The 84,322-nt window shown below is 61.5% G+C and carries 81 protein-coding genes, 1 tRNA gene, 1 rRNA gene and 1 pseudogene (1 of these 84 running past the window's edge); 47 read left to right on the top strand and 37 right to left on the bottom strand.

What is annotated here, in order from left to right; translation table 11 throughout:
- Window position 1 precedes the first annotated feature (1 nt).
- A 5S ribosomal RNA gene (gene rrf / locus EPN80_RS03730) occupies window positions 2-115 on the top strand.
- Between the two features lie 238 nt (window positions 116-353).
- Here the strand turns inward: rrf and EPN80_RS03725 are convergent.
- On the bottom strand, window positions 354-1,547 hold the full coding sequence (locus EPN80_RS03725) for a M20 aminoacylase family protein (RefSeq protein WP_293023823.1): 1,194 nt from the start codon (window positions 1,545-1,547) through the stop codon (window positions 354-356).
- Between the two features lie 177 nt (window positions 1,548-1,724).
- Between EPN80_RS03725 and EPN80_RS03720 the strand changes: the two genes are divergently transcribed.
- Both EPN80_RS03720 and EPN80_RS03715 read left to right on the top strand, forming a co-directional pair.
- Window positions 1,725-3,815, top strand: a complete 2,091-nt coding sequence (locus tag EPN80_RS03720) for a molybdopterin oxidoreductase family protein (protein ID WP_293023820.1) — start codon at window positions 1,725-1,727, stop codon at window positions 3,813-3,815.
- A 7-nt stretch (window positions 3,816-3,822) separates the two neighbouring features.
- On the top strand, window positions 3,823-4,920 hold the full coding sequence (locus EPN80_RS03715) for an aminopeptidase (protein ID WP_293023817.1): 1,098 nt from the start codon (window positions 3,823-3,825) through the stop codon (window positions 4,918-4,920).
- Here the strand turns inward: EPN80_RS03715 and EPN80_RS03710 are convergent.
- Window positions 4,911-5,399: a MarR family transcriptional regulator gene (locus tag EPN80_RS03710; protein WP_293023814.1), complete on the bottom strand. Its 489-nt coding sequence runs from the start codon at window positions 5,397-5,399 to the stop codon at window positions 4,911-4,913. The two genes, EPN80_RS03715 and EPN80_RS03710, sit on opposite strands and share 10 nt — an antisense overlap.
- A 147-nt stretch (window positions 5,400-5,546) precedes the next feature.
- Entirely contained in the window at window positions 5,547-6,656 is a 1,110-nt protein-coding gene (locus EPN80_RS03705) for a porin (RefSeq protein WP_293023811.1), read from the bottom strand.
- 339 nt (window positions 6,657-6,995) lie between these two features.
- Here EPN80_RS03705 and coq7 point away from each other — a divergent pair, with 339 nt between their 5' ends.
- From coq7 to lpxC, 17 genes are all read left to right on the top strand, one after another.
- Window positions 6,996-7,631 (top strand): 2-polyprenyl-3-methyl-6-methoxy-1,4-benzoquinone monooxygenase, encoded by a 636-nt coding sequence (gene coq7, locus EPN80_RS03700; protein WP_293023809.1) that lies wholly within the window; start codon window positions 6,996-6,998, stop codon window positions 7,629-7,631.
- A gap of 450 nt (window positions 7,632-8,081) precedes the next feature.
- Window positions 8,082-8,510: a division/cell wall cluster transcriptional repressor MraZ gene (gene mraZ / locus EPN80_RS03695; RefSeq protein ID WP_293023806.1), complete on the top strand. Its 429-nt coding sequence runs from the start codon at window positions 8,082-8,084 to the stop codon at window positions 8,508-8,510.
- Between the two features lie 33 nt (window positions 8,511-8,543).
- A complete protein-coding gene (gene rsmH, locus EPN80_RS03690) occupies window positions 8,544-9,485 on the top strand; it encodes a 16S rRNA (cytosine(1402)-N(4))-methyltransferase RsmH (RefSeq protein ID WP_293023861.1) in 942 nt (313 codons plus the stop codon).
- Complete coding sequence (gene ftsL / locus EPN80_RS03685) at window positions 9,482-9,784, top strand: cell division protein FtsL (protein ID WP_293023803.1); 303 nt, start codon at window positions 9,482-9,484, stop codon at window positions 9,782-9,784. Before rsmH ends, ftsL begins: the two co-directional genes overlap by 4 nt.
- Window positions 9,781-11,550, top strand: coding sequence for a penicillin-binding protein 2 (locus tag EPN80_RS03680; RefSeq protein WP_293023799.1), 1,770 nt, complete (start codon window positions 9,781-9,783; stop codon window positions 11,548-11,550). Before ftsL ends, EPN80_RS03680 begins: the two co-directional genes overlap by 4 nt.
- 14 nt (window positions 11,551-11,564) lie before the next feature.
- Window positions 11,565-13,073, top strand: a complete 1,509-nt coding sequence (locus EPN80_RS03675; protein ID WP_293023859.1) for a UDP-N-acetylmuramoyl-L-alanyl-D-glutamate--2,6-diaminopimelate ligase — start codon at window positions 11,565-11,567, stop codon at window positions 13,071-13,073.
- Window positions 13,074-13,102: 29 nt separating this feature from the next.
- Window positions 13,103-14,458 carry a UDP-N-acetylmuramoyl-tripeptide--D-alanyl-D-alanine ligase gene (gene murF / locus EPN80_RS03670; RefSeq protein ID WP_293023857.1) on the top strand — a complete coding sequence of 452 codons (1,356 nt, stop codon included), beginning with the start codon at window positions 13,103-13,105 and terminating at the stop codon, window positions 14,456-14,458.
- Between the two features lie 4 nt (window positions 14,459-14,462).
- Window positions 14,463-15,632 (top strand): phospho-N-acetylmuramoyl-pentapeptide-transferase, encoded by a 1,170-nt coding sequence (mraY, locus tag EPN80_RS03665; protein ID WP_293023797.1) that lies wholly within the window; start codon window positions 14,463-14,465, stop codon window positions 15,630-15,632.
- A gap of 39 nt (window positions 15,633-15,671) precedes the next feature.
- A complete protein-coding gene (murD, locus tag EPN80_RS03660) occupies window positions 15,672-17,165 on the top strand; it encodes a UDP-N-acetylmuramoyl-L-alanine--D-glutamate ligase (protein WP_293023855.1) in 1,494 nt (497 codons plus the stop codon).
- Window positions 17,162-18,418, top strand: coding sequence for a putative lipid II flippase FtsW (gene ftsW, locus EPN80_RS03655; RefSeq protein ID WP_293023795.1), 1,257 nt, complete (start codon window positions 17,162-17,164; stop codon window positions 18,416-18,418). The genes murD and ftsW overlap by 4 nt, the downstream gene beginning before the upstream one ends.
- A 154-nt stretch (window positions 18,419-18,572) precedes the next feature.
- A complete protein-coding gene (gene murG / locus EPN80_RS03650) occupies window positions 18,573-19,682 on the top strand; it encodes an undecaprenyldiphospho-muramoylpentapeptide beta-N-acetylglucosaminyltransferase (RefSeq protein WP_293023793.1) in 1,110 nt (369 codons plus the stop codon).
- Between the two features lies 1 nt (window position 19,683).
- Entirely contained in the window at window positions 19,684-21,105 is a 1,422-nt protein-coding gene (gene murC / locus EPN80_RS03645) for a UDP-N-acetylmuramate--L-alanine ligase (protein ID WP_293023791.1), read from the top strand.
- 1 nt (window position 21,106) lies between these two features.
- Window positions 21,107-22,090: a D-alanine--D-alanine ligase gene (locus EPN80_RS03640; protein WP_293023788.1), complete on the top strand. Its 984-nt coding sequence runs from the start codon at window positions 21,107-21,109 to the stop codon at window positions 22,088-22,090.
- A gap of 21 nt (window positions 22,091-22,111) precedes the next feature.
- Window positions 22,112-22,873: a cell division protein FtsQ/DivIB gene (locus EPN80_RS03635; RefSeq protein WP_293023785.1), complete on the top strand. Its 762-nt coding sequence runs from the start codon at window positions 22,112-22,114 to the stop codon at window positions 22,871-22,873.
- 22 nt (window positions 22,874-22,895) lie between these two features.
- Window positions 22,896-24,128, top strand: a complete 1,233-nt coding sequence (gene ftsA / locus EPN80_RS03630) for a cell division protein FtsA (RefSeq protein WP_293023782.1) — start codon at window positions 22,896-22,898, stop codon at window positions 24,126-24,128.
- Between the two features lie 102 nt (window positions 24,129-24,230).
- Window positions 24,231-25,418: a cell division protein FtsZ gene (ftsZ, locus tag EPN80_RS03625; RefSeq protein ID WP_293023779.1), complete on the top strand. Its 1,188-nt coding sequence runs from the start codon at window positions 24,231-24,233 to the stop codon at window positions 25,416-25,418.
- Between the two features lie 520 nt (window positions 25,419-25,938).
- Window positions 25,939-26,850, top strand: a complete 912-nt coding sequence (gene lpxC / locus EPN80_RS03620) for a UDP-3-O-acyl-N-acetylglucosamine deacetylase (RefSeq protein ID WP_293023777.1) — start codon at window positions 25,939-25,941, stop codon at window positions 26,848-26,850.
- A 22-nt stretch (window positions 26,851-26,872) separates the two neighbouring features.
- Here the strand turns inward: lpxC and EPN80_RS03615 are convergent, their stop codons facing one another.
- Complete coding sequence (locus EPN80_RS03615) at window positions 26,873-27,334, bottom strand: DUF721 domain-containing protein (protein ID WP_293023775.1); 462 nt, start codon at window positions 27,332-27,334, stop codon at window positions 26,873-26,875.
- Window positions 27,335-27,573: 239 nt separating this feature from the next.
- On the opposite strand from EPN80_RS03615, the gene secA reads away from it, so the two are divergent.
- The 4 genes from secA (at window position 27,574) to mutT (ending at window position 33,013) form a co-directional block, all read left to right on the top strand.
- Entirely contained in the window at window positions 27,574-30,348 is a 2,775-nt protein-coding gene (secA, locus tag EPN80_RS03610) for a preprotein translocase subunit SecA (protein WP_293023773.1), read from the top strand.
- A 71-nt stretch (window positions 30,349-30,419) separates the two neighbouring features.
- Window positions 30,420-31,658, top strand: a complete 1,239-nt coding sequence (argJ, locus tag EPN80_RS03605) for a bifunctional glutamate N-acetyltransferase/amino-acid acetyltransferase ArgJ (RefSeq protein ID WP_293023770.1) — start codon at window positions 30,420-30,422, stop codon at window positions 31,656-31,658.
- Window positions 31,659-31,697: 39 nt separating this feature from the next.
- Window positions 31,698-32,585, top strand: coding sequence for an ATP-binding protein (locus EPN80_RS03600; RefSeq protein WP_293023767.1), 888 nt, complete (start codon window positions 31,698-31,700; stop codon window positions 32,583-32,585).
- Window positions 32,582-33,013, top strand: a complete 432-nt coding sequence (gene mutT / locus EPN80_RS03595; protein WP_293023764.1) for an 8-oxo-dGTP diphosphatase MutT — start codon at window positions 32,582-32,584, stop codon at window positions 33,011-33,013. The genes EPN80_RS03600 and mutT overlap by 4 nt, the downstream gene beginning before the upstream one ends.
- A gap of 27 nt (window positions 33,014-33,040) precedes the next feature.
- On the opposite strand, the gene yacG is transcribed toward mutT, so the two are convergent.
- From yacG to ispB, 9 genes and pseudogenes are all read right to left on the bottom strand, one after another.
- Complete coding sequence (gene yacG / locus EPN80_RS03590) at window positions 33,041-33,232, bottom strand: DNA gyrase inhibitor YacG (protein ID WP_062551246.1); 192 nt, start codon at window positions 33,230-33,232, stop codon at window positions 33,041-33,043.
- A 22-nt stretch (window positions 33,233-33,254) separates the two neighbouring features.
- Window positions 33,255-34,010: a cell division protein ZapD gene (gene zapD / locus EPN80_RS03585; RefSeq protein WP_293023760.1), complete on the bottom strand. Its 756-nt coding sequence runs from the start codon at window positions 34,008-34,010 to the stop codon at window positions 33,255-33,257.
- 81 nt (window positions 34,011-34,091) lie between these two features.
- Window positions 34,092-34,739, bottom strand: coding sequence for a dephospho-CoA kinase (gene coaE / locus EPN80_RS03580; protein WP_293023757.1), 648 nt, complete (start codon window positions 34,737-34,739; stop codon window positions 34,092-34,094).
- Window positions 34,740-34,752: 13 nt separating this feature from the next.
- The gene (locus tag EPN80_RS03575) at window positions 34,753-35,646 is read right to left on the bottom strand and encodes an A24 family peptidase (protein ID WP_293023754.1); all 894 of its coding nucleotides are present in this window, start codon (window positions 35,644-35,646) and stop codon (window positions 34,753-34,755) included.
- Window positions 35,646-36,860 carry a type II secretion system F family protein gene (locus EPN80_RS03570; protein ID WP_293023751.1) on the bottom strand — a complete coding sequence of 405 codons (1,215 nt, stop codon included), beginning with the start codon at window positions 36,858-36,860 and terminating at the stop codon, window positions 35,646-35,648. Before EPN80_RS03570 ends, EPN80_RS03575 begins: the two co-directional genes overlap by 1 nt.
- Window positions 36,853-37,989: pseudogene (locus EPN80_RS03565) on the bottom strand (ATPase, T2SS/T4P/T4SS family); the annotation flags it as partial. The gene EPN80_RS03570 and the pseudogene EPN80_RS03565, both read right to left, overlap by 8 nt.
- Before the next feature lie 246 nt (window positions 37,990-38,235).
- Window positions 38,236-39,540: an HlyC/CorC family transporter gene (locus EPN80_RS03560; protein ID WP_293023748.1), complete on the bottom strand. Its 1,305-nt coding sequence runs from the start codon at window positions 39,538-39,540 to the stop codon at window positions 38,236-38,238.
- A 153-nt stretch (window positions 39,541-39,693) separates the two neighbouring features.
- A tRNA-Pro gene (locus EPN80_RS03555) sits at window positions 39,694-39,770 on the bottom strand.
- A gap of 15 nt (window positions 39,771-39,785) precedes the next feature.
- Entirely contained in the window at window positions 39,786-40,766 is a 981-nt protein-coding gene (gene ispB, locus EPN80_RS03550; protein WP_293023744.1) for an octaprenyl diphosphate synthase, read from the bottom strand.
- A 183-nt stretch (window positions 40,767-40,949) separates the two neighbouring features.
- Between ispB and rplU the strand changes: the two genes are divergently transcribed.
- From rplU to proB, 4 genes are all read left to right on the top strand, one after another.
- Window positions 40,950-41,261 (top strand): 50S ribosomal protein L21, encoded by a 312-nt coding sequence (rplU, locus tag EPN80_RS03545; RefSeq protein WP_047215885.1) that lies wholly within the window; start codon window positions 40,950-40,952, stop codon window positions 41,259-41,261.
- 31 nt (window positions 41,262-41,292) lie between these two features.
- The gene (gene rpmA, locus EPN80_RS03540; protein WP_293023740.1) at window positions 41,293-41,553 is read left to right on the top strand and encodes a 50S ribosomal protein L27; all 261 of its coding nucleotides are present in this window, start codon (window positions 41,293-41,295) and stop codon (window positions 41,551-41,553) included.
- Window positions 41,554-41,694: 141 nt separating this feature from the next.
- Window positions 41,695-42,792 (top strand): Obg family GTPase CgtA, encoded by a 1,098-nt coding sequence (cgtA, locus tag EPN80_RS03535; protein WP_293023737.1) that lies wholly within the window; start codon window positions 41,695-41,697, stop codon window positions 42,790-42,792.
- Between the two features lie 23 nt (window positions 42,793-42,815).
- Window positions 42,816-43,949, top strand: a complete 1,134-nt coding sequence (proB, locus tag EPN80_RS03530; protein WP_293023734.1) for a glutamate 5-kinase — start codon at window positions 42,816-42,818, stop codon at window positions 43,947-43,949.
- A gap of 46 nt (window positions 43,950-43,995) precedes the next feature.
- Here proB and EPN80_RS03525 read toward each other — a convergent pair whose 3' ends face one another.
- Together EPN80_RS03525 and EPN80_RS03520 are read right to left on the bottom strand one after the other, a co-directional pair.
- Entirely contained in the window at window positions 43,996-44,583 is a 588-nt protein-coding gene (locus EPN80_RS03525) for a CNP1-like family protein (protein WP_293023731.1), read from the bottom strand.
- 45 nt (window positions 44,584-44,628) lie between these two features.
- On the bottom strand, window positions 44,629-45,171 hold the full coding sequence (locus tag EPN80_RS03520) for an RNA pyrophosphohydrolase (protein WP_366469430.1): 543 nt from the start codon (window positions 45,169-45,171) through the stop codon (window positions 44,629-44,631).
- 106 nt (window positions 45,172-45,277) lie between these two features.
- Here EPN80_RS03520 and EPN80_RS03515 point away from each other — a divergent pair, with 106 nt between their 5' ends.
- Window positions 45,278-47,011, top strand: coding sequence for a proline--tRNA ligase (locus tag EPN80_RS03515; RefSeq protein ID WP_293023729.1), 1,734 nt, complete (start codon window positions 45,278-45,280; stop codon window positions 47,009-47,011).
- A gap of 59 nt (window positions 47,012-47,070) precedes the next feature.
- Here the strand turns inward: EPN80_RS03515 and EPN80_RS03510 are convergent, their stop codons facing one another.
- Window positions 47,071-47,610: a hypoxanthine-guanine phosphoribosyltransferase gene (locus tag EPN80_RS03510; protein WP_293023728.1), complete on the bottom strand. Its 540-nt coding sequence runs from the start codon at window positions 47,608-47,610 to the stop codon at window positions 47,071-47,073.
- A gap of 31 nt (window positions 47,611-47,641) precedes the next feature.
- Entirely contained in the window at window positions 47,642-49,006 is a 1,365-nt protein-coding gene (gene ffh / locus EPN80_RS03505) for a signal recognition particle protein (RefSeq protein WP_293023725.1), read from the bottom strand.
- A gap of 54 nt (window positions 49,007-49,060) precedes the next feature.
- Here ffh and ccsA point away from each other — a divergent pair, with 54 nt between their 5' ends.
- The 7 genes from ccsA (at window position 49,061) to EPN80_RS03475 (ending at window position 57,484) form a co-directional block, all read left to right on the top strand.
- Window positions 49,061-49,939 (top strand): cytochrome c biogenesis protein CcsA, encoded by an 879-nt coding sequence (ccsA, locus tag EPN80_RS03500; protein WP_293023723.1) that lies wholly within the window; start codon window positions 49,061-49,063, stop codon window positions 49,937-49,939.
- A gap of 5 nt (window positions 49,940-49,944) precedes the next feature.
- Window positions 49,945-50,205 (top strand): PP0621 family protein, encoded by a 261-nt coding sequence (locus EPN80_RS21080; protein WP_366469414.1) that lies wholly within the window; start codon window positions 49,945-49,947, stop codon window positions 50,203-50,205.
- A 142-nt stretch (window positions 50,206-50,347) separates the two neighbouring features.
- Entirely contained in the window at window positions 50,348-50,860 is a 513-nt protein-coding gene (locus EPN80_RS03495) for a DUF1269 domain-containing protein (protein ID WP_293023720.1), read from the top strand.
- 256 nt (window positions 50,861-51,116) lie between these two features.
- Window positions 51,117-51,749 (top strand): 1,6-anhydro-N-acetylmuramyl-L-alanine amidase AmpD, encoded by a 633-nt coding sequence (gene ampD, locus EPN80_RS03490; RefSeq protein ID WP_293023717.1) that lies wholly within the window; start codon window positions 51,117-51,119, stop codon window positions 51,747-51,749.
- A gap of 434 nt (window positions 51,750-52,183) precedes the next feature.
- Window positions 52,184-55,057 carry a ribonucleoside-diphosphate reductase subunit alpha gene (locus EPN80_RS03485; RefSeq protein ID WP_293023853.1) on the top strand — a complete coding sequence of 958 codons (2,874 nt, stop codon included), beginning with the start codon at window positions 52,184-52,186 and terminating at the stop codon, window positions 55,055-55,057.
- A gap of 153 nt (window positions 55,058-55,210) precedes the next feature.
- Window positions 55,211-56,422, top strand: a complete 1,212-nt coding sequence (locus EPN80_RS03480) for a ribonucleotide-diphosphate reductase subunit beta (protein WP_293023715.1) — start codon at window positions 55,211-55,213, stop codon at window positions 56,420-56,422.
- A 522-nt stretch (window positions 56,423-56,944) separates the two neighbouring features.
- Window positions 56,945-57,484 (top strand): histone H1-like DNA-binding protein, encoded by a 540-nt coding sequence (locus tag EPN80_RS03475; protein ID WP_293023851.1) that lies wholly within the window; start codon window positions 56,945-56,947, stop codon window positions 57,482-57,484.
- A gap of 244 nt (window positions 57,485-57,728) precedes the next feature.
- On the opposite strand, the gene EPN80_RS03470 is transcribed toward EPN80_RS03475, so the two are convergent.
- The 10 genes from EPN80_RS03470 to EPN80_RS03425 all read right to left on the bottom strand — a co-directional run bounded on the left by EPN80_RS03470 (window position 57,729) and on the right by EPN80_RS03425 (window position 65,363).
- The gene (locus tag EPN80_RS03470) at window positions 57,729-58,208 is read right to left on the bottom strand and encodes a glycine zipper 2TM domain-containing protein (RefSeq protein WP_293023713.1); all 480 of its coding nucleotides are present in this window, start codon (window positions 58,206-58,208) and stop codon (window positions 57,729-57,731) included.
- 17 nt (window positions 58,209-58,225) lie between these two features.
- The gene (locus EPN80_RS03465; protein WP_293023711.1) at window positions 58,226-59,161 is read right to left on the bottom strand and encodes a carbohydrate kinase family protein; all 936 of its coding nucleotides are present in this window, start codon (window positions 59,159-59,161) and stop codon (window positions 58,226-58,228) included.
- Between the two features lie 18 nt (window positions 59,162-59,179).
- Complete coding sequence (gene tpx, locus EPN80_RS03460) at window positions 59,180-59,680, bottom strand: thiol peroxidase (RefSeq protein WP_293023709.1); 501 nt, start codon at window positions 59,678-59,680, stop codon at window positions 59,180-59,182.
- 44 nt (window positions 59,681-59,724) lie between these two features.
- Window positions 59,725-60,624 (bottom strand): DUF3426 domain-containing protein, encoded by a 900-nt coding sequence (locus EPN80_RS03455; protein ID WP_293023707.1) that lies wholly within the window; start codon window positions 60,622-60,624, stop codon window positions 59,725-59,727.
- Window positions 60,625-60,659: 35 nt separating this feature from the next.
- Window positions 60,660-61,559, bottom strand: coding sequence for a 50S ribosomal protein L11 methyltransferase (prmA, locus tag EPN80_RS03450; RefSeq protein WP_293023705.1), 900 nt, complete (start codon window positions 61,557-61,559; stop codon window positions 60,660-60,662).
- A gap of 8 nt (window positions 61,560-61,567) precedes the next feature.
- On the bottom strand, window positions 61,568-62,929 hold the full coding sequence (gene accC, locus EPN80_RS03445) for an acetyl-CoA carboxylase biotin carboxylase subunit (RefSeq protein WP_293023703.1): 1,362 nt from the start codon (window positions 62,927-62,929) through the stop codon (window positions 61,568-61,570).
- Between the two features lie 84 nt (window positions 62,930-63,013).
- On the bottom strand, window positions 63,014-63,472 hold the full coding sequence (gene accB / locus EPN80_RS03440) for an acetyl-CoA carboxylase biotin carboxyl carrier protein (protein WP_293023700.1): 459 nt from the start codon (window positions 63,470-63,472) through the stop codon (window positions 63,014-63,016).
- 58 nt (window positions 63,473-63,530) lie between these two features.
- Entirely contained in the window at window positions 63,531-63,977 is a 447-nt protein-coding gene (gene aroQ, locus EPN80_RS03435; RefSeq protein WP_293023697.1) for a type II 3-dehydroquinate dehydratase, read from the bottom strand.
- A 210-nt stretch (window positions 63,978-64,187) separates the two neighbouring features.
- Window positions 64,188-64,712: a TlpA disulfide reductase family protein gene (locus EPN80_RS03430; RefSeq protein ID WP_293023694.1), complete on the bottom strand. Its 525-nt coding sequence runs from the start codon at window positions 64,710-64,712 to the stop codon at window positions 64,188-64,190.
- Between the two features lie 15 nt (window positions 64,713-64,727).
- Window positions 64,728-65,363 carry a UDP-N-acetylmuramate--alanine ligase gene (locus EPN80_RS03425; RefSeq protein ID WP_293023692.1) on the bottom strand — a complete coding sequence of 212 codons (636 nt, stop codon included), beginning with the start codon at window positions 65,361-65,363 and terminating at the stop codon, window positions 64,728-64,730.
- Between the two features lie 115 nt (window positions 65,364-65,478).
- On the opposite strand from EPN80_RS03425, the gene mpl reads away from it, so the two are divergent.
- A complete protein-coding gene (gene mpl, locus EPN80_RS03420; protein ID WP_293023689.1) occupies window positions 65,479-66,843 on the top strand; it encodes a UDP-N-acetylmuramate:L-alanyl-gamma-D-glutamyl-meso-diaminopimelate ligase in 1,365 nt (454 codons plus the stop codon).
- 42 nt (window positions 66,844-66,885) lie between these two features.
- A complete protein-coding gene (locus EPN80_RS03415) occupies window positions 66,886-67,467 on the top strand; it encodes a YqiA/YcfP family alpha/beta fold hydrolase (RefSeq protein WP_293023686.1) in 582 nt (193 codons plus the stop codon).
- Window positions 67,468-67,474: 7 nt separating this feature from the next.
- Here EPN80_RS03415 and EPN80_RS03410 read toward each other — a convergent pair whose 3' ends face one another.
- The 4 genes from EPN80_RS03410 to ruvC form a co-directional block, all read right to left on the bottom strand.
- Window positions 67,475-68,416 carry an oxygenase MpaB family protein gene (locus EPN80_RS03410; RefSeq protein WP_293023683.1) on the bottom strand — a complete coding sequence of 314 codons (942 nt, stop codon included), beginning with the start codon at window positions 68,414-68,416 and terminating at the stop codon, window positions 67,475-67,477.
- A gap of 23 nt (window positions 68,417-68,439) precedes the next feature.
- Window positions 68,440-69,498: a Holliday junction branch migration DNA helicase RuvB gene (gene ruvB / locus EPN80_RS03405; protein ID WP_293023680.1), complete on the bottom strand. Its 1,059-nt coding sequence runs from the start codon at window positions 69,496-69,498 to the stop codon at window positions 68,440-68,442.
- 48 nt (window positions 69,499-69,546) lie between these two features.
- Window positions 69,547-70,128 (bottom strand): Holliday junction branch migration protein RuvA, encoded by a 582-nt coding sequence (gene ruvA / locus EPN80_RS03400; RefSeq protein WP_293023677.1) that lies wholly within the window; start codon window positions 70,126-70,128, stop codon window positions 69,547-69,549.
- A 62-nt stretch (window positions 70,129-70,190) separates the two neighbouring features.
- Entirely contained in the window at window positions 70,191-70,736 is a 546-nt protein-coding gene (ruvC, locus tag EPN80_RS03395; RefSeq protein WP_293023675.1) for a crossover junction endodeoxyribonuclease RuvC, read from the bottom strand.
- Window positions 70,737-70,871: 135 nt separating this feature from the next.
- Here ruvC and EPN80_RS03390 point away from each other — a divergent pair, with 135 nt between their 5' ends.
- From EPN80_RS03390 to EPN80_RS03375, 4 genes are all read left to right on the top strand, one after another.
- Window positions 70,872-71,288, top strand: coding sequence for a CopD family protein (locus EPN80_RS03390; RefSeq protein WP_293023672.1), 417 nt, complete (start codon window positions 70,872-70,874; stop codon window positions 71,286-71,288).
- Window positions 71,289-71,345: 57 nt separating this feature from the next.
- A complete protein-coding gene (locus EPN80_RS03385; RefSeq protein ID WP_293023669.1) occupies window positions 71,346-71,954 on the top strand; it encodes a 2-hydroxychromene-2-carboxylate isomerase in 609 nt (202 codons plus the stop codon).
- A gap of 72 nt (window positions 71,955-72,026) precedes the next feature.
- Window positions 72,027-72,653 (top strand): bifunctional 4-hydroxy-2-oxoglutarate aldolase/2-dehydro-3-deoxy-phosphogluconate aldolase, encoded by a 627-nt coding sequence (gene eda / locus EPN80_RS03380; RefSeq protein WP_293023666.1) that lies wholly within the window; start codon window positions 72,027-72,029, stop codon window positions 72,651-72,653.
- Between the two features lie 86 nt (window positions 72,654-72,739).
- A complete protein-coding gene (locus EPN80_RS03375; protein ID WP_293023663.1) occupies window positions 72,740-74,053 on the top strand; it encodes a class I SAM-dependent RNA methyltransferase in 1,314 nt (437 codons plus the stop codon).
- Here the strand turns inward: EPN80_RS03375 and EPN80_RS03370 are convergent.
- Genes EPN80_RS03370 through EPN80_RS03355 form a run of 4 tightly spaced genes read right to left on the bottom strand, consistent with a single transcriptional unit; the run spans window position 74,025 to window position 77,713 of the window.
- Window positions 74,025-74,783, bottom strand: a complete 759-nt coding sequence (locus EPN80_RS03370) for a 5'-methylthioadenosine/adenosylhomocysteine nucleosidase (protein ID WP_293023660.1) — start codon at window positions 74,781-74,783, stop codon at window positions 74,025-74,027. The two genes, EPN80_RS03375 and EPN80_RS03370, sit on opposite strands and share 29 nt — an antisense overlap.
- Before the next feature lie 18 nt (window positions 74,784-74,801).
- The gene (locus EPN80_RS03365; protein ID WP_293023658.1) at window positions 74,802-76,241 is read right to left on the bottom strand and encodes an NAD(P)(+) transhydrogenase (Re/Si-specific) subunit beta; all 1,440 of its coding nucleotides are present in this window, start codon (window positions 76,239-76,241) and stop codon (window positions 74,802-74,804) included.
- Window positions 76,238-76,561 carry an NAD(P) transhydrogenase subunit alpha gene (locus tag EPN80_RS03360; RefSeq protein ID WP_293023655.1) on the bottom strand — a complete coding sequence of 108 codons (324 nt, stop codon included), beginning with the start codon at window positions 76,559-76,561 and terminating at the stop codon, window positions 76,238-76,240. The genes EPN80_RS03365 and EPN80_RS03360 overlap by 4 nt, the downstream gene beginning before the upstream one ends.
- 18 nt (window positions 76,562-76,579) lie before the next feature.
- On the bottom strand, window positions 76,580-77,713 hold the full coding sequence (locus EPN80_RS03355) for a Re/Si-specific NAD(P)(+) transhydrogenase subunit alpha (RefSeq protein WP_293023652.1): 1,134 nt from the start codon (window positions 77,711-77,713) through the stop codon (window positions 76,580-76,582).
- Between the two features lie 257 nt (window positions 77,714-77,970).
- Between EPN80_RS03355 and EPN80_RS03350 the strand changes: the two genes are divergently transcribed.
- Genes EPN80_RS03350 through EPN80_RS03340 form a run of 3 tightly spaced genes read left to right on the top strand, consistent with a single transcriptional unit; the run spans window position 77,971 to window position 81,182 of the window.
- Window positions 77,971-78,459, top strand: a complete 489-nt coding sequence (locus EPN80_RS03350) for an NUDIX hydrolase (RefSeq protein WP_293023651.1) — start codon at window positions 77,971-77,973, stop codon at window positions 78,457-78,459.
- Window positions 78,456-79,544 (top strand): tRNA 2-thiouridine(34) synthase MnmA, encoded by a 1,089-nt coding sequence (gene mnmA / locus EPN80_RS03345; RefSeq protein WP_293023649.1) that lies wholly within the window; start codon window positions 78,456-78,458, stop codon window positions 79,542-79,544. Before EPN80_RS03350 ends, mnmA begins: the two co-directional genes overlap by 4 nt.
- A gap of 36 nt (window positions 79,545-79,580) precedes the next feature.
- Window positions 79,581-81,182: an FMN-binding glutamate synthase family protein gene (locus EPN80_RS03340; protein WP_293023647.1), complete on the top strand. Its 1,602-nt coding sequence runs from the start codon at window positions 79,581-79,583 to the stop codon at window positions 81,180-81,182.
- A gap of 60 nt (window positions 81,183-81,242) precedes the next feature.
- On the opposite strand, the gene EPN80_RS03335 is transcribed toward EPN80_RS03340, so the two are convergent.
- A complete protein-coding gene (locus EPN80_RS03335; protein ID WP_293023645.1) occupies window positions 81,243-81,857 on the bottom strand; it encodes a glutathione S-transferase in 615 nt (204 codons plus the stop codon).
- 223 nt (window positions 81,858-82,080) lie between these two features.
- Here EPN80_RS03335 and purB point away from each other — a divergent pair, with 223 nt between their 5' ends.
- Window positions 82,081-83,460, top strand: coding sequence for an adenylosuccinate lyase (gene purB, locus EPN80_RS03330; RefSeq protein WP_293023643.1), 1,380 nt, complete (start codon window positions 82,081-82,083; stop codon window positions 83,458-83,460).
- Window positions 83,461-83,745: 285 nt separating this feature from the next.
- Window positions 83,746-84,168 (top strand): diacylglycerol kinase, encoded by a 423-nt coding sequence (locus EPN80_RS03325; RefSeq protein ID WP_293023640.1) that lies wholly within the window; start codon window positions 83,746-83,748, stop codon window positions 84,166-84,168.
- A gap of 133 nt (window positions 84,169-84,301) precedes the next feature.
- On the opposite strand, the gene secF is transcribed toward EPN80_RS03325, so the two are convergent.
- Window positions 84,302-84,322: the 3' portion of a protein translocase subunit SecF gene (gene secF / locus EPN80_RS03320; protein WP_293023637.1), read on the bottom strand. 957 nt of this gene lie beyond the right edge of the window; 21 of the gene's 978 nt are visible here — the last part of the coding sequence; its start codon lies beyond the right edge, outside the window; it ends in the stop codon at window positions 84,302-84,304.

The raw sequence follows: 84,322 nt of genomic DNA, 5'->3' as shown, positions 1-84,322 counted from the left end.
GCCTGATGACCATAGCGAGTTGGAACCACCCCTTCCCATCCCGAACAGGACCGTGAAACGACTCCACGCCGATGATAGTGCGGATTGCCCGTGTGAAAGTAGGTAATCGTCAGGCTTCCCCTCTAAAACCCCCAGACTCAGCGCTGGGGGTTTTGCTTTTTTAAATAAAAATTATCGATGTAAACTGACCTGCCCCTCACCTGCTCCCCAAGATTAGTACGGCGTGACCTGCTCCCACCAAACCATGCCTTAGCGGTTCTAGTAAAGTTCGTTTTTGAGGCTGGCCCCAAAAGACACAAGCGCACTGAATCGCTGGCAACAACCTGCGAATGGGGCAGGTCAACTCAGCTCGGTCAGTTTTTAGAGAGATATTTTTCGACCAACCGAACCCAATAAGTGCCACCGAGTGGGAGCAAGTCGTCATTGAAGTCGTAGCTGGCATTGTGAAGATTGCAGGGACCGAGACCATGCCCGCTATCCCGGTGAGCACCGTCACCGTTACCGATAAAAACGTAGCATCCCGGCTTCTCCAGCAGCATAAAGGAGAAATCTTCGGCCCCCATCGTCGGTTCGACCTTCGCGTCGACATTTTCCGCTCCGACGATTTCACGCATCACTTCTGCGCAAAACGCGGCTTGCTTGTCGTCGTTGATTGTCGGGGGGTAGTTCCGGTTGAACAGGACTTCGGCTTCGCAACCCAAGCCGCGCGCAACGTGCGTGGCGATGTCTCGCAAACGTTGCTCGATCAGGTCAAGCACTTCCAAGGAAAAAGTTCTTACGGTGCCACCGAGCCAGGCAACGTCCGGGACGACATTGGTCGCATCGCCGGCATGTATTTGCGTAATCGAAAGCACCGCGGCATCGATGGGCCGCTTGTTGCGCGTGATAATGGTCTGCAGGGCCTGTGCCACCTGGACGGCAGCGATAACCGGATCAATGCCGTTGTTCGGAATCCCTGCGTGCGTGCCCTTGCCAGTCAGGGTGATTTTAAATTCGTTGCTCGACGCCATCATCGGGCCCGGCGTCAAACCAAATGTCCCGACCTTCGACCCTGGCCAATTGTGCATGCCAAAAACGGCTTCCATGGGAAACTTTTCGAATAGCCCGTCTTTGATCATTTCCCGAGCGCCACCGCCACCTTCTTCGGCGGGCTGGAAAATCAGGTAAACGGTGCCGTCGAAATTGCGATGATTCTGCAAATACCGCGCTGCGGCCAAAAGCATCGCCGTATGGCCGTCGTGGCCGCATGCGTGCATTTTCCCGGGATGTTGCGACGCGTGATCAAACGTATTGACTTCCTGAATTGGCAACGCGTCCATGTCGGCCCGCAACCCGATCGCCCGCTTGCTGTCGCCGTTTTTTATAATGCCTACCACGCCTGTCTTACCCAGCCCCCGGTGGATCGGGATACCCCAGGATGCCAATTTACCGGCAACCACGTCGGCAGTGCGTTGCTCTTCAAAGCACAGTTCTGGATGAGCGTGAATATCGCGACGTATCGTTTGTATTTCGGCCCGAGCGGCATCAATTTCCGGAATTAGTTTCATAAGATCCTAAGCGACGCATTCATCAATCGAGCAATTATGTTACTCCCAATGCCCGCTACCCGCCTATTTCGAATCATGTCGCAACGCAGCAATGACTGATTTCCGCGGATGACCACTACAATTGGAATATTTGCCCGGCAGACCGCATGCGGCAGCGATTAACCAAGGAGTCATGTTATGACGTCGTCTACGCAGACCATCGTTCGGGCGGCATGTCCCCACGATTGCCCCGACACCTGCGCGTTACACGTCACTGTAGAAAATGGCGTCGTCACACGAGTTCAAGGGGACCCGGAGCATCCGGCCACGCACGGGGTATTGTGCACAAAGGTCTCCCGCTACGCGCAGCGGACTTATCACCCGGATCGCGTCCTGCGCCCGCTCAAGCGGATTGGCAAAAAGGGCGAGGGCCGGTTCCAGGAAATCAGCTGGGATGCAGCGCTCGACGAAATCACCGGACGATTGCGCGAAATCGCCGCTCGCAATCCACAGGCCATCGTGCCATATAGTTACGCCGGCACGATGGGCCTGGTCCAGGGCGAAGGCATGGCGGCTCGATTCTTTCATAAATTGGGAGCTTCGTTCCTCGACCGGACGATCTGCGCCAGCGCCGGCAGTGCCGCGCTACGCTATACCTACGGCGGTGGTTTCGGGATGCACGTCGAGCATTTCGTCGATAGCAAACTGATCCTGATTTGGGGCAGCAACCCGATCACCTCGAGCCTTCACTTCTGGGTGCAGGCACAGGAAGCGAAGCGGCGCGGCGCGAAACTCATAGCGATTGATCCCTACCGCTCATTGACCGCGGAGAAGTGCCACCAGCATATCGCTCTCCTGCCGGGCACAGATGCCGCACTCGCACTGGGGATGATGCACGTTCTGCTCCAGGAAAACCTGATCGATCACGAATATATCGCGCGTTACACGCTTGGCTTTGCCCAACTCAAGGAGCGTATTCAAGCCTACCCTCCGGAGCGGGTCGCTACGATCTGCGGCATTACGGCGCAAGAGGTCACGCAACTCGCGCGGGATTATGGCACGCTACGGCCGGCGGCTATCCGTCTGAACTACGGCATGCAGCGAACTCACGGGGGTGGGCAGGCGGTGCGTGCCATCGCGTGCCTGCCGGCCTTGATAGGCGCCTGGCGGGATGCCGCAGGCGGATTACTGCTCTCCTCGTCGGGGTTTGCGCCTACCGATGTCGCTGCACTGTCGCGTCCCGATCTGTTACCCGGATGGCCGCGAACGCTACCGCGCACCATCAATATGTCCACCATCGGCGACGCGCTGGCGCATCCGGGTGACGACGCTTTCGGCCCACGCATCGAGGCAGTAATCGTCTACAACAGTAACCCTGTTGCTGTGGCGCCCGAGTCCGCCAAGGTCGCCGCCGGTTTTGCCCGGGAGGACCTTTATACGGTCGTGCTGGAGCACTTTCTAACCGATACCGCCGACTATGCTGACATCGTGCTGCCTGCGACCACGCAACTCGAACACCTCGATATCCACAAAGCCTACGGCCACACCTACGTGATGGCCAATAACCCGGCGATCGCGCCGCTTGGCGAAGCGAAACCGAACGCTGAGATTTTCCGGCTGTTGGCTAGTCGCATGGGATGGACGGATCCGTGCTTTCGCGACACAGACGACCAACTGGCCGCTCAGGCGATGCGCTGGACAGATCCGAAATTTGGCGGCAGCGATTGGCAAAGTGTGAAGGACGCCGGCTGGATCAAGCTCGCTTTGCCTGGGGCCCCCTTTGCTCAAGGCGGGTTTGCTACGCCGTCAGGCAAGTGCGAGTTTTGGTCGGCGGCCATGGAAAAGGACGGGCTTGACCCGCTGCCCGACTGGGTGCCGCCGTATGAATCCGTCGCCAGTGCCCCCGCTCTTGCCGAGCGCTTCCCGCTCGCAATGATCTCGCCGCCAGCGAGGCATTTCCTCAACTCGAGTTTCGTCAACGTCGCGAGCCTGCGATCGGTCGAGGGCGAACCGTATCTGGACATTCACCCGACCGACGCCGCGGCCCGGGGCATCGCGCAGCACCAGGGGGTACGCATCTTCAACGACCGAGGCAGTTTCATCGCCAAGGCCCGCGTCACGGAGAAGGCGCGACCTGGCGTGGTTGTCGGACTGTCGGTCTGGTGGAAGAAATTTACCTCCGACGGTAAAAACGCAAACGAAGTCACCGGTCAGCGGTTGACCGACCTCGGGCGCGCGCCAACCTTCTACGATTGTCTGGTCGAGGTCGAAGCGCTGGACGCCGCATGAGGCTGCGATGATGTCGGCGCGGGCCGGTCGGGGATGGCGACAGCCCCTTATCTGGCTAAGCGCCGCGTGGGCCATCGTGGGCTTGAGCGGTTGCGCAGAAGTCGATTATTACGCGCAGGCTATTCACGGACAATTTGCATTGCTCGAAGCAGCGCGGCCGGTCGATGCGTTGTCGAAGAGCGACCGCGTTGATGAACGCTTGCTTCGGCGCTTACGCTTGGCTGAGGAAATTCGCATCTACGCTGTCGAAAAGCTCGGCCTACCCGACAATGGCAGTTACAGGAAGTATGCCGATCTGAAACGCGCCTACGTTGTTTGGGATGTGTTTGCCGCGCGGCCCCTCTCATTGAGGCTCAAGCAATCCTGCTTCCCCATTGCCGGCTGCGTTGATTATCGTGGTTACTATTCGCACGCCGATGCCGAGCAATATGCGCGCGACTTGCGACGCCATGGCTGGGAAACCTGCACGGTCGGCGTGCCCGCGTACTCAACGCTCGGCTATTTTGACGACCCTCTGTTGAATACCTTCTTGTTCAATCCCGAGGCAGAGCTGGCGCGAATCATATTCCATGAACTCGCCCACCAGGTCGTTTACGTGCGTGGCGATACCATGTTCAACGAATCCTTTGCCGTCACTGTGGCCGCCGTGGGTGTGGCCCGTTGGCTTCGCTCTCGTCCTCGTGCGGCCAAAGCCCCTGATGTCGCTGACCTGCATCGGCGCGCATTCCGAGCGCTCATCAAACGCTATCGGGATCGCCTGGCCGAGCTCTATGCCAGCTCATTGCCCCGCGAGCAGAAGGAAATCGAAAAGCGCCGAATCTTCCGAGAAGTACGGGTGAGTTATGCGCACCTGCGCGCCTCCTGGGGTGGCTACGCCGGCTTTGACCGATGGATCGATAATGGCTTGAACAACGCCAAGTTTGGTGCTTACGCTGACTATTCCCGATGGGTGCCGGCGTTCAGGGCATTGCTCGCGCAGCAGCATGGAAACTTGCCTGCTTTTTACAAGGCGGTTAAGGAATTGGCGGCTGAGCCCGCCGACAAGCGCCAGGCCGAACTGGACGTTCTGTCGCAGGGCAACGCTGAAAAGCCTGCTCAACCCTGAGACGGGATGGCAGCCTTCAGGCGGCCAAGTAAATTAAAGAGCTGTTCCCGCTCCGTCGCCGAGAGTTGCCCGATAGTGCGCTCAATCCAGGTTTCGTGGGCCTGGGCCATTTTCGCGAACGCTTTCTTTCCGCGGGGCGTCAGCTTGATGAGAAAAGCGCGACGGTCGTGTTCCATCTTCTCGCGGATGACCCAACCTTCCTTCTCAAGTTGGTCCGTGATGCCGGTCACGTTGCCGCCGGTTACCATCATGCGTTTCGAAAGCTCACCCATTTTCAGTCCCTCCGGATGCCGGTCCAGCTGAGCCAGCAAGTCGAAGCGCGGCAGCGTGCAATCAAAGTCCTGCCTCAAGCGAGACCGGATTTCCGTCTCGACCAGATTGGTGCACGTCAGCAACCTGAGCCACAAGCGCAATGCTTCGTGGTCGTGCACGTTGGCCCGCGTTTCCAGATCCAGGGATGTCGCCTCGACTATTTGCATGAGGAAATGAGAGTGAGAAAGATGGATGCTGAAAAGTTCAGGTTTAAATTAAATTGACTCCCAAGTCAATCTACAAAAGAGATTGCGCGAACATAAAAAAAGGCACCCGAAGGTGCCTTTTGATTCAAACCTGACGGTTAAGTCAGATTAGAACTTGTGACGCAGGCCGACGCGAACAGCGACTTGATGCTTCGTGTCCGATGCGCCCAGCGCATTGATGTCTGCAACTTGTGCGTCGCCAGCGGCTTTTTGGTAGATACCGATCACGTACGCATCGGTCCGCTTGGACAGCCAGTAATCGGCGCCCAGGTTGACTTGATGGTACTTCGGCTTCAGACCAGCAGCGTCCTTCGCCCAGGTGTACGTGTAAGCGGCACCCAGTTGCAGGGCCGGGGTCAGCATGTACTTGCCGTTCAGTTCGACGTTCTGCACGCGCACGTCGGTATCGGTTGCGCCGTTGCCATTGTCGTTGATCAGGCCGGTGCCGTTGACTTTGACGTTGGTGTAGACCAAGCCAACCGTTGCCGGACCAAACGCGTAGGCGCCGCCCAAGCCCCAGATTTGCTTGTTGCGAGCACCGTCGCCGAACGTACCGTCGGTGTTAGCACCGTTGCCGTTCGTTGCGGAGCCCGGGTTTTGACCGTACAAGTAAGCTGCGCCCACAGTCAGAGGACCGTTGGCGTAACCGGCACCGATACTCCACAGGCGGTTGTTCGCGAACTGGGTGGAGTTGCTGAAGCCATACAACGTGTCGAAGCTGAAGCCGTTGTAGTTGACGCTGCTGTACTTGACCGAGTTGTTGGTTCTGAAGAAGTTGTTCAGGTTGTCGTTATCGGCCGGGTGAGCGCCGATGTAGCCGGCCCACTGAGCGCCAGAAGCCAACGGACCCAGGTAGTCAACCACGGAGTCGTATTGACGACCGATCGTGAACGTACCAGCCGTCGCGCTGCTCAGGCCAACCCAAGCTTGGCGACCGAACTCGCGGCCACCTTGGTTCAGCTTACCGTTCATCAGGTTGAAACCGTTTTCCAACTGGAACACGGCCTTCAAGCCACCGCCCAGATCTTCAGCGCCTTTCAAACCCCAACGGCTGCTTTGCATCACGCCGTCAGTCGCGGTCCAAGCCGAATGGCCACCAACATTGCTGGTGTAGTTGATACCCGCATCAATAATACCGTACAGGGTCACGCTGCTTTGTGCTTGAGCAGCGCCGGCGAAGGCGCCGAGCACAGCAAGAGCGAGAAGCGACTTTTTCATTGAGTGATCTCCAAGAAGATTGTGAGATTTGTTTAACAAGGTCACTAGTGATAACGTCCTTGCTAATCAACTTCGCGAGAAGTTGGACGTAATGTAACAAATTCACTGGTGCTGGCAAAGGAAAAGGCGCGTTTGCCGCCTGAATCGAGCGATTCATGTTTCTTTTTTGCAACAGCCCCATGGCGTGGGCTTTGCGCCCGAATCGGAGCGCTCCATGGGGCGCTGCGCCGCGTTCAATTTGCGTCGGGCAAGGCCGGCAAATTGAGCGATTGGAGCCTTCCACCCTGCCGTCATCTCATATCGTAAAATACGTAAAAACGGTTGTTCGAGAAAGCGATCATGTCATTGGATGCCTGGATTAACGAATTCGACCGCGGCCTGCGCGCCGTCACTGGCGTGACCCGCGCGGGCCGCGCTCTGCCTCTACCGGCCGCTCCGGCACAAGCGGCGCAGCCGCAACTGAGCGAGCGCGAGCGGCGGCACGTGGCCGGCCTGATGCGCGTCAACCATGTCGGCGAGGTTTGCGCCCAGGCGCTGTATCAGGCCCAAAAGCTGGCGACGCCGTCCGAGCGGCTGCGTGTGGCGTTCGAGCGCGCGGCGCGCGAGGAGGAAGATCATCTGGCGTGGACCGCTACGCGACTCAGCGAGTTGGACGCGCGCCCCAGTCTGCTTAATCCGCTTTGGTATGCGGGGGCCTTGGCGATCGGATTCCTGGCCGGCAAGGCTGGCGATCGCATCAGTCTCGGATTCATGGCTGAAACGGAGCGGCAGGTCGAGCATCACCTGGACGGTCATCTCGAGCGCCTGCCGGCGCAAGATGCACGCTCCAGGGCGATTCTCGAGCAAATGCGCGCGGATGAGATCGTGCATGGGCAAACTGCGCGAGACGCGGGAGGCGTCGAGTTGCCCGCGCCGGTGCGACGGGCGATGAAGCTCACCTCCAAAGTCATGACCACGATTGCTTACGCGATATAAATACGGCTGGGGCTCCCATTGCTTTTCTGGCGCGGCGGTTTTGGGGGCTTGGCTAAAGTCTCCCTATTTCCCTGAATGTGCCAAACCGCGTGTCGGCCGGCAGAGCCCTGCCGATGACTTGGTGGCGTGAGTACCTACTTTTGTTGAACTCTCCATATGCTTGGACGTTGGCCGTTTCGAGCGTCCGGTTTCTGATGTAGCACTTTCACAATCTTTCTTATCCCATTAATTTTTATCGAAATTTAGCTGGCGGCGACATGAGGAATGTGCGCTAAGTCATTGTTCTGGCAAGAAATTTTCATTCAAAAAACCGCCAAAACGCTTGACCGCCATAAATGCTTACTCTAAAGTGGGAAATAGTGTGAGAAAGTGCAATTTCGTGTGAAATTTTCTCGTTTTGTCGAGTGTTGAATGGGCTCAGGTGGCCGCTGATTTTTCGAGGAACTCGCCGTGTTTCAAGGGGCTTCGGCACTATCACTGGATGCAAAGGGGCGGATGTCAGTGCCGGCCCGGCATCGTGACGTGCTGAAGGAACAGGCTGAGGGCCGGGTCACGATTACCAAGCACCCGGATGGGTGCTTGTTGCTTTTCCCGCGCCCGGAGTGGGAGGTTTTTCGCGGCAGGGTCGCCGCGCTGCCGATGGACGCCACCTGGTGGCGTCGTATTTTTTTGGGCAGCGCAGCGGATGTCGAGATGGATGGTACCGGCCGGGTCCTGATTGCCTCCGAGCTCAGGTTGGCGGCTGGTCTGGACAAAGACGTCATGCTGCTTGGCATGGGCAGTCACTTCGAAATCTGGGATGCCACGACGTATATCGCAAAAGAGCAGGCGGCGATGGCCCAGGGTATGCCGGATGCGCTGAAGAATTTCACTTTTTGATAGTCAGGTGGCCTGTCGAGCATGACGCACGCGGTGGAAACGGAAATGCAGCACCGCACGGTTCTGCTGGATGAGGCCGTGGATGCACTGCTATGGCGGCTCGATGGCGTGTATGTCGACGGCACTTTCGGGCGCGGCGGTCATAGCCGCAAGATTTTGAACCGCCTCGGGCCGCAGGGGCGCCTGATCGCTTTCGACAAGGACCCGCAGGCCATTGCCGAGGCGAGCAAGATCGACGACCCGCGATTCGCGATCGTGCACGAGAGCTTCGCGGCAATGCGAGAGGTGCTTGCGCGGCTTGGTGTGAATGCGGTGGCGGGTGTGTTGCTGGATTTGGGCGTGTCGTCCCCGCAGGTGGACGATCCGGCGCGAGGCTTCAGTTTTCGTTTCGACGGGCCGCTCGATATGCGCATGGATCCCAGTCGTGGAGAGTCGGCCGCCGACTGGCTCGCCAGGGTGTCGCAGGACGAATTGACGGAGGTCATCAGAAATTATGGGGAAGAACGGTTTGCTGTTCAGATTGCAAAGGCGCTTATTGCTCGCCGGGCAGACGCCGACCGTCTTGGCCCACTCGTCAGCACGCGCGAGCTTGCCGAGATCGTGGCTGGTGCAGTCAAGACCCGCGAGAAGGGCCAGAATCCGGCCACACGCACCTTTCAGGCTATACGGATTCACGTCAATCAAGAGCTTGCGGAGTTGCCGATAGCACTTGGGGCCGCATTGGATGTGCTGGAGTATGGAGGCAAGCTGGTGGTAATCAGCTTTCATTCGCTGGAGGATCGCATCGTCAAGCGCTTCATGCAGGCGCATGCGAAGCCGCCCGTGATCGATCGGCGCGTGCCGTTGCGAGCCAGTGACATCCCTCGCCCCAAGATGATCCTGCGCGGGCGCGTCAAGCCCGGCGATGCCGAGACGACGGCCAACCCGCGTGCGAGGTCAGCCATCATGCGCGTGGCGGAAAGGGCTGCGCCATGAGCCGCCTCAACATTCTGCTGCTTGCTGTCCTGCTGCTGTGCGCTCTTTCACTGGTCAATGCCCAGTATCGTGCCCGTACGCTCTTTATCGAGCTTGGGCGTGAGCAGGCGCTCGAATACCAGCTGGCGCAGGACTGGGATCGCCTCCAATATGAGCAAAGCGCTCAAAGCAAGAGCGCGCGCATTGAGTCCGTGGCCCGCAATCAGTTGCACATGATGCCGGCCAATCCTGGCCGAACCCAATATCTGACCGGCTTGCCTGCTGTTATGCCGCCAGGCGGGAAGAGGGGCGGCCGATGAAGCGCAACGAATCGCAAAACGTCCAGTTCGCGACCAGCCCGGTGCTTGCCGTGGCTGTGCCTGCCTGGCGTTCGCGATTGGCGATGTTTCTGGTCTTCGCGGTTTTTACCGCGCTGCTCGTGCGCGCGTTCTGGATTCAAGGCCCGGGCAACGATTTTTATCAAAGGCAGGGTGAAAGCCGCTACAAACGCACGCTCGAGTTGCCGGCGACACGCGGCAAGATTTTTGACCGCAATGGACAGGTGCTTGCGACGAGCCTGCCGGTGCGCGCCATTTGGGCGCTGCCGGAGGATGTGCCACAAGATGTGTCGGCAAGTAAGCTCAATGAGTTGGCCAGACTGCTCGACATGAAGGGCGACATTCTGCGCCGCAAGCTAAGTGCCGACAGGAGTTTTGTCTATCTCAAACGCCAAGTCCTGCTGGATAAGGCCGAGCAAGTCGCGGCACTTGGAATCCCGGGAATATATCAACGCAAGGAATACCGGCGTTTTTATCCGGAAGGCGAAACCGCGGCGCACATCATCGGTTTCACCAATGTCGAGGATGCCGGACAGGAAGGTGTCGAGCTATCGCGTCAGGCCGACTTGGCGGGTGTTCCGGGTAGTCGCCAGGTCATCAAGGATCGTCTGGGGCGAATTGTCGAAGACGTCGGCGTACTGGCCTCGCCCAGGGACGGAAGAGATATCGCGCTGTCGATCGACAGCAAAATTCAATTCCTGACCTATCGGGAACTCAAGGATGCCATCGAGCGTACGGGCGCCCGGGCGGGCAGTGCCATCGTCCTGGACACGCGCACCGGGGAAGTGCTGGCGCTGGTCAATTTGCCGACCTACAACCCCAATGATCGGCTCAGGCTCACAGGCGCTCAACTGCGCAACCGTGCGTTGACCGACACCTTCGAGCCTGGCTCGATCATGAAGCCGTTCACCATCGGCCTGGCGCTCGAACATCGGCGCGTCACGCCGGACACCATGATCGCAACCTCGCCGGGGCGCATCCGGCTCGACGGCGCGACCATCACAGACACGCGCAATCACGGCGCTCTGACTGTCGCCGGCGTGATTCAGAAGTCGAGCAACATCGGCACGCTGAAGATCGCATTGATGATGACGCCGCAGGAAATGTGGGAGATGTATACCCTCGCCGGCTTTGGGCGTGCACCGAACGTGGGCTTCCCGGGGGCAGTCGCCGGCCGTCTGCGCCCCCACCGCAGTTGGCGGCGCATCGAACAGGCCACCATGAGCTATGGCTACGGGATGTCGGCGTCCTTGCTCCAATTGGCGCGCGCATACACCGTCTTTGCCCACGACGGCGAACTGATCCCCGTTTCCATCTATAAAACGGATGGCGCGCCAGCTCGCGGCGAGCGCGTGTTCTCCGCACAGACGGCTCGGCAAGTGCGGCAGATGCTGGAGATCGCAACTTTGCCGGGTGGCACCGCGACGCGGGCCCAGGTGGTGGGCTATCGCGTCGGCGGCAAGACCGGCACGGCTTACAAGCAGTCGGGTAATGGTTACGACCGAACCAAATATCGCGCATCGTTCGTCGGCCTGGCGCCGATGTCCGCGCCGCGCATCGTCGTGGCGGTCATGCTGGACGAGCCGTCGCGCGGCTCGCATTACGGCGGCACGGCCGCAGCGCCGGTTTTCTCGAGCATCGCCGGCGGGGCGTTGCAGGCTTTGAATGTCGCGCCGGATGCGCCAATCCGTCAATTGGTGCTGAGCGACCCGACCACGGAGAGTGAGCCATGGCCGTCGACCCTGTAACGTTGAGCGCGCCGATGCGCGCGACGCTGACAAACGCGCATGGCTGGCTCGCCGAGCATTGCAGCGCCGAAGCGTTATTGCAGGCAGACAGTCGTCGCATCCAGCCCGGTGATGTGTTTGTCGCCTACGCCGTCGAGGGTGCCGACAATCGGCCGTTCATCGCCGACGCGGTGGCGCGCGGTGCCGCTGCGGTACTGTGGCAAAGCGACGCCTGGCGCTGGCCCGCCGACGTGACGAGTGTGGCGCATCTGGGCGTGGCGCGACTCGACGCGCTGGCCGGCGAATTGGCTTCGCTCTGGTATGGCGAGCCAAGCCGCCATATGCGGACGATCGGCATTACCGGAACCAACGGCAAGACGTCGGTCAGCCAGTGGCTGGCAAGGGTGCTGTGCGACGCCGGACAAACCTGCGCGATCATTGGTACGCTCGGCACCGGCATGCCGGGGCAATTGCGGAGCACGGGATTCACCACGCCCGACGCCGTACAGCTTCAGCAAAATCTGCGTGATTTGCAGGCGCTTGGCGCGCGTGCGGTCTCCATGGAAGTGTCATCGCACGGGTTGGCTCAGGGGCGGGTCAACGGTGTGGCGTTCGACATCGCCGTATTCACCAATCTCACTCAGGATCATCTCGATTATCACGGCACCATGGCGGCCTACGAGGCTGCCAAGGCGCGGCTGTTCACCTGGCCGGGTTTGCAATGCGCGGTGATCAACCGCGACGACGCTATGGGGCAGCGGCTGTTGGCCAAACTCGCCGGCAGGTTGCCGGTCATCGAATACGGGTTGGGTGTGCCGACCCCGTCGGCCCACGGCAACCGCGTGTTGACTGCCGCCGACGTGCAGGCGACTGCCTCCGGCACGACGTTTCGGTTACATGCCGAATCCACATCGACAATCATGCACACGCCGCTGCTGGGCACCTTCAACATCAGCAATCTGCTGGCCGTGCTCGGTGCGGCGCTCGCTGCGGGCGTGCCGGCTGATCAGGCCATGTCGGCGCTGGCGAAGCTGGAGCCGGTCGACGGTCGCATGCAGCAATTGGGCGGCACCGGCGCGCCGCTGGTCGTCGTGGATTACGCTCACACGCCGGATGCGCTCGAAAAGACGCTCGGCGCGCTGCGGCCGGTCGCACGCGCGCGCGACGGCCAGTTGATTTGCGTATTCGGCTGCGGCGGCGACCGCGACGCGGCCAAGCGTCCGCTCATGGGCGCCGCGGCGGAACGGTTGGCCGACGCCGTGGTGCTCACCAGCGACAATCCGCGCAGCGAGTCGCCGGCCGGCATCATCGCTCAAATTGCGGCAGGTTTGAGTGCCCCGGAGAAAGTCCGGCAAATCGAGGATCGCGCCAGTGCGATCTTGCAGGCGATCCGGCAGGCTGCACCGGCCGATGTCGTGCTGATAGCCGGCAAAGGGCATGAAAACACGCAGGAAATCATGGGTAAGAAGCGGCCGTTCTCCGATCAGGAGCATGCCCGCCTGGCGCTGGCAGCTCGCGCGACTTCGCGTGGAGGTGGCGAATGATGATGCGCCTGAACGAGGCTGTCCAGTACATGCATGACAGTCAATGCGTCGGCGATGATCAGGTCGCCTGCGAGCGGATTGTCACCGACAGCCGCGCCGTGCACGCCGGCGATCTGTTCGTGGCGCTCAAGGGCGAGCGCTTCGACGCGCACGATTTCCTGCCCGACGTGGCGCGCCAGGGTGCGGCCGCGGTCGTGGTGGAGCGTCTGCCGCAAGACCTTGCAGTGCCTGCCGCGCTGGTGCCCGATACGCGCATCGCGCTGGGCGAGTTGGCCGCCGGATGGCGTCGTCGTTTCGTCCTGCCGGTCGTTGCCGTGACAGGTTCGAACGGCAAGACCACCGTCAAGGAAATGATCGCCGCGATTTTCGCGCGGGCAGTGGGCGAATCTCACCGGCTTGCCACGGCCGGCAACTTCAACAACGACATCGGCGTGCCGCTGACGCTATTTCGCCTGAGTGCCGAGCATCGGCTGGCGGTGCTTGAGCTCGGCATGAATCATCCCGGCGAAACTGCATATCTGGCGACCATTGCTCAGCCGACCATCGCGCTGATCAACAACGCGCAGCGCGAGCATCAGGAGTTCATGGTCGACGTCGCAGCCGTCGCGCAAGAGCACCTGTCTGTCATCCTCGCACTGCCTGCCGACGGCACGGCGGTGTTTCCGGCCGACAGCGAGTTTGCCCCGCTGTGGCGAGCTGCTGCTGGGCAACGCCGGATTTTCGACTTTGCGCTGGATGCGCCGGCTGTCGTCAGCGGGCACTATGACGCGGCCACGCGCGCCTTGCGGGCGACAACTCCCGCTGGCGACATTGCTCTGAACCTACCGGTGCTCGGCGAGCACAACGCCCGCAACGCGCTTGCCGCGATCGCCTGCGCGCTGGCTGCTGGCGTGACGCCGGATGCCATCGCGTACGCCCTGTCCCGGTTTGGTGCCGTCAAGGGCCGGCTGCAGGTCACCACGCTCACGCGTGGCGCGATGGCGGGCACGACGCTCGTTGACGACACCTACAACGCCAATCCGGACTCCGTGCGTGCCGCGATCGACGTACTCGCCGTCATGCCGGGGCCGCGCGCGCTGATCCTTGGCGACATGGGGGAAGTCGGCGACCAGGGGCCTGCGTTTCATCGCGAGGCCGGTGCCTATGCCCGCGCGCACGGCATCGAGGTGCTGTTGGCCACCGGCGAGCTGGCGCGCCATGCATGTGAAGCGTTCGGTGCGGGCGGCAAGCATTTCGCCGACGTCGGCGCGCTCAACACCTACATGCAAAGTGCGGCGCAGCCGATCGCATCGGTATTGGTTAAGGGGTCACGTTTCATGCGGATGGAGCGCGTTGTCGGCGCGCTCGAAAATTCTTATGGCGCAATTGAACAACAAAAGGAATAGCTGAATGCTCTTGACCCTGGCGCAGTGGCTGCACAGCGATGCAAGCTTCTTGCGCGTCTTCAATTATTTGACCTTTCGCGCGTTGATGGCCAACCTGACCGCGCTGGTGATCGGTCTGTCCTGCGGTCCGTGGGTCATCCGCAAATTGACGGCGATGAAGGTCGGCCAGGCCGTGCGCACCGATGGGCCGCAGACTCACCTGGTCAAATCCGGCACCCCGACCATGGGGGGCGTGCTCATTCTGATCGCGATCACTGTTTCGACGCTGCTGTGGGCCAACCTCAGCAATCGGTTCATCTGGATCGTGCTGCTGGTCACCATTGGGTTCGGCATCATTGGCTGGGTCGACGATTACCGCAAGGTCGTCTACAAGGATCCGCGCGGCATGTCGTCCCGCGAGAAATATTTCTGGCAGTCTGTCATCGGCTTGTTTGCCGCGTTGTACCTCGCCTTTAGCGTGTCCGAAGCCAGCAACCTCAAGGTGCTTGAGCTGTTCGTCAGTTGGGTGCGCAATGGCTTCCCGATGAGCCTGCCTTCCAAGGCCGATCTGTTGCTGCCTTTCCTGAAGTCGGTTCGCTATCCGTTGGGTGTATTTGGTTTCATCGCCCTGACTTATTTCGTGATCGTCGGCTCCAGCAACGCCGTCAACCTCACCGACGGGTTGGACGGACTGGTCATCATGCCGGTCGTGCTGGTGGGCGGCGCGCTGGGCATATTCGCCTACGTCATGGGTAACGCGGTGTACTCCAAATACCTGTTGTTTCCGCATATCCCGGGGGCGGGCGAGCTGCTGGTGTTTTGTTCGGCCATGGGTGGCGCTGGCCTGGCCTTCCTTTGGTACAACACGCACCCGGCGCAGGTCTTTATGGGTGATGTCGGTGCGCTGGCCCTGGGCGGCGCGTTGGGCACCGTGGCAGTCATTGTCCGGCAGGAAGTGGTGTTGTTCGTCATGGGCGGCGTGTTCGTGGTCGAAACCATGTCGGTCATGCTTCAGGTGGCCTGGTTCAAGTTCACCAAGCGACGCTATGGGGAAGGGCGCCGTATCTTCAAGATGGCGCCGCTGCATCACCACTTCGAATTGTCCGGCTGGAAAGAAACCCAGGTCGTGGTGCGTTTTTGGATCATCACCCTGATGTTGGTGCTGGTGGGGCTGTCCACCCTGAAGTTGCGGTAAATCAGAGTTAACCAAGGAAGCAGCGACGTGTTCAACGAGATGTTCGGCAATCAACCACAACCGCGTGTCCTGGTGCTGGGCTTGGGTGAGTCCGGCTTGGCCATGGCTCGCTGGTGCGCGCGCTATGGTTGTCGCGTCCGGGTTGCCGACACGCGCGACGCGGGCGCGCTCGGCAATTTGCCTATTCTCGAGGCGGAAGTGACGCAAGCCGAGTTCGTCGGTGGCGCATTCACCCCCGCACTGCTCGACGATGTCCAGCTGGTCGGAATCAGCCCAGGGTTGTCGCCCCGCGATTCGGCTGTCGAGGCATTGTTGGCTGCCGCCAAAGAGCGCCAAATTCCCGTTTGGGGGGAAATCGAATTCTTTGCCCAGGCGCTGCGCCATCTTGGCGCTGCCAGCGGCTACGCGCCAAAGTTGCTTGCCGTGACAGGCACCAACGGCAAAACGACCACGACAAGCCTGACCGGCAAGCTCTGCGCACGGGCCGGCAAGCGGGTTGCCGTGGCGGGCAACATCAGCCCGTCGGTGCTCGACAAGCTCAGCCAGTGTATTGCCGAGGCGACGCTGCCGGAGATCTGGGTCATCGAGTTGTCGAGTTTCCAACTCGAGACCGTGCATACACTCGCGCCGGACGCCGCGACAGTGCTCAACATCACGCAGGACCATCTCGACTGGCATGGCGACATGGCGTCCTATGCCGCAGCCAAGGCGCGAATTTTTGGTGCGCGGACAGTGCGCGTGCTCAATCGCGACGACGCGCTGGTGGCCGCCATGACCGTGCCCGATGCGGCCGTCGTGACGTTCGGCGCCGGGTTGCCAGCGGCCGACGGCGACTTCGGGCTGCAGATCGTCAACGGTATTTGCTGGCTGGTGCAGGCGGAGAGCGCCGATGACGCGCCCCCAGCGCGACGCCGCAAGACCGAGCCCGCGCCGCCGGCCGAGCTGTCGATGAAGCGGCTGATGCCGGCCGATGCGCTTCACATCCGGGGCACTCATAACGCCACCAATGCGTTGGCGGCGCTTGCCTTGGCACGCGCCATCGGTTTGCCAATGGCGCAGTTGCTGCATGGGTTGCGCGAGTACCAAGGCGAGCCTCATCGGGTCGAATTGATTGCCACGCTCAACGACGTCGCCTATTTCGACGATAGCAAGGGCACCAACGTTGGCGCCACGGTTGCGGCCATCCGCGGTCTGGATCAGCGAGTGATTTTGATCGCCGGCGGCGACGGCAAGGGCCAGGACTTCTCTGCGTTGGCCGAGCCGGTGGCACAAAGCGTGCGAGCCGTATTCCTCATCGGGCGTGACGCACCGGCGATCCGGGCGGCGCTGGCCGACACCGGCGTGCCGCTGCACGACTGCGTCACGCTCGAGGACGCCGTGCAGGCCGCGGCCAAGGTGGCGCAACCGGGCGACGCGGTGTTGTTGTCGCCCGCCTGCGCCAGTTTCGATATGTTCCGTAATTACGCGCATCGGGCCGAGGTCTTTCACGACGCCGTGAGCGCACTCGCAGCACAGGCGGGGGTGATGCTATGAGCTGGTTCAAGGCGTTCTCGAGCAAGAAACGGCAGGCCGGGTATGCCAGCGCCACGATCGGCAAAGCCCGCACCGGCACGGCCAGCGCGCTGGGCGGCATCAAGCTGACCCGCTCCAAAATGATGGAGTACGATCAGCCGCTGTTGTGCGTTGTGATCGCGCTGTTGTCGCTTGGGCTCGTGATGGTCTATTCGGCCTCGATCGGTCTGTCCGATTCGCCGCAAGTCAGCTATTACAACACCTCGCATTTCCTGGTGCGCCACATCATTGCGCTGGTGGTGGCTTCGATCGCCTCGATCATCACGTTCAAGATACCCATCAAGGTACTGGACAAGCTGGCGCCAAAAATCCTGTTGCTCGCGCTGTTCATGCTGGTGATCGTGCTGATCCCGCATATCGGCAAAGGAGTGAACGGCTCCCGGCGCTGGATTCCGATCGGTGTGCTCAATCTGCAGCCATCCGAATTCATGAAGCTGGCGGTAACGCTTTATGCGGCCAATTACACGGTGCGCAAGCAGGACTTCATGCAAAGCTTTCGCAAGGGCTTTTTGCCAATGGGCGTTGCCGTGGCATTCGTCGGCATGCTGCTGTTGCTCGAGCCCGACATGGGTGCGTTCATGGTGATTGCGGCGATTGCGATGGGCGTGTTGTTCCTCGGCGGCGTCAATGGAAAGTTGTTCGCCGGCCTGACCCTAACGGCCGTTGCCACCTTCACGGTACTCGTTTGGGCCTCACCCTGGCGGCGGGCGCGAATTTTTGCGTATCTCGATCCCTGGAGTGCGGATCATGCGCTGGGCAAGGCCTATCAACTGACTCATTCGCTGATTGCCTTCGGTCGCGGCGAATGGTTCGGTGTCGGACTCGGCGCCAGCGTCGAGAAATTGCATTATCTGCCGGAAGCCCATACCGACTTCATTCTCGCGGTGATCGGGGAGGAGCTCGGCTTCGTCGGCGTATTCACCGTGATCCTGCTGTTCTATTGGCTCGTGCGCCGCACTTTCGACATCGGCCGCCAGGCGCTCGCACTGGAGCGGACCTTCGCCGGCCTGCTGGCCAAAGGCATCGGCGTATGGTTTGCCGCGCAAACGTTCATCAATATGGGAGTGAATCTGGGGCTGTTGCCGACCAAGGGCCTGACGTTACCGTTCGTCAGCTATGGCGGCTCTGGAATTCTGCTCAACTGCATCGCCTTTGCCATGTTGATGCGAGTCGACTACGAAAATCGAGTGCTGATGCGCGGAGGGAAGGTATGACCGTAGCGCATCAGCACTCGATTTCGGCGCAGGCTAACCTGGCGCGCGCAGCGTGCCAGGTTAAGCGCAGCGGCCGTAGCCAAAATCCGCGGTTATCGCGGAGGGAAGGTATGACCGTAGCGCATCAGCACACGGTGTGGTTGGGAGGGCGGCCATGAGCGTTCGTCGCCCCGCTGACGCGTCGAGCATGCCCGTCGGACCCGAGCGCACGCTGCTGATACTGGCCGGCGGTACGGGCGGGCACGTCTTCCCGGGCCTGGCGGTCGCTAATTTCCTGCGTGTGCAAGGCTGGAGGATCGTATGGCTGGGCAATCCGACCGGCATGGAAGCCAGTCTGGTGCCGAAATACGACATCCCGATGGAATTCGTGCGGTTCGGTGGCGTGCGCGGCAAAGGCCTGCTGACGAAACTCTGGTTGCCGTTCAATTTGTTGCGCGCGTTCTGGCAAAGCCTTCGCGCGATCCGTCGGGTGCGGCCGAGCGTGGTACTCGGCATGGGCGGGTATATCGCTTTTCCGGCAGGAATGATGGCGTCGCTGCTTGGCTATCCGCTGGTGCTGCACGAACAGAACTCGGTGGCTGGCATGGTCAATCGGATCCTGGCGAAGATCGCCGACCAGGTACTGGTCGCATTTCCGGATGCGTTGCCCCGTGCCGAATGGGTCGGCAACCCGATTCGTGCCGATTTCGCCCTTCTTCCGCCCCCGGAAGAGCGCTATGGCGCACGTAGCGGACCGCTGCGCTTGCTGGTGGTGGGCGGCAGTCTCGGCGCTGCGGCTCTCAACGAGATTGTTCCCAAGGCGCTGGCAGCGCTGCCGCGCGACGCGCGTCCGCATGTGACGCATCAGGCGGGCGTCAAACATATCGCCACGTTGCAGGCGAACTACGCAGCCGCAGCGGTCGCGGCCGACGCAGTACCGTTTATCGACGACATGGTGCGGGCCTATGCGGATGCGGATCTGGTGATCTGCCGGGCCGGCGCGATGACGGTGGCCGAAGTCGCCGCGGCTGGCGTCGCGGCGCTGTTCGTGCCATTTCCGCAAGCCGTCGACGATCACCAAACGACCAACGGGGAATTTCTGGCCGGCCAAGGCGCTGCGGTGCTGATACAGCAGCGAGACCTGACGGCCCGGAAGTTGGCGGACTGGCTGGCACAGCAAACGCGCGAAGGGTTGATGGCGATGGCGCAAAAGGCCCGCTCGCTGGCCAAGCCGGACGCGGCCGAACAGGTTGCGCGCGTCTGCGTTGCGGTGGCGAGGGACTGACATGAAACATATCGTCAAAAATATCCACTTCGTCGGCATCGGTGGCGCCGGTATGAGCGGCATCGCCGAGGTGCTGCTCAACCTCGGGTATCGCGTGAGCGGCTCCGATCTCGGCAACAACGCGACGACGCAGCGGTTGATAGCGCTGGGCGCGCGCGTCGTGCAAGGGCACGCGGCTGAAAACATCCAGGGCGCGGACGCGATCGTCGTGTCTACCGCGATTACCGCCGACAATCCCGAAGTTCTGGCCGGTCGCGCCAAGCGAATCCCGATCGTGCCGCGTGCGGTCATGCTCGCGGAATTGATGCGCCTGAAACAAGGTGTCGCCATCGCGGGCACGCATGGCAAGACGACCACCACCAGCCTGGTGGCCAGTGTGCTGGCGCAGGGCGGTCTGGATCCCACTTTCGTCATAGGCGGGCGCCTGAACAGCGCCGGGGCAAATGCCAAGCTCGGGACCGGCGACTTTATCGTGGTCGAGGCGGACGAGTCCGATGCCTCGTTCCTCAATCTGTTTCCCGTGATCGAAGTCATCACCAACATCGATGCCGATCACATGGATACCTATGGCCACGACTTTGCCCGGCTCAAACAGTCATTCATTGCCTTCACGCAGCGTCTGCCGTTCTATGGCATCGCGGTGTTGTGTGTCGATGACGCCAATGTGCGTGAGATTTTGCCTTTCGTCTCCAAGCCGATCATCCGCTACGGTTTGGCCGAGGACGCTCAAGTGCGAGCCGTCGACGTGCGGGCGGTGGGTGGCCGCATGGAATTCACTGTTCTGCGCCACTTCAATTTGAATGGCAACGGACAGTACCCGCCGCTCGACATCGTGTTGAATTTGCCAGGCCGCCATAACGTGCAGAACGCGCTGGCCGCGATTGCCATTGCGACGGAACTGGAGGTGCCGGACGAAGCGATTCGCACGGCGTTGGCCGAGTTCAACGGCGTCGGCCGGCGCTTCCAGCGTTATGGCGAACTGGAATTGCCCAAGAGCAGCGGCGGCGGGTACGCGACGCTGGTCGATGATTACGGACATCACCCGGTCGAAATGGAGGCCACCCTGGCGGCCGCGCGTGGCGCATTTCCGGATCGGCGTCTGTTGCTCGTATTTCAACCACATCGCTACACGCGCACGCGTGATTGCTTCGAGGACTTCGTGCGCGTGCTGTCGAGCGTCGACGCCCTGATTCTGGCCGAGGTGTATGCCGCAGGCGAGATGCCGATCGTGGCCGCCGACGGTCGAGCGCTGGCCCGCGCGATACGGGTCGCCGGCAAGGTCGAACCGGTCTTTGTCGAGGATGTGGCGGCATTGCCCGAGACCATACTTTCCACCGCGCGCAATGGCGACGTGGTGATTACGATGGGTGCCGGCTCGATTGGTCTGGTACCCGCCAAATTGATTGAGCAGCAGGGAGTTTGAAGTGAGCGTATTCGATCCAAAGCGATTCGGCAAAGTGGGCGTCCTGATGGGCGGGCGCTCGGCCGAGCGCGAGATCTCGTTGATATCCGGCAAAGGCGTGTTGGACGCGTTGCGCTCGCGCGGCGTGGACGCCCACGAATTCGATACCGGCACGCGCAGTCTGGCCGAATTGGCGGCACAGAAATTCGATCGGGTGTTCATCGCCCTGCATGGCCGCTTTGGCGAGGATGGCACCCTGCAAGGCGCGCTGGAGCACCTGGGGGTGCCCTACACGGGCAGCGGCGTGCTGGCGTCGGCGCTGGCAATGGACAAGGAAATGACCAAGCGCATCTGGCTGCACGAAGGTCTGTCGACGCCTCGTTTCGTCATGCTCAAGGCCGATAGCGACTGGCAGGCGGTCGGACGCGATCTGGGCTTTCCGCTGATCGTCAAACCCTCGCGCGAAGGCTCCACCATCGGCCTGACCAAGGTCATGGACGTTTCGCAATTGCCGGCGGCATACGAGAAGGCGGCGCGCCTGGATGGCGACGTACTGGCCGAGGAGTTCATCGATGGCGACGAGTTGACCGTGCCGGTGCTGGGCGTCGGTACGCAGGGCGCGGGCGCGGCGCGCGCCCTGCCGGTGATTCGCATCGTCGCGCCCGACGCCAATTACGACTATCGAAACAAGTACTTTACCGACGACACGCGCTACGAGTGCCCGCCCGCGCTGCCGGTCTCACTCCAGGAGGAAGTGCAGCGACTGGTGCTGCGTGCCTACCTTGTACTGGGGTGCCGGGGATGGGGACGTGCCGACGTGATGCTGCGCAAGCGCGACAACAAACCCTATTTGCTGGAGATCAACACGTCACCCGGCATGACCGGGCATTCGCTCGTGCCGATGTCGGCGCGAGCAACCGGCCTGAGCTATGAGGATCTCGTGCTGGAAATATTGAGTACCGCAACCCTGGACCTGCATCCGACCGACCAGTGGAAACCGGAATAAGCAAAGGAAACCGAAGTCGCTATGTGGCAAAACGTCCGCTTGCTCAACATGCTCGCCAATACGCTGATTGCGTTGAGCATGCTGGCCGCCCTTGCGGTGGGCGCGCGCTGGCTGATGCAAAGGCCGATGTTTGCGCTGCGCGCGGTCGTGATCGACGGCGATACCGATCACATCAACGCGGCAACTGTTCGGGCCGACGCGGTGTCGCGCCTGCATGGCAATTTTTTTACGATCGATCTGGATGCCGCGCAGCGGGCGTTCGAAACGGTGCCCTGGGTGCGTCACGCCAGCGTGCGGCGCGTCTGGCCCAACCGGCTCGCGGTCAGTTTCCAGGAATACCAGCCGCTGGCGACCTGGGGCGATGGACAACTGGTGAGCGTGGATGGCGAATTGTTTGCAGCCAATCTGGCCGAAGCGGAGGAGCACGGCAAGCTGCCCGAGTTCTCCGGGCCGCCAGGCAGCGAAAAGGAAGTGACGTCGCGTTATTACGATTTCGTCAAATGGTTTGCGCCCCTTCACATGAAGCCCGAAGCGGTGACTTTGTCGGCGCGATACGCATGGTCGCTGCGGCTGTCGGGCGGGATGCTGGTGCGGTTAGGGCGGGAGCGTGGCGACAATACGCTGGCGTTGCGTTGCCAGCGGCTGGTCGAAGCGTATCCGCAGGTGGCGGCACGCTGGGGAAATCAGATCGAGTACGTCGATCTGCGGTACCCCAACGGGTTCGCCATCCGCGCCGCCGGGATGCAGTTTTTGAATGACAAATCAGCGCAGCAGAGCAATTGAGACTTCGGGACGTACACACGCTATGAGCAAAGATTACAAGGATTTGTTGGTGGCCCTGGACATTGGCACGACGAAGATCGTGGCGGTGGTCGCCGAACTTCAGGCTGAAGGGCACTACGAAGTCATCGGTCTTGGACAGAGCGAATCCAAGGGACTGAAAAAAGGCGTGGTCGTCAACATCGAGGCGACCGTGCAGTCGATTCAGCGGGCGCTCGAGGAAGCCGAGTTGATGGCTGACTGCAAGATCACCAATGTGTTTACCGGAATCGCCGGCAGCCACATTCGGAGCTTCAATTCGAGCGGCATGGTCGCGATCAAGGACAAGGAGGTCACGCAGCCCGACGTGGCTCGCGTCATCGAGACCGCCAAGGCCATCAATATCCCAACCGATCAGCAGGTGCTGCACATCCTGACCCAGGAATTCATCATCGATGGCCAGGAGGACGTGCGCGAGCCGATCGGCATGAGCGGTATCCGCCTCGAAGTCAAAGTGCACATCGTGACCGGCGCAGTGTCGGCAGCGCAGAACATTGTCAAGTGCGTGCGCCGTTGCGGCCTGGAAGTCAACGATCTGGTGCTGCAGCCGCTGGCATCGAGCATGGCGGTGCTGACCGAGGACGAAAAGGAACTCGGCGTCGTGCTGATCGATATCGGCGGCGGCACTACGGATATCGCCATTTTCGGCGAAGGCGCGATTCGGCATACCGCGGTGATACCGATCGCCGGCGACCAGATCACTAGCGATATCGCGATGGCCGTGCGCACGCCGACACCCGACGCCGAGGACATCAAGATTCAGCACGGCATCGCCAAGCAGGCGCTGGCTGATCCGGACGAAATGATCGAGGTGCCCGGGCTGGGCGAGCGGGGGCCGCGCACGCTGTCGCGGCAAGCCTTGGCGGCGGTGATCGAGCCACGCGTCGAGGAGCTGTTCTCGCTCGTTCAACAGGTCGTGCGCGAATCCGGCTATGAAGAGCTGCTGTCCTCCGGCGTGGTGCTCACCGGCGGCGCGGCGATGATGCCCGGCATGGTCGAGCTGGGTGAAGACATCTTCCTGAAACCGGTGCGCATCGGTGTGCCGGAATACTCCGGCGGCCTGGCCGACGTCGTGCGCAGCCCGCGCTACGCGACTGCCATGGGACTGCTGCTCGAGGCTCGCTCGCAGCGCATGCGCGGACGCAAGGTGTCTGTGCAGTCCGGCAATGCGAAGCAGGTCTGGCAGCGGATGCGGGACTGGTTTTTCAGCAATTTTTGAGTGTTTTTTTGAGGAGCGTAGAGAGAGCAACGAGGTTTGCGGCGTAATGCCCGACGCCACTGAACTTCGATGAGGTATCTACATTTTTTTACTGGAGGCAGTATGGACTTCGAGATGTTGGAAACTGAAACCAACGGCACCGTTATCAAGGTGGTGGGTGTTGGTGGCGCTGGCGGCAATGCCGTGCAGCATATGATTAACCGCGGCGTGCAAGGCGTCGAGTTCATCGCAATGAACACCGACGCGCAGGCGCTGGGCCGCTCCAAGGCGGAGATCTGCATTCAGCTGGGTAAGACCGGCCTGGGTGCCGGCGCCAAGCCCGAAATGGGCCGCGCCGCTGCCGAAGAGGCCCGCGAGCGCGTGGCAGACGCGCTGCGCGGCGCGCACATGGTGTTCATCACCGCAGGCATGGGTGGCGGCACCGGCACCGGCGCGGCGCCGGTGGTGGCCCAGGTCGCCAAGGAGATGGGTATCCTGACCGTCGGCGTGGTGTCCAAGCCGTTCGAATTCGAGGGCGGCAAGCGGATGCGCGTGGCGGAGACGGGCGCCCAGGACCTGGAAAACAGTGTCGATTCTCTAATCGTGGTCCTGAACGACCGCCTGTTCGACGTGATGGGCGACGACGCGGAAATGGACAAATGCTTCCAGTGCGCCGACGACGTGTTGCACAACGCCGTGGCCGGCATCGCCGAGATCATCAATGTCGACGGGTTGGTCAACGTCGACTTTGAAGATGTGAAGACGGTGATGGGCGAGCAAGGCAAGGCCATGATGGGAACCGCCACCGTCGCTGGTGTCGATCGTGCCCGCCTGGCAGCCGAGCAGGCCGTGGCCAGCCCGCTGCTCGAAGGCGTCGATCTGTCTGGTGCGCGGGGCGTGTTGGTCAATATCACCGCGTCCCGTTCGCTGCGTCTGTCGGAGACGCGCGAAGTCATGAACACCATCAAGAGCTATGCGGCCGAAGACGCCACTGTGATCTTCGGTACCGTGTATGACGACAAGATGGGGGACGCGCTGCGGGTGACCGTGGTGGCGACTGGATTGGGCCGTGCTGCTTCGAAAAAGGCAGCCGCACCGATGACGTTGCTCAAGACCGGTACCGACAACATGCCGGTGGCGGCGCACCATGGCACCAGCTATGGCGGCAGCACTACCGATTACGGCGCGCTGGACACGCCGGCGGTGTGGCGCAGTTCGCGCGAAACGGCGTCGGCGCATGTGGCCGCGCTGCAGGACAAAGGGGTGGATACATACGACATCCCGGCGTTCCTGCGTAAGCAGGCGGACTGATCCGGCTGCGGGTTGGAGGGCGCTCGCGCGCCATCTGGCGGAATGAAGTCGAGTCGGCACTCAAAATGTGCCGTGGCTGAACTGTCTTCGGCGGAGCCTACCGATAGCAGGGCGGTGGCGCTAGAGGGCGGAGCGGTCTAGTTTGCCGATCGCCGTGTCGGTGACCATGGTTTGCCGTAAGGCCAGGCAGACCGCGCCACCGAGGAGTCGGCCGCAGTGCGCCGGGTACGCATTGCGGTTTGGCGGCGCTGGGCAGGGCTCGTATTCATCGTCATGGGCCGACGTCAGCCTGGTAATGTTGTGTGCGGATGCCTGCAGTGCCGGGGCGCGGCGCATAGCGTGATGGCCAGCAGCAGCGACATGCCTCCGTCGCTGCTGCTGGCGCACCGTCCCTGGGATTTGCGTTGGGACGGCGTCAACTTATCGTTACATACGTTGCTTTTGGTAAACCACAACTTGACAAGGATTCTGATATAATCCTACCTATCATAGTCAAATAATAATAGCTTTAATTAATCGAATGTTGAAGCAGCGCACCATCAAATCTATCGCCAAGACGGTCGGTATCGGTCTGCACTCGGGACGCAAAGTGCAACTGACCTTGCGTCCGGCGGCACCGGACACCGGTATCGTGTTTTGTCGCACCGATTTGCCCGAGCCGGTGGAAATTCCGGCAACGGCATCCGCGGTGGGCGACACGCGTTTGGCGTCGGTGCTGCAGAAGGATGGCGCGCGTGTCTCGACGGTGGAGCATCTGATGTCGGCCTGCGCCGGCCTTGGCATTGACAATCTTTATGTCGATGTCACGGCGGAAGAAATTCCGATCATGGATGGCAGTGCCGCGACATTCGTATTTTTGATTCAGTCCGCCGGTATTGAAGAGCAGAATGCGCTCAAGAAATTCCTTCGCGTGACCAAGTCGGTCGAAGTGCGCGATGGCGACAAATTCGCCCGATTCGACCCGTATTTCGGCTTTAAACTCAAGTTCACCATCGATTTCCGCCATCCTGCCGTCGACCGCACGGGGCAGGAGTTGGAAATTGATTTTGCGAACACTTCCTATGTAAAGGAAATCGCGCGCGCGCGTACCTTTGGTTTTGCCCATGAGGTCGAGATGCTGCGCGAGCTGGGTCTGGCGCGTGGCGGCAGCATGGACAACGCTATCGTGCTGGACGAATACCGCATCCTGAACAACGACGGACTGCGCTATGACGACGAGTTCGTCAAACATAAGATGCTCGATGCGATTGGCGACCTGTACGTGGTTGGGCATCCGCTGTTGGCGTCCTATACGGCATACAAATCGGGGCACGCGCTCAACAACGCGTTACTTCGCGAGTTGCTCGCACAACAGGCATACGAGACGGTGACGTTCGAACTCAAGGATGCGCCACGCGGCTTTCTTTTCGAGCCTCAATCGGCTTTCGCCTGATCTCGCTGGTTGCCCGATGTCGCTACTTCCGGTGGCCTGTGGGCGAGTGATGGGCGACGAGTCTCTCCAGGGCGTCGCGCAGGGGCGAGGCTGGCAGCTCATCCCGTAAAGCCCGCAAGCTGCTCAATCCCTGTTGGCTCAGATGAGCTTCCTTGGCGTGCCGTGCTGGTTCCTCAATTTTCTTCAGGCTGACTCGAATGCGCACTGCTTCGAGTTGCCAGCCCTTTTGTCGTAGCCGATCCAATAGGCTTGGTGCCTGTTGCCGCAGGCGCGCGGCGAGCGCGTTATGAGCGACGAGCAGAACCAAGGTCCCTTCCCGTGGCGGCACGACCGTCACATTGGCCGCCAGCGCCGGCGGTAGCAGTCGGCGCAAATCCCGTTCGAGTTGTCCCAGTTGCCGTGCCGTCGCCATCAACGAGCCCGCCGCTTCTGTCTGGCGGAGCAGGTCGGACAGAGGGCGAGCCTGGGAGCGGGAAGATTTCATGATGCGTGGTGAATAAGACGGACACCGCATTGTAGCGGGACCTTGCATCGCCTGTTGTGGCAACCAATGGGAATATTCTTATGTTTTGCGGGGATTTGTCGCCCTGATTCCGCTGTCTATGCGGCAATGGCGCCACAGGTGCGCATGCTAGAATCACTTTTTTCTATGTCGGCATCTTGCCGGGGCGCGCCCAGCGCCCTTGGTGGTGCTGAACGCCGTTTCCTTTATCCTGCGATCCGATGACTTCCGGTCTACTCAAAAAAATATTCGGCAGCCGCAACCAGCGGTTGATCAAGCAATATCAGAAAACCGTCGCCGCCATTAATGCGCTCGAACCCGCGATGGTCAAGCTCAGCGACGAGCAATTGCGAGCCAAGACCGATGAATTCAAAGGACGCGTGAGTCAGGGTGAGTCGCTCGACCAGTTGCTGCCCGAAGCGTTTGCAGTTTGCCGCGAGGCTGGCAAGCGCGTGCTTAAGATGCGCCATTTCGACGTCCAGTTGATCGGCGGCATGGTGCTGCACTACGGCAAGATTGCGGAAATGCGCACTGGCGAGGGCAAAACACTTGTGGCGACCTTGCCGGCCTACCTCAATGCACTGTCGGGCAAGGGTGTTCACGTCGTCACCGTCAATGACTATCTGGCCCAGCGGGACGCCGAATGGATGGCGCGGCTATACAACTTCCTTGGCCTGTCGGTCGGCATCAATTTGTCGCAGATGCCGCATGCGCAGAAGCAGGAGGCCTATGCCGCGGACATCACCTACGGGACGAACAACGAATACGGTTTCGATTACCTGCGCGATAACATGGTCTACGAGGTCTCGCAGCGAGTCCAGCGCGGCCTGAATTTCGCGATCGTCGATGAGGTCGATTCGATTCTGATCGATGAGGCGAGAACGCCACTCATCATCTCGGGGCAGGCTGAAGATCATACCGATCTGTACGTGAAAATGGACGCCTTGCCGGCTTATCTCGAGCGCCAGATCGGCGAGGAGAAGGTCGACGGGACTGGTATTGAAAAGCCGGGTGATTACACGCTCGACGAAAAGGCCCGGCAAGTGTTCCTGACTGAAAGCGGTCATGAAAAAGCCGAGCGAATTCTTGCCGAATGGGGCTTGATCAACGAAGGCGATAGCCTGTACGCAGCGCAAAACATTACGCTGATGCATCACGTTTATGCGGCTTTACGCGCGCATACCCTGTTCCATCGGGACCAGCATTACGTGGTGCAAAACGACGAGATTATCATCGTCGACGAATTCACCGGCCGCCTGATGGCCGGGCGGCGCTGGTCGGAGGGCCTGCATCAGGCCGTCGAAGCCAAGGAGCGCGTGACGATCCAGCACGAGAATCAGACGCTGGCGTCGGTCACCTTCCAGAATTATTTCCGGATGTACAAAAAGCTCGCCGGCATGACCGGGACGGCCGATACCGAAGCGTATGAATTCAATGAAATCTATCGGCTCGAAACCGTCGTTATCCCGACCAACCGGCCGTCGCAACGTATCGACAGGCAGGATCAGATCTACAAGACGTCGAAAGAGCGCTACGACGCCGTGATCAAGGATATCCGCGATTGTTACGAGCGCGGGCAGCCGGTGCTGGTCGGCACGACGTCGATCGAGACCTCCGAGTATCTGTCGGAGCTGCTGAAAAAGGAAAAGCTGCCGCATCAGGTGCTCAATGCAAAGCAACATGCGCGCGAGGCGGAAATCGTCGCGCAGGCAGGGCGCCCCAAAATGGTCACGATCGCCACCAACATGGCGGGACGGGGAACCGACATTGTCCTGGGCGGCAGCGTCGAGCGGCAGGCGGCCCTGATCGAGGCAGATAGCGCGCTGCCGGAGGACGAAAAGCAGCGCCGCATTCAGCAACTGCAGGACGAATGGCAGGGCCTGCACGAGCAGGTCAAGGCCGCCGGCGGCCTGCACATCATTGGCACCGAGCGGCACGAGTCGCGTCGCATCGACAATCAGTTGCGCGGTCGTTCAGGCCGCCAGGGCGACCCGGGATCCTCGCGTTTCTATCTGTCGCTGGAAGACCCGCTGCTGCGCATCTTTGCCGGCGACCGCGTGCGCGCGATCATGGAGCGCCTGAAAATGCCGGAGGGCGAAGCGATCGAGGCCGGCATGGTGACTCGTTCGATCGAGTCGGCGCAGCGCAAGGTCGAGGCCCGCAATTTCGACATTCGCAAGCAGTTGCTCGAATACGATGATGTCGCCAACGATCAGCGCAAGGTGATTTACCAGCAGCGTAACGAGCTGCTTGCCGCGACCGATATTTCGGAAACTATCCGGGCAATGCGGCAAAGCGTATTTCATGACATTGCGCAGGTCTACATTCCCGTGGGCAGTGTCGAGGAGCAATGGGACCTGCCAGGGCTGGAGGCGGTGCTGCGCGACGAATGGCAGGTGGAATTGCCAATGGTCCAACGCGTCGAGCAATCGGACAGCGTTGACGAGGAAGCGTTGCGCCAGGAGGTTGTGCAAGCCGCCGAAGCTGCCTACCAAGCCAAGGTGGAGCAGGTTGGACGGGAGGCCTTTTCAGGCTTTGAACGCTCGGTGATGTTGCAGAATCTGGATTCGTATTGGCGCGAACATCTGGCTGCGCTTGATCACCTGCGCCAGGGTATTCATCTGCGCGGCTACGCGCAGAAGGATCCGAAGCAGGAGTACAAGCGCGAAGCGTTCGAACTGTTCTCGCAACTGCTCGAAGGCATCAAGCTCGAAGTCACGCGCATCATCATGAATGTGCGCATCCAGTCGGCGGAAGAGCTCGAAGAGGCGTCCGAGCAGTTCGAGGAGAGCGTCAGCCATCTGGAAAATGTTGAATTCAAGCACGCTGACGTGACTGAACTGGAGGGGGCGGGCGATTCAGCTGGCGACCAAGCCGCACCGCCTCAGGCAGCCGTGCAGCCGATTCGCCATATGGCGCCGAAAGTCGGGCGCAATGATCCTTGCCCGTGCGGCAGCGGCAGGAAATACAAGCATTGCCACGGTAAGTTGGGGTAAGCAGGGGTGGGCGCGCGAGATGGCGCGCCCTGTTATTTTCATCGGATTTTCTGCAAGCGATCGAAATCACCATGGCCGTCAATTTTCCTACCATCGATCCGGCGCAACTGTATCCCGTTCCGGGGGTTGAGCTAGGCTGGGCCGAAGCCAACATTCGCAAACCTGGCCGCAAGGATCTGCTGGTCATGCGCCTGGCGCCCGGCAGCCGTGTCGGCGGCGTGTTTACCACCAACCGCTTTTGTGCCGCACCTGTCACGGTCAGCAAGGAGCATCTCGCACAGGCAGCTGGCGGGCAGGGCGTTCGCGCGCTCGTCGTCAATACCGGAAACGCCAACGCCGGCACCGGAGCCGAAGGGTTGGCCAACGCCCGCCAAACGTGCTCCGCGCTGGCGCACCTGCTCGGTGTCTCCCCCGAGCAAGTGCTGCCGTTTTCCACCGGGGTGATTCTCGAACCTTTGCCGATCGATCGCGTGGTCGCCGGTTTGCCCCATGCGATCGCGAACCTTGGCGCCGCGCACTGGTACGATGCCGCGCAAGCCATCATGACCACCGATACCCGGCCCAAGGCGGGCTCGCGCACGGTGACGATCGGCGGGCACGCGATTACGCTGACGGGCATCAGCAAGGGCGCTGGCATGATTCGTCCGAACATGGCGACCATGCTGGGCTTTATGGCCCTCAATGCCAAGGTCGCTCAAGCACCGCTTGATGCGCTGGTCAAATATGCCGCCGACCGCTCCTTCAATGCGATTACGATTGACGGTGATACATCGACCAACGACGCTTTCGTGGTTGTCGCGACTGGGCAGACTGAATTGCCCGAAATCACCGACACGACGTCGACCGAATACCTTGCGCTGCGCGATGCGGTGACGGCGTTGTCGCAGGAGCTCGCCCAGTTGATCGTGCGCGATGGCGAAGGCGCGACCAAATTCATGACCATTGCTGTCGAGCAGGGGCGGGACGTCGAGGAGTGCCGCAAAATCGCCTACGCCATCGGACATTCCCCGTTGGTGAAAACGGCCTTTTACGCGTCGGATCCCAATCTCGGACGGATCCTCGCCGCGATTGGGTACGCAGGTGTCGGCGATCTCGATGTAAGCAAGATCGATCTTTACCTGGATGAGGTCTGGGTGGCGCGCCAGGGCGGACGGCACCCCGATTACCGCGAAGAGGACGGACAACGGGTGATGAAGCAAAGCGAGATCAAGGTGCGCGTGGTGCTGGGGCGGGGCTCCGCCGAGGCGACGATTTGGACTTGTGATCTGTCGCACGACTACGTGAGCATCAACGCGGACTATCGATCCTGAGCTTGGCGGCGTCCGATGGATGCCGCGTGGACAACACACATGGATAATCTCGAGCGAATTTTGGAACGCGCCGACGCATTGATGGCGCGTCTGGAAGCGATGCTTCCGCCGGCCGTGCCGGAGGTCGACTGGTCACGCGCGGTTGCATTTCGCTGGCGAAAGAAGCAAGGGCGTGGCTATTTGCAGCCGGTGGCAAATATCTCGACGATCGCATTGACCGACCTGCAGAATATCGATCGGCAGAAGGAATTGATCGAACAGAATACGCACCAATTCGTTCTTGGGCAGCCCGCCAATAATGTGTTGCTGACCGGTGCGCGTGGCACCGGCAAGTCGTCGCTCATCAAGGCTTGTTTGAACGCGCATGCGAGCGAGGGGCTGCGCCTGATCGAAGTCGACAAGGATGATCTGGTCGATCTGGGCGATATCGTCGATCTGATCGCGGGACGGCCGGAGCGCTTCATCGTATTTTGCGATGACTTGTCGTTCGAAGAAGGCGAGTCGGGCTACAAGGCGCTGAAGACCGCGCTGGACGGATCGATTGCAGCGCAGTCGGACAATGTGCTGATCTACGCGACCTCCAATCGTCGACATTTACTTCCCGAATACATGCGCGATAACGAAAGCTATCGCCATACCGACGACGGGGAAATTCACCCGGGGGAAGTGGTCGAGGAAAAAATTTCGCTTTCAGAGCGCTTTGGCCTGTGGGTCAGCTTTTATCCGTTCAAGCAAGACGATTATCTGGGGATCGTCGCCCATTGGCTGCAGCACTTTGGCTGCGAGGAGGCCGACATACCGGCCGCACGGCACGACGCATTGATTTGGGCACTCGAGCGCGGGTCGCGGTCGGGCCGGGTCGCATGGCAGTTTGCGCGTGACTGGGCCGGCAAGCAGCGCGCGCTGGCGTTGGCCGCCTCGAAATGAATACAATCGCATCCGCTTCGGTGCCTGCGCGCCCGATCACCGAAGTCGCGGTCGGTGTGATGATCAAGCCCAGCGGCGAGGTCTTGCTCGGCCAGCGACCGCCCGGCAAGCCGTACGCAGGCTATTGGGAGTTTCCAGGCGGCAAACTCGAGTCCGGAGAGACCGTCGAGCAAGCCCTTGCGCGGGAGCTGCAGGAGGAATTGGGCGTGAGCGTGCAAGTCAGCGAGCGCTGGCGGGTATTGGAGCACGACTATCCGCATGCCTATGTTCGCCTGCATTTCTGCAAGGTCACCGCATGGCAAGGCGAACCACATGGCCGGGAAGGTCAGGCGCTGGCATGGCAGACGCTGCCGGTCGGGCTTGCACCGTTGTTGCCGGCAGCGATGCCGGCGCTGGCTTGGTTGCAGGACGAACGCACGGCCGCCTGACCGGTCGCGTCGCGCGATATAGGCGCTTCAGTTCAGCGGATTGCGGGACTCGTCCTCGGGGACATCTTCCGGCGCGTCGGCCGGGATGCTGTATTTTTCAGTTGCCCAGGCGCCGAGATCGATTTGTTTGCAGCGTTCCGAACAAAAAGGGCGGAAGCGATTTTCCGCTCGCCACACCACCTTTTTCCCGCAAGTGGGACAAGCAACAGTCGTGACCATCGGTTAGCTCAACCGTCAAAACTCAAAGGTTACACAAGGTCAGCAAAAATGGCACGTCGCTGTCTACGGGGCGCGGCCTGAGGTCGCCATCCTGGCTGGTGAAGCGCACCCAAAGCATGTACTTATTGGCGCTGGCCTCGGGAATCATGCCGAGTTCGGGGCTCACGCGGACCTGCATCAGGTGATACACGCGACCCGTCAGCATTTGCTGGTAGCTGCCCTGCTGGGCCATCACCTTGCTCGCTTGACCGGATTCGCGAGCCAGGCCGAGCACGAGTGTTAGCGCGTCGCGTAGCGGCAGGAGTGGCGCCATCCATTTTGCGATGTCTGCGCGACGCTGTTCGGCGACGTTGTGACGCCAAGCGTAGTAGGAGGGCAAATCGAACCGACAGGTGCCGCCAGGAATCACCGAGCGACTCCGGATGCTGGAGAGCCACTCATTGTCATTCAGATGCTGGCCGGGTTTGCCGGGAATCTGATTCAAGTTGCCAAGCGAGCGCTCGACTTCCCCCAGCAGGGTTTCAAGCGTGGTGGTCTCGATATCCGGATTGCCACGATAAGCGAGCAGCGTCTGGCGCTGGCGCTCGAGCTCTTTCGCAAGCTCCGACTTCAGGTCGGAGCGGCCCGCTATATCAGCGATTTCGAACAGGGTCATCAGCGCCGCATGGTGTTCCAGCGGATGCTCCTGGTCAAGGAAAAAAGCGAATCGCCCGAACAGCTCCTCCAGCCGCAGCAGTGTGCGCATGCGTTCGTTAAGCGGATATTCGTACAGAATCAAACGCGTTGGCCTTTGGGTTATCGCTGCACTTTTATGATGCCGTCATTCTAATGCCGGAATCCTCGCACGTGCAATCCGCATTCATCGCGGCGGTGAGCTGTTATCGACGCCGGCCCGCTCTCGATCCTGCTTGGCGCTGGCCAGTTTGAGGTACCGCTCGTGCAGTCGGCTCACCTCGCTGTTCAGACTGGCGGTGGCGCCATCGTTGACGATCACGTCATGCGCGGCAGCCAGACGCGCCTCGCGTGTTGCCTGCTGGGCCATGATGGCCTCCACCTGGTCGCGGGTGAAGTCGTTGCGCCGCATGACTCGCTCGATCTGCACGGCCTCCGGGCAGTCGACGACCAACACGCGGTCGACGCGGTCGGTCCAGCGGCCCGACTCTACCAATAGCGGAACGACGAAGATCAGATAGGGCCCGACCGCCTCGGCGGCCTCACGCTCGGCTTCAGCGCGAATCAACGGATGTGTGATGGTCTCCAGACGTGCTTTGGCTTGCGGGTTGGAGAATGCCAGCGCGCGCATGCGGGCGCGGTCGAGCGAGCCGTCGTGTGCGACGACCGTCGGGCCGAACGCAAGCTGGATTGCCGGCATCGCCGCACCGCCCGGTGCGGTGATGCGATGTGCAATCAGATCGGTATCAATGATTGCGACGCCATGCGCGGCAAACAGATCGGCAACGGTCGTTTTGCCGCTGCCGATGCCGCCAGTCAAGCCGATCGTGAGCATAAGGACGGGCCCTCTAGATTGTCAGCCAGCGCCCGGCCAGGTTGCCGGTCAGCAGTGTCAGCATTCCCGCCGCGGCCAAAAATGGTCCGAACGGTATCGGTTCGTGCCGTGCCTGGCGCCCGGTCAGCACCGCGGCGATGCCGATCGCAGCGCCTGAGATCGACGATATCAGCACGATCTGAGGCAACACGGCCCAACCGAGCCAGGCGCCCAATGCCGCGAGCAGCTTGAAGTCGCCGTACCCCATGCCCTCCTTGCCGCGCAGCAGGCGGAATATCCAGTAGACCAGCCATAAGCTGAGATAGCCGCCCATCGCGCCCAGTACCGCGTCTCGCAGAGGAACGAAGAGTCCCGCCAGATTACATAGCAAGCCAGCCCACAGCAGCGGCAGCGTCAGGCAATCGGGCAGCAGTTGCGTGTCGGTGTCGATAAAGGCCAGCGCGATCAATGCATAGGTCAGTCCAAGCGCGGCCACGCCCTGCCAGGTGGCACCCAACTGCCACACAACCAGCACGCTGAGGGCTGCGCTGAGCGATTCCACCGCCGGGTAACGTCGGGCAATCGCCTGCCGGCAGGCGCTGCAGCGGCCGCGCAGGATAATGAAACTGACCAGTGGAATATTCTCCCATGGCCGCAACCGATGGCCGCAGGCGGGGCAGGAAGAGCCCGGGTGCCACAGATTGTAGGGCGGTTCGGCTTGGACCGGGACGCGCCCGGGGGTGCCGCCGCCAAGTTCTTCAAGCTCGGCCTGCCAGGCACGCTCGAGCATGCGCGGCAGGCGGTGAATGACAACGTTCAGAAAGCTGCCGATGAGCAGCCCGACCAATCCAGCCAGACCGTACCGCCAAGGCGGCGGCAGCGTCGCCAACCGGTCGATCAAGACGGGCTCAACGATCTCGTGAAGCATCACACGACTTGGCCAAGTTTGAAGATAGGGAGGTACATGGCGATTACCATGCCGCCGATCAGCACGCCGAGCGTCACGATGATGATCGGCTCGATGAGAGTGGACATGGACGCAACGGCACGGCTGACTTCATCTTCCAGAATGTCCGCAACCTTGATCAGCATGCGGTCGAGTGTACCCGATTCCTCACCGATTGCGGCCATTTGCAGCACGAGCGGGGAAAAACAGGCGCTATCGGTCATGGCGCGGGTCAGCGCGGCGCCGCTCTGAATGGCCGTCTGGATCTGCCGGGTAGCATCGGCATAAATGATGTTGCCGCAGACGCCGGCTGTCGCACTGAGCGCATCGACCAGCGGCACGCCGGATGCAAATAACGTCGCGAGCGTGCGGCTCCAGCGCGCCAATATCGCCTGCCGCGCAATTGCGCCGAACAACGGGATGCGTAGCCAGACGCGGTCGGCGAGGTTGCGTAGCGAAGGAAAGTGGCGCCAGCCGATCGACACCGCTGCAACGAGGCCAAGGACGCCGCTGCCGAGCCAGAGCGAGTGGTCGGCGAGCGCGTGTGATGCTGCGATGAGGTTTTTGGTCAAGGCCGGTAGCTCGGCCCCGAAGCTGGAGAACATGTCTTCGAAGGCGGGAATGACCCACAGCAGCATGGCGATCGTGATACCGACGGCCAGCAGCAGCACGGCGGCGGGATAGGTGGCGGCTGCGCGCAGCTTGCCGCGCAGCGCCAGGTTTTTCTCCTGGTAGATCGCCAGTTGCTCGAGCATGTCGTCGAGAATGCCACCCTGCTCGCCAGCGGCCAACATGTGGCAATACAGCGTGTCGAAATGCTTCGGGTGTCGCAAGAAGGCATCCGCCAGCCCGCAACCGCTCGCGATATCGTCGTGAATTTGACCGATCAAACGAGCGAAGCCCGGATTGTCGTGACCTCGGCCGATGACGCGTAGCGCGGGCAGCAGTGGAATGCCGGCTTTGAGCAGCGTCCCCAACTGGCGCGTGAAGAACGCGATGTCCCGGCGGCGTACTCTCGATCGCCGTGCCTCGCGCACTGGCCGTGGCGATTGCAGCGTGATCGCCTGAATGCCACGCTGGCGCAGCAATACCCGCGCTGCCGCCTCGCCGGCCGCCTCGATCTGGCCCTGCGCGACTTGCCCGGCCGCGTCGCGGCCGATCCACGAAAATTGCTTGAGCGGTTGGGTCTCAGGCATGAGTGGCCGCGATGATTTCCTCAAGGCTGGTTTCGCCGCGCATCACCTTTTTCAGACCTGCCTGCCGCAAAGTCTCGGCACCTTCCCGGCAGGCTTGTGCCGCGATTTGCTGGGTGCCGGCTTCACTGAGCATCAATTGGCGAATCGCCTCCGAGGTGGGCATCACTTGATGGATGCCTGTGCGGCCGCGGTACCCGGAGCCCAGGCAAGCGTCACAGCCGACCGGACGGTAGCCATACCCGGATGAACTTCCTTCGGCGATTGATGGCAAGCCGGCTGCTCTTAACACGTTGGCGCTCAGTTCGGCCGGTGCGCGGCAATGTTCGCAAAGCTTGCGCACCAGGCGTTGCGCCGAGACCAGCAACAGCGCCGAGGCCAGGTTGAACGGGGCGACGCCCATGTTCAGCAGTCGGGTGACGGCGCCCGGCGCGTCGTTGGTGTGCAGGGTCGATAAGACCAGATGACCGGTCTGCGCGGCTTTGACCGCAATATCGGCGGTTTCCGCATCGCGAATTTCGCCGACCATCAGCACATCCGGATCCTGACGAAGAAACGCGCGCAGCGCCGTGGCGAACGTCAAGCCGGCTTTCTCGTTGATATTCACCTGATTGATGCCGGGGAGGTGGATTTCTGCGGGGTCTTCCACCGTGGCGATGTTGCGATCGGGGGCGTTCAATTGCCGCAGGCACGCATACAACGATACGGTTTTTCCGCTGCCAGTCGGCCCGGTCACCAGAATCATGCCGTAGGGACGCTGTATTGCGGTATTCAGAAGACTCAATTGCGAGGGCTCGTAACCGAGGGCGCCGATTTCCAGTTGTGCTGCACTGGTGTCGAGCAGGCGCACGACGATTTTTTCGCCAAACAGTGTCGGCAAGGTGCTGACCCGGCAGTCGATCGCGCGTCCCGCTGCGGTGAGCGTCATGCGGCCATCCTGGGGAAGTCGCCGTTCGGCGATATCCAGCCGGGAGAGCACTTTGAGCCGAGTCGACAGCGCGTCGCGCAGAGCGTTCGGGGGGGTGGCGATCTCATGGAGCACGCCATCGATCCGCGCGCGGACCCGGTAGACCTGCTCATAGGGCTCGAAGTGAATGTCGGATGCTCCCTGGGCGGCGCAGCGTTGCAACAGGTCGTTGAGCAGACGCACGGCGGGCGTTTGGGTGCCGTCGTCGAGCGCCGGGCGCGACAGGGTTCGCGGATCACTCATGGCGCTCGTCGCGCGAGTCGGTCGCGAGGCCAAGTGGTGGAGACGGGAGCGTTTGGGTAGCGGCGTAAAGGCAACGAAATGGCATGACAGCTGATGGGCAACGCCTGAATCGCGAGGCGCTCCAGTCTGGCGGTGGCGACCCGGCGTGTAAATCGGGCCGACTCCGATTTATGCCGAATGCCCGGTAGCGCCGGTTGGGCTCTGCTTCGGCTTGAAGAGTCGAACCGTCTTGATCGCCTGGTTGGCGATTTGCACGATTTCCATCCGGCATCCGTCGATTTCCAGGCAGATACTGGCTTCAGGGATTTCTCGCAGCACTTCCAGAATCAGGCCGTTGAGCGTCTTGGGGCCGGTGAGCGGGAAATGCAGGCCGAGCCGCCGGTTCAGGTCGCGCAGCGAACTGCCGCCACCGACCAGGCATTCGGCCTGATCGCTCCAGCCCGAGCGACCGCTGGCGAGGCCCGGGATACTCGTGGTGAATTCGCCGATCAACTCTTCGATGATGTCTTCCGTCGTCAGCAGTCCCTCGACCTCGCCATATTCATTGACCACCAGCCCGATTCGCTGATGGTTTTCCTGAAAGTATTGCAACTGGCGGAACGCAGGGGTGTCGCTCGGGATGAAGTAGGGATCGGTGAGCAGCTCGCGCAGCGTATCGATGCTGAGATCTTCATGGTGGCGCAGGGCGCTCAGGGTCTTGCGCACATGCAGCACGCCAACGATGCGATCGATGTCGCCTTCGTAGACCGGCAGTTTATTGTGGTAACAGGTTTCGAGCTGCTGCAGGATCGACTCGAGCGGAGCCGATAAATCAAGCGCCTCGATACGGGCGCGGGGGATCATGACGTCGTTGACGGAGATATTCTCCAGGTCGAACAAATTCAGCAGGATGCTACGGTGTTTGGTGGGCATGTAATTGCCCGCCTCCAGCACCAGGGTGCGCAGCTCTTCCGTGCTCATGCGCTGCTCTGCGGACGCTTTGCGCGTATCGATGCCGATCAGACGCAGCAGTGTCCTGACCAGTAGATTGACGGCCCAGACGAACGGCTGAGTAACGCGCATCAGCGGCTTGATCGCCAGACTGGCCGGCAGTGCGATGCGCTCCGGATAGGTTGCGCCGACTACTTTAGGGCCGATCTCGCAAAACACGATGATCAGGAACGCGATGAGTGCGGTGGCGATCGATAGGACGATGCCATCATTGCCAAAGTAGCGCAGCGCGATCGAGGTAGTGAGCACGGGCAGCACCGTGTTGATCACGTTGTTGCCAATCAGGATCACGCTGAGCAATTCCTCGGTTTGCTGCAGCAAGCCCTGCGTCGTGCGGGCGCCACGCCGCCCCGTCTTGACCAGATGCTTGAGACGGTGGCGGTTGAGCGCCATCATGCTGGTTTCCGAAATCGAAAAGAAACCTGAAACGCAAAGCAGCAGGACGATGGCGCCGAGTTGCGCCCATAACGGAAGGGATTCCAAGCGGCGTGTTGCGCCCAAGGGCGCTTAAGTTGTATTGGCTGAAACTATAGCAGACGCGAAAAAGCAAAACGGCCTGGGATATACATACCCAAGCCGCTTTACGGAATTCGCCGAACAAACAACCGACGTCGGCAATTCAAAACACTGAAAATCTGGTCGGGGTGAGAGGATTCGAACCTCCGGCCTCTACGTCCCGAACGTAGCGCTCTACCAGGCTAAGCTACACCCCGAAGACAACGGCGCGCTCAGGATCGGCGCGCCGTTGAAGAAGAGCATAATTCTAGCAAAGTTTCTTTGTAAGGGGAACTGGGAAGAAAAGAAATTGCTGCGGCTGCGGCGTTAGCCTCCTGTTCGGCTCGGCGCAGCGTGTAATCAAGCGCGCCGGTTTGCATCACGGCGTCGAGGATGGCCTGGAAATTCTCGACGCCGCCATGCTCGATTGCGGCCTTGGCCATCGCCTGCTGCTCGGGGGTGCCGTGCTGGATTACATGAATCAGCGGAAGCGTCGGCTTGCCTTCGCGCAGATCGTCGCCGGCGTTCTTGCCCATCGCATCACTGCTGCCGGCATAATCGAGCCAATCGTCCATCAACTGGAACGCCGTACCCAGGCGGCCGCCGAACTCGGCCAGGGCGGATTCCGTTGCGGCGTCGACGCCGGCCAGCACTGCGGCAATCTGCGTGGCGGCCTCGAACAGCTTGGCTGTCTTGTAGCGAATGACCTGCAAATAGCGGACCTCGTCGACATCCGGGTCGTGCATATTGAGCAGCTGCAGCACCTCGCCCTCGGCAATCACGTTGGTGGCGTTCGACAGGATCTGCATGATGCGCATGTTGTCGACCCCGACCATCATCTGGAAAGCCCGGGAATAAAGGAAATCGCCCACCAGCACCGACGCTGCGTTACCGAAGAGGGCGTTGGCTGTTTTCTTGCCGCGCCGCAGATCCGACTCGTCGACCACATCGTCGTGCAGCAGCGTCGCGGTGTGAATGAATTCGATGACCGCGGCGAGTTCATGCCGGTGCGGCGTCTTGACGTCCAGAGCGCCGGCTGCCAGCAGCAGCAGGGCTGGTCGAAGGCGCTTGCCGCCGGCGCTGATGATGTACTCGGAGATCTGATTGATCAGGACGACTTGCGAGGCCAGGCGGTCACGGATCACATGATCCACTCGACGCATGTCATCGGCAATGATCGCCAGCGGATTCTGTGAGGGGGTCGGAGCAGTCAAGGTCGAAAGTCAGGGAGAGCGAAAAAACGTCCAAATTATATAGTGGAGCGGCGTCTCTTGGCGTGCGCCGGCAAGAGACAGGGGGAATCGGCGGAAGTCTTTGACGGCAAAGGGAAATCTCTGTATAATCACGCGTTTTCGTGCGTTCGCGCGAAAAATTCTTGTTTATGAGTGAGGTTCGCAATGTACGCAGTCATAAAAACTGGCGGCAAGCAGTATAAGGTTGCCGCCGGCGAAAAACTGAAAGTAGAACAGATACTGGCAGACATTGGCGCTGAAATCACGCTCGACCAAGTGCTCGCAGTGGGCGAAGGTGAATCGATCCAGTTCGGCGCACCCTTGGTGAGTGGGGCTTCCGTCAAGGCAACCGTGGTTGCCCAAGGCCGTCATCCGAAGGTGAAGATTTTCAAGATGCGCCGCCGCAAGCACTACCAGAAGCATCAGGGTCATCGCCAGAACTATACCGAGCTGCGCATCGACAGCATCGTGGCTTAATCGATACGCGTGCAAGGAAAGGAGTCAAACCATGGCACATAAGAAAGCAGGCGGTTCGTCCCGTAACGGCCGCGATTCCGAGTCGAAGCGGCTCGGCGTGAAGGTTTATGGCGGCCAGGCGATCAACGCTGGCAGCATCATCGTGCGGCAGCGTGGTACGCGCTTGCATGCTGGCGAAAACGTCGGCATCGGCAAGGACCACACGCTCTATGCACTGACCGATGGACACGTGCAGTTCGCCATCAAGGGCGCAGCCAAGAAACACGTGGTCACGGTGGTCCCGGCAGCCTGACCCCGCCTTTTGCCGACCAAAAGGCTCCGCATCGCTGCGGGGCCTTTTTTGTTTGGCTGGTCGGTTTCGGTGGCGCGGTGCGGTCGTGCGCTGGCACAGTGGGAAAGAAAATTTTGAAACAGGTTTTAGCGGGACGATGCCATGAAGTTCATTGACGAAGCGCGTATCGAAGTTGTCGCCGGCAACGGCGGCAATGGGTCGGCGTCGTTCCGCCGCGAGAAATTCGTGCCCTTTGGTGGTCCGGACGGCGGCGACGGTGGACGCGGCGGCAGTGTTTTCGCGGTGGCCGACCGCAATATCAATACACTTGTCGATTACCGATATGCCAGGAAGCATCAAGCGCGCAACGGCGAGAATGGTCACGGTTCCGACTGCTACGGCAAGGGAGGCGAGGATATTACGCTGCGCATGCCTGTCGGCACGATTGTCTCCGACCTGGATACCGGCGAAGTGATCGCTGATCTGACTGAGCATGGTCAGGTGGTGCTGTTGGCCAAGGGCGGTGCCGGGGGCTTGGGCAACCTTCATTTCAAGTCGAGCACGAACCGTGCGCCCCGGCAAAAGACCGACGGCAAGCCCGGCGAGCAGCGCATGCTCAAGCTCGAACTCAAGGTATTGGCCGACGTCGGGCTGCTAGGCATGCCCAATGCCGGTAAATCGACCTTTATTACCGCAGTATCCAACGCGCGGCCCAAAATCGCCGACTATCCGTTCACGACGCTGCACCCCAATCTAGGCGTGGTGCGCGTGGGCGCGGGCAAGAGCTTCGTCATTGCCGACATCCCCGGGCTGATCGAAGGCGCGGCCGAAGGCGCCGGATTGGGGCACCGGTTTCTGCGCCATCTGCAGCGCACCGGCGTGCTGCTGCACCTGGTCGATCTTGCGCCATTCGACGACACCGTGGATCCGGTGGCCGAGGCGCGTGCGATTGTCAACGAGCTGCGAAAATACGATCAGGCGCTCTACGAAAAGCCGCGGTGGCTGGTTTTGAACAAACTCGACATGGTGCCGGAAGCCGAGCGCGCGGCGCGTGTGGCGGAATTCGTCAAGCGCTTCGACTGGCATGGCCCGGTGTTCGAGATCTCCGCGCTGACTCGAGCGGGTTGCGACCTGCTCTGTTATGCGATTTACGATTATCTGGCCTCGCAGCGTCATGCCGAGCATGATGCCATCGAGGAAGCCGCGCGTGATCCCCGCTTTCGCGACAACGGGCAGGGCGAAGCCGATCCCGCTGAATAACTCCTATCGAAGAGAGTAAGACCATGCGTTCTGTCATCGCTGATGCCAAACGGCTCGTGGTGAAAGTTGGTTCGAGCCTGGTGACCAATGACGGGCGGGGGCTCGATGACGTTGCCATCGCGCGCTGGGCGGAGCAGATCGCGGCACTGCGCAAAGGTGGCGACGGCAGGCCGGGCAAGGAGGTGGTTCTGGTGAGCTCCGGTGCGATCGCCGAGGGGATGCAGCGCCTCGGTTGGACTCGCAGGCCGCGCGAACTGCCCGAGCTGCAGGCAGCGGCCGCAGTGGGACAAATGGGGTTGGCGCAGGTTTATGAGACGCGGTTCGCCGAGCATGGCATTCGAACCGCACAGATTTTGCTGACCCACGGCGATTTGGCCGACCGGGAGCGCTACCTGAATGCCCGCTCGACGTTGTTGACGCTGCTCGGTCTGGGGGTCGTGCCGATCATCAACGAAAATGACACCGTGGTGACCGACGAAATCAAGTTCGGTGACAACGATACGCTCGGCGCACTGGTGGCAAATCTCATCGAGGGCGATGCCTTGATTATCCTGACTGATCAGGCTGGCCTGTACACCGCCGATCCTCGAAAAAATCCGGCCGCGGAGCTGGTCAAGGAGGCCGTGGCGGGCGACGAGGCGCTTGAAGCAATGGCTGGCGGTGCCGGCACGAGTATCGGGCGCGGCGGCATGCTGACCAAAATTCTGGCGGCCAAGCGCAGTGCGAAAAGCGGTGCGCACACGGTGATCGCCTCCGGCCGCGAACCGAATGTCCTGGCGCGCCTGGCTGCAGGCGAGGCGGTGGGCACGCAGTTACTGGCCAAGACGGCCCGGTTGACGGCTCGCAAGCAATGGCTGGCCGACCACCTGCAAGTGCGCGGGCGCGTCGTGATCGACTCCGGCGCCAGCAAGAAATTGAGTGAGGAAGGAAAAAGCCTGCTGCCGATCGGCGTGGTCAGCGTCGAGGGCAACTTCGCGCGCGGCGAGGTGATCGCCTGCGTCGATGAGGCCGGCCACGAAATTGCCCGAGGCTTGAGCAATTACAGCAGCTCGGAAGCGCGTCTGATTCGCCGACGCGCGAGCAGCGAGATCGAGTCGATCCTGGGATTCGTTCACGCGGCGGAACTGATCCATCGGGACAATCTGGTGCTGCTGTAGCACGTACCGCCGACGGCCTGTCGGGCGCCAGCGGCGCAGCGCGTGATTATTCCGGCTTTTTGATTCTGTCCGGATAGCGCATGTTCTGCACGATATCCGCAGCCGATCCGGTCACCATCTTGTTGTCGCAAAAATAGTCGTTGTAAAGCGCGCTCTGGTAGGCCGTGGGGCCGTAACCATTGATCACCTGCCAGTGGCTGCCCCGTGCGTTTGACCATGTGCCATTGGATTGGCCAACCGCGTAGATCCGATACTCGAAGGTATTGCAGTGGATGCCCTCGAAAGTAACGTTGCGCGCACCCTGCGTGCTGCGGATGACTGAGGTAAAGCGCACCACGCCGTCCTTGCCGACCGACACTGATTTGGCGTCGATCGCATAATTCAGATCGCGCGACCCGTTGGGCACCGTGTAGATAATGAGGTCGCTGTCCTTCGGCGCTGCGGGCAAGGTGTAGGGCCCTTCCTGCCATTTGTCGGCAATTGCCTTCTTGGCCATGTACTCGTCGTAGCCAGGGCCCGGACCGGGGCTCGGTTGCGCCAGCGCGGCGGAGGAGATGACCAAGGCAGTGCCGAGCCAAAGCAGTGCCGGGACAGGACGCACGGTTGGGATGAGGCGAGCGGAGCGAATTTTCATGAATCGACAGTGCGGGATCGAGAAATGGGCTGGCGCCTGATGGCGTCAGCCCTCGTGAGTGGTTTTACCTTGCACGCGGGGCGGCCGGTGTCGGTCGTACTGATGATGGGTCGGATTGCGGCGCAGATAGCGTGACAGCTCATTGAGCGCCATCTGGTAGACTTCGCGCTTGAATTCGATCACGGCGTCCAGCGGCACCCAATATTCGTTCCATCGCCAGGCATCGAATTCCGGATGAGCGGTTGCGCGCAGACAGATATCGCAGTCTCGCCCGACCATGCGGAGCAAAAACCAGATCTGCTTTTGTCCGCGATAATGGCCGCGCACTTCACGCTTGATAAATTTGTCGGGCACCTCGTAACGCAACCAGTCGCGAGTACGACCGATGATCTTGACGTGCTCTGGTTTCAGGCCGGTTTCCTCGTGCAGTTCTCGGTACATGGCTTGTTCTGGCGTTTCGCCATACTTGATGCCGCCTTGCGGGAACTGCCAGGAATGCTCGCCCAGCCGCTTGCCCCAGAATACCTCATTGTGTGCGTTCAAGAGGATGATGCCGACGTTAGGCCGAAAGCCTTCACGGTCCAGCATACAACCACCTTTTAATCCTTTAAAATTGCTTCGATTATAAACAGATAATAGCGGTGGCGGCGCTAGTCTCGGCCCTTGCCGCTTATTTTCGTCCTGGAAACCTTGCATGAAAGCCTCTCGATTCTTTATCGCCACGCTCAAAGAAGCTCCCGCTGATGCGGAAATCGTCAGCCATCAGCTGATGGTCAGATCCGGCATGATCCGGCGCGCGGCCGGTGGCATTTACAGCTATATGCCGGTGGGCCTGCGCTCGATCCGAAAGGTGGAGGCGATTGTGCGCGAGGAGATGAACCGGGCTGGAGCAATCGAACTTCTGATGCCGGCGGTGCAGCCCGGCGAACTATGGCAGGAATCAGGCCGCTGGGAACAATACGGGCCCGAGCTGCTACGTCTCAAAGACCGGAATGATCGTGATTTCGTCGTCGGGCCGACACACGAGGAAGTCGTGACTGATATTGCACGCCGCGAAATCAAGAGCTATCGGCAACTGCCGGTCAATTTCTATCAGATTCAAACGAAATTCCGCGACGAAATCCGGCCGCGTTTCGGGGTGATGCGCGGGCGCGAGTTCATCATGAAAGACGCCTATTCGTTCGATAAGGATGCCGCCGGCCTGCAGGTTTCCTACCAAAAAATGTATGACGCCTACGTGCGGATTTTTACCCGCCTGGGCCTGCATTTCCGCGCTGTGGCCGCCGATAACGGGTCGATCGGCGGATCGGGCTCGCATGAATTCCATGTGATCGCGGAAACCGGCGAGGACGACATTGCCTATTGCGCCGACTCCAGCTACGCCGCCAACGTCGAGCAGGCCGAGGCGCTGCCGCTGCTGGCCAATCGCGCGGCTCCCGCCGAGGCGCTGTGCAAGACGCCCACGCCGGGCAAGGCCAAGTGCGAGGCGGTGGCCGAACTGTTGAATATTCCGCTGCAACGCACCGTCAAGTCGATCGTGCTCGCGGTCGACCGCGACGATGGCAAGGATATTTGGCTGCTGCTGCTGCGCGGCGATCATGCGCTCAATGAAGTCAAGGCCAGCAAAGTACCGGGTCTGGCCGGATTCCGTTTTGCCACGGAAGCCGAGATCGTCGAGTGGTTCGGCACGCCTCCGGGTTATCTGGGGCCGATCCAGACCAGGAAGCCGGTCAAGCTCCTGGTCGACCGCACGGTAGCGAATATGAGCGACTTCGTCTGCGGTGCCAACGAGGTCGATTTCCACTATACCGGCGTGAATTGGGGCCGCGATCTGCCCGAGCCAGAAGTGGCCGATCTGCGCAACGTCGTGCCGGGCGATCCGTCGCCCGACGGTCGGGGCGTGTTGAGCATGTGCCGCGGTATCGAGGTTGGCCACGTATTCCAGCTCGGCACCAAATACTCCGACGCGATGAACGCGACGTTTCTCGGCGAAAACGGCAAGCCTCAACCGATCGTGATGGGGTGCTACGGTATCGGGGTCACGCGTATTCTGGGCGCGGCGATCGAGCAGAATTTCGATGACCGGGGCATTATCTGGCCGGAGTCGATCGCACCGTTCGAAGTGGTGTTGTGCCCGATGGGATATGACCGTAGCGAGGCCGTGCGCGCGCAGACTGATCGTCTTTACGAGGCGCTGCTGGCCGAAGATATCGACGTGATCCTCGATGACCGCGGCGAGCGCCCGGGCGTCATGTTCGCCGACTGGGAGCTGATTGGGGTACCGTATCGGCTGGTGATCGGCGAGCGCGGCCTGAAAGAGGGCAAGATCGAATACCAGGGCCGGCGCGATACGCAGGCGGAATTGTTGACCATCGAGCAGGTGGTGTCGGTAGTGACCGGCAAGATCCGCGCGGCCAAGGCCGTGTGACGCCGTCATCGGCGCCTGACCCGCTGACGCCATCGTGTGCGTCAGCGGGTGGGCACCGGTCAGCTCAGGGCGCGAATCGTTGGCAAGTTGCGCCAATAGCCTTTCGCATCCATCCCGCAACCGAATACGTAGCGGTCCGGCACGGTGAACCCGCAGAAATCGGGGTGAATCGGCTTCGGCTTGTTCAGCACTTTCTCGCAGAGCACCGCGCAGTAGAACGCCGTGGCACCCATGTCCAGGATGCGCTCGCGAATAGCCGCCATAGTGGCGCCTTCGTCCAGGATATCGTCCAGCACCAGCACGGCGCGGCCGCGCACCGAGTCGCGTGGCGCCACGCGCCACTGCATCGCTCCGCCCGTGGTGGTGTTGTTGTAGCGGCTCAAATGAATGTAGTCGAACTCGAGCGGAAAATCGAGTCTCGGCAAGAGCATGCCGGTGAATACCACGGCGCCGCCCATAACCGACAGTACCAGCGGAAACTCTTCGCCGATGGCGCTTTTGATGGCGTTTGCCATGCGCTCGACCGAGGTCAGGACCTCCCCGGCGGTGACGATTTCTTCAGAGTTGCGAAAAATGTCCTGGGCTTCGTCTCGGTTCATTGGGCGCGGGCGTGAGTTGTGGGAGGACGTTCTAGCGCATGCCGGGCAGCATGCCTTTCATGCCCCGCATCATTTTCATCATACCGCCACCCTTGAGTTTTTTCATCATGCCGCGCATCTGCTCGTATTGCCCGAGCATGCGGTTGACGTCCTGAACCTGGACGCCGGCGCCCGCCGCAATACGCCGTTTGCGACTGGCCTTGATGATTTCCGGCTTGGCGCGCTCCGCGGGCGTCATGGCGTTGATGATGCCCTCCATGCGACGCACCTGTTTCTCGGCCTGATCCATATTGGCTTGGCTCGCCGCCGCCTGATATTGTGCCGGCAGCTTATCCATCAGATTGGACAGGCCGCCCATTTTCTTCATTTGGGCGATCTGGGATTTGAAATCGTTCAGATCGAAGTCGCCGCCTTTTTTGACTTTCTCAGCCAGCTTCTTGGCGACTTGAACGTCGACACCCTTTTGCGCGTCCTCGACCAGCGCGAGAATGTCTCCCATGCCGAGAATGCGGCTGGCCATGCGCGCCGGATAAAACACCTCGAGACCGTCGAGCTTCTCGCCAACGCCGACGAATTTGACCGGCTTGCCGGTGACGTGGCGCACCGACAACGCCGCGCCGCCCCGGGCGTCACCGTCGAGCTTGGTCAGCACCACCCCCGTCAGCGGCAGCGCTTCGTTAAAGGCGCGTGCGGTATTCACCGCATCCTGGCCGAGCATCGCATCGACCACGAAGAGCGTCTCAATCGGCTTGAGGGCGGCATGCAGTGCGCTGATCTCCTGCATCATCGCCTCGTCGATGCCAAGACGGCCGGCGGTGTCGACCAGCACGACGTCGTGGAAATGCTTCTTGGCCCAATCGACGGCGGCCAGCGCGATGTCGACCGGTTTTTGATCGGGCTCGGATGGGAAGAAATCGGCGCCGACCTGTTCGGTGACCGTCTTGAGCTGGGCGATCGCGGCCGGGCGGTAGACGTCGCACGAAACGGTGAGCACCTTCTTTTTCTGCTCGCGCAGCAGCCTGGCCAGCTTGCCGACGGTGGTGGTCTTGCCTGCGCCTTGCAGACCGGCCATCAGGATGATCGCCGGCGGCTGCGTCGCGAAATTGAGCTCGGCGGCCTTGCCTTCGTAATCTCCGCCCATGATGGCGGTGAGCTCGCGCTGCACCACGCCAACCAGCGCCTGTCCTGGCGAGAGGCTGGCCAGGACCTCCTCGCCAAGCGCCTTTTCCTTGACCTTTGCGATAAATTCGCGGACCACGGGCAGTGCGACGTCCGCCTCAAGCAATGCCAGTCGTACTTCGCGCAGCATTTCCTGGGTATTGGCTTCAGTCAGGCGGGCCTCGCCGCGCAACGTCTTGACGACGCGCGCCATCCGTTGGGTAAGATTGTCGAGCATGAAAAGTTCCTGTGTCCCGGGCGCGGCCACGAAGGCCTAGTGTAAACTCCGAATATGACTATTTTACTGTATGCGTTGACGGTGGTTCTGTATGGCGGCCTTGCGCTCGTCTCGTGGCACCGTTATTGCCGCGAGGCGGCGTCGACCGGCGGCGGAACCCTCACGCGCGGCGCGCGCTCCAGCGCTGACGGCGTGATCCGCGCCGCGTTGCTGGCCGCGCTGGTGACTCACGGCGTGCTGCTGCATCAAACGATTTTCCGTGCGGACAGCATGCATTTTGGTTTTGCCTATGCGCTATCGGCAATGCTCTGGTTATCCGCCGGCATTTACTGGATCGAGAGCTACTTCTTCCGCATCGACAGCGTGCGTCTCATGGTGACGCCGGCAGCTTGCCTGGCGAGTGTGATGCCGTTGGTTTTCCACGACAACCGGATTTTGCCATTCGCGGCCAATCCGATGTTTAAGTTGCACTTCGTGATTGCAAACATGGCCTACGGGTTGTTCGCGCTGGCAGCTCTGCACGCTTTGCTGATGATCTCCGCCGAGCGTCATCTGCATCCGGTGCAAGGCAGCGAGCCGCCGTCGAGTTGGCTGTCGCATTGGTTCGACACGCTGCCACCGTTGCTGACGATGGAAAAGCTGCTGTTTCGCATGATCACTGCCGGGTTCGTGTTGCTGACGTTGACTTTGGTCTCGGGAGCAATATTCTCTGAGGAACTCTTCGGGGAGCCAGCCAAGTTCGATCACAAGAACGTATTTGCGGTGATCTCCTGGCTGATGTTCGGCGCGGTATTGGCCGGGCGGCGCTGGTATGGATGGCGCGGTAAAACCGCACTGCGCTGGGTGCTGGTCTCATTTGTGTCGCTGCTGTTGGCTTATATCGGAACTCGCTTTGTGCTCGAAGTCCTGCTGAATCGGGCTGCGGGAGGTTGAAGACAATGCGCACGATATTGATCGTATTGCTGATACTGATTCTGGGCTCTTGGTATTTGCGCCGCAACGAAAGCCGTCCGGAAACGAATCGCCCGCAACAGCGCACCCCTTTGCCGCCGGCGGAGAAAATGGTGCGATGCGATGAATGCGGCGTCTATTTGCCTGCCAGCGAGGCACGCTCGATCACGCCGTCGGGAAATGCCGGCACGCCGTTATATTTCTGTTGTGATGCGCATCGCAACGCCTTCCAGAAGCGCCGCGTTTGAAGTGGCGCCGCAGTTTTGGCGTGGTTTATGCTAGGGCCAGCTGACCGGCCTGCGGCGCTTGCACTCGAGTCCGGGATGGTCTAAAACTCAAATAACGGAAAATAAAAATAGCTTTGGGCGACCGGGGGTAGGAGGAAGCGCCATGCGCAAACGAATATATTTCCTGATTCCTGACCTCACCTGCGCGCAGCAGACGATGCGTGACTTGCTGCTGGCGCGCGTCGAAGAGAGGCACATTCATTTCGTTGCCAGGGAAGGGGCCGATTTGAGCGGTCTGCATGAAGCCAATTTGCTGCAGACGTCGGATATCGTTCACGCCGCCGAAGCCGGCCTTGTGATCGGCGGATTATGCGGGCTTGCCGTGGGCGCGGTCGCGGCGCTCTATCCAATCGTCGGCACGGGGCCGCAGTGGGAGACCGTGATCATCACCGGTCCGCTCGGGTCGTTGTTCGGCGCCTGGGTATCGAGCATGATCGGCAGTTCCGTGCCCAACTCGCGGCTCAAGCAGTTTCAACCCGCGCTCGCGCGCGGCATGATTTTATTGATGGTGGATGTGCCGAGCGGGCGCGTGCGGGAGATCAGCGAGATGCTGCGCGACCATCATCCGGAAGCCGATATGGAGGGCGTCGAACCCGCTATTCCGGCGTTTCCGTGAACGGTTCAGGTTGGAAGACCTGAATGCGTCGCACCTGTGAGCGACGCGGGGTGGATCGCCCGCTGGTGAGGCTGGCAACGATACCACGCCTGGGCTTATGTGGAGCCTGTGGAAGCCTTCCGGCATGTGTTTGCGGAAGGCTTCCATTTATTGGCCACGCTACCTGCTTGCCCACCCGGGCCGGGCGCGGTATCTTCCTTGAGGGCAGCGCCCGCTTTGGCGCGCCGCAACTTTTCAATCGACTCGACGACTTGCTTTGATTCCTTTCCAAATCGATCCGGCCGGCTGGGCCGGTGGCGCCACCCGTGTCGAATCGCCCAACTTCGACGCCCGCCCGCCGGGCACGGAAATCGAGTTGCTGGTGGTGCACAACATTAGCTTGCCGCCTGGGCAGTTTGGTGGTCCGGCGATCGCCGCTTTCTTCTCCAATACGCTGGACCATGACAGTCATCCGTTTTTCGCGCAAATTCGTGGCGTGCGCGTTTCGGCTCATTTCCTGATTCGGCGTGATGGAGCGGTGGTGCAATTCGTGTCGTGCGAGGCGCGTGCCTGGCATGCGGGGCTGTCGGAATTTTTCGGACGCGAGCGTTGCAACGATTTTTCGATTGGCGTGGAACTCGAAGGGGCAGATGATGTGCCGTTCGATGCAGCGCAATATCGCGCGCTTGCCAGGCTGACCGACGCGTTGATGGCGCGCTATCCCATCACGGCGATTGCCGGCCACGCAGATATCGCGCCGCATCGCAAGACCGACCCGGGCCCCTGTTTCAATTGGCGCATGCTGCAGAAAACCTGCGGATTGCCGTGGCGCTATTTTCCCTACCAGTCCGACATGCCGGATGCGGTAACGGCGAGCGACGTCGATCACGGCGTGTCTCGCCAACCGTAAACCTTCTGCATGGCAGTCGGGTTTTCCCGGACGTGAAAGCGCCGTGCGGTGCGGTTTTCGGGCAAGAAATTTCCAAAAATTCTTTTGGTGAACCGTGGCGGTATCCACTATACTTAGTGGGAAATAGCTATGCCACCACTATATATAGTGGTTACGCGCAGGCGGACCCAGTTGACTCGTTGGAGTCGAAACACCTGGTGAGCTTGCGCAACGGCGGGCCGCCGACACGATGAGACCAACACCAGGGGGCTCTGTCGTTGATGGCCAACCTGATCGTGCCGAAAGTGCGGCACCCCAAAGCGTCATCGGGTCTTCGACATGAAGGCTCGATGACGAAAGCATAATGACCCGGGAGTTTTTACATGCAAATCACCGAAAACCTAACCCGTCCGAATTCTCCGACCACCGGCTCTACGCAGAGCGGTGGTGCGGGCATGTCGGCGCCGCAAACGAGCGGCGCGTTTGCGTCGGCGTCGATCGCCGATTACAAAATCATCCGGCGCAACGGCACGGTGGTAGGTTTCGAACCGTCGAAAATCGCGATTGCCGTGACCAAGGCTTTCCTGGCAGTCAACGGCGGCCCAGGTGCGGCATCCGCGCGGATTCGCGAACTGGTGGAGCAACTGACTCAGAACGTGGTGCGCGCGCTGGTGCGCAGTCGGCCGACCGGCGGCACGTTCCATATCGAAGACATCCAGGACCAGGTTGAACTGGCGCTCATGCGTGCTGGCGAGCACAACGTTGCACGCGCTTACGTGCTGTATCGCGAGAAGCGTTCGCAGGAGCGCGCTCAGCAGGGCGAAGCCGGCGTGCGGCAGTCCGGTCTCAATATCAACGTCACCGACAACGGCGTGACGCGTCCGCTCGACATGGACGTACTGCGCAACGTGCTGGTCTCCGCCTGCGAGAACCTGGGTGACGCGGTCGATGCCGAACCGATTCTGCGCGAGACACTCAAAAATCTGTATGACGGGGTGCCGCTTTCGCAGGTCTATGACTCCGCGATTCTGGCCGCGAGAACGCTGATCGAACAGGATCCGGCTTACAGTCAGGTAACGGCCCGCATCCTGCTGCACACGATTCGTCGCGAAATCCTGGGCGAGGAAGTCACCCAGGCGGAGATGGCTACGCGCTATGCCGAGTATTTCCCGCAATTCATCAAGCGCGGTGTCAATGCCGAGTTGCTCGACGAGAAGCTGCTGCAGTTCGATCTGCAGAAATTGGGAGCCGCGCTCGATGCCTCGCGCGATTTCCAGTTCAATTACCTGGGCCTGCAGACGCTGTATGACCGTTACTTCCTGCATGACGACGGTGCGCGCATCGAAATGCCGCAAGCCTTCTTCATGCGCGTTGCCATGGGGCTGTCGCTCAACGAAGTCGATCGCGAGGCACGTGCCATCGAATTCTACGAAATCCTCTCGACATTCGATTTCATGAGTTCCACCCCGACCCTGTTCAATTCCGGGACGCGCCGCTCGCAACTGTCGTCGTGCTACCTGACGACAGTCGCCGACGACCTCGACGGCATCTACGAAGCGCTCAAGGAAAATGCATTGCTGTCGAAATTTGCCGGTGGCCTCGGCAACGACTGGACCCGCGTGCGCGCGCTGGGCTCGCACATCAAGGGGACCAACGGCAAGAGCCAGGGTGTGGTGCCGTTCCTGAAGGTGGTCAACGACACCGCGGTCGCGGTGAACCAGGGCGGCAAGCGCAAGGGGGCGGTATGCGCCTACCTGGAGACCTGGCACCTCGACATCGAAGAGTTTCTCGAGCTGCGCAAGAACACCGGTGACGATCGCCGTCGCACGCACGACATGAACACCGCCAACTGGATTCCCGACCTGTTCATGAAGCGGGTGATGGAAGGCGGTGACTGGACCCTGTTCTCGCCCTCGACCTGCCCTGATCTGCACGACAAGGTCGGCAAGGCATTCGAAGCAGCCTATCTCGGCTACGAGGAGAAGGTCGCGCGCGGCGAACTGAAGCTGTTCAAGAAGCTGCCGGCGCTGACCCTGTGGCGCAAGATGCTCGGTATGCTGTTCGAGACCGGCCATCCGTGGATCACCTTCAAGGACCCATGCAACATCCGGTCGCCACAGCAGCACGTCGGCGTCGTGCACTCGTCCAACCTGTGCACGGAAATCACGCTGAATACCAACGAGAACGAGATTGCCGTGTGCAACCTGGGCTCGGTCAACCTCGTGGCCCACATGAAGCGGCAGCCGGACGGCAGCTACGTGCTCGATCACGACAAGCTCAAGCGCACCGTCCATACCGCGATGCGCATGCTCGACAACGTCATCGACATCAACTACTACGCGGTCAACAAGGCGCGCAACTCGAACCTGCGCCACCGCCCGGTGGGCATGGGCATCATGGGCTTCCAGGATTGCCTGCACCTGCTGCGCACTCCCTACGCGTCCGAAGCGGCGGTCGAATTCGCCGACCGCTCGATGGAGGCGGTTTGCTATTACGCTTATTGGGCATCCACCGAGCTGGCGGCCGAGCGGGGCCGCTACCTGTCCTACTCGGGTTCGCTGTGGGATCGCGGCATCCTGCCGCAGGATTCGCTCAAGCTGCTGGCCGAAGAGCGCGGCGGCTACCTGGAGGTCGATGAGTCGAGCTCGATGGATTGGGATGCGCTGCGCGCGCGCATCAGGCAGTACGGCATGCGCAATTCGAACTGTATTGCGATCGCTCCGACCGCGACCATCTCCAACATCATCGGCGTGTCGGCCTGCATCGAACCCACGTACCAGAACCTTTACGTGAAATCGAACCTGTCGGGCGAATTCACGGTGGTCAATGACTACCTGGTGCGCGACTTGAAGGAGCGCGGCCTGTGGGACGAAGTGATGGTCGCCGATCTGAAGTATTTCGACGGCTCCCTGGCCCGCATCGACCGCATTCCGTCCGACCTGCGCGCGCTGTATGCCACGGCCTTCGAAGTCGAGCCGAAATGGCTGGTCGAGGCGGCCTCGCGCCGTCAGAAATGGATCGACCAGGCCCAGTCGCTCAATATCTATATGGCGGGCGCCTCCGGCAAGAAGCTGGATGAGACCTACAAGCTGGCCTGGCTGCGCGGCTTGAAGACCACCTACTACCTGCGCACGATGTCGGCGACTCACGTCGAGAAATCGACGGTCAAGACCGGCACGCTCAATGCGGTGTCGTCCGGCGTTGTCGGCGGCGAGGTGCAGGCGGCAGCCGCACCGGTCGAGGCGGCGGCGATGCCCGAGCCCGAAGGACAGGTGTGCATGCTGCGACCGGGCGACGCCGGGTTCGACGAGTGCGAGGCTTGCCAATAAGAATCGCTGCGATGGCGTCGCCCCCGGGCTACCCATGCGGCGTGCTCCCAAGCGCTCTCACGCGACGGGGCCGCCGAATTGCAGACAAGACCGTTGCCGCCTCAAGCGCGGCGGCAACGGTCGGTGTAAATCAATGCATAGAGGAAAATAACCATGCTGACTTGGGAAGATGATCTCACCCCTGCCGCTCAACCGGGTGCCCAGGCGTTGGCTCAGGGCCGTCCGGCACTGCAACCCGCCGTCGCGCCGCGCGCCGACGAACAGGCGTTGCCGCCGGGCGTCGTGCGCGGCAATATTCTTGGTACCGACACCGGAAGCGACTCGAACACGATTTCGGCCACTTCGAATCGCCGCGTCAACGCCGCCGACAAGCGCGTCATCAATGGGGCGACCGACGTCAACCAGCTCGTTCCGTTCAAATATAAGTGGGCGTGGGAGAAATACCTGGCGGGTTGCGCAAATCACTGGATGCCCCAGGAAATCAACATGTCGCGCGACATCGCGCTCTGGAAGGACCCCAATGGCCTGACCGAAGACGAGCGGCGCATCATCAAGCGCAACCTCGGCTTTTTCGTCACGGCCGATTCGCTGGCCGCCAATAATATCGTGCTGGGCACGTATCGCCACATCACGGCGCCGGAGTGCCGGCAGTTCCTGTTGCGGCAGGCCTTCGAGGAAGCGATCCATACCCACGCCTACCAATACATCGTGGAGAGCCTGGGGCTCGACGAGGGGGAGATCTTCAACGCTTATCATGAAGTCGCTGCGATTCGCGCCAAGGACGAGTTCCTGATTCCGTTCATCGACACGCTGACCGACCCGGCCTTCAAGACCGGGACGCTGGAGACGGATCAGAAGTTACTCAAATCGCTGATCGTGTTCGCCTGCATCATGGAGGGCCTGTTCTTCTACGTCGGCTTCACGCAGATTCTGGCGCTCGGTCGCCAGAATAAAATGACTGGCGCTGCCGAGCAGTATCAATACATCCTGCGCGACGAGTCGATGCACTGCAATTTCGGTATCGACCTCATTAACCAGATCAAGCTGGAAAATCCGCATCTGTGGACGTCCGAGTTCCGCGATGAGCTCCGCGAGCTGTTCAAGCATGCCGTCGATCTCGAGTACCGCTACGCCGAAGACACCATGCCGCGCGGCGTGCTGGGCCTGAATGCGGCCATGTTCAAGAGCTATCTGCGCTTCATCTGCAACCGCCGCTGCACGCAGATCGGACTCGAGCCGCTATTCCCCAATGAAGAGAATCCGTTCCCTTGGATGAGCGAGATGATCGATCTGAAGAAGGAGAGAAATTTCTTCGAGACGCGCGTCATCGAATATCAAACCGGTGGTGCGTTGAGTTGGGATTGATGTTTCGTGATGCATGCTGTGCTCAGCAGTGTGCATCAAATACAACACATTGGATTCGTGATGCGGTGTCGTGCGCGTTTTTCGTGTAGAAAGTATTAACATCGCATCACAAAAGAATTATTATTCGCTCAATTAAATGCAGTCTCGATAACCAGAAAGCGAATTGCTTTCCTCTCAATACAGAGAACTGGTAGATAAGGAGCGTCAAAACCTTGGTGCATAGCAGGCAGTCGTCACGCTTATCCGCTATCGCAGTCTCCTTCCTCCCGATGACGGGACAGGCAAGCTACCCTCCCAAAAAACTGACGCTTCACCAACATCACTACAACCGAATTGCTGGCGGCAAAGTCGCCGGCAATTTTTTTGCGCGCTGGCCGGCGGCGTTCCGTCAGCCCGCGTGCAATGCCGAATTCATTAGCGTAAGCAGCCATAGCTTGATGCGTACGCCGATGAATAGCCCGCTCGCTGCGCGCCTGTTGGCGCACTGGTCGGGTTTCCTTCTCAGGTGGTTTGTTTGATTCTATCGATTCTCAAGTCAAGGAGAGCATGATGGCTACTGCTAAGAAAAAACCTGTTGCTGCGAAAAAACCTGCTGCCAAGAAACCGGTAGCGAAGAAGGCTCCGGCGGCCAAGAAACCTGCCGCCAAGAAAGCGGTTGCTGCCAAAAAGGCACCGGCCAAGAAAGCGGCAGTGAAGAAAGTTGCCGCCAAGAAGGCACCGGCCAAGAAAGCGGCAGTGAAGAAAGTTGCCGCCAAGAAGGCACCGGCCAAGAAAGCGGCAGTAAAGAAAGTTGCCGCCAAGAAGGCGCCGGCCAAGAAAGCGGCAGTAAAGAAAGTCGCAGCGAAAAAGGCACCGGCCAAGAAAGCCGCCGCGAAGAAAGCGCCGGCGAAAAAGGCTGCAGCCAAGAAGCCTGCTGCGAAGAAACCTGCCGCGAAAAAGCCCGCTGCGAAGAAGCCGGCCGCTAAGCCTGCTGCGCCCGCTGCAGCCCCTGCTGCTGCGCCCGCCAAAACAGTGCTGAACCCGGCGGCGGCATGGCCGTTCCCGACTGGCAGCCGTCCGTAAGCAGACTACCGATGCAACACACAAGACACTTCGGTGTCTCTTGATCGAGTAGTGCTACTCGGTCGAAAACCCGCTACGGCGAATGTGCCGTAGCGGGTTTTTCTTTGGCCGCGCGAGATCGGTGTGGATCAGGTGATGAAGAGTCGGCAGCGGTGCGCAAGTCACGACGGTATAAAAAACGCATGGCGAAGCCATGCGCTGGTTATGGTGGCAGGCTTGCCGCGCTGCGTAGTGAATAGGCTGACTAATGGGTGACCCGTGTGATGCCGCCACTCGTCAGCAGGCGGACGCGATCCCCGGGGCGAAACGATTCGTCGGCACTTTGGGTGACCGCGCGTAACTCGCCATTGTCGAGTCGTACCGTGATCTCCAACCCTGGCCGCTGACTGGCTCGGTTCTCGATTGCCTGGCCGGCCACCGCGCCCGCGATGCCGCCGAGAATGCCGGTGATGATCGAACCGCGACCGCCCCCGATCGCACTGCCGCCGATCGCACCGAGTGCGCCGCCACCCACGGTGCCCAACACTCCGGGCTGCCCGTTACTGGCGTCGATGGTTACGGGGCGCACCGATTCCACCGTGCCCATGCGCACGATTTGTTCGCGTTGCGCCTGACTGCTTTGGTAGACGCTGGCCGAGTCGCTGTTGCCGATGGCCGTGCACCCTGGCAGCACCAGGATGGCCGCCAAACTGAACCCGATCAGCGGCGTGGTGAGCTTACTCATTCATTTCTCCCGCTCTTTCAATGCCAAACATAGCCGAAAGCGTTTTTGAAGCGCTCCCGGATTTCATCGTGTGTGAGAACATGGTTTTGCGGCCCTTGATGCGCGATTTTGAGCGAGCCCATCAAGCTTCCGATGCGGCCGGATGTTTCCCAGTCCAGGCCGTTTTCGATGCCATACAACAGGCCGCCGCGGAACGCGTCGCCGCATCCGGTCGGATCGACCACGCGCTCGGCCTTGACCACGGGGATCGCATATTGCTTTTTTTGACTGTAAATTACGGCGCCCTGCGCACCCCGCGTAACGACGAACGCGCTGACGCGATCAGCGATATCCTCGGCAGACCAGCCCGTACGCAGGCACAGCAACTTGGCCTCGTAATCGTTGACTGCCACGTAGGTCGCAAGTTCAATCATGTGGCGCAGCTCGGCGTGATCGAATAGCGGCAGACCCTGACCCGGATCGAACACGAAGGGAATGCCTGCTTCGGCGAACTGTTCGACATGGCCTTGCATGCCTTCGCGTCCATCCGGCGCGACAATGCCCAGGCCGATATCCCTGGCGTCCTGGACCCGGTTCAAGTGGGAATGCATCATGGCCCCAGGATGGAACGCCGTAATCTGGTTGTTCTCCAGATCGGTGGTGATCATCGCATGCGCCGTCATGGTGTCGGGCACGATTCGCACGTGCTCGGTCGGCAGGTCGAGCGACCTCAGGTGTGTCAGGTACGGTTCCGCATCCTCGCCGGCAGTGGCCATCACGACCGGGCTGCCGCCGAGCAGCCGCAGATTGTAGGCGATGTTGCCGGCGCAACCGCCGAACTCCCGGCGCAGCGTCGGCACCAGGAAGCTCACATTGAGGTTGTGCACCTGGTCGGGCAGGATGTGGTCGCCGAAGCGCCCCTCGAACGTCATGATATTGTCGTAGGCAAGCGAGCCGCAGATAAGCGTAGCCACAGGCACGTTCCTTTCTTTCTAGGAGAGCGAGGCGAGCGCGGCATCGTAGTTCGGCTCGTTCTTGATTTCAGGCACCAGCTCCGCGTGCAGCACCTTGTCATGTTCGTCGAGGACGACCACTGCCCGTGCGGTGAGCCCGGCCAACGGCCCGGTGGTGATTTCGACGCCGTAGTTCTTCAGGAATTCGCGGCCGCGCAAGGTCGACAAGGAGATCACGTTGGTCAGGCCTTCGGTCGCGCAGAAGCGGCTCTGGGCGAATGGCAGATCACAGGATATGACGAGTACGACGGTATTGGCGAGCTTGCCTGCCGCCTCATTGAATTTGCGCGTCGAAGTCGCGCAGGTGGGGGTGTCCAGGCTGGGCACAATATTGAGCACCTTGCGCTTGCCGGCGAAATCAGCCAGCTTGACGTCTTTCAAATCCTTGCCGACCAAAGAGAATGCGGGCGCGGCCTGGTTCTTCTGCGGGAACTGTCCGGCGACTTCAATGGGGGTGCCGCCGAGAGTGACTTGAGCCATGGTGTTTCTCCATCAAAAAGTGAGCGCAAAGGTGCGATCGGGAATCAGGGGTAGAACGCGACCACGTGGTAATTGGCGGCCGTCGTCGACTGTGCCGACAATCGTAATCGAATCGGGTGTTCACTGCGCGCCGCCAGTCCGGCGGCAATGTCGCTGTCGGACAGGTAGTCGGTGACTTGAATGTCGCGGCGAACAACGGGGGCGCCGCTGGCGTCGGTCAAGGTCAGCTCGAGTGCCGGGTATGCGATTGCATGATCCGACGTGTTGCGCAGGAAGAGGGTCAGCACCAGCAGGTGCTGGTCTTGCGCATCGCTGTCGTCGCCCTCGCTGGCAAGATTGGTGGACTCGATGCTGAGCCCGCTCAACTGGCGCACTGGCGCAATTCGGCAGCCCGCGATCCGGCACAGTTGCATCAGCGGCGCCCGCAACGGTGGCCATTGCGCTGCCAATGCATCACGTTGCCACCAGACCAACTGCAGCAGTGCGCTCAGCGTCAGGGCGGCAATGGCGAGCGTCCAGAGCGCTGCCTTGCGCGGCCGGGCGCTGTTGCGCAGCCAGGGTGGCGCATCGGCGGGGTCGACGGCGCGTGCCGACGGCGCGGATGGGAAACCGCCGCCACGCGTTTTATCCTCCTGGCGCAGCAGCGCAGCCGCATCGAGGTTGGGTGGCGTACCCGGAAGGGTGGTGAATCGCGGCTCATCGTCCGCGACGATGGCGTCATAGATCGACGCGCGTGGCCCCTTGATGCCGGGTGTCGGTGTTGGCGCTATCGCGGGTGGCGCCGGCGCGTCGGTCATTGCCTCGGGCGGCGCGCACAATTCACTGCGGCCGTCAAACACGTGCTGGCAGGTACCGCAACGGACCAAGCCATTGCGTAGCTTGAGCTGGTCGGCGACGACGCGAAAAACGGTGTGGCAGTTGGGGCAGCGGGTGGCGAGAACCATGGGGGCAGGTGTTGGCGGCACGGTGAAAGCCTATTCTACCCGGCTTGTCCGTGCAGGCAGACCCAGCCATCCCGGCTTTGCCAAACGCTAAATGCCAACCACGGTGCGTAGGCGCGAATGACCTCGTCGGCTTGTCGCTCCAGCACGCCCGAGATCGCTAGCCGGCCGCCGGGCGCGACCCGCGCGCAAAGCATCGAGGCCAGCAGCTTGAGCGGATTGGAGAGAATGTTCGCGACCACGATGTCGAATTGCCCGGGCGGGCAATCGTCGGGCAGCGCATAGTCGACGGGCGCCCGATTGCGCTCGCTGTTGTAGCGCGCCGCCTCAATGGCTTGCGGATCGATATCGATCCCCGTCACGCGGGCCGCGCCGCACTTCCTGGCAAGAATGGCGAGGATGCCCGAGCCGCAACCATAATCGAGCACGGTCGGTTTGGCCGCCGGATCGATATGCTGTTCCAGCCACTCCATGCACAGGCGCGTGGTGGGGTGACTCCCGGTACCGAATGCCAGTCCGGGGTCCAGCTCGAGCACCAGTGCGTCGGGCGCCTGCGGCGCGTCATGCCAGGATGGCACGACCCAGATCCGTTGTCCGATCTGCATTGGCTCGAATTGCGACTGCGTCAGGCGCACCCAATCCTGCTCCGCGACTTCCCGTATGGTGTGGGGCGGCACGTGCGGCAATCCGATGGCGTTGGCTGCGGCGCCCAGCAGCACGGCGGGATCCTGATGTTCGTCGAGAAGCACGATGACGCGCGAGTGCTGCCAGGCCGTGTCCGCCGGTTCGAGCCCGGGCTCACCAAATAGCGGCTGCTCATCCGGCGTATTTGCGTCGGCGTCCTCGACCGAGACCGACAACGCGCCCAGATCGAGCAGCGCGTCGGACAATGCTTCGGCCTGCACGCGCGCAAGCTCCACCACCAGTTCGCGGTACATGACCGGACTCAATTGCCGTCGACCGCGGATTTCTGCGCCAGCTTGTGCTCGAGGTAGTGAATGCTGGTGCCGCCTTCGACGAACTTGGCATCGAGCATCAATTCGCGGTGCAGGGGGATATTGGTCTGGATACCCTCAACGACGATTTCCGACAGAGCGATGCGCATCCGATTGATGGCCTGCTCGCGGGTGGCGCCATACGCGATGATCTTGCCAATCATCGAGTCGTAGTTGGGCGGCACGAAATAGCCGTTGTAGACATGGGAATCGATTCGAATTCCGGGGCCGCCCGGCATGTGCCAGGCGGTGATGCGCCCCGGCGATGGCGTGAACTTGAATGGGTCCTCGGCGTTTATCCGGCACTCGATCGCGTGACCGCGGAATTCGATGTCGCGTTGGCGGAAGCCGATTTTCTCGCCAGCCGCGATGCGGATCTGTTCCTGAACGATATCCACGCCGGTGATCATCTCGGTCACGGGGTGTTCGACCTGAACCCGCGTGTTCATCTCGATGAAGTAGAACTCATTGTTTTCGTACAGGAACTCAAACGTGCCGGCACCCAGATAGCCCATCTTTTTGCAGGCGTCCGCGCAGCGGTCGCCGATACGCTCGATCAGGCGGCGCGGAATGTGCGGTGCGGTGGCTTCCTCGATCACCTTCTGATGGCGGCGCTGCATCGAACAATCCCGCTCGCCGAGCCAGACCGCGTTCTTGTATTTGTCGGCCAACACCTGGATTTCGATATGGCGAGGATTCTCGAGGAATTTCTCCATATAGACTTCCGGATTGCCGAAGGCGCGACCGGCCTCTTCGCGAGTCATGTTGACCGCGTTGACCAGCGCTGCCTCGGTATGCACCACGCGCATGCCGCGCCCGCCGCCGCCGCCGGCGGCCTTGATAATGACCGGATAGCCGACCTGCCGGGCTATGCGCACGATTTCCTTGGGGTCGTCGGGCAATGCGCCTTCGGAGCCGGGCACGCATGGCACGCCCGCCTTGATCATGGTTTGCTTGGCCGAGACCTTGTCGCCCATCAGGCGGATGGTGTCGGGACGCGGGCCGATGAAGGTGAAGCCAGACTGCTCGACGCGATCTGCGAAGTCGGCATTCTCCGACAGAAAGCCATAACCGGGGTGAATGGCCTGAGCGTCGGTCACCTCGGCCGCGCTGATAATCGACGGCATGTTCAGGTAACTTTGCGCAGATGGGGCTGGGCCGATGCAGACTGCTTCGTCGGCCAGGCGCACGTATTTGGCTTCCTTGTCGGCTTCCGAGTAGATGACGACGGTTTTGATGCCGAGCTCGCGGCACGCGCGCTGGACTCTCAGGGCGATTTCGCCGCGGTTGGCTATAAGGATTTTTTCAAACATTGTCCGGGATCCTGGCAGGGAGGATGGGATGAGACCGACGGGGCTGAGGCGCCCGAGCCGTCGGTCGGGCGCAGCCGGCTGCGCTCAACCGATCACGAACAACGGCTGGCCATATTCGACGGCCTGGCCGTTCTCGCCGAGAATTTCCTTGACGACGCCGGCTTTGTCGGCCTCGATTTCGTTGAGCAGCTTCATGGCCTCGATGATGCACAGGGTCTGGCCTTCCTTGACGGTATCGCCGACTTGCACGAAGGGATCCGCGCCAGGCGATGGCGCGCGATAGAAGGTTCCGACCATCGGTGACGTGACCACGTGCCCTTGCGGCGCCGCCGGGGCCGCGCTCTCTGTCGGCGCTACGGCGGCCGGCGCTGCCGTGGCCTGGGCCATCATCGGCTGCTGCATCTGCATTTGCATCGGCGCCGCCATGATTTGCGGCGGCGCTTTGACGATGCGGACCTTGCCTTCACCTTCGGTGACTTCGAGTTCGGAGATGCCCGATTCCGCGACGAGGTCGATCAATGTCTTGAGTTTGCGCAAATCCATGAAGGAAGCTCCTTGATTCGTGGTCGGCCGGCGCGAAGTCCGGCAATAAATAAGATCTTCAGTTGCCGGACAAGCGGCGCAGTGCGAAATCGAGGGCATAGCCGTAGCCATGCCAGCCGAGACCGCAAATCACACCCTCGGCCAATTCGGAAAAATATGAATGATGCCGGAAGCTTTCGCGGCGATGCACGTTCGATAAATGTACTTCCACGAACGGGATGTCCACCGCTGCCAGCGCATCGCGCAAGGCGACGCTGGTATGCGTGTAGGCGGCGGGATTGATAATGATGTAATCGACCTTATCGGTGGCCGCCGCCTGAATGCGATCGACCAGCGCGCCTTCGTGATTGCTCTGAAAGCTCTCCAGGGTCACGGAAGCGCTTTGCGCCTGAGTCTGCAAGGCCCGCTCGATATCGGCGAGCGTCGTATGACCATATACCCCTGGCTCCCGGGTGCCCAGCAAATTCAGATTGGGGCCGTGCAGGACGAGTATGCGATAAGGCATGTTCCGTGAGGAGATTGAAGAAATTGGCCGCAATTTAACGCTAGTTGGCGAATTTTGTCCAGTGCCAAAAGATTTTGATGGGGGAAATCCCTAGGTTCGGAATTTTTTCCTTTGACCGGTACGCGCAGCAGATATCCCGATTATATAGGATGCCGGAATGGCCTCGGCTGTGTCCGGCGTCGGTTGCCGGTGAACCGATGATCGCTGATTTTACAAGGCATTCAAGGCAGAACGTAATTCGTCCGGCTGAATCTGCCCCAGCTTCGACAGCCGGACCTTGCCCGTGGGATCAATCACCACTGTAAAGGGCAGGGCACCCATGGTGTCGCCCAGTGCGCGGGACAGATCAGTGCCGGCATAGCCGGCGACCAGCAACGGATATTGAACCTTGACTTTGGCCTCGAAAGCCTGGAGATTCGGGGCGGAATCGATGCCGATGCCGACAAATTGAACGTTTTTGCCTTTGAATTCGTTTGCGATTTTCGCGAGATCCGGCATTTCCTGAACGCAGGGCGAGCACCATGGCGCCCAGAAGTTGACGACGAGCGTTCGCTGCCGCCACTGGCTCAGCGATTGCTCCCGGCCAGCGAGGTCGGGGAGTCGAGTGCTGAATAGCAGTTGCACTGCCGGGTCGCCGATCCGTTGGGGAGTATGGATCCGCCAAGCAACATAGATGCCCGCCGCCAAAGCGGCAATGGCCACCAATGGCAAGAAAAGCGATCGATTTTTCTTCATCGTCGGTTAATCGTTTTAGACGGGCGTCAATTGATCGTGCAGCAAACCTCTGAGGCCGGCGGCGTCCAAGCGGAGCGGCCGCTTTTTCGCGTCCAGTTTCGCTGCGTTGCGCAGGTCACTTGGCGTGTAGAGGACGATATGCACTCCGATCGGCTGCGGCTGCCGATGTTGGCGCCACAGAAAGCTCAGGGTCTCGACCATGCCGCGTCCGGCAAAATGGCGTGTTTCCGACACCTCGTACTGGACGCCCTGATTCAGCAACTCGATCGCCAGATCCTTGCTGTTGTCGCAAAATGCCTGCAAGTGGATGTCGGAGTGATGGGTCGCCGTGCCGTTCAACACTGCTCCGACCAAATGCAGGTGATAGTTGGGCAGCCGCTCCATTAGCGTCAGCGCGGTAAGGCGCAATTCGCGCAGTTGCGCGGGATGCGTGTCGGCCTGAAACAGATCGAGATAGGCGCGAACTTCTTCTTCGATTTCTTCGTTATTCGGCAGCAAATCGCCGGAAACTTTGTCTTCTCCGGTGATTTGTCGGGTCGCCTTGCGTTTGGCGGAGGCATAATCGAGGCCGTCTTCCGCGATCAGACGGGCAGCGGTCATGGCGATTTCCTCGCGCAGGCGGTGAGTGTCCAAACAGGTTTTGCGCGTCATGCTGGCATCATACCGGAAATCATTCGCGCTACCCGCTAGGGTAGCCGAAGCCACCCGGTTACAATGGCTCCCGCAAGTTTAACCAGACGCGCCCGGCCGGCGCCAATCATCAGTCATGCACATTCATATTCTGGGTATCTGCGGCACCTTCATGGGCGGCCTGGCCGTGCTCGCGACAGAGGCCGGGCATACAGTGACGGGCTGCGACGCCAACGTCTATCCGCCGATGAGCACGCAACTCGAAGCGCAAGGTATTCGGCTGATCGAAGGTTATGATGCATCGCAGGTCGCGCTTGCGCCCGACCTGTTCGTTATCGGCAATGTGGTCTCGCGCGGCAACCCGCTGATGGAGGAAATCCTCAACCGCAATTTGCCCTATATATCCGGTCCGCAATGGCTCGGCGAGCACATCTTGCGAAACAAATGGGTAATGGCCGTGGCGGGCACTCATGGCAAGACCACTACCACGTCGATGCTGACGTGGATCCTGGAAGACGCGGGCTACCAGCCCGGTTTTCTGGTTGGCGGCGTGCCGCTCAATTTCGGCATTTCGGCGCGCCTGACCGACGCGAATTTCTTCGTGATCGAGGCGGACGAATATGACACGGCCTTTTTCGATAAGCGCTCAAAATTTGTGCATTATCGGCCGCGCACCGCCGTGCTGAACAATCTCGAATACGATCACGCCGACATCTTCCCTGATCTGGCAGCGATCGAGACGCAATTCCATCATCTCGTGCGAACCATCCCGGAGCAGGGGCGAATTCTCGTCAATGGCCGCGAAAGCGCCTTCGAACGAGTCCTGAGCCGGGGATGCTGGAGCGAAGTCGAATCATTCGGCGTGCCCCGGGGCTGGCATGCCGATGGTTCGGATGAACAGTTTTTGGTGAGATACCAGGACCGGGCGTTTGGCGCCGTCAGGTGGAATCTGCAAGGCGAGCACAATCGCATGAACGCGCTGGCCGCCGTTGCTGCGGCCCGCCATGTTGGCGTGCCGCCGGAACAGGCGATCGGGTCACTGGGCAAATTCAGAAACGTCAAGCGTCGCATGGAATGGCGCGGGACCGTGCGCGGCGTTGCCGTATATGACGATTTTGCCCACCACCCGACGGCGATTCACACCACGGTCGCGGGATTGCGGCACCGCATCGGCGCAGAGGCCCGCATTCTTGCCGTATTGGAGCCGCGCTCGAACACGATGAAGCTCGGTGTGATGAAGTCCCAATTGCCGGGCAGCCTGGCCGACGCCGATCTGGTTTTCGGGTATGGCGCGCCATCGGGCAAGGAGGCGCTCGGCTGGGACCTGGCTGGCGCGCTGGCGCCTCTGGGCGAACGGGCCCGGGCTTTCAGCGATCTGGATGCTTTGGTGCGGGCGGTTGCCGCTGTGGCCCAGCCGGGCGATCACATCCTGGTGATGAGCAACGGCGGGTTCGGTGGTGTGCATCAGAAATTGCTCGATGCGCTTGCGCAGCCGACCTGAATTGCACGCCATTCTCCAGACATTCCCGCTGATCGAGTCGTCATGATCCTCTATTTGCATGGATTCAGATCGTCGCCACATTCCTTCAAGGCGCGGTTGCTGGCAGCGCGGCTCCAGGCGCTGGGGCGCGCCGACGCCTGGGTCTGTCCGCAACTGCCGGTGTCGCCACTGGCCTCCGTCGACATGGCCGAGAGCCTGATCGCGGGCATTCCGCCCGAGCAGCTGACGGTGATCGGCAGTTCGCTCGGCGGCTATTACGCGACGTATCTCGCACAGCGGGTCGATTGCCGCTGCGTTTTGCTCAACCCGGCGACTCGTCCCTATGACGACCTTGAGCCCTGGCTGGGTGAGCATCCGTTGTGGCATGGCGGCGGTAGTGTGCTGGTCGAGCGGCATCATCTCGATGAGTTGCGGGCGTTGGAGGTGCAGAACATCACCCGGCCCGAGCGCTATTGGCTGATCGCGGCGACTGGTGATGAGGTCTTGGATTACCGCGACATGCTGAGCAAATACCCGGGCGCCAGAACAACGCTGATCAATGGTGGCGATCACGGCATCAGCAACTTTGCCGCCTATCTGGACGACGTCCTGATGTTCTGCGGCATTTCGTCGAAGGCCGACTGAGTCGCGTTCAGGACGACGGCGCGGCCGGCGCATTGGCGCGGCGCAGCGCCCGCTTGGCGACGCCGTTGCGCAGAGCCCAACGCACCACCGGTGCGGCGGCATGCACGCCGGGGCGCGCTACCCATTGGCGCAGCAGGGCGAGATCGTTGAGGCCGAGCGTCGCGGCGGCCCACGGCGGGAGCAGGTCGACGCCGGCGTTGAACAGCAGTTGACCGAACCAGCGCGTGCCGGGATGAGGCGTCGGCAGGGCGCGCAGCACCCGGACCACCTCGCTCGTGCGTTCATCGCCGCGCAATTCGCCGCGCATGCGCAGCAGGTAATCGGCAACCTCGGCCCGGCAAGTCGGCACGTCCAGGGCGCCCAGGCTCGTTGCGATAAGCGAGACTTCGCGGTAATAGCGATCCTGTTCGCTGTCGGGCAGCGTCGGGTCCGCATAGCGCAAATAGCTGTGCAAAAAGCTGGAGACCTCGGCAACGTGCACCCATGTGAGCAGGGCCGGATCGCTAGCCGCATAAGGACGTCCGTCGGTCGTGGTGCCGCGCACCCCGGCGTGGATGCGCCGCACGCGCGCGAGCAGGGCCTCGGCATCGGCGCGGCTGCCGTAGGTCGTGCCGGCGATGAAAGTCGCGGTGCGCCGCAACCGCCCGATCACATCCTCGCGAAAATTCGAATGATCCCAGACGCCGGCCATGGCCAGCGGGTGCAGGCATTGGAGCAGCAACGCACTGATGCCGCCGACCATCATCGAAGTGAAATCGCCGTGCACGCGCCAGCAGACGGCGCCCGGTCCGAACAATCCGGGGTCGCCGGGCGGCGAAAGGTAGTCGATCTGCGGCGCATTGCCGCCCGAGGTCAGACTGACCAGGCGTACGGCAAGGGCGCTGCGCAGGTATTCGAGCGGACCGCTGGGCGAGGGGGGCGAGTTGTTCATCACATCAATGTCCGTCATGCGGTTGCCGACGGATCACACCGCTATTCTTCGTTTGACCACAAATCCCGGGCGGGGCTGGCCGCCGGGGCGGCCAGCCCGAAATGCCGGTAAGCCAGCAGCGTGGCCATGCGTCCGCGCGGCGTGCGCTGCAGGTAACCTTGCTGTATCAGATACGGCTCCAGCACATCCTCGATGGTATCGCGCTCTTCGCCGATCGCCGCCGCCAGGTTGTCGACGCCGACCGGGCCGCCGTCGAACTTGTGCAGGATGGCTTCCAGCAACTTGCGATCCATGATGTCGAAGCCGACCGGGTCGACGTCCAGCATCGATAGTGCGGCGTCCGCGACAGAGGCGGTGATTGCGCCATCGGCCTTGACCTCGGCGTAATCGCGCACGCGTCGCAGCAGCCGGTTGGCGATGCGCGGCGTGCCGCGTGAGCGCCGGGCGATCTCGATCGCGCCCTCGTCGCCAATCACGGCGCCCAGCAACTGGGCCGAACGCGCCACGATGCTGGCCAATTCTGCGGCGTTGTAGAACTCCAGTCGGGCAACGATGCCGAAGCGGTCGCGCAGCGGGTTGGTCAGCATGCCAGCGCGGGTGGTTGCACCCACTAGCGTAAAAGGCTGCAGATCGAGCTTGACGCTGCGGGCTGCCGGTCCCTCGCCTATCATGATGTCGATCTGGTAATCCTCCAGCGCCGGGTACAGAATTTCCTCGACGACCGGCGACAGCCGATGAATCTCGTCGATGAACAGTACGTCGTTGGCTTCGAGATTGGTCAGCAGCGCAGCCAAGTCGCCTGGGCGCTCGAGTACCGGGCCGGAGGTCTGACGCAAATTGACGCCCATTTCGCGCGCAATGATGTGCGCCAGCGTTGTTTTGCCGAGCCCCGGCGGACCGAACAGCAGGACATGGTCAAGCGCCTCGGCGCGCTTGCGGGCCGCGGCAATGAAAATTTCCAACTGGCCGCGCACCTTCTCCTGCCCGACATATTCGTCGAGCAGCTTGGGGCGCAGCGCCCGTTCGAACACTTCCTCGTTGGGTGAGACGGGAGCGGCGGAAATCAGCCGGTCGCTGCCGAGTTTGTCGGTTTCGATCATGCGGCCATTGTAGCGCGTCGGATTGCGGCGGGGTATGTGTCCTTGGGGCTAGGCTTTGGAGAGCCCCTTCAGCGCGTGCTTGATGCCGTCGGATACACCCATGCCGGCCGGAATCTGCTTGACCGCCATGACAGCCTCCTTCTCCGAATACCCAAGCGCGAGCAGCGCGTTGAGCACATCGCTGGCATGCTCGCTGGTAGCCACCGTGCCGGCGGCGACGCCCAGATCGGCGCCGAATTTACCCTTGAGCTCGAGCAGCAGCCGCTCAGCGGTCTTTTTGCCGATACCGGGCACTCTCGTCAGGCGACCGGCCTCCTGCAATGTGATGGCCTGCGCCAGGTCGGCCACACTCATGCCCGAGAGAATGGCCAGCGCGGTGCGCGCGCCGACGCCGGAAATCTTCAGCAATTCGCGGAACGCTGTGCGCTCCTGGTTCGAGCCGAACCCATAGAGCAGGTGCGCATCCTCCCGCACGATCATCTGTGTGAGCAGGGTGACTTTTTCCCCAAGCGCGGGCAGATTGTAGAACGTGCTCATCGGCACGGCCAGTTCGTAGCCGACGCCATGGCAGTCGACCAGGATATGCGGCGGATTCTTTTCCAGCAGGGTACCGGCGATGCGACCGATCATGGCGAGTCGAAATGAGAGGGAAACGAGCCGGCAGTGTACTCGATTCGCGCGGTGCGGCGCGGCTAGCCGATCAGGCGTCCACGGCGCACACGCAGGCCCTTTTGCGCCAGTTGCGGCGCCAGCCCGCCGAGCGTCGAGAGGGTGCTGCCGCCATGTGCATGGCAGATCGCTACGCCCAGGGCGTCGGCCGCATCGGTGCTGGGCGTGCCGGACAGCCGCAACAGGCGGGTCACCATCTCCTGAACCTGCGCCTTGCTGGCGCGTCCGTAACCGACGACGGCCTGCTTGAGCTGCAGTGCGGTGTATTCGAACACCGGCAGATCGCAGTTGACCAGCGCGCACAGCGAAGCGCCGCGCGCCTGCCCGAGCAGCAGTGTCGATTGCGGGTTGACGTTGACGAAAACTTTCTCGATGACCGCTTGCGCCGGCTGGTGCTCGCGCACGATGGCGCTGACGCCGTCGAAGATGGTCTTCAGTCGCAGCGGCAGGTCGGCGTCGTGGGGCGTGCGAATCACGCCGCTGGCGACGTATTCGAGCCGGCTGCCCTGCTTGTCGAGCACGCCGAAGCCAGTCACGCGCAAGCCGGGGTCGATGCCGAGAATTCTCATAATGGTCGCCGTGCGGCGGAATCAAAGGGATTGGCCCGTATTTTGGCACACCCGCCGAAGGTGGCGGCGGGACGATGTCACGGAATTGTTGTAAATTGCGGGCTGGCTTTTCTATCGCGCTCGGGTCGCACCGCTATGCTCTGGATCAAGGCTTTTCACATTGTTTTCGTCGCCTCGTGGTTTGCCGGATTGTTCTATCTGCCGCGCATCTTCGTCAATCTGGCGATGGAGACCGAGGCCGTTGCCACGCAGCGCCTGCTGGCGATGGCCCGCAAGCTATACCGGTTCATGACGATCCTGGCGATCCCCGCCTTGCTGCTCGGTTTGACGCTCTGGCTGTATTACGGCATCGGGCAAGGCCAGGGTTGGCTGCATGCGAAGCTGGGTATCGTTGTACTGCTCATTGCTTACCACCATGTGTGCGGCCGTTTGCTGCGCGACTTCGAGCAGGGGCGCAATCGGCATTCGCACCGCTGGTTTCGCTGGTTCAACGAATTGCCGGTGCTCGGCTTGATCGCGGCCGTGGTGCTGGTGGTGGTCAAGCCCTTTTAAGCGGATCCGGCACCCCGCGACAACAATGCATTTGACTGCCTCGGCAAGGAGACTTCGATGACAAAAACCTGTGACTACTTTTTTTCCCCTCAGTCCCCGTATGCCTATCTGGGACACGAGCGCTTTGTTGCCCTGGCTGCGCAATACGGTGTGCAAATCAATCTCAAACCGTGCGACAGCGGCAAGGTATTTGCCGTTTCCGGCGGCTTGCCGCTCGGGCAGCGTGCGCCGCAGCGACAGGCTTATCGGCTGATCGAGTTGGCGCGCTGGAGCAAGGCGCTGTCGATCCCACTGAATTTGCACCCCAAATATTTCCCGGTCTCGGGAGATCCGGCCGCACGCCTGATCATTGCCGCGCAATTCGCGCATGGCACTGAGCGGGCGCTGGCGCTGACCGGCGCTGTGATGCGCGCGGTATGGGTCGATGAGCGCAATATCGCCGACGACGCGACTTTGGTCGCGCTGGCGCAGCAATTCGACATGGATGGGCCCGCGCTGCTCAGAGCCGCCGCGGGCGCCAGTGTGCAGTCGACCTACGACCAATACACGCAGGAAGCGATTTCCGCCAACGTCTTTGGCATGCCGTGGTATCGCTTTCGCGACGAACCTTTCTGGGGGCAGGACCGCCTGCAGTTTCTCGAGCAGGCTTTCGCCGGCGCCGCCTAACGTCATCGGCCGCGCCGCCCAGGGCAGCGCGCTGGTATTGGTATTCGCGGTTTGCGCATCGAGGAGGCTGGCATGCTGATCAAGGACATCGTGCAAATCGGGCCAGTGATCCCGGTATTGCAGTTCGACAGCGTAGAACAGGGCGAGAACGTCGCACAGGCCCTGCTCGACGGTGGCGTGCGGGTGCTCGAAATCACCTTGCGCACGCCGGCTGCAATGGCGGTCATCGAGCGAGTGGCCCGGTTGACCGACCAGATGGTCGTTGGCGTCGGCACACTGACGCGGCCCGAGCAATTTGCGGCGGCGGTATCGGCCGGCGCTCGATTCGGCGTCTCGCCCGGCTTCACGTCGGCATTGGGCGAGGCCGCGCATGCCGCCGGGCTGCCACTGTTGCCTGGCGTGGCGACGCCATCGGAAATCCTGGCAGCGCAGGCGGCCGGTTACGACATCGTCAAATTCTTTCCGGCCGAGCCTGCGGGCGGCGTGCCGATGCTCAAGGCACTGCACGGTCCGTTCGCCGATGTGCGGTTTTGTCCGACCGGAGGCATTACCGCCAATAGCGCGCCGGCTTATCTGGCATTGCCCAACGTGGTGTGCGTCGGCGGCTCGTGGCTCACCCCCGGCACTTTGGTCGATCGCGGCGATTGGGCAGGTATTACCCGACTTGCACAGGCGGCTGCCGCATTGCGCCCTGCGTAGCACTGCGGGCGCTTGCCCGTGCAGTCCTGCGCGTACAATACGGCTTTACCTTCCCAGGCCGGTGCCCAGGCGCCGGCCGCTTCGTTATGTCCTCATTCGAATTTTTCGCGCCGTGCCCGCGTGGGCTGGAAGAGGCGTTGGCCGCCGAGCTGCACGAGCTGGGTCATGTGGCGCCGCTGGCCGTCGGCGCGCAGGTGCCTGGCGGCGTGCACTTCGCCGGTCCGTGGGCGGCCGGCATGGCCGCCAACCTTCACTCCCGCATCGCCAGCCGCGTGCTGTTGCGCATCGCGCAACGCGCTTACCGCAGCGAACAGGATATTTATGCGTTGGCGATGGAGCAGCGCTGGGAAGACTGGTTCTCCGCGCGGCAAACGCTGCGCGTCGACGTGACCGCAATCAAGGCGCCGCTCAAGAGCCTCGAATTCGTCACGCTGCGCATCAAGGACGCCATTTGCGACAGGCTGCGCGACAAAACCGGCGCGCGGCCGAGCATCGATACCGCGCAACCCGACGTGCGCGCATTCGCGTTTCTGAACGCGCAACAGGCGACGCTGTATCTCGATACCTCCGGCGATGCGCTGTTCAAGCGCGGCTGGCGTCTGGACAAGGGCGCCGCGCCGTTGCGGGAAAATCTCGCAGCGGGTATTTTGCGGTTGGCCGGCTGGCGTCATGGCATGGCGCCGGCGGTGCCGCTATATGACCCGATGTGCGGCAGCGGCACGTTCCTTGCCGAGGCCGCGCAAATCTGCCTTGGCGTGCCGGCTGGCGTGATGCGCCGCTTCGGTTTCGAACGGCTGCAGGGTTATGACATCAACGCCTGGCAGACGCTCAGGCAACAGGCGCTCGACGCCCAACAGACCGCTCGCGCCCATGCCGAGCCGCTGCCGATCTACGGCAGCGATATTTCCGGTGACATGCTGATAAAGGCGCGTCTGAATTTCGAGCGCGCCGGGTTGCCGCCGCTGTCGCTCAAGCAGGTCGATGCGCGCGTGATGGTGCCGCCGAGCGCCGAGGCCGGCATCATCGTGACCAACCCGCCTTATGGCGAGCGGCTGGACGTCAGGGGACGGGGCCCGGGGCGCCGTGACGATGACGGCGTGGACGAAGGGGACCACGAGTATGGCGATGCCGGGTTTCGCCGGGCGCGGCCGGACAGTGTCGACGCCGAATTTTTCCAGGCATTCGGCAATGCGCTCAAGCAGCGCTTCGCCGGCTGGACAGTGCATGTGCTGACCGCCGATATGCGTCTGCCGGGCCAGATGCGTCTGCGCGAGGCGCGCCGCACGCCGCTGTTCAATGGCGCCATCGAATGCCGCCTGTTCCGCTTCGACATGATTGCCGGCGCGGTGCGCAAGCGACCCGCCTCAGGCTCTAGCGATCCAGTGTCAGAAAACGCTTGATGATGCCGTGCGAGTAGACACTCGCCACGTTCTTCAGGAATGGCGGGAAGTCGACGTGCGCCTGGTCATTGGCGTTGTCCGACACGGTGCGCATTACCGCGAATCGCACGCCGTATTCGTAACACACCTGGGCGACCGCGGCGCCTTCCATCTCCACTGCCAGCGCATCGGGTGCCGCCGCGAGCAATGCCGCGGCGCGCGCATGGCTGCTGATGAACTGATCGCCGCTGAGCACCAGGCCGGCATGCACGCGCGGCACGTCGATCCGAAAATGCCGCAGCGTGGCCGCGTCGATCCGGCGCGGCAACTGCTCTGTCAGGAACGCGCCTGCGGCCTCGACCAGTTGCGCGCTGAGCTGCGGATCGGCGTCGAAGCGGCTTTTTCCAAGCAACGGCACTTCGTGCCTCGGAAATAGCGGTTGCGCATCGAGGTCGTGCTGCATCAGCGCGTTGGCCACCACCACATCGCCCACCGGTAGGCCCGGAGCAATGCCGCCGGCCAGACCGGTGAACAGCAGGCGGTCGATCTTGAACTCATGGATCAGGGCGGTGGCAGTGGCCGCCGCCGCGACCTTGCCCAGTCGCGCCAGCACGATGACGCACGCGTGCCCATCGAGGGTGCCGACGTAGTAGTCGCGCATGCCAATGCGCGCAATGCGTGCGCCGGGCTCCATATCCTGCAGGAGCTCGGCGATTTCCTCATGCATGGCGGCAACGATGCCCAGGGTCATAGTGGGTGTTCCAAACGATTACTCGATGGCCTTGACCATCTCTTCGACGACCTTCTTGGCGTCGCCGAAAACCATCATGGTCTTGTCCATGTAAAACAGCTCGTTGTCGAGTCCGGCATAGCCGGCGGCCATCGAGCGCTTGTTGACGATTACTGTCTTGGCCTTGTAGGCCTCCAGGATCGGCATGCCGGCAATGGGCGAGGCCGGGTCGTTCTTGGCCGCCGGATTGACCACATCGTTGGCGCCCAGCACCAGCACCACGTCGGTCTGCCCGAACTCACCGTTGATGTCCTCCATCTCGAACACCTGGTCGTACGGCACCTCCGCCTCGGCCAGCAACACGTTCATATGGCCGGGCATGCGCCCGGCCACCGGGTGGATCGCATAGCGAACATTGATGCCGTGCTCGGTGAGCTTCTCGGTCAGCTCCTTGAGCGCGTGCTGCGCGCGCGCCACCGCCAGCCCATAGCCGGGAACGATCACCACCGACTCCGCGTTGCTCATCAGGAACGCCGCGTCGTCGGGCGAGCCGGACTTGACCGGGCGCTGTTCCTGCTGTCCCTTCGCGCCGGCCGTGGCGGTCGCGCCGAACCCTCCCAGCAACACGTTGAAGAACGAGCGATTCATGGCTCGGCACATGATGTACGAGAGAATCGCCCCGGAGCTGCCGACCAGTGAGCCGGCGATGATCAGCATCGGATTGTTCAGCGAGAAGCCGATACCTGCGGCAGCCCAGCCCGAATACGAGTTCAGCATCGACACCACCACTGGCATGTCGGCCCCGCCGATCGGGATGATGATCAACACGCCCAGTGCGAAGGCGATTGCCGTCATCAGCAGGAACGGCAGCCAGCTCTGCGACAGAAAGAAAATCAGGCCAAAGCCCACCATGGCCAGCGCCAGCATCAGGTTGATCAGATGCTGGCCCGGGTAGACGACCGGCGCGCCCTGAAACAGGCGGAACTTGTATTTGCCCGAGAGCTTGCCGAATGCGATCACCGAACCCGAGAACGTGATGGCGCCCACGAAGGTGCCGATGAACAGCTCCAGCCGGTTACCCAGCGGCAACGCGAAATCGCCCGGCGGCGCGATGCCGAATGCGCTGGGCTCGGACACCGCCGCGATCGCGATACATACCGCGGCCAGGCCGATCAGCGAGTGCATTGCGGCGACCAGCTCGGGCATTTTCGTCATCTCGACGCGCCGTGCGATGACCGCACCGATCGTGCCGCCCACCACCAGCCCGATGGCAATCAGGCCGATCCCCGAAACGCCGCCGCCAGCCATGCGCCGCAGTTCGTAGATCAGCGCTATGGTGGTCAGGGCGGCGATAAGCATGCCCGCCATGCCGAACAGGTTGCCCCGCCGCGCGGTCTTGGGGCTCGAGAGGCCCTTGAGCGCCTGGATGAAGCAGATCGATGCCAGCAGGTACAGCAACGTGACCAGATTCATGCTCATGACTGCCCCCCGGCTTGTTCGCTTTTCTTCGGTTCTTTCTTCTTGAACATTTCGAGCATGCGCTGGGTAACCAGGAAGCCCCCGAATACGTTGACCGCGGCCAGCGTCACCGCCAGCACGCCCATCACCTTGCCGATGCCGCCGTTGGTGAGCCCCGCGGCGAGCATTGCTCCGACGATGATGATCGCGGAAATGGCATTGGTCACCGCCATGAGCGGCGTGTGCAGTGCCGGCGTGACATTCCACACCACGTGATAGCCGACGTAGACCGCCAGCACGAAGATGATCAGGTTGATAACCGTATGGTTGACGAGTTCCATGTTGTCCTCGGCTGCGATTCAGGAGTTTTGACGCAACACCTGCCCGTCCCTGCACATCAGGCAGGCGGCGACGATGTCATCGTTCATGTCGATGGCGAGCTGACCTTCCTTGTTGATCAGTAGCTTGAGGAAGTCGAGCACGTTGCGGGCGTACAGGGCCGAGGCGTCGGCGCTGAGCATGCCCGGCAGGTTGGTGTGCCCCACCAGATGCACGCCATGCTTGACGACGATCCGGTCGGGCTCGGTCAACGGGCAGTTGCCGCCGCCGTTGGCGCCACGACCTGCCGCCAGATCGACTACCACCGAGCCGGGTTTCATGGCCTTGACGGTATCCTCCGAGAGCAGCATCGGGGCGGGTCGTCCCGGGATCAGCGCGGTGGTGATCACAATGTCGGCCTGACGGGCGCGCTCGTGCACCAGCTCGGCCTGCCGTTTGATCCAGTCGAGCGGCATCGGGCGCGCGTAGCCGCCCACGCCCTGGGCAATCTCGCGCTCCTCGTCGGTCAAGAGCGGCACGTCGAGAAACTTGGCGCCCAGCGATTCGATCTGTTCCTTGACGGCCGGGCGCACGTCGGAGGCCTCGATGACCGCGCCCAGCCGCTTGGCCGTGGCGATCGCCTGCAGGCCCGCCACGCCGGCGCCCAGGACCAGTACACGCGCGGCCTTGACGGTGCCGGCCGCAGTCATCAACATCGGCATGAAGCGCTGATACACGTTGGCCGCGACCATCACTGCCTTGTAGCCGGCGATGTTCGCCTGCGAGGAGAGCACGTCCATGCTCTGCGCGCGCGTGGTGCGCGGCGCGGCTTCCAGCGCAAAGGCCGTGAGATTGGCCGCGGCCAGCTGGGCGTTGTTCTCGCTGTCGAAGGGGTTGAGCATGCCGATGAGCACCGTGCCGGCGCGCAACTGGGCGAGCTCCGCCGTGACTGGCGTGCGAACCTTGAGCAGGATGTCGGCACCTAACACCGCGGCGGTATCGCCAATGCGCGCTCCGGCCGCTTCGTAGAGCGCGTCTGGCACGCTCGCGCCGAGCCCGGCGTCATGTTCGACTGTCACCTGATGGCCGGTGGCCACCAGCTTCTTGACAGTCTCCGGCGTGCCTGCGACGCGGGTCTCGCCCGGCCAGCGTTCCAATGGTATGCCGATATGCATCTCCACTCCTTCCCTGTTTTAAATGTGCGCGTCCGGCGTGACAAGCGTGCCGGGGCCACTTGGTTTGATCATTCGAGGGTCTTGCATAAAACGCAGCGGCTAGCTTACCCGAATATAAGAATTGTGAATATTCGTAAGCTGGCTATATCGATATTACCGGCATGCGCAGTCGGGTTTATGTCAAGAACGGGACGCAGCAGCCATGCGGCGGGGTTTTCGTCCAAACGGTAGAATAGCGGCTTGCTACGGAATCCCCCATGACACAACGCTGGAAACCCCATGTCACCGTAGCGGCCGTGATTGAACAGGACGGCCGCTTTTTGCTGGTCGAGGAACGAACATCCGACGGCCTTCAATTGAATCAGCCGGCTGGCCACCTCGAATCTGGCGAGTCGCTGTTGCAGGCCGTAGTGCGCGAGACCCGCGAGGAAACCGCACGGACGTTCGAGCCCGAGGCACTGCTGGGCGTTTATCAGGCGCGCGGCAACACGCCGCAGAACCAGGAGGTCACTTATCTGCGCTTTGCCTTTGTCGGCCGGGTGGGCGAACCGCTGGCCGGCCAGGCGCTGGATGAAGGCATCGTGCGTACGCTGTGGGCCTCGCCCGAGCAAATCCGGGCGGAGCGGGCGCGCCATCGCAGTCCGCTCCTGATGCGGTGCGTCGACGATTATCTGCGGGGGCGGCGTTATCCGCTCGACCTGATTTATACGCACGCCGTGCCCGCCGACGCACCGGAGGGATCATGAGCCGGCAGCGCGTGGTGGTCGGCATGTCGGGCGGGGTCGACTCGTCCGTGACGGCCTGGCTGCTCAAGGAGCAGGGTTACGAGGTGGTCGGTCTCTTCATGAAGAACTGGGAGGACGACGATGACGGAGAATATTGCTCGACCCGGCAGGACTGGATCGATGTCGTCTCGGTGGCGGACCTGATCGGCATCGACGTCGAAGCGGTCAATTTCGCCGCCGAATACAAGGACCGCGTGTTCGCCGAATTTCTGCGCGAGTATTCGGCAGGCCGCACGCCCAACCCGGACGTGCTGTGCAATGCCGAGATCAAATTCAAGGCGTTTCTCGATCATGCGGTGGCGCTGGGCGCCGAGTCCATCGCGACCGGCCACTACGCCCGCGTGCGTGAGCGCGACGGACGGTTCGAGCTGCTCAAGGCCAGGGATTCGAGCAAGGATCAGAGCTATTTCCTGCACCGGCTCAATCAGGCGCAGTTGTCGCGCACAATGTTTCCGCTCGGTGAAATACCCAAGACCGAGGTGCGCGAGATCGCCGCGCGCATTGGCCTGCCCAATGCGAAGAAGAAGGACTCCACCGGCATCTGTTTCATCGGCGAGCGGCCATTTCGGGAGTTTCTGAATCGCTATTTGCCGACCCGGCCCGGTCCGATGAAAACGTCGGACGGCAAGATCGTCGGCGAGCATATCGGGCTGGCGTTCTACACGCTCGGGCAGCGCAAGGGGATCGGCCTGGGCGGCAGCCGCGAAGGTTCGGGCGAGCCCTGGTTCGTGGCGCGCAAGGACATGAGCGAAAACACGCTGTATGTGGTGCAGGGGCACGATCACCCCTGGTTGCTGATGCACACGTTGCAGGCGACCGACCTGTCGTGGGTCGCCGGCGAGCCGCCGCGCGAAGGATGGCCATGTGCGGCCAAGACGCGCTACCGGCAGGCCGATGCGCCGTGCCTGGTTCGGAGTGTCAGCCAGGCGCACCTCGAACTGCATTTCGATGCGCCGCAGTGGGCCGTCACGCCAGGACAATCGGCAGTGCTATACGACGGCGACGTATGTCTGGGCGGCGGCATTATCGAGAGCACGCAGGCGTGATCGCGGTGTACGAATCCCAATAAGAAGGAGACGGGTATGTGGTCCAGGCGTTATCTGGCTTTTTGGGGCGCTGTCATCGTTCTGGCGGCAACCGCCTGGGCGGCGGCGCTGGGGCGGTTGAGCTGGCTGTGCGTGGTGATACCGGCGGCGCTCGTGTTGCTCGGCGTACGGGACATCGGGCAGCCGCGCCACTCGGTGCTACGCAACTATCCGCTGTGGGGGCACCTGCGGTTCCTGCTCGAATTCATTCGTCCGGAGATTCGTCAGTATTTCGTCGAGGACGATACGGCCGAGACGCCGTTCTCGCGGGCCCAACGCAGCATCGTCTATCAGCGCGCCAAGGGCGAAGTCGACAGCCGCCCGTTCGGCACCGAGCTGGATGTGAAGGTGGCAGGCTACGAGTGGATCAGCCATTCGCTCGCGCCGACCAAACTGCCGTCGCATGATTTTCGCATTGTAATTGGCGCGGACCGCGCGCAGCCTTACTCGGCATCGATTTTCAACGTCTCGGCGATGAGTTTCGGCGCCTTGTCCGGCAATGCCATTCAGGCGCTCAATCGCGGCGCCAAGCTCGGTGGCTTCATGCACGATACCGGCGAAGGGTCGATTTCTCCCTATCATCGCGAGCATGGCGGCGATCTGGTTTGGGAGGTGGCCTCGGGATACTTCGGCTGCCGTAACGATGACGGCTCTTTCAATGCCGATAAATTTGCCGAGCAGGCGCGCTCGCCCCAGGTGAAAATGATCGAGGTGAAGCTCTCGCAGGGCGCCAAGCCGGGGCATGGCGGGGTCTTGCCGGCCGCCAAGGTGACGCCCGAGATTGCGGCCACGCGTGGCGTCCCGATGGGCCAGGACTGCATTTCGCCGGCCACTCACTCGGCGTTCTCGACGCCGCTCGAATTGCTGCAGTTCGTTGATCGGCTGCGCACCCTGTCGGGCGGCAAGCCGACCGGTTTCAAGCTATGCATCGGGCACCCGTGGGAGTTCTTTGGCATCGTCAAGGCGATGCTGGAGTCCGGCATCCTGCCCGACTTCATTGTGGTCGACGGCGCCGAGGGCGGCACCGGGGCCGCACCGCTCGAATTTACCGATCATGTCGGCATGCCGCTGCAGGAGGGCCTGCTGCTGGTGCATAACACGCTGGTTGGCACGAATCTGCGTGAACGCATCAAGGTTGGCGCTTCGGGCAAGATCGTCACCGCTTTTGATATCGCGCGCACGCTGGCGATCGGCGCGGACTGGTGCAATTCGGCGCGCGGGTTCATGTTTGCGATCGGTTGCATTCAATCGCAAAAGTGCCACACGGACCGCTGTCCGACCGGCGTGGCGACCCAGGACCGGCTGCGCCAGCGCGCCTTGGTGGTGCCGGACAAGGCCGAACGCGTGCACCAGTTCCATCACCATACGCTGCACGCGCTGCAGGAGCTGATTCAGGCCGCCGGCCTGACGCACCCGACCGATTTGCGCGCGCATCACATCGTGCGGCGCATTTCGTCAAACGAAGTGCGCCTGCTGTCGGAGTTGCTGAAATACCTGGCGCCTGGCGATTTGCTGATTGGCAATTTCCGCTATCAGCTGTACGAGAAATATTGGCCGCTGGCCCGCAGTGACAGCTTCAGCCTTCAGCCGTCGGCCTGAGAGGCAACAAAAAACCTGCCGGATCCGTCGAATCGGGCAGGTGGCTCGAGTGTGCGGGATTCAGCCTTGCGGCGGCTGCGTGTCGATGAACGACTGCCGTTGCGACAGGCGTTCGAAGTATTTGCCCAAGGCCGGATGAGCCGCGCGCCAGTCGATATCGGGCGCACGCAAATCGAGATAGCCGAGCGCGCAACCGACCGACAGATCCGCCAGGCTCAGGTGATTGCCGGCGCACCAGGAGCGCTCTCCCAGGCCATTGGCCATCGCGTGCAGGCTCGTCTCGATCTTGTCCCGTTGGCGATCGAGCCAGGCCTGGGAGCGATGTGCAGGCTCATGGAATTTCCCTTCCAGCCGGATCAGCACGGTCGCATCGAGTACCCCGTCGGCCAGGGCTTCCCAGCAGCGGACCTCGGCGCGTTCGCGACCCGATGGCGGGATGAGCCTGCCAACCGGCGTGAGGGTATCGAGATACTCGCAGATCACGCGCGAATCGAACATCGCTTCGCCGTCTTCCATGATCAGGCAGGGGATCTTGCCGAGCGGATTGGCGTCCCGGACATGCGAGTCGGGCGCCCAGGGATCTTCCAGCACGAACTGGTAGTCGATTTTCTTTTCCGCCATGACGATACGCACTTTACGAACGTACGGGCTGGTCAGCGAGCCGATTAACTTCATGGGGTTCCTTAGAAAATAACTGGAGCCGAGTATACCGTGCAGTTTGCCGCGAATGCGTCTGACTGTGGTACCGGAGAAACACCGAGAGGGTAACTCCCAACTTGGGGTTGACAGGCATGCCGCGGCCGCACGGACGGCAGGGCGGGGATGGTAAAATTCAACCTTTCCGGGCGCGGCGTGACCGCTCCCCCCTTTTCCCCGCCTGATCTATTCGTTCTCCACCATGTCCGACGATGCATTTTTCGCGCTCAATGCGCTTTCCCCGCTCGATGGCCGCTACGCCGCCAAGACCGACGCGCTGCGTCCGTGGTTATCCGAAGCCGCCTTCATGCGCCACCGCGTCATGGTCGAAATCCATTGGCTGATTGCGCTGTCGCACGCCGGTTTGCCGGAAATCGCGCCGTTCTCGCCGGCTGGCGAGAAATTCCTGTTGGCGCTGGTCGAGCGCTTCGCCACCGCAGACGCGGCGCGCATCAAGGAAATCGAACGCGTCACCAACCATGACGTGAAGGCGGTCGAATACTGGCTCAAGGAGCAGGTCAAAGGCCAGCCGGAGCTGGAAGCGGCGAGCGAGTTCATTCACTTCGCCTGCACGTCGGAGGACATCAATAATACGTCGCATGGTTTGATGCTCAAGGGCGCGCGCCAGCAGGCGCTGTTGCCGGCGCTCGAGGCGCTGCATCAGCGGCTGGTGGCGCTGGCTCACGAATACGCGGATCAGCCGATGCTCTCGCGCACGCACGGGCAGCCGGCGAGCCCGACCACTCTCGGCAAGGAATTCGCCAACGTGGCCATGCGACTGCAAAGGGCGATCGAGCGTGTGGCGGCGGTGCCGTTGCTGGCCAAAATGAACGGTGCGGTGGGTAACTACAACGCGCATCTGTCGGCTTACCCCGAGCTCGACTGGGAGAGCTTCTCGCGTCGCGTGATCGAGGAGCGGCTGGGCCTGAGCTTCAACCCGTACACGATCCAGATCGAGCCGCACGACTACATGGCCGAACTGTTCGATGCCGTGGCGCGTGCCAACACGGTACTGCTCGATCTGAATCGCGACGTGTGGGGCTATATTTCCCTCGGGTATTTCAAGCAAAAAACCAAGGCGGGCGAAATTGGCTCGTCGACCATGCCGCACAAGGTCAATCCGATCGATTTCGAGAACTCCGAAGGCAATCTGGGTTTGGCCAACGCGATGCTGCGCCATTTGGCCGACAAGCTGCCCGTGTCTCGCTGGCAGCGCGACCTGACCGACTCGACGGTGCTGCGCAATATCGGTGTGGCCTTCGGCTACGGCCTGCTGGCCTATGACGCATGCCTGCGAGGCTTGGGCAAGCTGGAGCTCAATCCGCAGCGCCTGAACGACGAGCTCGACGGGTGCTGGGAAGTGCTGGCCGAACCGGTGCAGACCGTGATGCGGCGCTATGGCGTGCCCAACCCCTATGAACAACTCAAGGATTTGACGCGCGGCAAGGGCATTACTCGTGAGGCGCTGCACGCCTTCATCGGGCAACTGGCGATCCCCGACGAGGCGAAGGCCCGTCTGCTGGCCATGACGCCATCGAGTTATGTCGGCAAGGCCATCGAGTTGGCAAAACGCGTGGCCTGAGTCGGTGGCGTGCATGAGGCGCGCTCGGGTGTGGCGGTGTCCGGTGGAACTGCGCGGGCATCCGCCAGCCTAATGCGGGATCATGCGGCGCCCTGGGACTGGGGGCATCGCGCAGACAGGCGCCGGTGTCATATGCTGCTGGTACCATGCCGATAGCCGCTGATGCAGAGTGAGTTCCGGGGTTGCCGCGATGTGGCCCGCGTGGCGCGTACCACGTGGTGATCCTGGCGGCGGACGTCCTCGCCGATGGCGACTGTTGGAAGCTACCTTGAGAGAGCACGCATCTTGCCGAACCCTTCATCGTCTGATCGAGATCCGCAAGGCAATCCGTACAAAACCAATCGAGGGTTGGCGCGAGCATGGCGTGCGTTGCTGCACTCATATAGCGGCATCCGCTATGCCATTCTCGAGGAGAGCGCATTTCGCCAGGAGCTGACCCTGGCGGCGATTTTGATCCCTGTTGCCGCAGTGATTCCAGTGAGCGCGGTCGAACGGCTGTTGTTAATCGGCTCGGTGCTGCTGGTGTTGATCGTCGAATTGCTGAATTCCAGCGTCGAAGCCGCGATTGACCGGATTTCGCTCGAAAAACACGAACTGTCCAAGCGGGCCAAGGATTTCGGCAGTGCCGCCGTTCTCATGGCCCTGTGCCTATGCGGGCTGACGTGGCTGTTGCTGGTCGGCCCGCTTTTACTGGCGCGTTTCGGCTGACCGTTGCGGTCGCGGCCGGGCGATCGCCCGGCGGGTTCCGGCCCAACAGGCGCGCTCTTGATCTCCTGGCCCCAGAAAAGAAAAAGCTCCCGCCGGGTCATCTGCGGGAGCTTCCAGTCGATTGGTCGTCGGCCTAGACTTGCGCGCCGAAGTT

The organism is Pandoraea sp. (genome assembly GCF_004297875.1).
Lineage (GTDB): Bacteria > Pseudomonadota > Gammaproteobacteria > Burkholderiales > Burkholderiaceae > Pandoraea.
Note: the sequence above shows the minus strand (reverse complement) of the source record. Positions and strands in the feature narration are given on the sequence as shown.

Coding starts and splice junctions, on each gene's coding strand:
- EPN80_RS03725 (WP_293023823.1), bottom strand. CDS start 1,547: ATGAAACTAATTCCGGAAATTGATGCCGCTCGGGCCGAAATACAAACG.
- EPN80_RS03720 (WP_293023820.1), top strand. CDS start 1,725: ATGACGTCGTCTACGCAGACCATCGTTCGGGCGGCATGTCCCCACGAT.
- EPN80_RS03715 (WP_293023817.1), top strand. CDS start 3,823: ATGATGTCGGCGCGGGCCGGTCGGGGATGGCGACAGCCCCTTATCTGG.
- EPN80_RS03710 (WP_293023814.1), bottom strand. CDS start 5,399: ATGCAAATAGTCGAGGCGACATCCCTGGATCTGGAAACGCGGGCCAAC.
- EPN80_RS03705 (WP_293023811.1), bottom strand. CDS start 6,656: ATGAAAAAGTCGCTTCTCGCTCTTGCTGTGCTCGGCGCCTTCGCCGGC.
- coq7 (WP_293023809.1), top strand. CDS start 6,996: ATGTCATTGGATGCCTGGATTAACGAATTCGACCGCGGCCTGCGCGCC.
- ftsL (WP_293023803.1), top strand. CDS start 9,482: ATGAGCCGCCTCAACATTCTGCTGCTTGCTGTCCTGCTGCTGTGCGCT.
- EPN80_RS03680 (WP_293023799.1), top strand. CDS start 9,781: ATGAAGCGCAACGAATCGCAAAACGTCCAGTTCGCGACCAGCCCGGTG.
- EPN80_RS03675 (WP_293023859.1), top strand. CDS start 11,565: ATGCGCGCGACGCTGACAAACGCGCATGGCTGGCTCGCCGAGCATTGC.
- murF (WP_293023857.1), top strand. CDS start 13,103: ATGCATGACAGTCAATGCGTCGGCGATGATCAGGTCGCCTGCGAGCGG.
- mraY (WP_293023797.1), top strand. CDS start 14,463: ATGCTCTTGACCCTGGCGCAGTGGCTGCACAGCGATGCAAGCTTCTTG.
- murD (WP_293023855.1), top strand. CDS start 15,672: ATGTTCGGCAATCAACCACAACCGCGTGTCCTGGTGCTGGGCTTGGGT.
- ftsW (WP_293023795.1), top strand. CDS start 17,162: ATGAGCTGGTTCAAGGCGTTCTCGAGCAAGAAACGGCAGGCCGGGTAT.
- murG (WP_293023793.1), top strand. CDS start 18,573: ATGAGCGTTCGTCGCCCCGCTGACGCGTCGAGCATGCCCGTCGGACCC.
- murC (WP_293023791.1), top strand. CDS start 19,684: ATGAAACATATCGTCAAAAATATCCACTTCGTCGGCATCGGTGGCGCC.
- EPN80_RS03635 (WP_293023785.1), top strand. CDS start 22,112: ATGTGGCAAAACGTCCGCTTGCTCAACATGCTCGCCAATACGCTGATT.
- ftsA (WP_293023782.1), top strand. CDS start 22,896: ATGAGCAAAGATTACAAGGATTTGTTGGTGGCCCTGGACATTGGCACG.
- ftsZ (WP_293023779.1), top strand. CDS start 24,231: ATGGACTTCGAGATGTTGGAAACTGAAACCAACGGCACCGTTATCAAG.
- lpxC (WP_293023777.1), top strand. CDS start 25,939: ATGTTGAAGCAGCGCACCATCAAATCTATCGCCAAGACGGTCGGTATC.
- EPN80_RS03615 (WP_293023775.1), bottom strand. CDS start 27,334: ATGAAATCTTCCCGCTCCCAGGCTCGCCCTCTGTCCGACCTGCTCCGC.
- secA (WP_293023773.1), top strand. CDS start 27,574: ATGACTTCCGGTCTACTCAAAAAAATATTCGGCAGCCGCAACCAGCGG.
- argJ (WP_293023770.1), top strand. CDS start 30,420: ATGGCCGTCAATTTTCCTACCATCGATCCGGCGCAACTGTATCCCGTT.
- EPN80_RS03600 (WP_293023767.1), top strand. CDS start 31,698: ATGGATAATCTCGAGCGAATTTTGGAACGCGCCGACGCATTGATGGCG.
- mutT (WP_293023764.1), top strand. CDS start 32,582: ATGAATACAATCGCATCCGCTTCGGTGCCTGCGCGCCCGATCACCGAA.
- yacG (WP_062551246.1), bottom strand. CDS start 33,232: ATGGTCACGACTGTTGCTTGTCCCACTTGCGGGAAAAAGGTGGTGTGG.
- coaE (WP_293023757.1), bottom strand. CDS start 34,739: ATGCTCACGATCGGCTTGACTGGCGGCATCGGCAGCGGCAAAACGACC.
- EPN80_RS03575 (WP_293023754.1), bottom strand. CDS start 35,646: ATGCTTCACGAGATCGTTGAGCCCGTCTTGATCGACCGGTTGGCGACG.
- EPN80_RS03570 (WP_293023751.1), bottom strand. CDS start 36,860: ATGCCTGAGACCCAACCGCTCAAGCAATTTTCGTGGATCGGCCGCGAC.
- rplU (WP_047215885.1), top strand. CDS start 40,950: ATGTACGCAGTCATAAAAACTGGCGGCAAGCAGTATAAGGTTGCCGCC.
- rpmA (WP_293023740.1), top strand. CDS start 41,293: ATGGCACATAAGAAAGCAGGCGGTTCGTCCCGTAACGGCCGCGATTCC.
- cgtA (WP_293023737.1), top strand. CDS start 41,695: ATGAAGTTCATTGACGAAGCGCGTATCGAAGTTGTCGCCGGCAACGGC.
- proB (WP_293023734.1), top strand. CDS start 42,816: ATGCGTTCTGTCATCGCTGATGCCAAACGGCTCGTGGTGAAAGTTGGT.
- EPN80_RS03525 (WP_293023731.1), bottom strand. CDS start 44,583: ATGAAAATTCGCTCCGCTCGCCTCATCCCAACCGTGCGTCCTGTCCCG.
- EPN80_RS03520 (WP_366469430.1), bottom strand. CDS start 45,171: ATGCTGGACCGTGAAGGCTTTCGGCCTAACGTCGGCATCATCCTCTTG.
- EPN80_RS03515 (WP_293023729.1), top strand. CDS start 45,278: ATGAAAGCCTCTCGATTCTTTATCGCCACGCTCAAAGAAGCTCCCGCT.
- EPN80_RS03510 (WP_293023728.1), bottom strand. CDS start 47,610: ATGAACCGAGACGAAGCCCAGGACATTTTTCGCAACTCTGAAGAAATC.
- ffh (WP_293023725.1), bottom strand. CDS start 49,006: ATGCTCGACAATCTTACCCAACGGATGGCGCGCGTCGTCAAGACGTTG.
- ccsA (WP_293023723.1), top strand. CDS start 49,061: ATGACTATTTTACTGTATGCGTTGACGGTGGTTCTGTATGGCGGCCTT.
- EPN80_RS21080 (WP_366469414.1), top strand. CDS start 49,945: ATGCGCACGATATTGATCGTATTGCTGATACTGATTCTGGGCTCTTGG.
- EPN80_RS03495 (WP_293023720.1), top strand. CDS start 50,348: ATGCGCAAACGAATATATTTCCTGATTCCTGACCTCACCTGCGCGCAG.
- EPN80_RS03485 (WP_293023853.1), top strand. CDS start 52,184: ATGTCGGCGCCGCAAACGAGCGGCGCGTTTGCGTCGGCGTCGATCGCC.
- EPN80_RS03480 (WP_293023715.1), top strand. CDS start 55,211: ATGCTGACTTGGGAAGATGATCTCACCCCTGCCGCTCAACCGGGTGCC.
- EPN80_RS03470 (WP_293023713.1), bottom strand. CDS start 58,208: ATGAGTAAGCTCACCACGCCGCTGATCGGGTTCAGTTTGGCGGCCATC.
- tpx (WP_293023709.1), bottom strand. CDS start 59,680: ATGGCTCAAGTCACTCTCGGCGGCACCCCCATTGAAGTCGCCGGACAG.
- EPN80_RS03455 (WP_293023707.1), bottom strand. CDS start 60,624: ATGGTTCTCGCCACCCGCTGCCCCAACTGCCACACCGTTTTTCGCGTC.
- prmA (WP_293023705.1), bottom strand. CDS start 61,559: ATGTACCGCGAACTGGTGGTGGAGCTTGCGCGCGTGCAGGCCGAAGCA.
- accC (WP_293023703.1), bottom strand. CDS start 62,929: ATGTTTGAAAAAATCCTTATAGCCAACCGCGGCGAAATCGCCCTGAGA.
- accB (WP_293023700.1), bottom strand. CDS start 63,472: ATGGATTTGCGCAAACTCAAGACATTGATCGACCTCGTCGCGGAATCG.
- aroQ (WP_293023697.1), bottom strand. CDS start 63,977: ATGCCTTATCGCATACTCGTCCTGCACGGCCCCAATCTGAATTTGCTG.
- EPN80_RS03430 (WP_293023694.1), bottom strand. CDS start 64,712: ATGAAGAAAAATCGATCGCTTTTCTTGCCATTGGTGGCCATTGCCGCT.
- EPN80_RS03425 (WP_293023692.1), bottom strand. CDS start 65,363: ATGACGCGCAAAACCTGTTTGGACACTCACCGCCTGCGCGAGGAAATC.
- mpl (WP_293023689.1), top strand. CDS start 65,479: ATGCACATTCATATTCTGGGTATCTGCGGCACCTTCATGGGCGGCCTG.
- EPN80_RS03415 (WP_293023686.1), top strand. CDS start 66,886: ATGATCCTCTATTTGCATGGATTCAGATCGTCGCCACATTCCTTCAAG.
- EPN80_RS03410 (WP_293023683.1), bottom strand. CDS start 68,416: ATGACGGACATTGATGTGATGAACAACTCGCCCCCCTCGCCCAGCGGT.
- ruvB (WP_293023680.1), bottom strand. CDS start 69,498: ATGATCGAAACCGACAAACTCGGCAGCGACCGGCTGATTTCCGCCGCT.
- ruvA (WP_293023677.1), bottom strand. CDS start 70,128: ATGATCGGTCGCATCGCCGGTACCCTGCTGGAAAAGAATCCGCCGCAT.
- ruvC (WP_293023675.1), bottom strand. CDS start 70,736: ATGAGAATTCTCGGCATCGACCCCGGCTTGCGCGTGACTGGCTTCGGC.
- EPN80_RS03390 (WP_293023672.1), top strand. CDS start 70,872: ATGCTCTGGATCAAGGCTTTTCACATTGTTTTCGTCGCCTCGTGGTTT.
- EPN80_RS03385 (WP_293023669.1), top strand. CDS start 71,346: ATGACAAAAACCTGTGACTACTTTTTTTCCCCTCAGTCCCCGTATGCC.
- eda (WP_293023666.1), top strand. CDS start 72,027: ATGCTGATCAAGGACATCGTGCAAATCGGGCCAGTGATCCCGGTATTG.
- EPN80_RS03375 (WP_293023663.1), top strand. CDS start 72,740: ATGTCCTCATTCGAATTTTTCGCGCCGTGCCCGCGTGGGCTGGAAGAG.
- EPN80_RS03370 (WP_293023660.1), bottom strand. CDS start 74,783: ATGACCCTGGGCATCGTTGCCGCCATGCATGAGGAAATCGCCGAGCTC.
- EPN80_RS03365 (WP_293023658.1), bottom strand. CDS start 76,241: ATGAGCATGAATCTGGTCACGTTGCTGTACCTGCTGGCATCGATCTGC.
- EPN80_RS03360 (WP_293023655.1), bottom strand. CDS start 76,561: ATGGAACTCGTCAACCATACGGTTATCAACCTGATCATCTTCGTGCTG.
- EPN80_RS03355 (WP_293023652.1), bottom strand. CDS start 77,713: ATGCATATCGGCATACCATTGGAACGCTGGCCGGGCGAGACCCGCGTC.
- EPN80_RS03350 (WP_293023651.1), top strand. CDS start 77,971: ATGACACAACGCTGGAAACCCCATGTCACCGTAGCGGCCGTGATTGAA.
- mnmA (WP_293023649.1), top strand. CDS start 78,456: ATGAGCCGGCAGCGCGTGGTGGTCGGCATGTCGGGCGGGGTCGACTCG.
- EPN80_RS03340 (WP_293023647.1), top strand. CDS start 79,581: ATGTGGTCCAGGCGTTATCTGGCTTTTTGGGGCGCTGTCATCGTTCTG.
- EPN80_RS03335 (WP_293023645.1), bottom strand. CDS start 81,857: ATGAAGTTAATCGGCTCGCTGACCAGCCCGTACGTTCGTAAAGTGCGT.
- purB (WP_293023643.1), top strand. CDS start 82,081: ATGTCCGACGATGCATTTTTCGCGCTCAATGCGCTTTCCCCGCTCGAT.